The organism is Nitrosospira sp. CT (assembly GCF_059489795.1).
On sequence record NZ_JCAHZJ010000066.1, the window covers coordinates 171,845 to 287,187 of the forward strand.

The 115,343-nt window shown below is 54.1% G+C and carries 100 protein-coding genes and 1 pseudogene (2 of these 101 running past the window's edge); 62 read left to right on the top strand and 39 right to left on the bottom strand.

The window, feature by feature from the left end; genetic code table 11:
• The 11 genes from pheT to rlmE form a co-directional block, all read right to left on the bottom strand.
• Positions 1–502: the beginning of a phenylalanine--tRNA ligase subunit beta gene (gene pheT / locus AC52W5_RS12250; RefSeq protein ID WP_495671192.1), read on the bottom strand. 1,883 nt of this gene lie to the left of the window's left edge; 502 of the gene's 2,385 nt are visible here — the first part of the coding sequence; it begins with the start codon at positions 500–502; its stop codon lies beyond the left edge, outside the window.
• 195 nt (positions 503–697) lie between these two features.
• On the bottom strand, positions 698–1,732 hold the full coding sequence (gene pheS / locus AC52W5_RS12255; protein WP_495671193.1) for a phenylalanine--tRNA ligase subunit alpha: 1,035 nt from the start codon (positions 1,730–1,732) through the stop codon (positions 698–700).
• A 138-nt stretch (positions 1,733–1,870) separates the two neighbouring features.
• The gene (rplT, locus tag AC52W5_RS12260; protein WP_495671194.1) at positions 1,871–2,230 is read right to left on the bottom strand and encodes a 50S ribosomal protein L20; all 360 of its coding nucleotides are present in this window, start codon (positions 2,228–2,230) and stop codon (positions 1,871–1,873) included.
• 12 nt (positions 2,231–2,242) lie between these two features.
• Positions 2,243–2,440 (bottom strand): 50S ribosomal protein L35, encoded by a 198-nt coding sequence (gene rpmI, locus AC52W5_RS12265; protein ID WP_011379851.1) that lies wholly within the window; start codon positions 2,438–2,440, stop codon positions 2,243–2,245.
• 230 nt (positions 2,441–2,670) lie between these two features.
• On the bottom strand, positions 2,671–3,291 hold the full coding sequence (gene infC / locus AC52W5_RS12270) for a translation initiation factor IF-3 (RefSeq protein ID WP_442604570.1): 621 nt from the start codon (positions 3,289–3,291) through the stop codon (positions 2,671–2,673).
• A gap of 11 nt (positions 3,292–3,302) precedes the next feature.
• Complete coding sequence (thrS, locus tag AC52W5_RS12275) at positions 3,303–5,219, bottom strand: threonine--tRNA ligase (RefSeq protein ID WP_495671195.1); 1,917 nt, start codon at positions 5,217–5,219, stop codon at positions 3,303–3,305.
• A gap of 245 nt (positions 5,220–5,464) precedes the next feature.
• Entirely contained in the window at positions 5,465–6,484 is a 1,020-nt protein-coding gene (locus AC52W5_RS12280; RefSeq protein ID WP_495671196.1) for a PstS family phosphate ABC transporter substrate-binding protein, read from the bottom strand.
• A gap of 195 nt (positions 6,485–6,679) precedes the next feature.
• Positions 6,680–8,068, bottom strand: a complete 1,389-nt coding sequence (gene glmM / locus AC52W5_RS12285) for a phosphoglucosamine mutase (protein WP_495671197.1) — start codon at positions 8,066–8,068, stop codon at positions 6,680–6,682.
• A 36-nt stretch (positions 8,069–8,104) separates the two neighbouring features.
• Positions 8,105–8,932, bottom strand: a complete 828-nt coding sequence (gene folP / locus AC52W5_RS12290; RefSeq protein WP_495671310.1) for a dihydropteroate synthase — start codon at positions 8,930–8,932, stop codon at positions 8,105–8,107.
• Between the two features lie 231 nt (positions 8,933–9,163).
• Entirely contained in the window at positions 9,164–11,059 is a 1,896-nt protein-coding gene (gene ftsH, locus AC52W5_RS12295; RefSeq protein ID WP_074972443.1) for an ATP-dependent zinc metalloprotease FtsH, read from the bottom strand.
• A gap of 167 nt (positions 11,060–11,226) precedes the next feature.
• Positions 11,227–11,847, bottom strand: coding sequence for a 23S rRNA (uridine(2552)-2'-O)-methyltransferase RlmE (gene rlmE, locus AC52W5_RS12300; RefSeq protein WP_495671198.1), 621 nt, complete (start codon positions 11,845–11,847; stop codon positions 11,227–11,229).
• A gap of 29 nt (positions 11,848–11,876) precedes the next feature.
• Here rlmE and yhbY point away from each other — a divergent pair, with 29 nt between their 5' ends.
• Positions 11,877–12,164 (top strand): ribosome assembly RNA-binding protein YhbY, encoded by a 288-nt coding sequence (gene yhbY, locus AC52W5_RS12305; RefSeq protein ID WP_074972712.1) that lies wholly within the window; start codon positions 11,877–11,879, stop codon positions 12,162–12,164.
• Positions 12,165–12,373: 209 nt separating this feature from the next.
• Here the strand turns inward: yhbY and greA are convergent, their stop codons facing one another.
• From greA to AC52W5_RS12330, 5 genes are all read right to left on the bottom strand, one after another.
• The gene (gene greA, locus AC52W5_RS12310; RefSeq protein WP_074972446.1) at positions 12,374–12,853 is read right to left on the bottom strand and encodes a transcription elongation factor GreA; all 480 of its coding nucleotides are present in this window, start codon (positions 12,851–12,853) and stop codon (positions 12,374–12,376) included.
• Positions 12,854–12,961: 108 nt separating this feature from the next.
• Positions 12,962–16,189 (bottom strand): carbamoyl-phosphate synthase large subunit, encoded by a 3,228-nt coding sequence (carB, locus tag AC52W5_RS12315; protein ID WP_495671199.1) that lies wholly within the window; start codon positions 16,187–16,189, stop codon positions 12,962–12,964.
• Between the two features lie 45 nt (positions 16,190–16,234).
• Positions 16,235–17,386, bottom strand: coding sequence for a glutamine-hydrolyzing carbamoyl-phosphate synthase small subunit (gene carA, locus AC52W5_RS12320; RefSeq protein WP_495671200.1), 1,152 nt, complete (start codon positions 17,384–17,386; stop codon positions 16,235–16,237).
• 186 nt (positions 17,387–17,572) lie between these two features.
• On the bottom strand, positions 17,573–18,379 hold the full coding sequence (dapB, locus tag AC52W5_RS12325) for a 4-hydroxy-tetrahydrodipicolinate reductase (protein ID WP_495671201.1): 807 nt from the start codon (positions 18,377–18,379) through the stop codon (positions 17,573–17,575).
• Positions 18,380–18,412: 33 nt separating this feature from the next.
• Complete coding sequence (locus tag AC52W5_RS12330; RefSeq protein WP_495671202.1) at positions 18,413–19,126, bottom strand: outer membrane protein assembly factor BamE; 714 nt, start codon at positions 19,124–19,126, stop codon at positions 18,413–18,415.
• Positions 19,127–19,178: 52 nt separating this feature from the next.
• On the opposite strand from AC52W5_RS12330, the gene fur reads away from it, so the two are divergent.
• From fur to ilvC, 4 genes are all read left to right on the top strand, one after another.
• Positions 19,179–19,628, top strand: coding sequence for a ferric iron uptake transcriptional regulator (gene fur, locus AC52W5_RS12335; RefSeq protein WP_011379837.1), 450 nt, complete (start codon positions 19,179–19,181; stop codon positions 19,626–19,628).
• Positions 19,629–19,884: 256 nt separating this feature from the next.
• The gene (locus tag AC52W5_RS12340) at positions 19,885–21,642 is read left to right on the top strand and encodes an acetolactate synthase 3 catalytic subunit (protein WP_074972456.1); all 1,758 of its coding nucleotides are present in this window, start codon (positions 19,885–19,887) and stop codon (positions 21,640–21,642) included.
• Positions 21,643–21,650: 8 nt separating this feature from the next.
• Positions 21,651–22,142, top strand: coding sequence for an acetolactate synthase small subunit (gene ilvN / locus AC52W5_RS12345; protein ID WP_074972457.1), 492 nt, complete (start codon positions 21,651–21,653; stop codon positions 22,140–22,142).
• A gap of 90 nt (positions 22,143–22,232) precedes the next feature.
• Positions 22,233–23,249, top strand: coding sequence for a ketol-acid reductoisomerase (gene ilvC / locus AC52W5_RS12350; protein ID WP_074972460.1), 1,017 nt, complete (start codon positions 22,233–22,235; stop codon positions 23,247–23,249).
• A 271-nt stretch (positions 23,250–23,520) separates the two neighbouring features.
• Here ilvC and AC52W5_RS12355 read toward each other — a convergent pair whose 3' ends face one another.
• Positions 23,521–23,823, bottom strand: a complete 303-nt coding sequence (locus AC52W5_RS12355) for a PEP-CTERM sorting domain-containing protein (protein WP_495671203.1) — start codon at positions 23,821–23,823, stop codon at positions 23,521–23,523.
• Between the two features lie 523 nt (positions 23,824–24,346).
• Between AC52W5_RS12355 and AC52W5_RS12360 the strand changes: the two are divergent.
• Positions 24,347–24,520 (top strand): annotated as a pseudogene (locus tag AC52W5_RS12360) (integrase core domain-containing protein); the annotation flags it as partial.
• On the opposite strand, the gene AC52W5_RS12365 reads toward AC52W5_RS12360, so the two are convergent.
• Positions 24,456–24,653, bottom strand: coding sequence for a hypothetical protein (locus AC52W5_RS12365; RefSeq protein WP_112891437.1), 198 nt, complete (start codon positions 24,651–24,653; stop codon positions 24,456–24,458). The pseudogene AC52W5_RS12360 and the gene AC52W5_RS12365 overlap by 65 nt on opposite strands.
• Before the next feature lie 29 nt (positions 24,654–24,682).
• Here AC52W5_RS12365 and pssA point away from each other — a divergent pair, with 29 nt between their 5' ends.
• The 15 genes from pssA to AC52W5_RS12440 all read left to right on the top strand — a co-directional run bounded on the left by pssA (position 24,683) and on the right by AC52W5_RS12440 (position 44,478).
• Positions 24,683–25,459, top strand: a complete 777-nt coding sequence (gene pssA / locus AC52W5_RS12370; RefSeq protein WP_074972464.1) for a CDP-diacylglycerol--serine O-phosphatidyltransferase — start codon at positions 24,683–24,685, stop codon at positions 25,457–25,459.
• On the top strand, positions 25,456–27,096 hold the full coding sequence (pgi, locus tag AC52W5_RS12375) for a glucose-6-phosphate isomerase (protein WP_495671204.1): 1,641 nt from the start codon (positions 25,456–25,458) through the stop codon (positions 27,094–27,096). The genes pssA and pgi overlap by 4 nt, the downstream gene beginning before the upstream one ends.
• A gap of 222 nt (positions 27,097–27,318) precedes the next feature.
• Positions 27,319–29,442 (top strand): transketolase, encoded by a 2,124-nt coding sequence (gene tkt / locus AC52W5_RS12380; RefSeq protein WP_495671205.1) that lies wholly within the window; start codon positions 27,319–27,321, stop codon positions 29,440–29,442.
• An 80-nt stretch (positions 29,443–29,522) separates the two neighbouring features.
• Positions 29,523–31,181: a phosphoglucomutase (alpha-D-glucose-1,6-bisphosphate-dependent) gene (gene pgm / locus AC52W5_RS12385; protein WP_074972468.1), complete on the top strand. Its 1,659-nt coding sequence runs from the start codon at positions 29,523–29,525 to the stop codon at positions 31,179–31,181.
• Between the two features lie 197 nt (positions 31,182–31,378).
• Positions 31,379–32,773, top strand: coding sequence for a glucose-6-phosphate dehydrogenase (zwf, locus tag AC52W5_RS12390; RefSeq protein ID WP_074972470.1), 1,395 nt, complete (start codon positions 31,379–31,381; stop codon positions 32,771–32,773).
• Between the two features lie 368 nt (positions 32,774–33,141).
• Entirely contained in the window at positions 33,142–33,960 is an 819-nt protein-coding gene (locus AC52W5_RS12395) for a carbonic anhydrase family protein (protein ID WP_495671206.1), read from the top strand.
• A 259-nt stretch (positions 33,961–34,219) separates the two neighbouring features.
• Positions 34,220–34,696 (top strand): hypothetical protein, encoded by a 477-nt coding sequence (locus AC52W5_RS12400; RefSeq protein ID WP_495671207.1) that lies wholly within the window; start codon positions 34,220–34,222, stop codon positions 34,694–34,696.
• Positions 34,697–34,755: 59 nt separating this feature from the next.
• Positions 34,756–35,157, top strand: coding sequence for a hypothetical protein (locus tag AC52W5_RS12405; RefSeq protein WP_495671208.1), 402 nt, complete (start codon positions 34,756–34,758; stop codon positions 35,155–35,157).
• A 509-nt stretch (positions 35,158–35,666) separates the two neighbouring features.
• Positions 35,667–37,259 carry a hypothetical protein gene (locus AC52W5_RS12410; protein WP_074972477.1) on the top strand — a complete coding sequence of 531 codons (1,593 nt, stop codon included), beginning with the start codon at positions 35,667–35,669 and terminating at the stop codon, positions 37,257–37,259.
• A 401-nt stretch (positions 37,260–37,660) separates the two neighbouring features.
• Entirely contained in the window at positions 37,661–38,602 is a 942-nt protein-coding gene (locus AC52W5_RS12415) for a carbonic anhydrase family protein (protein WP_074972478.1), read from the top strand.
• A gap of 363 nt (positions 38,603–38,965) precedes the next feature.
• Positions 38,966–40,027, top strand: a complete 1,062-nt coding sequence (gene coxB / locus AC52W5_RS12420) for a cytochrome c oxidase subunit II (RefSeq protein WP_074972480.1) — start codon at positions 38,966–38,968, stop codon at positions 40,025–40,027.
• Between the two features lie 3 nt (positions 40,028–40,030).
• A complete protein-coding gene (ctaD, locus tag AC52W5_RS12425) occupies positions 40,031–42,046 on the top strand; it encodes a cytochrome c oxidase subunit I (RefSeq protein WP_074972482.1) in 2,016 nt (671 codons plus the stop codon).
• Positions 42,043–42,651, top strand: coding sequence for a cytochrome c oxidase subunit 3 (locus AC52W5_RS12430; RefSeq protein WP_495671209.1), 609 nt, complete (start codon positions 42,043–42,045; stop codon positions 42,649–42,651). Before ctaD ends, AC52W5_RS12430 begins: the two co-directional genes overlap by 4 nt.
• Positions 42,652–42,766: 115 nt before the next feature.
• Positions 42,767–43,105 (top strand): hypothetical protein, encoded by a 339-nt coding sequence (locus tag AC52W5_RS12435; protein ID WP_495671210.1) that lies wholly within the window; start codon positions 42,767–42,769, stop codon positions 43,103–43,105.
• A complete protein-coding gene (locus AC52W5_RS12440; protein ID WP_495671211.1) occupies positions 43,087–44,478 on the top strand; it encodes a c-type cytochrome in 1,392 nt (463 codons plus the stop codon). Before AC52W5_RS12435 ends, AC52W5_RS12440 begins: the two co-directional genes overlap by 19 nt.
• A gap of 58 nt (positions 44,479–44,536) precedes the next feature.
• Here AC52W5_RS12440 and AC52W5_RS12445 read toward each other — a convergent pair whose 3' ends face one another.
• Together AC52W5_RS12445 and AC52W5_RS12450 are read right to left on the bottom strand one after the other, a co-directional pair.
• Positions 44,537–45,361, bottom strand: a complete 825-nt coding sequence (locus tag AC52W5_RS12445; protein ID WP_495671212.1) for a cytochrome c oxidase assembly protein — start codon at positions 45,359–45,361, stop codon at positions 44,537–44,539.
• Between the two features lie 33 nt (positions 45,362–45,394).
• A complete protein-coding gene (locus tag AC52W5_RS12450; protein ID WP_074972490.1) occupies positions 45,395–46,021 on the bottom strand; it encodes an SCO family protein in 627 nt (208 codons plus the stop codon).
• 321 nt (positions 46,022–46,342) lie between these two features.
• Here AC52W5_RS12450 and AC52W5_RS12455 point away from each other — a divergent pair, with 321 nt between their 5' ends.
• From AC52W5_RS12455 to AC52W5_RS12465, 3 genes are all read left to right on the top strand, one after another.
• Positions 46,343–47,875 (top strand): 2-isopropylmalate synthase, encoded by a 1,533-nt coding sequence (locus tag AC52W5_RS12455; RefSeq protein ID WP_495671213.1) that lies wholly within the window; start codon positions 46,343–46,345, stop codon positions 47,873–47,875.
• Positions 47,876–47,982: 107 nt separating this feature from the next.
• Entirely contained in the window at positions 47,983–49,215 is a 1,233-nt protein-coding gene (locus AC52W5_RS12460) for a YihY family inner membrane protein (protein WP_495671214.1), read from the top strand.
• Positions 49,216–49,246: 31 nt separating this feature from the next.
• Positions 49,247–49,789 (top strand): TlpA family protein disulfide reductase, encoded by a 543-nt coding sequence (locus AC52W5_RS12465; RefSeq protein ID WP_495671215.1) that lies wholly within the window; start codon positions 49,247–49,249, stop codon positions 49,787–49,789.
• Between the two features lie 105 nt (positions 49,790–49,894).
• Here AC52W5_RS12465 and AC52W5_RS12470 read toward each other — a convergent pair whose 3' ends face one another.
• On the bottom strand, positions 49,895–51,604 hold the full coding sequence (locus tag AC52W5_RS12470) for a proline--tRNA ligase (RefSeq protein ID WP_495671216.1): 1,710 nt from the start codon (positions 51,602–51,604) through the stop codon (positions 49,895–49,897).
• A 200-nt stretch (positions 51,605–51,804) separates the two neighbouring features.
• On the opposite strand from AC52W5_RS12470, the gene AC52W5_RS12475 reads away from it, so the two are divergent.
• The 10 genes from AC52W5_RS12475 (at position 51,805) to AC52W5_RS12520 (ending at position 61,082) form a co-directional block, all read left to right on the top strand.
• On the top strand, positions 51,805–52,368 hold the full coding sequence (locus tag AC52W5_RS12475) for an RNA pyrophosphohydrolase (RefSeq protein WP_074972495.1): 564 nt from the start codon (positions 51,805–51,807) through the stop codon (positions 52,366–52,368).
• A 259-nt stretch (positions 52,369–52,627) separates the two neighbouring features.
• Complete coding sequence (locus AC52W5_RS12480; RefSeq protein WP_495671217.1) at positions 52,628–53,629, top strand: cytochrome-c peroxidase; 1,002 nt, start codon at positions 52,628–52,630, stop codon at positions 53,627–53,629.
• Positions 53,630–53,889: 260 nt separating this feature from the next.
• The gene (gene hfq, locus AC52W5_RS12485; protein ID WP_011379809.1) at positions 53,890–54,135 is read left to right on the top strand and encodes an RNA chaperone Hfq; all 246 of its coding nucleotides are present in this window, start codon (positions 53,890–53,892) and stop codon (positions 54,133–54,135) included.
• Complete coding sequence (hflX, locus tag AC52W5_RS12490; protein WP_074972500.1) at positions 54,128–55,312, top strand: GTPase HflX; 1,185 nt, start codon at positions 54,128–54,130, stop codon at positions 55,310–55,312. The genes hfq and hflX overlap by 8 nt, the downstream gene beginning before the upstream one ends.
• A gap of 104 nt (positions 55,313–55,416) precedes the next feature.
• Positions 55,417–56,616 (top strand): FtsH protease activity modulator HflK, encoded by a 1,200-nt coding sequence (gene hflK, locus AC52W5_RS12495; RefSeq protein ID WP_074972502.1) that lies wholly within the window; start codon positions 55,417–55,419, stop codon positions 56,614–56,616.
• Positions 56,617–56,634: 18 nt separating this feature from the next.
• A complete protein-coding gene (gene hflC / locus AC52W5_RS12500) occupies positions 56,635–57,495 on the top strand; it encodes a protease modulator HflC (protein ID WP_371265857.1) in 861 nt (286 codons plus the stop codon).
• 251 nt (positions 57,496–57,746) lie between these two features.
• Positions 57,747–57,932: a DUF2065 domain-containing protein gene (locus AC52W5_RS12505; protein WP_011379805.1), complete on the top strand. Its 186-nt coding sequence runs from the start codon at positions 57,747–57,749 to the stop codon at positions 57,930–57,932.
• Between the two features lie 43 nt (positions 57,933–57,975).
• Positions 57,976–59,157, top strand: coding sequence for an ATP phosphoribosyltransferase regulatory subunit (locus AC52W5_RS12510; RefSeq protein WP_495671218.1), 1,182 nt, complete (start codon positions 57,976–57,978; stop codon positions 59,155–59,157).
• 89 nt (positions 59,158–59,246) lie between these two features.
• On the top strand, positions 59,247–60,554 hold the full coding sequence (locus tag AC52W5_RS12515) for an adenylosuccinate synthase (protein WP_495671219.1): 1,308 nt from the start codon (positions 59,247–59,249) through the stop codon (positions 60,552–60,554).
• A 93-nt stretch (positions 60,555–60,647) separates the two neighbouring features.
• Positions 60,648–61,082 (top strand): GNAT family N-acetyltransferase, encoded by a 435-nt coding sequence (locus tag AC52W5_RS12520; protein ID WP_495671220.1) that lies wholly within the window; start codon positions 60,648–60,650, stop codon positions 61,080–61,082.
• Between the two features lie 99 nt (positions 61,083–61,181).
• On the opposite strand, the gene AC52W5_RS12525 is transcribed toward AC52W5_RS12520, so the two are convergent.
• On the bottom strand, positions 61,182–62,537 hold the full coding sequence (locus tag AC52W5_RS12525) for a porin (protein ID WP_495671221.1): 1,356 nt from the start codon (positions 62,535–62,537) through the stop codon (positions 61,182–61,184).
• A gap of 282 nt (positions 62,538–62,819) precedes the next feature.
• Between AC52W5_RS12525 and AC52W5_RS12530 the strand changes: the two genes are divergently transcribed.
• The gene (locus AC52W5_RS12530; protein WP_495671222.1) at positions 62,820–62,969 is read left to right on the top strand and encodes a hypothetical protein; all 150 of its coding nucleotides are present in this window, start codon (positions 62,820–62,822) and stop codon (positions 62,967–62,969) included.
• A 94-nt stretch (positions 62,970–63,063) separates the two neighbouring features.
• On the opposite strand, the gene AC52W5_RS12535 is transcribed toward AC52W5_RS12530, so the two are convergent.
• Positions 63,064–64,392 (bottom strand): porin, encoded by a 1,329-nt coding sequence (locus AC52W5_RS12535; protein ID WP_495671223.1) that lies wholly within the window; start codon positions 64,390–64,392, stop codon positions 63,064–63,066.
• A gap of 179 nt (positions 64,393–64,571) precedes the next feature.
• Positions 64,572–66,083 (bottom strand): threonine ammonia-lyase, biosynthetic, encoded by a 1,512-nt coding sequence (gene ilvA, locus AC52W5_RS12540; RefSeq protein WP_074972515.1) that lies wholly within the window; start codon positions 66,081–66,083, stop codon positions 64,572–64,574.
• 136 nt (positions 66,084–66,219) lie between these two features.
• Here ilvA and rpiA point away from each other — a divergent pair, with 136 nt between their 5' ends.
• The 4 genes from rpiA (at position 66,220) to corA (ending at position 70,320) form a co-directional block, all read left to right on the top strand.
• Positions 66,220–66,879: a ribose-5-phosphate isomerase RpiA gene (gene rpiA, locus AC52W5_RS12545; RefSeq protein ID WP_495671224.1), complete on the top strand. Its 660-nt coding sequence runs from the start codon at positions 66,220–66,222 to the stop codon at positions 66,877–66,879.
• A gap of 86 nt (positions 66,880–66,965) precedes the next feature.
• Positions 66,966–67,673: a phosphate signaling complex protein PhoU gene (gene phoU, locus AC52W5_RS12550; RefSeq protein ID WP_074972518.1), complete on the top strand. Its 708-nt coding sequence runs from the start codon at positions 66,966–66,968 to the stop codon at positions 67,671–67,673.
• A gap of 36 nt (positions 67,674–67,709) precedes the next feature.
• The gene (gene ppx, locus AC52W5_RS12555; RefSeq protein ID WP_495671225.1) at positions 67,710–69,233 is read left to right on the top strand and encodes an exopolyphosphatase; all 1,524 of its coding nucleotides are present in this window, start codon (positions 67,710–67,712) and stop codon (positions 69,231–69,233) included.
• A gap of 16 nt (positions 69,234–69,249) precedes the next feature.
• Positions 69,250–70,320: a magnesium/cobalt transporter CorA gene (gene corA, locus AC52W5_RS12560; RefSeq protein ID WP_074972522.1), complete on the top strand. Its 1,071-nt coding sequence runs from the start codon at positions 69,250–69,252 to the stop codon at positions 70,318–70,320.
• Between the two features lie 32 nt (positions 70,321–70,352).
• On the opposite strand, the gene AC52W5_RS12565 is transcribed toward corA, so the two are convergent.
• Both AC52W5_RS12565 and AC52W5_RS12570 read right to left on the bottom strand, forming a co-directional pair.
• The gene (locus AC52W5_RS12565) at positions 70,353–71,399 is read right to left on the bottom strand and encodes a glycosyltransferase family 2 protein (RefSeq protein WP_495671226.1); all 1,047 of its coding nucleotides are present in this window, start codon (positions 71,397–71,399) and stop codon (positions 70,353–70,355) included.
• Positions 71,400–71,445: 46 nt separating this feature from the next.
• On the bottom strand, positions 71,446–72,768 hold the full coding sequence (locus AC52W5_RS12570) for a hypothetical protein (protein WP_495671227.1): 1,323 nt from the start codon (positions 72,766–72,768) through the stop codon (positions 71,446–71,448).
• 371 nt (positions 72,769–73,139) lie between these two features.
• Here AC52W5_RS12570 and AC52W5_RS12575 point away from each other — a divergent pair, with 371 nt between their 5' ends.
• From AC52W5_RS12575 to AC52W5_RS12600, 6 genes are all read left to right on the top strand, one after another.
• Positions 73,140–73,907, top strand: a complete 768-nt coding sequence (locus AC52W5_RS12575; RefSeq protein ID WP_074972526.1) for a 3-deoxy-manno-octulosonate cytidylyltransferase — start codon at positions 73,140–73,142, stop codon at positions 73,905–73,907.
• A gap of 51 nt (positions 73,908–73,958) precedes the next feature.
• A complete protein-coding gene (locus AC52W5_RS12580; RefSeq protein WP_495671228.1) occupies positions 73,959–74,720 on the top strand; it encodes an HpcH/HpaI aldolase family protein in 762 nt (253 codons plus the stop codon).
• Positions 74,717–75,664, top strand: coding sequence for a phosphoglycerate dehydrogenase (locus tag AC52W5_RS12585; RefSeq protein ID WP_495671229.1), 948 nt, complete (start codon positions 74,717–74,719; stop codon positions 75,662–75,664). The genes AC52W5_RS12580 and AC52W5_RS12585 overlap by 4 nt, the downstream gene beginning before the upstream one ends.
• Before the next feature lie 8 nt (positions 75,665–75,672).
• Complete coding sequence (locus tag AC52W5_RS12590) at positions 75,673–76,602, top strand: NAD-dependent epimerase/dehydratase family protein (RefSeq protein ID WP_495671230.1); 930 nt, start codon at positions 75,673–75,675, stop codon at positions 76,600–76,602.
• Positions 76,599–77,240, top strand: a complete 642-nt coding sequence (locus AC52W5_RS12595; RefSeq protein WP_074972533.1) for an HAD family hydrolase — start codon at positions 76,599–76,601, stop codon at positions 77,238–77,240. The genes AC52W5_RS12590 and AC52W5_RS12595 overlap by 4 nt, the downstream gene beginning before the upstream one ends.
• Positions 77,241–77,370: 130 nt before the next feature.
• Positions 77,371–78,156 (top strand): phosphocholine cytidylyltransferase family protein, encoded by a 786-nt coding sequence (locus AC52W5_RS12600; RefSeq protein WP_495671231.1) that lies wholly within the window; start codon positions 77,371–77,373, stop codon positions 78,154–78,156.
• Here AC52W5_RS12600 and AC52W5_RS12605 read toward each other — a convergent pair.
• The gene (locus tag AC52W5_RS12605) at positions 78,153–79,475 is read right to left on the bottom strand and encodes a sugar-transfer associated ATP-grasp domain-containing protein (protein WP_495671232.1); all 1,323 of its coding nucleotides are present in this window, start codon (positions 79,473–79,475) and stop codon (positions 78,153–78,155) included. The two genes, AC52W5_RS12600 and AC52W5_RS12605, sit on opposite strands and share 4 nt — an antisense overlap.
• A gap of 565 nt (positions 79,476–80,040) precedes the next feature.
• Between AC52W5_RS12605 and AC52W5_RS12610 the strand changes: the two genes are divergently transcribed.
• From AC52W5_RS12610 to AC52W5_RS12620, 3 genes are all read left to right on the top strand, one after another.
• The gene (locus AC52W5_RS12610; RefSeq protein ID WP_081363448.1) at positions 80,041–80,502 is read left to right on the top strand and encodes an HIT family protein; all 462 of its coding nucleotides are present in this window, start codon (positions 80,041–80,043) and stop codon (positions 80,500–80,502) included.
• A 256-nt stretch (positions 80,503–80,758) separates the two neighbouring features.
• The gene (locus AC52W5_RS12615; protein WP_074972537.1) at positions 80,759–81,472 is read left to right on the top strand and encodes a 2,3-bisphosphoglycerate-dependent phosphoglycerate mutase; all 714 of its coding nucleotides are present in this window, start codon (positions 80,759–80,761) and stop codon (positions 81,470–81,472) included.
• A 264-nt stretch (positions 81,473–81,736) separates the two neighbouring features.
• A complete protein-coding gene (locus tag AC52W5_RS12620) occupies positions 81,737–83,728 on the top strand; it encodes a glycosyltransferase family 39 protein (protein WP_495671233.1) in 1,992 nt (663 codons plus the stop codon).
• Positions 83,729–83,734: 6 nt separating this feature from the next.
• On the opposite strand, the gene AC52W5_RS12625 is transcribed toward AC52W5_RS12620, so the two are convergent.
• The 3 genes from AC52W5_RS12625 to AC52W5_RS12635 form a co-directional block, all read right to left on the bottom strand.
• Entirely contained in the window at positions 83,735–84,973 is a 1,239-nt protein-coding gene (locus tag AC52W5_RS12625; protein ID WP_495671234.1) for an O-antigen ligase family protein, read from the bottom strand.
• 203 nt (positions 84,974–85,176) lie between these two features.
• Complete coding sequence (locus AC52W5_RS12630; protein ID WP_495671235.1) at positions 85,177–86,481, bottom strand: sugar-transfer associated ATP-grasp domain-containing protein; 1,305 nt, start codon at positions 86,479–86,481, stop codon at positions 85,177–85,179.
• Between the two features lie 105 nt (positions 86,482–86,586).
• Positions 86,587–87,540: a Kdo hydroxylase family protein gene (locus AC52W5_RS12635; protein WP_495671236.1), complete on the bottom strand. Its 954-nt coding sequence runs from the start codon at positions 87,538–87,540 to the stop codon at positions 86,587–86,589.
• 314 nt (positions 87,541–87,854) lie between these two features.
• On the opposite strand from AC52W5_RS12635, the gene AC52W5_RS12640 reads away from it, so the two are divergent.
• The 6 genes from AC52W5_RS12640 to AC52W5_RS12665 all read left to right on the top strand — a co-directional run bounded on the left by AC52W5_RS12640 (position 87,855) and on the right by AC52W5_RS12665 (position 96,029).
• Positions 87,855–89,174: a hypothetical protein gene (locus tag AC52W5_RS12640; RefSeq protein WP_495671237.1), complete on the top strand. Its 1,320-nt coding sequence runs from the start codon at positions 87,855–87,857 to the stop codon at positions 89,172–89,174.
• Positions 89,175–89,295: 121 nt separating this feature from the next.
• On the top strand, positions 89,296–91,200 hold the full coding sequence (locus AC52W5_RS12645) for a glycosyltransferase family 2 protein (protein WP_495671238.1): 1,905 nt from the start codon (positions 89,296–89,298) through the stop codon (positions 91,198–91,200).
• A 44-nt stretch (positions 91,201–91,244) separates the two neighbouring features.
• A complete protein-coding gene (locus tag AC52W5_RS12650) occupies positions 91,245–92,390 on the top strand; it encodes a phospholipase D-like domain-containing protein (RefSeq protein ID WP_495671239.1) in 1,146 nt (381 codons plus the stop codon).
• A 16-nt stretch (positions 92,391–92,406) separates the two neighbouring features.
• On the top strand, positions 92,407–93,819 hold the full coding sequence (locus AC52W5_RS12655) for a surface carbohydrate biosynthesis protein (protein WP_074972551.1): 1,413 nt from the start codon (positions 92,407–92,409) through the stop codon (positions 93,817–93,819).
• 129 nt (positions 93,820–93,948) lie between these two features.
• On the top strand, positions 93,949–94,827 hold the full coding sequence (locus AC52W5_RS12660) for an N-acetylneuraminate synthase family protein (protein ID WP_495671240.1): 879 nt from the start codon (positions 93,949–93,951) through the stop codon (positions 94,825–94,827).
• Between the two features lie 17 nt (positions 94,828–94,844).
• The gene (locus AC52W5_RS12665; protein ID WP_495671241.1) at positions 94,845–96,029 is read left to right on the top strand and encodes an HAD-IIIA family hydrolase; all 1,185 of its coding nucleotides are present in this window, start codon (positions 94,845–94,847) and stop codon (positions 96,027–96,029) included.
• Here the strand turns inward: AC52W5_RS12665 and AC52W5_RS12670 are convergent.
• The 7 genes from AC52W5_RS12670 to AC52W5_RS12700 form a co-directional block, all read right to left on the bottom strand.
• Positions 95,986–96,972 carry a hypothetical protein gene (locus AC52W5_RS12670; protein ID WP_495671242.1) on the bottom strand — a complete coding sequence of 329 codons (987 nt, stop codon included), beginning with the start codon at positions 96,970–96,972 and terminating at the stop codon, positions 95,986–95,988. The genes AC52W5_RS12665 and AC52W5_RS12670 overlap by 44 nt on opposite strands.
• The gene (locus AC52W5_RS12675; RefSeq protein WP_495671243.1) at positions 96,969–97,931 is read right to left on the bottom strand and encodes a diacylglycerol/lipid kinase family protein; all 963 of its coding nucleotides are present in this window, start codon (positions 97,929–97,931) and stop codon (positions 96,969–96,971) included. Before AC52W5_RS12675 ends, AC52W5_RS12670 begins: the two co-directional genes overlap by 4 nt.
• Positions 97,932–97,981: 50 nt before the next feature.
• Entirely contained in the window at positions 97,982–99,181 is a 1,200-nt protein-coding gene (locus AC52W5_RS12680) for a CDP-alcohol phosphatidyltransferase family protein (RefSeq protein ID WP_495671244.1), read from the bottom strand.
• Positions 99,182–99,308: 127 nt separating this feature from the next.
• The gene (lptG, locus tag AC52W5_RS12685; RefSeq protein ID WP_495671245.1) at positions 99,309–100,451 is read right to left on the bottom strand and encodes an LPS export ABC transporter permease LptG; all 1,143 of its coding nucleotides are present in this window, start codon (positions 100,449–100,451) and stop codon (positions 99,309–99,311) included.
• Positions 100,370–101,446 (bottom strand): LPS export ABC transporter permease LptF, encoded by a 1,077-nt coding sequence (gene lptF, locus AC52W5_RS12690; protein WP_495671246.1) that lies wholly within the window; start codon positions 101,444–101,446, stop codon positions 100,370–100,372. The genes lptG and lptF overlap by 82 nt, the downstream gene beginning before the upstream one ends.
• A gap of 41 nt (positions 101,447–101,487) precedes the next feature.
• Positions 101,488–102,330: a nucleotidyltransferase family protein gene (locus AC52W5_RS12695; RefSeq protein WP_495671247.1), complete on the bottom strand. Its 843-nt coding sequence runs from the start codon at positions 102,328–102,330 to the stop codon at positions 101,488–101,490.
• A 46-nt stretch (positions 102,331–102,376) separates the two neighbouring features.
• Entirely contained in the window at positions 102,377–103,531 is a 1,155-nt protein-coding gene (locus tag AC52W5_RS12700) for an N-acetyltransferase (RefSeq protein WP_495671248.1), read from the bottom strand.
• A gap of 391 nt (positions 103,532–103,922) precedes the next feature.
• Between AC52W5_RS12700 and AC52W5_RS12705 the strand changes: the two genes are divergently transcribed.
• The 3 genes from AC52W5_RS12705 (at position 103,923) to AC52W5_RS12715 (ending at position 105,840) form a co-directional block, all read left to right on the top strand.
• Positions 103,923–104,177 (top strand): hypothetical protein, encoded by a 255-nt coding sequence (locus tag AC52W5_RS12705; protein WP_107760976.1) that lies wholly within the window; start codon positions 103,923–103,925, stop codon positions 104,175–104,177.
• Positions 104,178–104,350: 173 nt separating this feature from the next.
• Positions 104,351–105,580: a beta-ketoacyl-ACP synthase II gene (fabF, locus tag AC52W5_RS12710; protein ID WP_495671249.1), complete on the top strand. Its 1,230-nt coding sequence runs from the start codon at positions 104,351–104,353 to the stop codon at positions 105,578–105,580.
• A gap of 2 nt (positions 105,581–105,582) precedes the next feature.
• Positions 105,583–105,840 (top strand): acyl carrier protein, encoded by a 258-nt coding sequence (locus AC52W5_RS12715; protein WP_107760978.1) that lies wholly within the window; start codon positions 105,583–105,585, stop codon positions 105,838–105,840.
• A gap of 108 nt (positions 105,841–105,948) precedes the next feature.
• Here the strand turns inward: AC52W5_RS12715 and AC52W5_RS12720 are convergent, their stop codons facing one another.
• Both AC52W5_RS12720 and dprA read right to left on the bottom strand, forming a co-directional pair.
• Positions 105,949–108,489, bottom strand: a complete 2,541-nt coding sequence (locus AC52W5_RS12720) for a DNA topoisomerase III (protein ID WP_495671250.1) — start codon at positions 108,487–108,489, stop codon at positions 105,949–105,951.
• Between the two features lie 279 nt (positions 108,490–108,768).
• On the bottom strand, positions 108,769–109,887 hold the full coding sequence (gene dprA, locus AC52W5_RS12725; protein ID WP_074972581.1) for a DNA-processing protein DprA: 1,119 nt from the start codon (positions 109,885–109,887) through the stop codon (positions 108,769–108,771).
• Between the two features lie 277 nt (positions 109,888–110,164).
• On the opposite strand from dprA, the gene def reads away from it, so the two are divergent.
• The 5 genes from def to AC52W5_RS12750 form a co-directional block, all read left to right on the top strand.
• Entirely contained in the window at positions 110,165–110,668 is a 504-nt protein-coding gene (def, locus tag AC52W5_RS12730; protein ID WP_495671251.1) for a peptide deformylase, read from the top strand.
• 213 nt (positions 110,669–110,881) lie between these two features.
• Positions 110,882–111,820 carry a methionyl-tRNA formyltransferase gene (fmt, locus tag AC52W5_RS12735; RefSeq protein WP_495671252.1) on the top strand — a complete coding sequence of 313 codons (939 nt, stop codon included), beginning with the start codon at positions 110,882–110,884 and terminating at the stop codon, positions 111,818–111,820.
• A complete protein-coding gene (gene rsmB, locus AC52W5_RS12740) occupies positions 111,817–113,145 on the top strand; it encodes a 16S rRNA (cytosine(967)-C(5))-methyltransferase RsmB (RefSeq protein WP_495671253.1) in 1,329 nt (442 codons plus the stop codon). Before fmt ends, rsmB begins: the two co-directional genes overlap by 4 nt.
• A 22-nt stretch (positions 113,146–113,167) precedes the next feature.
• Positions 113,168–113,740 carry a DUF4390 domain-containing protein gene (locus AC52W5_RS12745; protein ID WP_495671254.1) on the top strand — a complete coding sequence of 191 codons (573 nt, stop codon included), beginning with the start codon at positions 113,168–113,170 and terminating at the stop codon, positions 113,738–113,740.
• Positions 113,740–115,343 carry the 5' portion of a sensor histidine kinase gene (locus tag AC52W5_RS12750; protein WP_495671311.1) on the top strand. 628 nt of this gene lie beyond the right edge of the window, so the window shows 1,604 of its 2,232 coding nt (coding positions 1–1,604); the start codon lies at positions 113,740–113,742; the stop codon falls past the right edge of the window. Before AC52W5_RS12745 ends, AC52W5_RS12750 begins: the two co-directional genes overlap by 1 nt.

The following is a 115,343-nucleotide window of genomic DNA, read 5'->3' on the forward strand; positions in this document are numbered from 1 at the left end:
GCGTGAGTTTGAGAGCGAGAAGGTTGTCTTCGAGGTCGTAATACGCGCGAAAATCTGTTCCAACTGGCGCATCGGACGGAAGCAGCAACAGACCGGACGAAGCATCCTCCAATCCCAGTTCTTTGGCTGAACACAACATTCCCGTGGATTCGACTCCGCGTATCCTGGTCTGCTTTATGGACATACCCGGCAATTGCGCTCCTGGAAGAGCGCATGGCACTTTTATACCGGTATGAACATTAGTGGCGCCGCAGACAATCTGCAGGGGCGCATTATTTCCTGCATTATCTACTTCGGTTCTCACCTCGCAAACCTGCAGATGATCCGCACCGGGATGTTTCTGGACGGACAACACTTCCGCTACCACCACCTTGTCAAAGGCCGGCGCAACCGGCTGGACGCTCTCGACTTCCAGTCCTGCCATCGTCAGTGCATGGGCAAGATCACGCGTCGATAAAGGAGGATTTACAAAAGTACGCAGCCAGTTTTCTGAAAATTTCATAAATTTTACCGTTCAGCGGAGAAATGAACGTCTTCCCGGTCTTGTCTCCGGCTTTAAATACTCTCACACACTGACCCTGCGACCAAAGATTGCTCCACAGCCACTTTTAAGGGATCTGAATCCATCGCATGTCACCATGCATTATTTTTCGTGTGGATTTTTATATTTTTTCTTTTTATATTCCTGATCTGAGGTTCAGTTGAACTGTTTCAGGAACCGCAAATCATTTTCGAAGAACAGTCGCAGGTCGTTTACCCCATATCTCAGCATCGCCAGACGCTCGACGCCTAAACCAAAAGCAAAGCCGACATACTTTTGGCTGTCTATGTTGACATGCTTGAAGACATTGGGATGTACCATTCCACATCCCAGCACTTCCAGCCACCCGGTGTAGCTGCATACGCGACAGCCGGTTTTGCACATTACACAACCGATATCCATTTCGGCTGAAGGCTCGGTAAAAGGGAAAAAAGAAGGGCGAAAACGCACCGGCAGATCGTCGCGCTCGAAAAAATGCTGCATGAAATCAGACAGGATGCCTTTCAAAGCCGAGAAGTTGGCACTTTCATCAATCCATAAACCTTCCACCTGATGAAACATCGGGGTATGCGTCAGGTCGGAATCGCAACGGTAAACCCTCCCTGGCGCAATCACCTTCAGGGGAGGGGGATTGCTTTCCATATACCGTATTTGAACGGGTGACGTGTGGGTGCGCAATAGGTGCTCGCCTGCGCCGCCGTTTTCGTCATCGACATAGAAAGTATCGTGCATGGCACGGGCGGGATGGTTTTCCGGAATATTCAGCGCGGTGAAATTATAAAAATCGGTTTCGATCTCGGGGCCGGAAGCTACCGTGAATCCGACGGAATGAAACAGCGACTGAATCCGGTCGAGCGCGAGCGTGATGGGGTGGAGTCCACCCATTCCCGTTCCACGTCCCGGCAAAGTGACATCCAGCTTTTCCCCTATTAACTGCTCTTCCAGCTTCTTTTCCTGTATCGCCTCACGGCGACCGCTCAGCGCTGCCTCCAGCGCCTCCTTCGCCTGATTGATACGGCTTCCCACTGCGGGGCGCTCTTCCGGCGGGATCTTGCCCAATCCCTTGAGCAGTTCGGTCAGTCGCCCGTGCCGGCCCAGATATCGAGCCTTGACCTGTTCCAGCTCGGTCATGTCATCTGTTCGATTGAACAGCTCAATTGCTTCAGCAAGAAGATGATCCAGGTGAGTCATTCAAATAAGTTTGATCAAATTGGACTCTGCATATGAAAAGAGGAGGCCAGGCGTTTTTGCCTTTAGCCTCCTCCCAGTCTTTTAATCCCGGAAACGCGAACGAAGCCCCGAGTTCACGCCGGGCTTGCAAAAACGCCTCTAAACGACCAAACTGGCCTTGGCCTGTTCCGCTATTTTTGCAAAGGCCGGCTTGTCGAATACCGCCAGATCCGCCAGGACCTTGCGATCAACTTCGATCTCGGCCTTTTTCAGGCCGTTCATGAACACACTGTACGACAAACCGCACTCCCTGGCAGCGGCGTTGATGCGGGCGATCCAAAGGGCTCGAAACTCGCGTTTCTTCTGACGGCGATCGCGATAGGCGTATTGCCCCGCCTTCATCACCGCCTCCTTCGCTACGCGATAGACGTTCTTGCGGCGACCCCGATAACCTTTCGCCAGGTCCAGTATTTTCTTGTGGCGGGCGTGAGCTGTTACACCACGTTTCACTCTTGGCATATCAGTCTCCTCCTAGGCGTACGGCATCATGGCGCGTACAGACGCCACATCACTGAAGTGCACGTTCACGGAACCCCGCAACTGGCGCTTGCTTTTCGTCGTTTTCTTGGTAAGAATATGACGCTTGAATGCCTGCGAACGCTTCACGGTACCTCCCGCTCTCACCGTAAAACGTTTCGCCGCACCACTCTTTGTTTTCATCTTTGGCATTACTTTGCTCCTGCTTTAACATGACACAAGGTGTTTCCCGAATGGAACGCTTTAAACCCTGGAGTCACTTGTTTTCAATGAAATGAAACTGTGTCAGACCGACGGGAAATCACCATACCTGCCCCCATCCTGAACGCTATATCCCGGTCGCGCATCTCCCGATTTCTATCCAACAGGACAGGTACAGATCCGGTACCGGATGAACCTGAAATTGTGGAAAATGAGTGCGTTTAACGCCGCTCAGGCTGGCTTTCTGTGGCAGCCGTCGGTTTGGTTTCCTTTGGGTTGGAGGTCTTTACTTCCTTGGAGTTCTTTACTTCTTTCTTTCGTGGAGATAACACCATCACCATCTGGCGCCCCTCCATTTTGGGAAATTGCTCCACTACCGCATGCGATTCCAGATCGCCTTTTATCCGCTCCAGCAACCGCACTCCAAATTCCTGATGCGCCATTTCCCGACCGCGGAAGCGGAGGGTAATTTTTGCTTTATCGCCTTCATCCAGGAAGGTGATCAGATTGCGCAGCTTGATGTTGTAATCACCCTCGTCGGTATTGGGACGAAACTTGACTTCCTTTATCTGGATCTGCTTCTGTTTGAGCTTGGCTTCGTGCTTTTTCTTGCTTTCCTGATACCGAAATTTCCCGTAATCCATCAGGCGGCATACGGGAGGTTTGGCGGTAGGTGCGATTTCAACCAAGTCCACCTCCGCTTCTTCCGCCAGATTGTTGGCGACTGCCAGAGGGACAATACCTAGCTGCTCTCCATCTACACCAATCAAGCGCACCTCGAGTGCAGTAATCTCGTAATTGATGCGTGCTGCTTTTTCCTGAACTATAGTAACTCCCAGAATCTATTAATAAATCAAGCCGCCCCTGCCCGGGTGCGGATCTCTTCCTCAAGCCGGTCCACCAACGCCGGCAACGTCATCTGACCAAGGTCAGAGCCAGTGCGGGTACGTACAGCCACCCTCTGCGCTGCTACTTCCTTATCACCCACGATGATTTGATAGGGCAGTTTTTGCAGACTATGCTCCCGTATTTTATAAGTTATTTTTTCATTTCTCAAGTCCGCATACGCTCGAATACCGGCCCGCCTGAGTTCTTCGGTCACTTCTCTGGCGTAATCGGCCTGCCCTTCCGAGATATTCAGTACGACCGCATGATCCGGTGACAACCATAGCGGCAATGCTCCCGCATGATTTTCGATAAGAATGCCGATAAAACGCTCCAGTGAGCCGAGGATTGCGCGGTGAAGCATTACCGGTATCTGCCGGGAGTTATCCTCAGCCACAAACTCTGCGCCGAGACGCTCCGGCATGGAAAAATCCAGTTGCAAGGTGCCGCACTGCCAGATGCGGCCGATACTGTCCTTGAGTGAAAACTCTATTTTCGGCCCGTAGAACGCACCTTCACCGGGTTGCAGTTCCCAGATGAGGTTTTTGTGATTCAACGCGGATCGCAGCGCCTCTTCCGCCTTATCCCACTGCTCCTCGGAACCTACGCGCTTTGCGGGACGGGTGGAAAGTTTCACCAGGATGTCATTAAAGCCAAAATCGTTGTAAACCTTCTGCAACAGATCGATAAACTGGACGGCCTCATCTTGCACCTGGGACTCTGTGCAGAAGATGTGAGCGTCGTCCTGAGTGAACGCTCGCACCCGCATGATCCCGTGCAGTGCGCCGGAGGGCTCGTTACGGTGACAGGAACCGAATTCCGCGAGTCGAAGCGGCAGGTCGCGATAACTTTTCAGTCCCTGCTTGAACACCTGCACATGCCCCGGACAATTCATCGGCTTGACGGAAAATTCCCGGTCTTCGGCCTGCGTTACGAACATATTCTCGCGGAAGTTTTCCCAGTGTCCGGAACGCTCCCACAAACCCTTGTCCAGTACGGAGGGCGTGCGGATTTCGAGATAGCCGTTATTGCGGAAGATATCCCGCATGTACTGTTCGACCTGCTGCCAGATAACCCATCCCTTCGGGTGCCAGAAGACCATACCAGGCGCTTCTTCCTGAAGGTGAAACAGACCTAGCTGCTTGCCGAGCTTGCGGTGGTCGCGTTTTTCCGCCTCTTCAAGACGGCGCAGGTAGGCGTTCTGATCGTCTTTATTGGTCCATGCGGTGCCATAGATCCGTTGCAACATTTCGTTATGCGAATCGCCACGCCAATAAGCGCCCGCAAGTTTCATCAGCTTGAAAACCTTCAGGCGGGATGTGGTGGGGACATGTGGCCCGCGGCACAAATCGGTAAAATTTCCCTGAGAATACAGGGAAACGTCCTCATCACCGGGAATGGCTTCGATGATCTGCGCCTTATAGTGTTCGCCCTGGTTCTTGAAAAAATTGATTGCCTCGGATCGATCCCAAACCTGGCGCTCGACTTTCAGGTTGCGCACGCTGATTTCAGCCATGCGTTTCTCGATTGCCACCAGATCTTCGGGGGTGAATGGCCGCTTGTAGGAAAAATCGTAATAAAAGCCGTCCTCGATTACCGGCCCAATCGTGACCTGCGCTTCCGGAAACAATTCTTTCACCGCATGCGCCAGTAAATGGGCGCTGGAATGACGAATGACTTCCAGCCCTTCCGCATCTTTTTCCGTAACGATGGTTACATCGCTATCATTTTCGATACGGGTGGAAAGGTCGACCAGCTTCCCGTTCACCTTGCCTGCAAGCGCAGCACGAGCCAAACCCGCGCCTATTGAAGCTGCAATTTCACCCACCGTTACAGAGTGCTCATATACACGCTTCGAACCATCCGGCAAACGAACTACAGCCACGGTCTCTCCCTTTGATAAATAAGAACTGACTTAAAAATCCTGATTTTACAGGATTCAGCGGAGTGGAGGTGCAGCGGGCGATTTACATGCCAGGAAAAACAGCTTTATATCCGGGGTTGGAGGAGATTCTGGGGGATTCAGGTGGAATGGAAAACGGGGATGCGAAATGATGCATCTGCGCGCCATTCGCATCCACCTGTAGAAACAGGAACTTCGAAATCAGAGTCCTGAAGACGAACCCGTCGTTATAGGCTCGCTTCGCGCTTGAGCAGTTCTTCTACTCTGACACCCGTTTCCGTTCGTCCGCCGAAAACGGTTCCCACCTTCTTTTTATTGAGATGTTCAAGATTGGTGCTATAGGCTTGCGGTGGCAGCGGAAAAAATTTCACTTCTTTCACCAGTTCAGGCGCATTTTTCATGTAAAACTCGACCAGTTCCCTGACTTCCGGTTTTTCCGCCGACTTGATATTCACGTAAATGAAAATCGGGCGGGATAAAGGCTGATAACTGCCATCTTCCACTGTTTTTTCGGAAGGGAGCACAGGGCCCTTTCCCGAATCGATGGCCACCGCCTTGAGCTTTTTCTGGTTTTCAACATAGTAGGCAAAACCGAAAAAACCCAGCGCATTCTTGTCGCTCGCGACCCCCTGCACCAGTACGTTGTCGTCTTCGGAAGCAGTGAAATCACCTCGACTGGATTTGGTTTTGCCTACGATCGCTTCGGTAAAGTAGTCGAAGGTGCCCGAATCGGCACCCGCTCCATAGAGCTTCAGTTTTTCATCGGGCCATGCCGGATTTGCCTGGTTCCATTTGATGATTTTACCTTGCGCCTCGGGTTCCCAGATCTTCTTCAGCTCGGCGACGGTGAGCGTTTTTGCCCAGTCATTCTTGGGATTGATCACCACCGTTAACGCATCGAATGCTACCGGCATTTCAACATACTGGATACCGGATTTTTTGCATTCCTCCATTTCCTTCTGCAGAATGGGACGGGAAGCATTCACGATGTCGGTTTCGCCGCGGCAGAATTTTTTGAAACCTCCACCAGTACCGGAGATACCGACGGTTACTCTTACCGCCCCTTTCTTCGCATTCTGAAAATCTTCCGCTACCGCCTCGGTAATGGGAAAAACAGTGCTCGAGCCATCTATCTTAACCAGCCCTGCCGCATTCGCACCGGCAATCATACCTATATTGGCAGCACTGAACACTGCGCCCAGCACCGCTGACCTTGTCAGTCCCACCCGATTCAAAGATTTCAACATTTCATTCCCCATTCAATTAAACAGACCATGCTTTTTTTTGAGCTGCCATGCTAGGTCATGAGTATTGCGTTTTTGTGACATCCGGTGCCCACAGCACCCAGAGCAGATAAGGTGGATTCCTCCATGAATCAGTTTTCCCAAAAAGAACTGGTAGAAAAAACTTTGACCGAGGAAAGAGGCAAGATGTCCTTTGATTCAGTTCGGCACAGCCTTTTCAACCCATCTCTCTGCCGCCGCATTTCGCACAACCTCCGCTATTTTCTCCGCCCAGTGTTTGACTTTCTGCCCGGACTCGCCTTCTACCATTACCCTTATCAACGGTTCCGTACCCGAAGCACGCAGAAGTACCCGACCCGTGGTATCGAGATCGCGTTCAGCCTCTGTCTGAGCGGTTTTGATGGCGAGACTGTTGTGCGCATCAAATCCCTTGGGCACCCTGACATTGATCAGTTGCTGCGGATAGAGCGTCACGTCCGATGCTAGCTCAGCCAAGTTCTTGCCGGAATCACGTATCGCGTAGAGTACCTGTAGTGCCGAAATGATTCCGTCACCGGTGGTATGTTTGTCGAGACAGATAATGTGGCCGGAGCCTTCGCCGCCCAGCTGCCAATTTTTTATCTGCAGCAGTTCCAGCACATAGCGATCGCCGACGTTCGCGCGCGCAAAAGAAATATCCAGTTTCTTTAACCCGTTTTCAATCGCCAGATTCGTCATGAGCGTACCCGCCACCCCCCCCTTGAGCAGCCCGTTTTGTTTTCGATGTTTCGCGATGAGGTAGATCAACTGGTCGCCGTCGTAAAGCACACCGTCGCCATCGGTCATGATTACGCGATCACCATCCCCATCCAATGCCACTCCGACATCTGCCTGATGATGCCGGACTGCTTCCTGCAGGGTCGCGCCATGCGTTGCCCCACACTCGTGATTGATATTGAGACCGTCGGGATGAATTCCAATTGCTACCACATCGGCGCCCAGTTCGTGCAGTACAGGCCCGGCAATCTGATACGTGGCGCCGTGGGCGCAATCGACCACGATCCGCAACCCCCGCAGATCGAGGTGATTTGGAAAAGTGCTTTTGCAGAACTCGATATAGCGTCCTCTGGCGTCATTGACGCGCCGCGCTTTTCCGAGCTGCGCCGACGGCATTGCCTTGAGAGGCGCATTTAATCCCGCTTCAATCTCCTGCTCGGTCGCATCGGGTAATTTGGTCCCGAGGGCAGAAAAAAACTTGATGCCGTTATCCTCGAAAGGATTGTGGGAAGCTGAAATGACGATGCCTGCTTGCAAACGCAGGGCACGGGTGAGATAGGCAACCGCGGGAGTGGGCATGGGGCCTGAAAGCAGGACATCCACCCCGGCTGCGGAAAGCCCGGCCTGTAACGCTGATTCCAGCATATAGCCTGATATGCGCGTATCCTTGCCGATCAATACTGCCGGACGCTCTCCTTTTGAAAGATGCCAGTCCGAGGAAGTCAGAACCTTGCCGGCAGAATAGCCCAGATGTATCACGAATTCGGGCGTGATAGGCGCTTCTCCTACGCGTCCGCGTATGCCGTCAGTTCCAAAATATTTTCTTGTCATTGGAAGAAATCCATTGGTTATCGAAATGAATTGAATTCAACTGAGGGTTTCCCCCGTGAAGTGAGCGGATGATGCATTCTCCCGTGCAGAGCCTCGGTCGTAAACGGCATTGTAAACGGCGAGCGCATCCCGGGTTGCCCGGACGTCATGCACGCGGAGAATGGCCGCCCCCTTCATCGCCGCTATCAGCGCTGCCGCTATGCTGCCATGAATCCGATTATTTATGTCACCGCCCGTGATTTTTCCGAGCATCGATTTGCGCGAGAGACCTACCAGCATCGGTACTCCAAGATCGAGAAACTGATCGAGATGGCGTAATAGTTCGATATTATGAACCTGGTTTTTACCAAAACCAAAGCCCGGATCGACTACCAATCGCTCCCGCAGAATACCTGCGGCTTGCGCAGCCTCCAGACGCCGCTTCAGAAAAGCCTTGACATCCTGCACTACATCATCATATTGGGGATTGACCTGCATATTGGCGGGTTCGCCCTGCATATGCATGAGACAAGCCGTCACACCTCCTTCTGCGACCGCCTCCAGCGCACCGGGGATCTGGAGCGCCCTCACATCGTTAATCATCACTGCCCCCGCGGCGATGGCAGCTCGCATAACTTCGGGTTTGGAAGTATCGACCGAAACCTGCACATTCTGGTTTGCCAGTGCCTCCACCACCGGAATGATCCGGCGTAATTCCTCTTCAACAGAAACCGGGGTGCTGCCAGGACGTGTTGATTCACCGCCGATGTCCAGCAGATCTGCCCCTTCTTCGACCAAGCGGAAAGCATGACTGAGGGCATGCTCAGTCGAAGCGAATAAGCCGCCATCCGAAAAAGAATCAGGGGTTATGTTGACAACGCCCATCACAAGAGGGCGATGAGGGGGACTGGAAATTTCTACAGGCAGGATAGAAGATGGTGACACCAGGACTCACCCATTGCGGAGTAGTTTTCTTTTCTATGAACCGGAAAAAGGCGGTATGAAAAAGATGGGACGAAAAAGACAGGACAAAAAAGACGGATGAAAAAGGCGGGATGAACCGCCTTTTTCATACCGCCTTTTTCGTTGTTTACTGCATCATAGCAACTTCCTTGCCTAAGTTTCCTGTGCTGGTGTCGCTGTGGGCGCAGGCGCCGTGGGAGGAGCATTATCCTTGGGCGGCGTTGGAGCAGCCCTGCTTGGCTTGGGAGGCCGAGGTGACCGGCCTTCCATGATATCGCCGATTTGCTCCGCGTCTATAGTTTCCCATTCCAGCAGCGCTTTGGCCATAACCTCGATCTTATCGCGGTTTTCTTCGATCAGCTTGCGCGCCAGACTGTACTGTGTATCGATGATGCGGCGAATTTCTATATCCACCTTCTGCATGGTCGCTTCGCTGACATTCTTGTGGGTTGTGACGGAACGACCCAGAAACACTTCTCCCTCGTTCTCGCCATAAACCATCGGGCCAAGTGAATCAGACATGCCCCATTGGGTGACCATGCGTCTCGCCATCTCTGTCGCACGCTCAAAATCATTGGATGCGCCGGTCGTCATCTGGCCCATGAAGACTTCCTCGGCGATACGCCCGCCGAACAGAACCGCAATATTCTGCAGGATTTCCTCACGGTCCATGCTGAAACGGTCTTCGGTCGGCAGTTGCATCGTCACGCCCAGTGCGCGCCCCCGTGGGATAATGGAAACCTTGTGTACCGGGTCGGTCTTGGGTAACAACTGGGCAACCACCGCATGCCCGGATTCATGATAGGCAGTGTTACGCCGCTCACGCTCCGGCATCAGAACAGATTTGCGCTCCGCACCCATGAAGATCTTGTCCTTGGCCCGCTCAAAATCCTCCATGTCGACGAGCCGCTTGTTGCTGCGCGCAGCAAACAACGCCGCCTCATTCACCAGATTGGCGAGATCGGCTCCGGACATCCCGGGAGTTCCGCGGGCGAGGGTCTCAGCATGTACATCGGGTGCGATCGGCACTTTGCGCATATGCACGTGCAATATCTGCTCACGGCCCCGTATATCGGGGAGGGGGACCGTCACCTGCCGGTCGAAACGGCCAGGACGCAACAGCGCAGGATCGAGCACATCCGGACGGTTGGTAGCGGCGATAACAATCACGCCGGCAGTTCCTTCGAAACCATCCATTTCCACCAGCAATTGATTGAGCGTCTGTTCGCGCTCATCATTGCCACCACCGAGACCCGCGCCACGCTGACGCCCGACTGCATCGATCTCGTCAATGAAAATAATGCAGGGAGCATGCTTCTTCGCTTGCTCGAACATATCGCGCACTCGGGCTGCACCTACCCCCACAAACATTTCAACAAAATCGGAGCCTGAGATACTGAAGAAGGGGACCTTGGCTTCACCAGCAATAGCACGCGCCAGGAGCGTCTTACCCGTACCCGGATTTCCCACCATCAACACGCCGCGCGGGATACGCCCCCCCAGTTTCTGGAACTTGCTGGGATCGCGCAGGAATTCCACCAGCTCGGAAACTTCCTCCTTGGCTTCTTCACAACCTGCAACGTCGGCAAACGTCACCTGGTTGGTGGATTCGTCGAGCATGCGCGCCTTGCTTTTCCCGAACGAAAAGGCACCGCCGCCACGGCCCCCACCCTGCATCTGCCGCATGAAGAAAATCCATACTCCGATCAGCAGAAGCATGGGGAACCATGAAACGAAGATATTCATCAGGAGAGAAGGTTCTTCCTCCGGCTTGGCATCTATGATGACGCCCGCCTTAAGCAGATCGCTCACCATCCACGGGTCCGAGGGCGTGTACGTCGTAAAACGTCTGCCATCGGTTTTCGTACCCTTCAGCGTGCGGCCTTCAATAGTTACTTTGGCGATCCTGCCCTGCTTCACCTCGTCGATGAACTGGGAATATTCCATCGGTGCTTGCCCCGACTGCCGTGTACTGAACTGATTGAACACCGTCATCAGCACAAGAGCGATCACCAGCCAGATGGCCATGTTTTTAATGAGATTGTTCAAAGTAGCTCCTTGGCTTGCGCCGTCAAAATACTCGAATGTTTCATTCTAAACCCATTTCTAGATTTAGAATAGCCGTTATCCCTGCTACCCGCCTCCAGGTTCGCGTGGAGATCTGCAACCTCGCAGCCCCTTATATTTACTTGCGTTGGCATCCGAATCGGGAAGCTCTAATCCCGCTTCCCCAGCCCCAGCAAATAGATTTCGCTGCTCCGACCCCGTGATGCCAAGGGTTTACGTGTTACCACCCGATTGAATGTAGCGCGCATCGCACGAAAAAACTCGTCAAAACCAGAACCTTGAAACACTTTGACGAGGAAGTTGCCTCCAGAGTTCAACCCCTCGGTACAAAACTCGAGAGCCAACTCCGCCAGATGCATGCCACGAGCTTGATCAATTATCCCTATGCCCGTTATATTAGGGGACATATCGCAAATTACAAGGTCAACAGGCAGATCCTTCACTTGTTCCTTCAATTCGGCCAGGACGGACGCTTCGCGGAAATCTCCCTGAATGAAGGTTACGCCGAATATGGGCGCCATTTCCAGGATATCCACGGCAATCACTCTGCCCTTGCCCATGAGCTTCTCCGCCACTACCTGCGACCAACCCCCGGGAGCGGCGCCAAGGTCCACTACAGTCATGCCCGGCTTGAACAAGTGATCGCGTTCGGCGATCTCCATCAGCTTATAAGCCGCGCGTGAGCGGTAACCCTCCTTTTTCGCCTGCTTGACAAAAAAGTCATTCACATGTTCCTTCATCCAGGCTTTGCTGGTTTTAGTCCGCTTCATCGCGTAAACTGATGGTCGTGAAAGAAAATATGTTAGCACTTACTCCAGATTTCCGACGTGAGCTCAAGGCTCGCGCGCATGCCCTCAAGCCGGTCGTCTGGATAGGCGCAGCGGGTTTATCGGACAGCGTGGTGAACGAGCTGGATCAGCGACTTAAAAGCCACGAGCTGATCAAAATCAAAGTGGCGAGTGACGACTGGGAAATACGAAACGCGTTACTGGAGAAAATTTGCGGATGCCTCAACGCTGCACCAGTGCAGCACATCGGCAAGATGCTGGTAATTTACCGTCCTGAACCCGAAAAGATAAAGAACTGAAGCAAGCCGGAGATGAATCCATTGGCAATGGATCAACCGAAGTGCCCATTGGGCTTGGCCGCTTCAATCGAAGATTGATATAGATTCCCATATCCGTATCTGGAGGAACGCGCCCCGGAGAGAACACATTCGAACAGGACCTATATATTCAAATTATTCAAATTCAAGGTAAGTGCGGGAGCTCCTGACTCCCGCGCCTGCGAGCCTTCTCAAATGTATCTCACATCGAGAATTTCGTACTCCCGCACCCCGCCCGGCGCCATCACTTCAGCCACATCCCCCGGATATTTGCCTATCAGAGCGCGAGAGATAGGGGAACTGATGGAAATCTTTCCCTCCTTGATATCTGCTTCATCATCCCCGACAATCTGATAAGTAACGGTTGTGGCAGACTCGACATCCTCCAGATCGATGGTGGCACCGAATACGCAGGCTCCATCCGCATCCAGCATCGTCGGATCAATGATCTGGGCATTAGAGAGCTTGCTCTCAAGTTCAGCAATACGTCCTTCGATAAAACCCTGACGTTCCTTGGCCGCTTCGTATTCGGCGTTTTCGGAAAGGTCACCATGGGATCGAGCTTCCGCAATGGCCGCAATCACAGCGGGACGATGAACTGTTTTCATCTCATGCAATTCGGCGCGCAGCTTTCCGGCGCCTGTCACTGTCAAGGGAATTGTTGTACTCATAGTCTCTTCTGCTACCTGTTTTGGATCGGGTGTGCCTGTTGTTCGATATTGCTATACCGGAGCATGGCCTCCTTGGGCAATTCAAAATTTGAATTCAAAGTTCTCACTTCAGGAAGCGGCATTCAGCAAGGCCCCCTTCTCCGATTCGTGGAGTTGCTGCAACCCGTAGGCGTGCAATTCCTGCATGTTTGCCATGCCTATGCAGGCGGCCCGCGCCCCGGCTAACGTAGTATAGTATGTCACCCGCGCCTGCAGCACCGCGTGGCGAATCGAGTAGGAGTCGTGAACGCTCCGCTTGTCTTCCACTGTATTGATGATCAGGTCCATCTCCCCATTCTTGATCATGTCTACAATGTGGGGACGTCCTTCCGACATCTTGTTTACCGGCGTCACGGACAAGCCTGCCGCACTCAGAACCGCGGCAGTACCCCGGGTAGCATAGAGCGTAAACCCTAACTGAGCAAGATTGCGGGCGATTTCAATCACGCGCGGCTTGTCCGCGTGGCGTACGCTTATGAAGACCTTCCCGCTCCGTGGAAGTTTCACTCCCGCAGCCAGTTGCGACTTGACGAAGGCTTCTGCAAATGTCTGCCCCACCCCCATCACTTCACCGGTCGATTTCATTTCGGGGCCGAGTATAGTGTCCACGCCGGGAAACTTGATAAAAGGGAAGACAGCTTCCTTGACTGAATAATAGTCCGGAATTACCTCACGAACCCGGCCCTGGCGAACCAGGCTCAACCCTGTCATGCAGCGGGCGGATATTTTTGCCAGGGGGATGCCGGTAGCCTTGGAGACGAAAGGCACTGTGCGGGACGCTCTCGGATTGACTTCCAGCACGTAGACGACATCGTTCTGGATGGCGAATTGCACGTTCATCAGGCCCACCACGTTGAGTGCGCGTGCCATTGCCGCAGTCTGACGGCGCAACTCGTCCTGCAACCGGGCAGATAAGCTGTAGGGAGGCAGCGAACAGGCCGAGTCGCCTGAGTGCACGCCCGCCTGTTCGATGTGCTCCATGATGCCCCCGATCAGGACGCTCTCTCCGTCCGAAACCGCATCCACGTCCACTTCCGTCGCATCATTCAGAAAATGATCCAGCAGTACCGGGGAGTCGTGCGAGACCTTTACCGCCTCTTTCATGTAACGCTCCAGGTGCGCCTGCTCGTGAACGATTTCCATGGCCCGCCCGCCCAATACATAGCTCGGGCGTACCACCAGCGGATAACCGATCTCTTCCGCCGCAGCGAGAGCCTCCTCCGCCGTGCGCGCCGTACGGTTGGGCGGCTGTTTCAGCCCAAGCTGGTGCAGCATTTTCTGAAAACGTTCCCTATCCTCCGCGCAATCGATCATATCCGGGCTGGTGCCGATGATCGGCACGCCATTTGCCTCGAGATCGCGCGCAAGCTTCAGCGGAGTCTGGCCCCCGAATTGCACGATGACACCCAAAGGCTTCTCGACGGCTACTATTTCAAGCACATCCTCCAGCGTCAGAGGTTCGAAATAAAGACGATCAGACGTATCGTAATCGGTCGAAACCGTTTCAGGGTTGCAGTTGACCATGATGGTCTCGAAACCATCCTCGCGTAAAGCCAGGGCGGCGTGGACACAGCAGTAGTCGAACTCGATACCCTGACCAATGCGGTTAGGTCCCCCGCCCAGCACCATGATTTTCTTATTATCGCTTGGCAGCGCTTCGCATTCTTCCTCGTAAGTGGAATACATGTAGGCCGTATATGCCGCGAATTCGGCCGCGCAGGTATCGACACGCTTGTACACCGGACGCAGATTGAGTTGATGGCGCCTTGAGCAGACCGCCTGGGGTGTCACATTCATCAGCCGGGCAAGTCGCCGGTCCGAAAAGCCGCTGCGTTTCAGCTTGCGGAACGTGGAAAAATCAAGCGCATCCAGCGCTGCTCCCGCAATCGACCGTTCCTGCCGTATCAAATCTTCAATCTGCGTCAGAAACCAGGGATCGATGTGAGTGTGTGCATGTATCTCATCAAATGACACGCCGCAGCGAAAGGCGTCCGCAACATACCAGATTCGTTCAGGACCAGGATATGCCAGTTCGGCCGCGACAATTTCAATATCGGTCGTCTTTTCGTCCAGTCCATCAGCCCCGATCTCCAGCCCCCGCAGGGCTTTCTGCAGAGATTCCTGAAACGTCCGCCCGATGGCCATGACTTCCCCTACCGATTTCATCTGGGTAGTGAGGCGAGCGTTGGCCTGGGGAAATTTCTCGAAGGCAAACCGTGGTATCTTGGTAACGACATAATCTATGGACGGTTCGAAAGATGCCGGCATTGCACCGCCCGAAATATCGTTCCTGAGTTCGTCCAAGGTGTAACCCACGGCAAGCTTGGCTGCCACCTTGGCAATGGGAAATCCGGTGGCTTTTGAAGCCAGTGCAGATGAGCGTGAAACCCGGGGGTTCATTTCAATCACGAGCATGCGCCCATCCTCCGGATTGATGGCAAACTGCACGTTGGAACCGCCGGTTTCAACCCCGATTTCGCGCAGGACCGCTATCGAGGCATCCCGCATGATCTGATATTCCTTATCCGTCAGCGTTTGCGCGGGTGCAACCGTGATGGAGTCGCCTGTGTGAACACCCATGGGATCGACGTTTTCGATGGCGCAGACAATAATGCAATTGTCTTTCCTGTCGCGTATGACTTCCATCTCGAACTCTTTCCAGCCGATAACCGATTCCTCGATCAGCAGCTCCTTCGTCGGGGAAGCTTCCAGCCCGCGCTCGCAGATATCGAGAAACTCCTCGCGGTTATAGGCGATACCGCCGCCAGTACCCCCCAGCGTGAATGATGGACGGATAATGGCGGGATAACCCACCATTGCCTGGACCTGCAGCGCTTCCTCCAGGCTATGGGCAATGGCGGAACGGGCAGAACCTAGACCGATGCCTGTCATGGCCTGCTTGAATTTTTCGCGATCCTCGGCTTTGTCGATTGCCTCGCGCGAGGCGCCGATCAATTCGACTCCGTATTTGTCCAGCACGCCGTTCTTTGCCAGGTCCAGCGCACAGTTCAATGCTGTCTGCCCACCCATGGTGGGCAGTAACGCATCTGGGCGTTCAACGGCAATGATTTTTTCGATCATGGGCCAGATGATAGGCTCGATGTAGGTCACATCGGCCATTTCGGGATCCGTCATGATCGTGGCGGGATTGGAATTCACCAGAATGACCCGGTAACCCTCTTCCCTCAGCGCTTTGCACGCCTGGGCACCGGAATAATCAAACTCGCACGCCTGCCCGATGATGATGGGGCCCGCGCCGATGATAAGGATAGACTTGATGTCGTTACGTTTAGGCATAAGTGGGAAGGACGATAACGGGAAAGGGCGGACAGCTTCCCGGCTTCATATCGCTTTCGTCCGTTTTCTCTCCATCAATCCCGCAAATTTATCGAACAGATAATCCAGGTCATGCGGACCCGGACTCGCTTCGGGATGCCCCTGAAAGCAGAATACAGGTTTTCCTGCCAGCTCAAATCCTTGCAAACTACCATCGAATAAAGATAAATGCGTAACTCTTGCATTTGCCGGCAAAGTGGCCGTATCCACCGCAAACCCGTGATTCTGACTGGTTATGATCACCTTTCCCGTCTCGAGGTCCTGAACCGGGTGATTGGCGCCATGATGGCCAAATTTCATTTTTATGGTTCTAGCGCCTGTTGCCAGTCCCAGCAATTGGTGACCCATGCACACGCCGAAAATCGGTATTTCCTTTTCCAGCAGCCTTCTGGTTGTCTCGATAGCGTAGTCGCAAGCCTCGGGATCACCCGGTCCATTCGAAAGGAATATTCCGTCAGGTTGCGATGCCAGAATCTCGTCGGCGGTTGTCTGCGCGGGGAATACGGTGACTTGGCAGCCGCGCTGCGCGAGCTTGCGCAGAATGTTCCGCTTTATTCCGAAATCCATCGCTGCAACATGAAAACGGGGATGAGATAGAACCGGGTAACCCTGTCCAAGCCGCCATTCCCCTTCGCTCCACTCATAAGGTTGCAAGCAGCTTACCACTTTGGCCAGGTCCATCCCGGCAAGGCCAGGAAATCCCCTGGCCAGCTTCAGCGCCTCCGCTTCGTCCGGCTGACCTGCGATGATGCAACCTGCCTGAGCGCCCTTTTCCCGCAGAATGCGTGTGAGCTTGCGGGTATCGATGTCGGCAATGGCGACCACCCCCTGCTGCCTGAGATACTCCGGCAACGTCTGGGTTTCGCGCCAGTTGCTGGAAGCCAACGGCAGATCTCTTATCACCACCCCAGCGGCATATATCCGATCGATATTGCCGGACTCCACGTCATCCGGATTAGTGCCTGTATTGCCTACATGGGGATAAGTGAGAGTAACGATCTGGCGACAGTAGGAGGGATCCGTGAGAATTTCCTGATATCCCGTCATCGAGGTGTTGAAGACCACCTCCCCTGTGCTGATGCCTTCCGCGCCGATGGACATGCCGCGAAAAACTGTGCCGTCAGCAAGCGCAAGGACAGCATACGAATGTTGTGGCACGAAGGCTCCTGGGAATTGGGACAAGGCAGAAACGGCGCGAGGTTCTGTTTGCGACGCTTCAAATCTGGAAATTATACGTCCAAAAGGACGATGCTTCAATGAACCGGCAGCGAAGCACAACGAATCCCTCGCGGAGCGGGGATGGGACAGCAAGGGAACAGGGAATGCGAGGGCTAAAGCCGCTTACTACCTCAGCCCCAGCACGTCCTGCATGTCGAACATACCGTTGCGTTTATCCGCAAGAAAGCGGGCGGCTCTCAACGCACCCTCGGCAAATGTCGCGCGGCTGCTTGCCTTATGCGAAATTTCGATGCGTTCGCCGATTCCCGCGAACATGACAGTATGATCACCCACGATATCTCCGCCGCGAACAGTGGCAAAGCCGATGGAACCTGCCACCCGCTCACCCGTATGGCCCTCGCGGCTGTAAACGGCGACCCCCGGAAGCTCTTTACCCAGAGCTTTTGCCACTACCTCGCCCATCAGCAGCGCAGTGCCGGAAGGAGCGTCCACCTTGTGGCGATGATGGGCCTCGATAACTTCTATGTCATAATCCTCATTCAGGACCCTGGCTGCCGTCTCCAGCAGTTTCAAAGTGACATTCACACCTACGCTCATATTAGGCGCCAGTACGATGGCAATGTCCCGGGAGGCAATCCTGAGTGCTTCTTTCTGCTCGGGCGAAAAGCCGGTGGTGCCGATTACCATTTTTATGTTTTTCTCACGGCAACGGGCAACGTGAAGCAACGTTCCCTCCGGGCGGGTAAAGTCTACTAGCACTTCGCTTCCATCAAGCGCCGTAGCAACGTTATCGGTTATCTCAATCCCGCAGGGCGCCCCGATCAACTCTCCCGCATCCTTTCCAAGATAAGGGCTCCCGCTCCGCTCGAGGGCGGCGCTCAAGCGCAGATCCGGCGCCCGTTCAACAGCCTCGAGTAAGGCGCGTCCCATGCGCCCGGAGCTTCCGGCCACAGCAATATTCAATGTCGGCATTCCTTGTCTGATAAACTGACTTGCAAAATGATCCTACTCCTTTGGCTGATCTGCATCCATAATTCCGGTATCCGTCGCCCGCGAAGGTACTTGCCTCGGTCCCGGCTTCTCCACCACGGGCGCCTCTGAAGCAGCACTCGAAGAAACTTCGGCTGAACCGGCTGAGAGGGATGCCGCCGGGGAAGGAGGTTGAGAGACGGGCAAGGGGGGCAAGGCGGGTACAGTGCCCATTGTTTCGGCGCCGCCCGAAACAGGCGCCGAAACAGGCGCTGAAGGCGGCATCCCGCTGGGTATTTGAGCCGGAATCGAACTGTCGCTCTTTTCCATAGCTGCCTCACCGAGTGACACGGCTGATTCAGGCGAAGTACCTGCTTCCGGCGCCTGAGGCTGAGACTGAAGAAAGGCAACCGGGGTAGTGAACGAACCGTCGATACGCACCAGATGATCGTCTTCAAAAAAGATCGTGAGCTTTCTCTGCTCGACCAGTTTTCCCCTCTGCTCAAACCGATATAGATAGTCCCAGCGATTTTCATGGAACGCATCGCTGATCATTGGCGAGCCCAGCGCAAAGCGGACTTGCGAACGCGTCATGCCGGGTTTCAGCTTGTTCACCATTTCCTGGGTAATGACATTCCCCTGCTGAATCTCTATCTTGTAGAGCAAGGAAGGAACCGATGAACACCCCGCGAGCAGCAGAACAGCCAACGTGATAATTCTTGCGCGCATCGCGGCGACGTAGGTTTCCAAAGCAAACTTAACGTTATATGATACAGCAAATAACTTGACGATTGGATGCACTATGAGTAACCCGAGCAATCTTAAGACCATGGGCTTGAAGGCTACGCTGCCGCGCCTTAGAATACTGAGCCTGTTCGAAAGCAGTCCTGTTCGGCATCTCTCTGCGGAAGATGTTTACAGAACGCTCATCAGCGAAGGCGATGATATCGGTCTGGCCACGGTCTATCGGGTACTGACCCAGTTTGAACAGGCCGGGTTGCTCGAACGCCACCATTTTGAAGGCGGCAAGGCAGTGTTTGAGCTTGCCAGCGACGCCCATCATGACCATCTGGTCTGCCTGCAATGCGGCAGGGTGGAAGAATTTTATGACGCTGAAATCGAGAAGCGTCAGATTAAGATTGCCCGCGAGCGCGGATTTGCCATACACGAGCATTCGCTTTCACTTTACGCGGATTGCATCAAGCCCTCATGTCCGTATCGAAAAGGAGATGAAAAGGATAGTAAAAGCTAAGCTTTTCATTCCTTCGTGGAGCCCAGAATCAAGTATCGTGACGTTACGGCCGATACTGCGGTTGTACGTGTGTTCTTCAGAAGCAGGGTCTTGAGATCCGCCCTGCTCTGATTCATGGCTTCCTGATCTGTCATTCCTGAACCGTTTGCAAATTGTGCGGCGGATAACGGTTTTAGCGCATTTGAGATTGCCTCGCATACCTGTTGATTCCATATTCGAACCTGTTGACCAAAAGTCACCTAACCGTTACTGTTCAATGTTAAACCCAACATATATTGCCGATATTCAACATCTTGAAACGCAGGAAAGCATGAGCGCGGAATTGACGGGTGCAGAAATTACGGTGCGTTGCTTACAAGAGGAAGGGGTAGAACATATTTTCGGCTACCCCGGGGGCGCTGTGCTGTTCCTGTATGACGAACTGTTCAAGCAGGATAAGGTCAGGCACATCCTGGTGCGGCACGAACAGGCCGCGGTACATGCCGCGGACGGCTATGCCCGCTCCAGCAACAAGGTGGGAGTGGCACTGGTCACTTCCGGACCAGGCGTGACCAATGCCGTGACCGGCATCGCCACTGCCTATATGGATTCGATTCCCCTCGTCATCATCAGCGGCCAGGTGCCCACCCATGCCATTGGCCTGGATGCGTTCCAGGAGGTCGATACCGTAGGCATCACGCGTCCTTGCGTGAAACACAACTTTCTGGTGAAGGATGTCGCAGAGCTTGCCACCACCATCAAGAAAGCGTTCTATATCGCTTCGACAGGACGTCCCGGTCCGGTGCTGGTCGACATCCCAAAGGACGTGAGCCAGCAGAAAACAAAATTCGTTTATCCCGAGCGTGTGACAATGCGCTCCTATAATCCGAATATCCGGGGGCACGCCGGTCAGATCAAAAAAGCAGTTCAACTGATCCTGGAAGCCAGGCGTCCAATGATCTACACCGGAGGGGGAGTTATCCTCAGCAATGCCGCCGCCCGGTTGACGGAACTCGTCCGCCTGCTGCGCTTTCCCTGCACTAACACATTGATGGGCTTGGGCGGTTATCCCGCAACGGACCGTCAGTTCGTTGGCATGCTGGGTATGCATGGCACTTACGAGGCCAACATGGCGATGCAGCATTGCGATGTGCTGGTAGCGGTAGGTGCCCGTTTCGATGATCGCGTCATCGGCAACCCCAAGCATTTCTACAATCCGGACCGAAAGATCATCCACATCGATATCGATCCCTCATCCATTTCGAAGCGGGTCAAGGTGGATGTGCCTATCGTCGGCAATGTTCCCGATGTGCTGGATGAGCTTATCAAGCTGCTTGAACTGCGCAAGGAAAAGCCTGACCAGAGCACCCTTGACGCCTGGTGGGCCCAGATCGATTCATGGCGCGAACGCGACTGTCTCCGGTATGATCGCACAAGCGCGATCATCAAACCCCAGATGGTGGTGGAAACACTCTACAAGGTAACGAACGGCGATGCCTTCATCACCTCGGACGTTGGTCAGCACCAGATGTGGGCAGCACAATTTTACAAATTCGACCTGCCGCGGCGATGGATCAATTCCGGAGGGCTTGGAACGATGGGTTTCGGCCTGCCCTCAGCCATGGGAGTTCAAATGGCTAATCCAGGTGCGCATGTGGCCTGCATTACTGGCGAAGCCAGCATCCAGATGTGCATCCAGGAGCTGTCGACCTGCAAGCAATATCACCTTCCGCTCAAGATCATCAACCTGAATAACCGCTATATGGGAATGGTGCGGCAGTGGCAGGAATTCTTCCACGGCAACCGCTATGCGGAGTCTTACATGGACGCGCTGCCCGATTTCGTGAAGCTGGCGGAGAGTTACGGGCATGTCGGTATGCGAATCGAGCAGCCCGGCGATGTCGAAGCTGCCTTGCTGGAGGCATTCAAGCTCAAGGGCAGGCTGGTGTTCATGGATTTCGTCACCGACCAGACCGAAAACGTATTCCCGATGGTACCGGGCGGCAAAGGTCTCTCTGAAATGATCCTGGTATAAAAATAAATATGCGGCATATCATTTCACTTTTGATGGAAAACGAGGCGGGCGCCCTGTCGCGCGTCGCCGGCCTGTTTTCTTCACGTGGCTACAATATCGAATCGCTTACCGTCGCCGCTACTGAAGATTCCACCCTGTCTCGCATGACGCTGGTCACCACCGGGTCTGACGACGTGATCGAGCAGATCACGAAGCAACTGAACAAACTCATCGAAGTGGTCAAAGTGGTTGACTTGAGTGAGGGCAATCACATCGAGCGCGAACTGATGCTGATCAAGGTACGGGCGGTTGACCATGATCGCGAGGAGATAAAGCGCATGGCTGATATTTTTCGCGGCCGCATCATCGATGTCACCGACAAGTCGTACACGATCGAATTGACGGGTACCGGTTCCAAGCTCGATGCATTCATCGAAGCCATGAATCGCACGACCATTCTGGAAACGGTACGCACCGGTGCATCCGGCATCGGTCGCGGCGAACGGATATTGAAGGTTTAACCAAATCCAGCAACAGTTGCGCCGGGAAGAGCCGAGCCTTGCGGGCTTGGCGTTTAACGGCGCTTTTCTATTTTGAACATAAAGGAAATCATGAACGTTTATTACGATAAAGACGCCGACTTGTCGCTCATTCGGGACAAGAAAGTCACCATTGTCGGCTACGGGTCGCAAGGTCACGCCCACGCCAATAATCTGAGCGATTCCGGCGTGGCGGTAACAGTTGGCCTGCGCAAGGAGGGAGCTTCCTGGGGCAAGGCGGAAAAGGCCGGCCTTACCGTCAAAGAGGTGGCTGAATCGGTAAAGGATGCAGACGTCGTGATGGTCCTGCTGCCCGATGAGCAGATCGCTGCCGTGTACGCAACCGAAATCGAACCCAACCTCAAGAAAGGCGCTACTCTTGCCTTTGCCCACGGCTTCAATATTCATTATGGCCAGGTGGCGCCCAGGGAAGATCTGGACGTCATCATGATCGCCCCCAAGGGGCCCGGTCACCTGGTACGCTCCACCTACCTCCAGGGCGGAGGCGTGCCTTCACTTATTGCAGTGCATCAGGACAAGTCCGGCAGGGCACGCGACCTGGCGCTCTCCTACGCGGCAGCCAACGGTGGCACTCGGGGCGGCGTGATCGAGACCAATTTCCGCGAGGAAACCGAAACCGATCTGTTCGGCGAGCAGGTCGTGCTGTGCGGCGGCTTGACTGCCTTGATTCAGGCCGGCTTCGAAACCCTGGTGGAAGCCGGGTACGCGCCGGAGATGGCTTATTTCGAATGCCTGCACGAAGTCAAGCTGATCGTCGACCTGATCTATGAAGGCGGCATCGCCAACATGCGCTACTCCATTTCCAACAATGCCGAGTATGGAGACATTTCACGCGGCCCTCGCGTGATCACCGATGCCACCCGCGCTGAAATGCGCAAGATTCTGCGCCAGATTCAGACGGGGGAATATGCCCGCGAATTCATCCTTGAAAATCGCGCCGGCGCGCCCATGCTCAAAGCCAGCCGCCGGCTCGCATCCGAGCACCAGATCGAACAGGTGGGCTCCAAACTGCGCGACATGATGCCCTGGATCAAAAAGAACAAACTGGTCGATCAGGCGAAAAATTAGGAAGCCAGTTGGGAGGGGGTAGCTGTGCTATTGTTCGGCTGCCCCCACTCTGCAAGAGATGAATACCTTTCTCTGCAAGGAGTAAAAACAGATTGGATGCCTATGGGAGTGTCATGTATCGACGGACAATCCTGATAATCTAATAGCCCTTACTCAAACTGCCCCGTCCTCTTTTTTATCATGAGACTTTTTGAAAAGTCTCAAACGATTCAGCGCATACAAACCTCGCTTGAGGGGGTTTGTATGCACCGGATGCACCTATCAAACCTGTCTATACTTTCCTGCGGCGCGCCATAACAGCCATCAAACCCAGCCCGGCCAGAAACATGGCGTAGGTTTCGGGTTCTGGAATGGGAGAAACCGTATAGCCAAAAAACGAGGTTGTTGCGCCCTCGGTCCCAGCCCTATTATCCCCGAAAGTATAAGTAAACGAGACATCAAAACGTTTTGCTTCGCTTGGTGCAAATGAACCTAATGAAAAAACAGGGATAAGATCGGTTGTATTGCGGGTTTCGGGCGGCTGGCCTATTCCACTTTGACAACTGGGCGATCCGGAGAAACATAGCTCGGTCAATGGAAGCTGCTGACTTCCGGTCAAATCCGCAAGTTCCCCATGGCTACAGTGTTCGCAACCGGACTTGTTAGTTTAACAATCAGGCTGGTTCCAGTACTGTTGAAATTGCTGGTGTACCACCCGTTTAAGTCATTGCGCCATTCCATGGGCAGGTAAGTCTCGCCAACCTTCTGCCATGCGAAAGGAATCGTGAAGTTCAATTCTGGCAAGGAATTCGCGGTGGTGTTTTGGAACAAAAGATTTTCGACCGTGTAGACGTCCCCATTGGTATGGGTGTAGTTAATGGATCGCGACCCCAGGCAGAAGAGGGATCATCCCGAAAAGTATATGCAGCTGCGGGAACAGCAAAAGTAAGGGATGTGGCTATTATTGCCAGGCTGGACAACCATCTTAAAAGCTTGATATTCATATTTAGCTCCTAGTTGTTGTTATTCCTATACCCACTTCAAGCAAAATAGACCTCCAGCCAAGGCTGTACAATAGTCCAGGCGGACTACTGAATACGCATTGTTGAAGTAGAGCTTCATTCCGGGACGAGTGTCTTAACTTGCACTGGTTTGAAACGCTGGAAGAGACCAAAACAATCATCGAGACTGGCGGCGGGACTACAACGAGAGTCGGCCTCACTCGACTCAATGACCTGACATCAGCTGAATTTGCAAACAAGGCGAGCGTTCTAAGGCCTGTTTCGATTTAACAACGCGAAAACTGCTTTCGGAATGGCCCTGAAAACCCCAGCGATCATCCTCGCCAAGGACCGACATTTTGCCGCTCACATTTTCTGAGGCCAACCTGGTGGTGTTTACCACCGCCCGATAACCGTTTAACATGCATCTATCTCCCCTTGGGTTGCATCAAGATGCAGGAATTTCAGTCGCGCCCTGTTTTCGAAGCCAAGCTGCGCCGGCGGGGCATTTATCTGCTGCCTAATCTCTTCACCACCGGTGCCCTGTTTGCGGGGTTCTATGCCATTGTCCAGGCAATGAATGGGCGCTTCGAGCACTCCGCCGTGGCGATTTTTATCGCGATGGTGCTGGACGGGCTCGATGGGCGCGTCGCCCGCCTCACCCACACGCAAAGCGAATTTGGCGCGGAATACGACAGCCTCTCCGATATGGTTTCGTTTGGCGCCGCACCTGCGCTCGTAATATACGAATGGGCGCTGAAAGGGATGGGCAAATGGGGCTGGATCGCTGCTTTTATCTATTGTGTCTGTGCTGCCCTGCGGCTCGCGCGTTTCAATACCAATATTGGAATTGTGGACAAACGCTATTTTCAGGGTCTGCCCAGTCCCGCAGCGGCTGCCCTCATTGCCGGGCTCATATGGCTCATGCTGGATTTTGACATAGCGGGCACAGATGTACGGTGGCTCGCCTGGTGCATTACCCTGTTCGCAGGCCTGACCATGGTGAGCGATATTCCCTACTACAGCGGCAAGGAAATCAATCTGCGCAAGTCGGTACCATTCATCACTGCCCTGTTGCTGGCGCTGTTCTTTTTTGCATTGATTCCGAGTCATCCACCGGTCGTACTGTTCTGCCTGTTTTTTCTGTATGCCTTGTCGGGTTATGCCATGTGGATTTGGCGGCGGCTGGCCAAAAGAAAACGAAAGATGATCGAGGGACAACAAGCATGACGAGACCCATGGTCACGCGCCTGACGCAAAGGCCCGCCTGGAAGGCGCTGGAAGCTCACTACCAGGCAATCAAAGGCATGCACTTGCGTCAGTTCTTCGCGGACGACCCGAAGCGGGGTGAGCGATTTACGGCCGAGGCCGCTGGCCTGTACCTGGATTATTCGAAAAATCGCATCACTGATGAAACGCTTCATCTACTGGTGCAACTTGCCGAAGAATGCGGCCTGCGCGAGCGCATTGAAGCCATGTTCAGGGGCGACGCCATCAATGTGACGGAGCAGCGTGCTGTACTCCACATCGCCTTGCGCACGCCTCGTAATGAAAAAATCCTCGTCGACGGAAATGACGTTGTGCCCGGGGTGCATGCCGTGCTCGACCGTATGGCGGATTTCTCTGACAGGGTACGTAGTGGAGACTGGCAGGGGCATACTGGCAAGCGAATTCGCAATATCATCAATATCGGTATCGGCGGCTCCGATTTAGGCCCGGTCATGGCGTATGAAGCGCTGCGCCACTACAGCCTGCCCAATCTCAGCTTTCGTTTCATCTCCAATGTTGATGGCACGGATTTCGTGGAGGCTACACGGGGTCTTGATCCCGAAGAAACCCTGTTCATTATCTGCTCCAAGACATTCACGACCACCGAAACGCTGACCAATGCCCACACTGCCCGGCGATGGATGCTGCGCCAGATAAAGGATCTGGATGGGGTGCGCAAGCACTTCGTCGCTGTTTCCACCAATGCGGAGGAAGTAGCCAGATTCGGCATCGATACTGCCAACATGTTCGAATTCTGGGACTGGGTAGGTGGACGCTACTCCATGGATTCCGCGATCGGACTCTCGACCATGATTGCCATCGGCCCAGAGAATTTCCGCGAAATGCTCGCCGGCTTCCACGCAATGGACCAGCACTTCTATTCCGCTCCGTTCGACAGGAATCTTCCCGTCCTGATGGGTTTGTTGTCGCTCTGGTATAACAATTTCTTTGGTGCGCAGACACTCGCTGTGCTCCCCTACGAGCAATACTTGAAGCGCTTTCCGGCTTACCTTCAGCAACTGACAATGGAGAGCAATGGAAAGCACATTACACTGGATGGTTCGCACGTTGACTACCAGACCTCGCCTATCGTGTGGGGAGAACCCGGCACCAACGGACAACATTCGTTTTACCAGCTCATCCATCAGGGAACCCGATTGATTCCCTGTGATTTTATCGGCTTCTGCCAAACCCTGAACCCCTTAGGCGATCACCATGACTTCCTCATGGCGAATCTGTTTGCCCAGACCGAAGCTCTTGCTTTCGGAAAAACGGAAGATGAAGTCAAAGCCGAAGGTGTCCCGGACTGGCTTTGCCCGCATCGCAGTTTTGAGGGTAATCGTCCCACTAATACGATACTTGCCGAGCGCCTCACACCCTACACCCTCGGTGCCCTTGTCGCTCTTTATGAGCAGAGTGTTTTTACGCAGGGGACAATCTGGCAAATCGATTCGTTCGATCAATGGGGCGTCGAACTCGGCAAAGTGCTCGCACGCCGCATCGGACAGGAACTGGAGGATGAAAACGGCGAGCCCCTGAAACATGATAGCTCCACCAACGCCCTGATACAGCGGTACAACAGGCTGAAACAAAAATAGCTGTGAACATTGGCTCCTGTCAAGAGTCGAAAAGTATGGTTTTCTACAGCTTCCCTTGCGCGTCGCCCTCCACTGCGACGGTCGGGAAACCCCGTAATATATTCGTATATTCGCACTTTATATATTGACGGGAGACGGAAAGCGCATTGCCCACAGTTCCCATGGAATCCCATTAACGGGTTTCTGTAATTCGCGTAAGGTTGCTTTTACGGGAGCACTCTCATGAGCGAACAGACCGATCTGGACCAAATCTGTATCAACACTCTTCGCAGCCTCTCCATCGACCAGGTGGAAAAAGCCCACTCCGGCCACCCCGGTACACCGATGGGCGCAGCTCCTACAGTCTTTTGTCTCTGGCATCGCTTTCTGCGTTACGATCCGGATAACCCGGACTGGCCCAATCGCGACCGTTTCATACTTTCTGCCGGTCACGCTTCAGCGCTGCTCTACAGCCTCCTCCATCTGACAGGAGTAAAGGGAACAAGTCCCTCTTACGAGGGTGAAGACCGGCTGGCGGTGACGATGGATGACCTCAAGACGTTTCGCCAGGCAGGCAGCCGTTGTACCGGCCATCCGGAATATGGATGGACTTCAGGAGTGGAAACGACGACGGGACCGCTAGGCCAGGGCGTGGGAGCCAGCGTCGGCATGGCTATAGCCGGGCGATGGCTTGCGGCCACTTACAACCGGCCCGATTTCGAATTGTTCAACCACAATGTTTATGCCTTGTGCAGTGACGGCGACATGATGGAAGGCGTCAGCAGCGAGGCGGCGTCCCTGGCAGGGCATCTCAAGCTTGGAAACCTGTGCTGGATATATGACGATAACCGCATCACGATCGAAGGATCGACCGATCTCACCTTCACGGAAGACGTAGCCGCGCGGTTTTCCGCATACGGGTGGAATGTCGCTCACGTGAATGATGCAAACGGATTACCGCTCCTGGCGGAAGCTTACGAGACGTTCCTGCACACCGATGATCGTCCCACGCTGATCATCGTGCATAGCCATATCGGTTATGGGGCGCCGCACAAGCATGACTCGCGGGAAGCGCATGGCGAACCGCTGGGGCCCGAAGAATCTCGCCTCGCCAAGGAATTCTACGGGTGCGACCCCGACAAGCAATTTTATGTACCGGATGGAGTCCGGGAATACTTCCAGACAGGGTTCGGTGAGCGCGGCAGAGCTGCACACGCCGCCTGGCGCGCACAGTTTGATGCCTATCGGAAGCAATATCCGGATCTGGCGGAGCAGATTGACCGCATGCAGCAACGCGGCTTGCCGGAGGGCTGGGATAGTGAATTACCGACCTTCCCCGCGGACGAAAAAGGTATGGCCACCAGGGAGTCATCCGGCAAGGTACTGAATGCCATTGCCGGGAAAATTGCCTGGTTGCTGGGCGGAGCTGCCGATCTCGCGCCTTCCACAAAAACGGAACTGAAAGGTGATTTCTACGGACAGTTTCAGCCGCCTGAACAGTACGAAAACGCCAAGGGCAGTTACCGCGGGCGCAATTTTCACTTCGGCTTGCGCGAGCATGCCATGTGCGCCATTGCCAACGGAATGAGCCTATCGAAATTGCGTCCCTATGCAGCGAGCTTTCTCGTATTCAGCGACTACGGGCGAGCCGCGCTCCGCCTGAGCGCAATGATGGAGATTCCCATCACCTACATCTGGACCCATGATTCCATCAGCCTGGGAGAGGACGGCCCCACCCATCAGCCCATCGCGCATCTGGCCTCCCTGCGGGCCACCCCCGGTCTGGTTGTTCTGCGGCCGGCGGATGCGAATGAAGTGGTGGAAGCGTGGCGGCTGATCATGCAACTCACTGACCGGCCCGTTTGCCTGATACTGACGCGGCAGGCAGTGCCGACTCTCGACCGGACCCGTTATGCGTCCGCGAGTGGTCTTGCTCGGGGTGCCTACGTGCTGGCCGATGCTGAAGACGGTAAACCCGCCGTGCTGCTGCTGGCGACTGGAAGCGAAGTCGCGCTTTGTATAGCTGCCCACGAACAGCTCAAGAAAGAAGGAATATCATCACGCGTGATCAGCATGCCATCATGGGAAGTTTTCGAACATCAAGACCAGGAATATCGGGACGAAATCTTGCCTCCAGGGATATTGGCGCGCGTGGGGGTTGAGGAGGCGTCGGGCTTCGGATGGGAGCGCTATACAGGCGCAGGCGGCTGCACCATTGCCATGCATTGCTTCGGCCTGTCCGCGCCGGCAAAAGTTGTTGCGCGACGCTTCGGATTCGAACCCGGACACATCGTCGCAGCGGCCAAGGAGCAGATTGCCCGGCACAATACGAAGAGCACGAAAAGCGAGAGCGAAAAGGCCCACTGAGCTTCGCATGCTCGCGCTCCCGTCGGTGCCCGTTGCCAGTTCCCAGCGGGATGAGAAAAGTCTGCTGCTAAAAAAACAACATGAAAATAAATCCTAACGCCGGAAAACCTGCGCAGCCAGAGATGCTTGTGAATGTGCCACGGCTTGTCACTGCCTATTACACCCGTATCCCCGACCCGAACCAGCCTGCGGAGCGGGTTGTGTTTGGAACTTCCGGACATCGCGGCTCCGCACTGGACGGCAGTTTCAATGAATGGCACATTCTCGCCATTACGCAAGCGATCTGCCAATACCGCAAACAACACGATATCAACGGCCCCCTGTTCCTCGGGATCGATACTCACGCATTGTCGGAACCTGCCTGCGCAAGCGCTCTGGAAGTGCTGGCTGCCAACGACGTGGAAGTCATGCTTGCCACGAACGACGAGTATACGCCCACTCCGGCAGTTTCCCATGCCATACTGACTTACAACAAGGGCCGCGCGCATGGGCTGGCAGACGGCATTGTCATCACACCTTCCCACAATCCCCCTGAGAGCGGGGGGTTCAAATACAATCCGCCACATGGGGGACCGGCGGGAGTCGAGGTCACCTCCTGGGTCGAATCCAGATCCAACACTTTCCTAGAAAGGAATCTGGCGGATGTAAAGAGAATGTCTTTCGAGAAAGCGTTGCATGCGGACACCACCCACCGGCACGACTTCCTCAACAGTTACGTTGCCGATCTGCAAAACGTTGTGAATACGAAAGCCATATCCGATTCGAAGATCCACATGGGCGTTGACCCGCTCGGCGGCGCGGGTGTCCACTACTGGAATGCAATCGCGGAGCGCTACAAGCTGAACATGACCGTGGTCAACAACCAGATAGACCCGACTTTCCGCTTCATGACTCTGGATTGGGACGGCAAAATCCGCATGGACCCCTCTTCCCCGTATGCGATGTGCGGCATGCTGGATATGAAAGATCGTTTCGACATTGCTTTCGCATGTGATACCGATCATGACCGACATGGAATCGTCACCCGGAGCAGCGGTTTACTTCCTGCGGATCATTATCTTTCTGTTGCCGTCCACTACCTCTTCCAGTCCCGCCATGGGTGGACCTCGAATACCGCAGTCGGCAAAACGGTAGTGAGTAGCCAGATGATCGATCGTGTGACTGCCGCGCTCGATCGCAAGCTCTATGAAGTACCGGTCGGCTTCAAGTGGTTTGTGGATGGCCTGGGCAATGGGTCACTTGGTTTTTGCGGAGAAGAAAGTGCGGGAGCCTCGTTCCTGCGCATTGATGGCAAGACCTGGACAACCGACAAGGATGGCATCGTGGCAGCACTGCTCTCAGGTGAAATACTGGCCCGCATGGAGCGCGATCCAGGCGAGATATACAGCAGTTTTGAACGCGAATACGGGCGATCCGAGTTCCAGCGGATCGACGCTCCGGCCACACCCGGGCAGAAGAAAGCTTTGAGCAGGCTGTCGCCGGATCAGATAAGGCAAACTGAAATAGCGGGCGAGGCAATTCGCACTATTCTCACTCGCGCCCCCGGCAACAATGCTTCCATCGGTGGTATCAAGGTCATCGCCGATAACGGATGGTTTGCGGCGCGCCCTTCCGGCACGGAAGATATCTACAAAATTTATGCCGAAAGCTTTTTGGGAAAAGACCACCTGCACCGCATCGTGACGGAAGCTCAAACGATCGTCGAGGAGGCATTCGCAGGAATCCGCAAGGGCGAATAAGTCTTGCTTGATGCTCCGTCTTTTCCTTTTGGGCGGCAGAACGATCATCCCATCGAATTTCTGGCGACCAAGGTATCCATGCCAACAGTCGTTCAGCAAGCTACAGTTTTTGTACGGCCATTCCCGTTGTAGCCGGTCAATCGACAGGCTCCGGAACAGGACTTCGTCTTTTACTGCAAGAAGGGAGGAGTGACGAAATGCGAAAAACCAATGGCTACACCGAGCCATCCGATGCACTGGTGCTGTTTGGGATAACGGGTGATCTCGCTTATAAAAAGATCTTCCCGGCGCTGTACGCGATGATCAAAAAGGGTATGCTCGATGTACCGCTGGTCGGTGTCGCCTCGACACCCTGGAGCCTCGATCAACTCAAGGAACGGGCAACCCAGTCCATCAGCGACTCCGGAAAGATCGATGACAAACGGGCGCTGGATCACCTCCTTTCCCTGCTGCGATATGTGCACGGGGACTACAACAACCTCGATACGTTCAAAGTACTCAAACAGGCTCTGGGAGATGCACGTCATCCCGTGCATTATCTCGCTATCCCTCCTCTTCTCTTCGAAAATGTCATAAGAGGTCTTGGTGCGCTCGATCTGGCCGCGGGGGCCCGTGTCATTGTAGAGAAACCTTTTGGACGAGATCTTGAGTCAGCACGTGAGCTGAATCGTATTGCACGCTCCGTGTTCCCCGAGGAAGCGATATTTCGCATCGATCATTTTCTCGGGAAAGAGGCGATCATGAATATTCTTTATTTCAGATTCGCCAATTCATTTCTGGAACCGATATGGAATCGTAATTATGTAGCCAGCGTGCAGATTACATTGGCTGAGGAATTCGGAGTTGAAGAACGAGGCGCATTTTACGAATCGGCCGGCTGCCTGCGCGACGTGATCCAGAATCATCTTTTCCAGATTGTTGCGCTGCTCGCCATGGAACCTCCCGCCTATCGGGGCCTCGGAACGGTTCAAAGCGAAAAAATCAACATATTCCACGCCATGCGTCCACTTGTACCCGAGGATCTGGTGCGTGGACAGTATGCGGGTTACCGCCAGGAAGCGGGCGTGGCGGAGGATTCCGATGTCGAGACATTCTGCGCCCTGCGGCTTTTCATCGACTCCTGGCGCTGGGAAGGCGTCCCCTGGTATCTGCGTTCCGGCAAGTGCCTGGCCAAGACCGCTGCGGAGGTCCTTGTCCAGTTGAAACCGCCGCCGCAAAGACTTTTTGCTGATTCGGCAAGCGCCGCGTGTGACGCCAATTACCTCAGGTTCCGCCTTTCTCCGGTCTCAGCGGTTGCTATTGCAGCAAGAGTCAAGCATCCCGGAAAAGAGTTCAAAGGCGATCAGCAGGAGTTGTGCCTGGTCGAGGAGCACTTCGGGCGTGAATCGCCTTATGAACGCCTCCTGCATGATGCAATGATTGGCGACGACACACTGTTTACCAAGAGGGAGGCTGTGGAGGCATCCTGGACGGCACTCGATCCTGTACTCAAGACATATCCTCACGTTCTGCCCTACGAGCGCGGAAGTTGGGGCCCCCCCGCAGCTGATACCCTGATTGAGCCGGATGGCTGCTGGCACAATCCGGGGTAAGTATCTCTAAAGCCTGTTAACACTTGCTTCGCGGACGCGAAACAAGTGTTAACACGCCCTAGTTCGGCTGAGACTTCTCCATCTCCCATTCACCCGAACCCCTTGTCTCCGTTCGTCCTGCGCCTGTCGAAGGGCAGTAAGGAACTTCTAATGTTTTCCCGTCACCCATCCTCATGAGAATGGGGTATGTATACTGCATCCTCAGAGAGCGGCTTCCTGCCCTTCCGATGCGAAGATCTCCTGACAAAATTTTGACAATTCAAGGACATTAAATTCACAACTGCTGTGCTAGTTTAAAGTGGCAACAACATCTTATCTATTTTTCATAACCTGGTGCGCAAAGTGCGCGCCATAATTCTGGAGACTTGATGAATATGTCATTGTTACGTTTATCGCAGCAAACCACGCTCTTTTCAGCCCTTTTGGTATTTGGACTGTCAACGTATGCGGAGATCGCAACGGCGGCACTGCCTGCGCAAAGTCCCATCGATTTTCGCCCAAATAGCACTTATTTCGGCCATCTGCCGGCACTCAACTTCAACTTGAGTTCCGACACACCACTCAATGTCATCAACAATGGTTCCACGGAGTTCAGCACCGCCGCCAAGGCTATTGTCAATCCAGGTGCCGGTTCCCTCACGCTTTCCGGCCATGACTGGGAGCTTGCCCAGTTTCACTTTCATACCCCTTCCGAGCACTTACGGGATGGCCAGGAGAGCCCTATGGAGATGCATCTGGTCTTCAGCGATAGCAATAACGATCTTCTCGTGGTTGGCCGGTGGGTTCAGGCTGGCACATTTAACAGCGATCTCGCTCCGATTTTCTCCCATATTCCGCAGAACACTTCTGAGACACTCCATATCGACCATTTCAACCTCAATACACTCATTCCCTCCAACCTGGAATCCTTCCGCTATTCCGGTTCGCTGACCACGCCTGATTTTGATGAAGGCGTCAGTTGGGTGATGTTATCGCAACCGCTATTCATGTCTTCGGAGCAAATCAATGCGTTCAGCTCGCTGTTTCCGGAGGGGGATGCACGCGGAGTCCAGGATCTTAATGGACGCATCGTCCTGACGGATGTACCTGGATTCGTCACCGCCGTTCCCGAACCTGAAACTTACGCGATGATGCTGGCAGGGTTATGCCTCATGGCGTTTGTTGCCGGGCGTAAAACAAGCCATTAACCCAAGATGTCCCAACTGTTCTGTTGTGTGAGTCGAGTTGTACGGTCTTTGCATCTGTGTAACCTTCGTTTTTAAAGATTGCAAAAGCAATGTGGACGAGTACCGGCGGTACACGTCCACTCAGACATTTCCCATTCTCACTCACATCATTGTCGCCAGAGCTTCCAGGATTTCAACAAATCCGCAAAATCTGTCTTGACCGGATCACCCTCAAGCGCGCACCATTCACTCTATCTCCCATTCGAACGAAGAGCAGACCATGCAACATCCAGGGATATTGAAAACCCGGACGACGCAAGCCGCATTATTTGCCGGCATCATTATTCTGGGCAGCGCTGCCATGTCCTACGCTCAATCGGAGCCGGGAAACCGCGCAAACAGTTGGGTACGAGACATATTTGTCGATACAGACCAGCGAAATCAATCGCTGGAAAAGGATGCACTGGGCTGGGAGCTTCCCCCGGGGACCAAGGAAGAAAAGGGAAACAGGACTGAAAAGGGAGAAAGCGATAAGGCTTCCGTTGCGCCCCAGCAAACAGATCAGGCGAATGCCGCCGAGGGATGGGAGGCACCTGCGCAGGGTTCCGAGTCCGGATCCGGTTCGTGCAAATATGCATCGCCTGAGCAGGAGGATTTTCTCTGCAAAATGGTGCGCATCCTGTATGGGCCTGATACGCCCCGCGGACCGAATCGCAACATGGATGAGAATATTTCCGCGGGTGGCGCGGGAGGCTGATTCCGCTTTAAGCAGCAGATGAGCGCCTGCTCCGTAGGCCCCAACCCAGGGGGTAGACCTTGAAAAGCACCTTCCATTCCTTCCTGTTCGGTTGTCTGTTGTTTTTCTCGGCAGCGGTCCTACCCCTTCCGGTCGCTGCCGATACGCCAGGGGATGAACACCTATCTCCGTCCGTTTCCCCGACACTGATTGCATCCCATCAGAACGATGGGCAGGTCGATTGTCAGGAAGCGGTATCTGGAAATACTGTCTCTCCGAACGGGGAAGCGACACTCAGGCACGAGAATGCGTCAGAGAAGGGACAGACTGCAGAAAAAAGTACCGCTCCCTGTCTGCAGGATACTGAGCATCGGAAAGACCTCCTGCATAGAATTCTCCGCTTCTTTGTGGCACCTGTCCCCAGCCGCCCCAACCTGGACGTCGACACCAACATTTCAGCAGGGGGTGCTGGCGGCAGTTGAGAGCCGGAATCGGACTCGGAAGCCTGCTTTCTGCTATTATCGTGGTGCCACCCGAGCGCCCTTTTCTCGCTTTCGAGACGTTCCACCCCCTCGTTCCCCTGCGTCTGGTTTTCGTGTCGTCGCGCCCCCTACCGCCCCACGGAATCTGACAGCTCGCTCTTCTACTTTCCTGCCGGAGCCTTCAGCTGTTCGTTCATTTCCAGCGACGGGATCAGTTTCTTCCAGGACTCGTTGTAACTTTCCGATGCAATCCTCCACCCTCAAGGGGATGTAATTTTTCCAGTAATGCTATTGTCATAGCGGTTTTGCATACCGGTTCCCCCGTGCATGCACTGTATTTCACTTTTGTCTTTTCTCCTGCTTTTTCGTCGGAAATTCACTATTTCTTCACTTTTACATGACATTTTCCTGACATATGCCATGTTATTTTCCCTTTCATAAACTCAACATTTCCCACTTTTAAAATATGGGCAATTAAGCATATTGCATAACTGAATGGAATCATCCAAATGAAATATAAAACCTCGCTTGTGTTGTTGTCCGGTTGCCTGCTTGCGACTCCGCTGTATGCCGAAGAAAAACCAGCGTCTTCAGACTCCGATACTGCATCGTCTTATGTTATCGACCTCTATGTCGATACCAAAACAAAACAGATCTATGCCGAGCCTGGAGAAGGACGTGTTCGCATGGGTTCCTTTGAAAAAGTTTCGGAGAAACCGGCAAAACCTGTTGCCACCTCGAGCCCGGATGGGGCCGTTGCTGACGGCAAGGCAAAGGGCGAGGGAGGCGTGCTTCTGCGTGATGTTCCGAAATCCGTGGAAAAATCCCAGGAAAAACCCCAAGGAGGATTTGGATACGCGAACTGGAAAGAAAAGGACCCCTTCAAGTTCAACCTGAATCCGGATGGAAGCCAATACATCAAATTCGGCTTCCTGAATCAGGTATGGGCGCGATATGAACAAACCAACCCCAGTTCCACTGTGCTGGGTGAGTCAGTGGACGATGTCACTGACATCAGCCTGCGACGTACGCGTTTTGTATTACAGGGGCAATTAACCGATCGGGTATATTTTTATACCCAGTACGGGATGAACAACTTTAATTTTCTGAGCCAGAACGCCGATAACAGAAAGCTTCAATCCTTCTTCCATGACGCTTTCGGTGAATTACGGCTGACACAGGGACACCAGATGATCGTAGGGGGCGGCCTTGTCATGGCCAATGGCCTCTCCCGCTTCAGCAGCCCCAGCGTGAGCACCATCATGACGATGGATGTGCCACTGCTGGCTCAGGCGACTGCTGATCGTACCGACCAATTCAACCGTAAGTTGAGCGTCTACCTGAGAGGCCAGATCGGACCTCTCAATTACCGCATTACGGCAAGTGATCCGTTCCCCATCAATACTGCCGGGCTTCCTCCCGAAACGATTTCCCCGGTAAACGCCCAATTTGCAAGAACAGGCCACAGGAAACAATACCAGGGTTTCTTCATGTGGAATTTCTGGGATAAGGAGCCGATGACAAATCCTTACATGCAGGGTACCTATCTAGGCAAGAAAAGCATCCTGAACCTGGAAGCAGGTTTCATTACGCAGAAAAATGCGACCTGGACGGGCCTTACGGAAGCCACAGCCCAGTTCCATGATCTGAATTTATGGTCGGTCGCAGCCTATCTGGATGCTCCGGTAGACAAGGTGAAGGAAACAGCGATATCCGCTTATATCGGTTACTTCAATACCAATTATGGCCCCAACTATCTGCGCATGAATGGCAACGGAGTGAACCCGGCAAGTACCGGCGGTAATGCCTTCCCCATGTTTGGCACAGGCAATCAATGGTATGGGCAAATAGGATATCTGCTGCCCAAGGATCTCCTTGGTGGAAACAATGGCCAGTTGATGCCTTACTTCTCTTTCATCAGCGCAGACTTTGACCGTTTGCATGATCAGATGAATGTATTCAATGGCGGGATAAACTGGCTGATCAAGGGACATAACAGCAAACTGACTTTCGATATCCAGAACCGGCCCATATTCAACTCAGCTGGATACAAAATTTCAAACAGGAATCAATTCGTCCTGCAATATCAGATTGCCTTCTGACAGTCTCATTCGTTATGAGTCCCTTTCACTTGCGTGGAGGGGACCTGGACGAGTCGAGCGTCAGGAATTGAATCAACTCCCATTTCAACAAGAGTCTGCAATAGAAGGCTAACGAAGCCCGACAAGCAGGCCATCCGCCCTGTGCAGCTCGTAACATCACCGGCTGCATAAAAAGGGCCATTCCGTCACCACCCGGTGTCGTTCTTCGCAAGGTTTCATGCGCGGAGCGGTCGCCGACTTCGGTGACTCATAACAACAGCGACTGGCCAAGCACCAGCTCATTTCCCCCGTCTGTTCCAACCGGCTGCTTTCCGAGCAGGAGCGTTGGAACCGGTCATTCGGGATTTCTCAAGCTTTTAGAACTTTCATCCTGTAAACATATTTTTTCGTGAGGTCATCTTATGAATGAAATATCTCGATCCCTGAGAGTAGTTGCACTTTCTGCAGTCTTTTTCCTGCCGGGCTTCAATACCGCATACGCGGGTACGCTGGCGAGCAAGCTGGAGCTGATGGAAGCACAAAGTCCGATCGATATACGTTCGGACAGCACTTATTACGGAAACCTGCCCAAGCTGAACTTCAACCTCAGTTCCGATACCGCCCTTACCGTAATCAATAATGGCTCTCCTGATCACGAAAGTACTATCAGGGCCAATGTCAGTCCTGGCGAAGGAACGCTGATGCTTTCAGGACACCAATGGAACCTGGCGCAATTCCATTTCCACACCCCCTCCGAGCACTTGATAAATGGTCGAGCCAGTCCCATGGAGATGCACCTCGTCTTCAGCGATGCTGCGGACAATCTCCTCGTAGTCGGCCGGGATATCGAGCGAGGTCTCTTCAAGAACCAGGCACTCGCTCCCATTTTCTCCGATCTGCCGCAAACCGCCGAGGAAACACTGCATATCGGGCACTTCAATCTGAACAGCCTGGTACCGGATTATCTCGGTTCTTTCCGCTACTCTGGTTCTTTGACGACACCCCCTTTTACAGAAGGAGTAAGCTGGGTTGAACTGGCTTCTCCGCTGTACCTATCCGGGAGTCAGATCAATGCCTTCAAGTCACTGTTCCCCGAAGGCAATTCGCGCGAGGTTCAGGATTTGAACGGTCGGATCGTGCTTACCGACGTGCCTGGTTTCGTCAGCATCCATGGCGACTCCGATCCCGATCTCCTGGGCACGCTGCTCCCTAGCCTGGAAGCAAGCGTTTCTGTCACCGCCGACGTATCCAAACTTGCGACAAGCGTTCCCGAACCGTCAACCTATGGCATGCTCCTCGCCGGGCTCGCGGTAATCAGTTTTATTGGCCTCAGACGTCGGTCAAGCGCAACTGTGGCAGCTTGAGTTCCATTTCAGGCTCGTGTCTTTCGGTTCCGCAAGCCGTCTTTTTCGGGCCTGCTCTCAAGCTGAATGAGCCGTTGAGAACAACTCCCCTGAACAGGAGTGTTGACCTGTTCAGGGTTTTTCGAAACTCTACGTACGCTAGCGCACAGAAGCACGGAATGAGCAGCGTAGAATTTTTGAAAACACTGCGACATCGTCGGCTCCCTGCATTCTGGAAAGTGCATTCTTATCGCACGCCAGCCAGGGCCAGTTAGCTAGGGATCTCGATATCCCCCTGCAGTCCGCTCCGCCTTTGGTCACTCCGTCGCAGTCGGGATCGCGCTTATCGCTGCATCTCTGCCTACACTGGAGTTGGTCAAGCCCATGAAAGCTTCCGAGTCAGGTTTCGATTCCAGGTCAGCAATAAGAAACCTGCGTTTCAGGATAACGTTTCTGGCGCTATCCATGATCGCCGCAAGACCATCGGAAGCAGCAGACACGCTGGACACCCCTTTAAACTATTTCCTGTACAGCTACGGACCTGCCGCCACACCCATAATGCATCTGGGCTGGCTGATGACGGCTTTGCTCTCCGCCATTACCCTTATCGTCATACTGCTACTGGTAATCGCCCTGGTTCGCAAGCGCAGCTCTGCCACCCCCGGCGTGATCGGCGCCGAGAGCGGAGGACTCAGATGGGTTTATATCGGTACAGGGATTTCCACCTTCATATTGGCGGGGCTCACCGTTTATTTCCTGGCCGTGCTCAATGCGGTTGCCAAGCCCACCGAGACTCCAGCCCTCACCCTGACTGTAACCGGATACGACTGGTGGTGGAGCATTGAATACGAGCATGCCGATCCGGCGAAACGTTTTGTGACCGCCAATGAAATTCATATACCTGTAGGCAGGCCTGTACTGCTCAAGTTGAAAAGCGCGGACGTCATTCACGCATTCTGGGTACCTGTACTCGCCGGAAAAACCCAAATGATTCCGGGCCTGGTCAATCAGAAGTGGATTCAGGCAGACGTCCCCGGCATTTATGTCGGTCAATGCGCACAATTTTGCGGGGCGGCGCATGCTCATATGAATCTGGAAGTGGTTGCGGAAAGCGACCGGGATTTCGAGAAATGGCAAGAGGCGCAACGCCGCACGGCTTTCCCGGTGTCAGGACACAATGAACATGGATACAAGCTTTTCATGGATCGCTGCGGGGGATGTCACGCGGTGCGTGGAACAGAAGCGGAAGGCCTGCACGGTCCTGATCTCACGCATCTGAACTCGCGCCGTCGCATTGCCGCCGGACTGTTGACCAATACACCAGATCACCTGATGAAGTGGATTACCCATGCACAATACTTCAAGCCCGGAGCACGCATGCCAAGCATCGCATTATCGGATAGCGAAGCTTCAGCACTGGCCTCCTATCTTTCGACACTGAACTAGAGTATGGCCGCTACCGACGCCACCCAGCATCGCATCGAACCCCCTCTCGAACGGATCCCGGAAGTGGGGCGTATTCCCGCGGGATCCGCAATTGAAGCGCGTCTGGAGAGGATCTGGGAGACGGCGCCAGGTTGGCGCGGGTGGCTCTCCACAGTAGATCATAAAACGATCGGGGTACGATATCTCGTCACGGCCTTTCTTTTCCTCGTGATCGGCGGAATCGAAGCACTGTTCCTGCGCATCCAGCTTGCCGGGCCGGATATGGCGTTTCTGACGCCGGAGCAATACAACCAGCTTTTCACGATGCATGGCGTGACCATGATTTTCCTCTACGCATCGCCCGTTCTGTCCGGTTTCTCCAACTACCTCTGGCCACTTTTGCTCGGTTCCAGGGATATGGCCTTTCCGCGCCTCAATGCACTTTCCTACTGGATTTTTCTGTTCGCCGGCCTCTTCATGTACATCAGCTTCCCTCTTGGGCAGGCGCCGAATGCGGGCTGGTTCAATTATGTGCCCTTCTCGGGCCCGGTATACAACACCGGACCCAATATCGACGTCTTTGCGCTCGGCATGGTGCTGCTCGGGATTTCTACAACGGTGGGATCGATTAATTTCGTGGTTACGCTGTTCAGGATGCGCGCACCGGGCATGACCATAAACCGCGTCCCCATCCTGGTGTGGGGAACGCTCACCGCCTCCGTGGCCAACCTGTTCGCAATCCCCGCCGTCAGCCTCGCGTTCTTTCTGTTGTGGCTCGACCGCCAGATAGGCGCGCATTTTTTTGATGTGGCAAATAACGGTCAGCCCCTGCTTTGGCAGCACTTGTTCTGGATTTTCGGCCATCCCTGGGTCTATGTCGTTGTGCTTCCGGCAATGGGCATCGTTTCCGATGCGCTGCCTACATTCTGTCGCCGGCCGCTCGTGGGCTACACGGCAGTGGCGCTTGCCACCATGGCAACCATGCTGCTCGGTTTCGGGGTGTGGGTCCACCATATGTTCGCCACGGGGCTGCCGACAGTGGCTCTGTCGATTTTCGGCGCCGCCAGCATGGTCATCTCCATTCCCAGCGCGGTCGCCGTCTTCGCCTGGATTGCGACCATCTGGCTGGGAAAACCCGTATTCAAGACCCCTTTTCTGTTTTTTGCCGGTTTCGTCGCGCTGTTCATCATCGGGGGCATGTCGGGAGTAATGACAGCCGCTGTGCCGCTCGACTGGCAACTTAACGAAACCTACTTCATCGTGGCGCACCTGCACTATGTCCTGCTTGGGATCAACGTGTTTCCCGTGGTAGGAGCGATCTACTACTGGTTTCCCAAATTCACCGGGCGCATGATGAGTGAGAAACTGGGCAAGTGGAGTTTCTGGACCATGTTTATCGGATTCAACGCCGGATTCTTTCCAATGCATATCGCTGGACTGCTCGGGATGCCACGCCGCATTTATACCTATCCCTCCCGCATGGGGTGGGACGAAGTCAACCTGATTACGACTGTCGGATCCTTCATATTCGCCGTTGGCGTGCTGATCTTCCTCGTCAATGTCGTCCTCAGCCTGAAACGTGGAGCGTGGGCAGGCGCCAACCCGTGGGATGCGCCGACCCTGGAATGGGCAGTATCTTCCCCGCCGCCCGCTTATAACTTTGCAACCATTCCTACGATTGCCAGCCGGCACCCGTTATGGGAGGGGCGGATCGAGGGAGAAAGAGAACATAGCCGGACCAGACTGGAAGAAGGTTACCTGCTGATGCGGGGTCGGGAAACTCTCGGCACCTCACCCATCGATGCAAAGCCGGTTGTCATCCTCAAAATGCCGGAGGATTCCTATACGCCTTTCCTTGTCGGTTTGTTCGTCTCGTTGCTATTCGTCGGCCTGTTGCTGCATTCATGGACATTCACCGCATTAATGGCGGCCTCAAGCTGTGCCGCGTTGAGCGTCTGGATGTGGCCCCGCAGAAAACTCGGTCAGCGCACTACTGGGTACAGGTCAGCCTCTGCCGAAAGAGGAGGAGAAAGCCCATGAGTGAAACTGCTCAAGTCGTCAGGCAGCCTTTGCCGGTAGGAAGCGCTGGCAAGCTCTCCGGCGGCTGGTGGGGAATGATGGCACTCATCGTAACCGAGGCCTCCCTGTTCGGATACTTGCTGTTCACTTACTTCTACCTCGCCGCGCAGACCGTGCAAGACTGGCCCCCGGGTGGGCTGCCGAGCCTGCTCATCCCGGGCATCAATACCGTCATCCTGCTTGGCAGCAGCGTTGCTTTCTGGGCAGGAGAACGGCGCATCCGGCAAGGTAAGGCACAATCCAGCATTTTCGGGTTTATCGCCGCGATTGCTTTGGGTAGCGCCTTTGTCGCGATTCAGCTTCTGGAGTGGAGAAACAAGACATTCAGCATCAACTCCGACCTGTACGGATCACTCTACTTCACGATCACCGGTTTTCACTTGTGCCATGTCATTATCGGACTGGGAGTGCTTTTGCTCCTGCTCGCCTGGACCATGATGGGTTATTTTGACCACAAGCGTCATGTTGCGATCACCATCGGCGGGGTTTACTGGCATTTTGTCGATGTCGTCTGGCTGTTCGTTTTCTCCGCCTTGTATTTGTCTCCTTATCTCCAGCGCGGATGATCTTCAAATGGATGCAAGACAGACTGTTTCCACAGAACATCACTTCCTTCATTCCGTACCGAAGGTTAAGACATTGCTTGCGCTCTTCGGCGCACCCGGAGCCTGGGTAACGCAAATGGCATTAACCCAGCCGATCGCCGCCTACGCCTGCTATCCGCACCAATTTCCGCTCTCCGCCCCGCTTTGGCCGGAATTGCCGGCAATACTGGCAACAATAGGCTTTGTCTGCCTGGCAGGCGCTCTTTTTTCCGGGTATATCGCCTTGGGCTCCTGGCGGAGCATTAGTCGCTTAACGAAAGACCCATTGAATAAACAGCCCGCCATTCAGAAAGATGAAGGGCAGGCACGGTTCCTGGCGATGCTGGGGATGATGTCGAGCTTTGTGTTCATCGTGGCGATCCTGTTCAACACTTTCGCCGTGCTTTCGATCCGATCATGCAGCGCCTGGATCTGAAGCACATGAAGCTGCGCATGGCGGTTTTCGACTGGATCATCCGGAGGGTCAAAGAAGCTGGAAATCTCCTGGGTGCTGTCCTGCTTGCCACGGGTGCAATCCTGGCGGACACGCCGGTTTCCATTGCGAGTGCCGCTGCCGGTCATGCCGCAGATGCTGCCGGGGAGGGTGAGAGCACATTCGATGCACTGGTTACACGCGGCGCCTATCTCGCCACTATTGCAGACTGCACCGGATGTCACACGGCAGGAGCCGCTCATCCGGCTTTTGGGGGTGGGTTGGCAATCAATTCACCCTTCGGTACCATTTATTCGACCAATATTACGCCTGATCCGGAAACTGGCATCGGCCGTTACAGCTATGAGGATTTCAGCCGGGCCGTGCGCGGCGGCATCAGAAAGGACGGGAAATGGTTGTACCCGGCCATGCCTTACCCGTCATTCACGGCAATGTCGGACAACGATGTGCGCGCGTTATATGCCTACTTTATGCATGGGGTGAAACCGGTCCGGCACACGCCCTCGCAGACTCGCCTGCCATTCCCCTTCAATCAGCGCTGGACCCTCAAGTTCTGGGATCTTGCCTTCGTGGAACACAAACGGTTCGAACCCCGGGCTGATCGGGGTGAAAAATGGAACCGCGGTGCATACCTGGTGCAGGCGCTCGGCCACTGCGGTGCCTGTCATACTCCGCGCGGTTTGGCCTATCAGGAAAAGGCCTATTCGGAAACCTCATCCGACTATTTGACCGGTGCGATGATAGATAACTGGTTTGCTCCGGAGTTGACCGGAAACACCGCATCGGGCCTCGGCAGATGGACGGAAGAGGAGATTGCCGCGTTTCTCAAGACCGGCCATAGTGGCCATACCGTTGCATTTGGCAGTATGGTCACTGTCATTGAAAACAGCACTCAGTACTTGCGTCAGGAGGACCTCGATGCGGTCGCCCATTACCTCAAGTCGCTTCCTGCCAACGGAGAAAAGTCATCGTATAGCCCTCGCAGAACGCCAGCTGTCGTTCCCGTCGGAATGAGCCGGTTCGAGAAACCAGGCGCGGGAATATATAGTGGCTTCTGCGCCAAATGTCATCGAAACGAGGGAAGGGGCAAGCCGCCAAAGTTTCCTCCCCTATCTGGAAGTTCGATCGTGCTTTCGGAGAATGCCTCTTCCCTGATCCGGCTCATGCTGGAAGGAGGAAAAGGCCCAAGGACAAAGACGGGGCCAAAACCGGAGAAAATGCCAGGCTATGCCGAAAGATTTACCGACCGCGAAATCGCGGAAGTGCTCACGTTCATCCGTAACAGCTGGGGCAACAAAGCTTCACCTGTGACCACTCGCGATGTATATTTAATGCGTGAAACCCTGAACGAATAATTGCAAAAGATTTTGTTTCTACCCGTACGGAAATAGGAAAGAAAAGGAAAGCAAACGTTTATGCCACCTTCTGTCCATGCTTCGGATATTCTGCAAGCATTAATTCCCTCAGGATGACAACCAGAATCCCGATCGCACTCATCATCGCACCGTGTATCCACAGAATGATGCCCCCGATCTGCTGATCCGCAAGTGCGTTGATATCGCCAATAGCACGTCCGCAAATGGTGTAGATCGGATACAACTCGTGAGAAGTAAAGAAAATGATGGCGCCAATGACAATTTGAGGCGGAATTATGGCAAGCATCATGCCAATGCGAGAGCCGGGCGACAATCTGACGGTGAATACCGGACCGGGAGTTAAGACCAGTCCCCAGAAAATCAACCCGCTGAGAAACATGCTCCAGTTCATCAAGCGGTAGAGGCGCCAATCGATCATCGCCGTAAAATGAATCGAGGGCAACAGCCAGAAACCGATGAGCACGCTGAACAGTGCGACGGCGACGACAGGATTGCACAGGGCGTGGGCGAGATATTGAACCGGCTTCCATCCCGCCATCAGATGAAATGCCTGCCTCATCCTTGACGGCATGCCCGCAAGAAGAACCGGGCATGGCCTGCTCAATACAATCAGAAAAGGCCCGAGATGATGCAATGCAAGATGCTGAAGCCGGTGAATGAAAAACTGGTGCTCCGAGTAATAATCGAGCTGGGTGTGAGAAACGAGATAGACCAGACTTAATCCACCCCAGAAGCACAATTTGCGATGAAGTGACGGACGAACCCAGGCGCAGCCTCTCAGAAAGAAAAGAGCTGCGCTACCAGTGGCAGCAGCCACCAGAATAGACTCTTCCCAAGGCACCAGCCAGTAAAACCATTCCATTACAATTGATGTCCGTTACTACCTGAGAAGTTTTCAGGAAGGAAGCAAATCCCGCAGGTCTTCCGCCAGAGCCTCTTCCGGATCGGCGGAGGTTGCCAGCAGGCGGGCACGGCCTTGTGTGTCAAATATATAGACTGCGTCGCCATGCATGATGCCGCCATCTCCGCCAGGGGGAAAATATGGCCGGAACGCGTTGCGGTATCGTTTTGCAAGCCCCCCGATTTCATCTGGAGTACCGGTCAAGCCTGTCGTCTGCTCAAGATCGAATTGCGCTAGATAGCGGCGCAATTCCCTAGGCCCATCCCGCCTCGGGTCCACGGTTACGAAGAGGATATGCGCCCGATCTGCGTCTTCCCCCAGGAGATGCATTACACGCGTGAGACGCGCCATGGAAATCGGACACTCTTCCCGGCAATGTGTAAATCCAAAATACATGAGCAATACTTTTCCCTCATATGTCTTGGCTGTAACCAACTGTCCCTTGTCGGAAGTGAGGGAAAAACTCAAATCCGGCAAGTGGCCGGTTACCCCCTTTACATGCCCCTGTTCTGTCGAATCGCACGCGCTCATGGCGAGCACAATCACAAGACCCGCAGCGATTCGGCGACGACTGAAATTTGGTCCTCCCCCAAAGTTCTTATTTACAAAGTTCTTATTCATTCAGAAGCATCGAAAATTCCTCGGGCCATTCCTGGAGAGTCAACCGGTCAGTTTCAATATCGGTCAGTTTCAATATAGCATTCAATTTCTCTATTGCACGCGTTCCGGAAACCCTTTATATTTGGGACATGCGCATCGCAAACTTCGTTCAGTCCATTCCATTCTGCCTTCAGCCCCGCCTGCAGCTTCTTGCAAGACCGCTGCTGCGCCTCGCGCGCTAATTACCGACCTCCCTCAAGCCTTTACCAGTTTTTATCGATGGAATCCGTTCCTGGATTCCCTATCAGAGTTCGAGTATTCTTTCTGAAAACGGAGAAACAATTGAAAGACCATCTCATCATTTTTGATACCACCTTGCGTGACGGCGAGCAAAGCCCGGGCGCCTCCATGACGAGGGAGGAAAAAGTGCGCATCGCTCGACAACTCGAACGAATGCGGGTTGATGTCATTGAAGCGGGTTTCCCAGCTGCCTCGAATGGCGATTTCGAAGCGGTAAAAGCCGTAGCGGATGCAATCAAGGGCAGCACCATATGCGGCCTTGCGCGCGCAACCGAAGGCGATGTCAGGCGTGCAGGCGAAGCATTGCAGGGAGCCAGTTCGGCGCGTATCCACACCTTTATCGCCACTTCACCGATTCACATGGAAAAGAAACTGCGCATGTCCCCCGAGCAGGTGGTGGAACAGGCGGTGAAAGCGGTGAAATGGGCGCGCCAATACACCGACGACGTCGAATTCTCCCCTGAGGATGCCGGGCGCTCTGACATCACCTTTCTTTGCCGTGTGCTCGAAGCGGTCATCGATGCCGGAGCGGGGACTGTGAATATTCCCGATACAGTCGGCTACACCATGCCCCAGCAATTCGGAGAACTCATCCGTACCCTCCGCGAGAGGATTCCCAATTCGAATAAAGTCATATTCTCGGTGCACTGCCATAATGATCTTGGACTGGCAGTGGCCAATTCGTTATCGGCAGTGATGAACGGAGCGCGTCAGGTCGAATGCACGATAAACGGACTGGGCGAGCGCGCAGGCAATGCCTCCCTGGAGGAGATCGTCATGGCCGTGCACACCCGCCAGGATTTCTTTCCTTGTGATACCCGCATCGATACTGTCCATATCGTCCCCGCAAGCAAGCTGGTTTCGGGCATTACCGGGTTTCCGGTACAGCCGAACAAGGCAATTGTGGGCGCAAACGCATTCGCACACGAATCCGGGATACACCAGGACGGCGTATTGAAACACCGCGAAACATACGAAATCATGCGAGCGGAGGATGTCGGCTGGGGGGCAAACAAATTGCTGCTGGGCAAGCATTCGGGACGCAACGCCTTCCGCAGCCGGCTGGCAGAGCTCGGGATCGAACTGGAATCGGAAGAAGTCCTTAATGCCACCTTCATGCGCTTCAAGGAGCTGGCGGACAAGAAGCATGATATTTTCGATGAAGACCTGCATGCCCTGGTTTCCGATGACGCCACCGCCCTGCAGGAACATTACAAGCTCCTGTCACTGACGGCGCACAGCGAAACCGGTGAAACTCCCCATGCCAGTATAGTAATCGGTGAAGAAGGCAGGGAATCCCGTGCGGAGGCGGATGGAAGCGGACCGGTGGACGCCACTTTCCGCGCCATCGAAAAGATACTGAATAGTGGCGTGGAGTTGCAGCTCTACTCCGTCAATGCGATCACCAGTGGTACCGATTCCCAGGGCGAGGTTACGGTCCGGCTGCAGAAGTCAGGCCGTATCGTGAACGGTAACGGCGCCGATACGGACATTGTTGTCGCCTCCGCCAAGGCGTACCTCAGCGCGCTCAACAAGCTGCACAGCAAGCTGGAGCGGGCGCACCCGCAAGTGTAGAAACCTTGAAGAACGCGGCAGGACAAACTGGAACCGTCTGTCCTGCCTCCAAATTGGGGCTGCGCGTGGAGCTTTTCTCTCAATCCTCACGACCTGTCACGAAAGTAATGAAATCCGTACGTCCCGTCGATTTCATGCACTATGTCCTTGTGCGCTTTTTCCAGCACAACTGCATCCAGATTGCGAGCAGTCTTACCTTCACCACCCTGCTTTCGCTGGTACCGCTGCTCGCGATCGGGTTATCGATGGTGGCGGCATTTCCCGCATTCGCCGAATTTTCAGACCGGATAAAGGAATTCATTCTCACCACTATGGTGCCTGAAGCGGCAAACAAGGTCATCTCCGTGTACATGCAGCAATTTGCCGATAATGCGGCCAAGCTGACCGCGATCGGCATCGCCTTCCTGGGCGTAACCGCGCTTGCACTCATGCTCACGATAGACGAAGCGCTCAACAGCATCTGGCGAGTATCCCGCCTGCGCCCGCTGCTGCATCGCCTCCTGATATATTGGTCCGTTCTGACGATTGGCCCCTTATTGATCGGCGCAAGCCTGTCGCTTACGTCCTGGCTGATGACCGCCTCCATGGGATTTACCCGCGATATTCCGGGTGGGGATATCATGCTTTTGCGGTTGGGTCCGCTCGTGTTGACGAGTATTGCCTTCTCGACTTCCTATCTCATCGTGCCGAATCGCCAGGTAGCATGGCAGCATGCGATAGCGGGCGGTGTGGCTGCGGCGATAGGATTCGAGATAATGAAGGCAGGTTTCGCGTTCTACATCACCCGATTCCCGACTTATCAGACAGTATATGGCACCTTTGCGACTATTCCCATTTTCCTGCTATGGCTTTATCTTTCGTGGTTGATGGTGCTGCTCGGGGCGGTTATTGCCGCATCCCTTTCAAGCTGGCGTTTTCGCGAGTGGCGCGATGACCCGAAGGCCAGGGGTAAGCAGTTTTTTGATGCATTGCGTTTATTGGGGGTACTTGGAAAGGCGCTGAAGGCAGGCAAAGTTGAAACCGCCTCCAGCTTGCAGCAGCAGCTGATGCTAAGCCCCGAAGAAGTAGAACGAATACTGGAGCTCATGATGAAAGCCAATTTCGTGCGGCAGGTTCAGGGGGGAGGATGGGTTCAAATACTTGACCCTGCCGAGATCCGGATTGCCGATGTCTACCGCCTGTTTGCGTTTCGTCCCGAAGCACTGCGGAGTGCAGCAGGAGGCGATACCAGGCTGGAGCAGCTACTCGATGATATTGCTGTGGGGATCGATGAGAAAATGGGGCTTCCGCTGTCGCAACTTTTTGCCTCCGCGAAACCGAACCACCCGCAGAAATGTTAGCTTAGCAAAGGTTAGGAGAGTTGTTGGAAAAATGAAACGACGTCATGCGAAAAGATGCCATTTGAGTATTCTGCTTTACCGGTTCTGTTTATGCTTCATGCTTTCAGCAGTACCGGTCGCACAGGCCCATGGCTTTACCTTTACCGATCATACCGGAAAGAAACTGACCCTTTCCGACTTCAAGGGGAAATGGGTGCTGGTAAATTTCTGGGCCACATGGTGCCCCCCATGCTTGAAGGAAATTCCTGATCTCGTCTCCCTCTATGAAAGTCGGAAAAAAGACGTAATGGTGATCGGCGTGGCCATGGATTATCGTAACCCGGACGTTGTGCTCAAACATGCGAAACGGCTTTCAGTGACCTACCCCATCGTGCTCGGGGATCAGGAACTGGCACGTCAGATCGGCCCGGTATCCATGCTGCCGACTACCTATGTTTTCGATCCCGAAGGAAAGCCGGCAGTTTATAAGATCGGAATTGTGTCCCGCGAAGCGTTGGAAGAATTCATGCGTGAGAATTCGAAGATCCCCAGTTCCCAGCCGGCTGGAAAAGCACAGCAAAAGGGAGAACGCTAGTAGTCAGATCCCGGGGGACAATGACTGCCCGGCCTTGCCGTACTGGAATCAGAATCGGACTGTCGAGCGCCAGTTCCAGAACGGCGAGCCGGGAAGATTCAGCCATCAACCGCCAGCCAGTTTTGATTTAATAAAATCTGCAATCTCAGGAAGCGGGATGACCACGGATTTTTCGTCGCGCCGCCCCCGGTACTCGGCGTTTCCTTCCTTCAAACCTCGCTCGCCGACGACAACCCGGTGAGGAATACCGATCAGTTCCATATCGGCGAACATTACACCGGGGCGGTCATCCCGGTCGTCGAGCAGAACTTCGATGCTGGCGCTGGAAAGCGCCGCGTATAGTTTCTCCGCCTCAGCCCTCACCTCTGCATTCTTCTTCAACCCGATCGGAATGATGACTACCTGGAATGGCGCCATTGCTGCGGGAAATATAATGCCGCGCTCGTCATGATTCTGCTCGATGGCGGCTGCCACAATGCGTGAAACCCCGATCCCGTAGCAGCCCATTTCCATGGGGCGCGATTGCCCGGATTCATCGAGATAACTGGCTTTCATCGCTTCCGAATACTTTGTAAGCAATTGGAAAATGTGGCCGACTTCTATCCCGCGGCAGATTTCCAGCTCACCCTTTCCGTCCGGCGACAAGTCGCCGGAAACCACGTTGCGAATATCGAAAACATGATCCGGCTCTTTCAGATCACGTCCGAAATTGACGTTGACGAGGTGATAATCCTCTTCATTGGCGCCACACACGAAATTACTCATGACCGCTACGGTACGGTCCACGATAACCGGAAGAGGCAATCCGACCGGGCCGATAAATCCGGGAATACAGGCGGTTTCGGTACGAATTTCTTCTTCGTTGGCAAGCCGGAAATCGGAAAGAAAAGGAATCTTTCGAACCTTTGTCTCGTTGAGATGGTGATCGCCACGCAGCAGCAGAAGATACATCCGGCCATTGGCCACGACCGCCAGCGTTTTTACCGTCTGTTCGATGGAAACATCAAGACAGGCGGCAACCTCTTCGCAGGTCTTTTTAGCGGTGGTCCGCACTTTCCGCATCTCGCCCGCGGCAGGTCCCGGCGATGCTGCCGGTGGCAACGACTCGGCCATTTCAACGTTCGCTGCGTAATCGGAATCGGGACAAAAAGCGATGGCGTCTTCGCCGGAATCGGCCAGGACATGAAATTCGTGCGAACTGCTGCCACCAATCGCACCCGTATCGGCCTTGACCGGGCGAAATCTCAGTCCCAGGCGATCGAATATCCGGCAATAGGCCACATGCATCGCCTGATAGGTTTCTTCCAGGCTGTGGATATCGGTGTGGAACGAATAGGCATCTTTCATCACGAATTCGCGCGCACGCATGACGCCGAAACGGGGACGAACCTCGTCGCGAAATTTGGTTTGTATCTGATAAAAATTGAGGGGTAACTGCCGGTAACTCTTGATTTCACGCCGTGCAATATCCGTGATGACCTCCTCATGGGTTGGACCAAAACAGAAATCGCGCTCGTGTCTATCCCTGATTTTCAACATCTGGGGACCAAAGACATCCCATCGCCCTGTCTCCCGCCATAGTTCCGCGGGCTGTACGGCCGGCATCAGCAGTTCCAGTGCCCCGGCCGCATCCATTTCCTCCCGCACGATGTTTTCAATTTTGCGCAGGACCTTCAAGCCGAGCGGCATCCAGGTGTAGAGACCGCTTCCCAGGCGCCGGATGAGACCTGCCCTCAGCATCAGCTTGTGACTGATCAATTCCGCCTCGGCGGGCGCTTCCTTGAGTGTCGAAATAAAAAAACCTGATGCTCGCATATCCTGTCCATAACAAGTCCAATCTCCGATTTTACTCTGAAAAGCAGTGCAGGTTGACCATGAGGAATCCGAAAAGCAAAGTGTTCAAACAATAATGCAGTTGCCACTCCTCCTGTGCGCCCAATCAGCGACAGCTTTCAATCCGGCACGAAATGTGGAAAAATCTAACCCTATCGTGAAGGATCAAATGGGTGAATCATATGATCGACCGTAATGGATATCGCTCAAATGTAGGAATCATTCTACTCAATTCGAAGAACGAGGTCTTTTGGGGCAAGCGCATCAGACAGGATTCCTGGCAATTTCCTCAAGGAGGTATCAAGCCCGGCGAAAGCCCGGAACAGGCAATGTATCGTGAATTGACTGAGGAAGTAGGCTTGCGCCCGTGGCACGTGCAAATCCTCGGCCGCACCCGCGACTGGCTGCGATACGATGTACCTGCTCAATGGATAAAGCGCGACTGGCGGGGAAATTACCGGGGGCAGAAACAGATCTGGTATCTGCTGCGCATGCTGGGAAGTGATTGCGACGTTTCGCTCCACACCAACGGACGTCCTGAATTTGACGCGTGGCGGTGGAATCAGTACTGGGTAGAGTTGGAGTCGGTAGTCGAGTTTAAACGCCAGGTTTACCGCCAGGCACTGACGGAACTGGCACGCCTGCTGAATCGTCCGCCTGTTCCCTTCGGGTACAGTGGATATGAAAAATACGACTATTCCGCCAGCGGGCAGCTCGCAGGCAGCACTGCCAAGCAGTCCGAATAAGCAACCGCATTGCAACAGCGCATTGCAGTACCACCGCCAGAGGTGCCACTGCCGCCGCAACGGGAACTGATGCGTATCAGGCAGCTGACAGCAAAGCTGTTAGCTGTTTACACACTGCCTTTAATATTGATATTGCGGCTATCGGATATACTCGCGAACAGTTGTGCCCATCCTCAGCTGGCTGATAGCCCTGCCCTCAGTTTTCCGATGTAGGCGTAACCGGCTGCGCCACTACAGCCGAGTTTTTTAGGAGATTACAATGATATTGCGGGCATTAATAACGTCGCTGCTAGCTGCTGGAACGATTGCCGCTCCGCCTGCCCTGGCCGCTGCCGCCGACGAACCCATACAACCGATCGAGGCAGCCAAGCCCAAGAATGAAAACAAGGTGGAATTGGGCAAAATGCTTTTTTTTGATCCCCGCCTTTCCAAATCCGGGTTTATCTCGTGCAACTCCTGCCATAACCTGAGCATGGGCGGATCCGATAATCTTCCATCATCCATTGGCCATAAGTGGCATCAGGGCCCGATCAATTCGCCCACCGTATTGAACTCCAGTCTGAATCTGGCCCAATTTTGGGACGGCCGCGCCAAGGACCTGAAAGATCAGGCGGGCGGTCCTATTGCCAATCCGGGGGAAATGGGATTCAGCCATGAATTGGCAGTAGGCGTGCTGCAATCCATTCCCCAGTACAGGGCGCGCTTCAAGCAGATATACAGTTCGGACAAACTCGATATAGGCATGGTAACGGACGCGATCGCTGCCTTCGAAGAAACACTGGTAACGCCGGATTCCCGTTTCGATAAATGGCTCAAAGGCGATAAGAACGCCATCAACAAAACGGAACTCGAAGGGTATAAGCTGTTCAAGGACGCGGGTTGCACCGGTTGCCACAATGGACCTGCCGTAGGCGGCGCGTCGTTCCAGAAAATGGGCGTACATGAAGCCTATAAAACTCAGAGCAAGGCTGAAGGCCGTTTTGCCGTGACCGGCAAGGAGGAGGACCGCCTGTTCTTCAAGGTGCCTACATTGCGAAATGTGGAATTGACCTATCCTTATTTCCATGACGGGGCCGCAGCAACTCTGGAAGACGCGGTGAATACCATGGGCCGCATACAACTGGGACGCAATTTCACAAAGGACGAGAATGCCAAAATCGTGGCATTTCTAAAGACGTTGACCGGCAAGCAACCGCATCTCACTTTGCCTATTCTTCCCCCCTCGACCAAGGATACACCCAAACCTCATCCCTTCGATTGAGCGGCGAGAGGCCTCTGTTCATCGGCAGAGAAAACAAGCTCGAACCTTATCCGGACTGTATAGCAGTCCGGATAAGGTTCGGCAATGGCGTATCTGATATAGCTGGCGGAATATTTATATTGGAAATAGGCGCAAATTGGCCTATAACTCTCTTTATACCTGCCCGATTCGACCTTCAGCCGCTCTCAGCAGGAATATGGCTTTACGCTTCAAAATCAAGTAGAGTTTATTTTTTGAATAATTAAAACACGGAGTCACGTATGAGCGCTAAAGGGCAATTGTTACAAGACCCGTTTCTGAATACCTTGCGGAAGGAACATATTCCGGTTTCGATTTATCTGGTAAATGGAATCAAATTACAGGGACACATCGATTCATTCGACCAGTATGTAGTGCTGTTGAAGAATACCGTCACCCAGATGGTCTACAAGCACGCAATTTCTACGGTAGTCCCCGCAAGAGCTGTCAACATTCCATTTGAGGCACCCCCTATATCTGATGCTTGATTCCTCTAGTGGGAACGCGCCCGACACTCATGCCGCTGTTGATTCTGCTGTTCTGGTAAGTCTTGATCTAAATGACAGCGACTCCACAGAAAACCTCGAAGAATTACGGCAATTGGCCGCCAGTGATCGCCTTGCAATTTCCGCTGTAGTGCTGGGGAAACGGCTTCGCCCGGATCCTGCGACTTTCGCAGGAAGCGGGAAAGTTGACGAAATAATGGGGGCAGTGGAGCAGACTGGCGCTTCGCTGGTTATTTTCAATCATGATCTTTCGCCAGCCCAGCAGCGTAATCTGGAGCAGCGGTTAGGGCGGCGCGTCATCGATCGTACGAGCCTTATTCTGGACATCTTTGCGCAGCGCGCAAAGAGTCACGAAGGAAAGTTGCAGGTGGAACTTGCCCAGCTCGAACATCTGGCCACCCGGCTGGTGCGGGGCTGGACGCACCTGGAACGGCAGAAGGGCGGTATCGGCCTGCGCGGCCCTGGTGAAACACAGTTGGAAACTGATCGACGCCTGCTCGGAAAACGTGTCAAGGTGCTGAAAGAAAAGCTCGCTAAATTCGAGCGCCAAAGAGCCCTGCAACGGCGCGCCAGGCAGCGTGCGCAAGTGATGTCGGTTTCTTTGGTCGGTTATACCAATGCCGGTAAATCCACTCTTTTCAATAGACTCACTCGCGCCCACACCTATGTCGCTGACCAGTTGTTTGCAACCCTGGATGCCACCACCCGCAAGCTGTTTATCGCGGGCCGCGGTCCGCTCGTACTTTCCGACACGGTGGGCTTCATTCGGGCTCTGCCGCACACGCTGGTGGCAGCATTCCGGGCGACACTGGAAGAAACGGTGCAAGCAGATTTGTTGCTCCACGTCGTGGATGCCGGCAGCTCCAATCGCAGCGAACAGATTGATGAAGTCAACAAGGTGCTGAAGGAAATCGGCGCTGACCGCATTCCACAGATACTGGTGCTGAACAAGACAGACCTGATCGACTTGCCGGCAAGCTCCCCGGGTTACCAGCGGGATGAGTATGGTAGAATCGTACAAGTTCGATTGAGCGCCAAAACCGGCGAAGGGCTGGAGTTTATCAATCTGGCATTGTCCGAAGCACTCGGGGAGCGGACGGCTTTACGAGAGTCCGATAATCAGCCGGAAGCCCGGGATATAACGAGCGGGTATCACTGAATGTCGAATAATGCAGCAATTTTTGCTTTCCACAAACCTGATTCGGGGTTTTTCACGGTAGAGTTTGATGGGCTGCTCCATTAAACACAAAAATAGGAATCATCATGGGATTAAATGATCCTCAGTGGGGAAGAAAAAAAGGCAATTCCGGTCCACCCGATCTGGATCAGTTGTGGCGCAATTTTAACAAGAAGCTCAACAATCTGTTGAAGGGCAAGGGTGGGGGAAGGCGTGACAATTCCGGAGGTGGTGAAGGCGGTCCTCCGGCCAGTCCCAAAAGATACGGCGGCGGCATAGGGCTGCTTGCGGGATTGCTTCTGCTGCTGTGGATAGGAAGCGGATTTTATATCGTCAATGAAGGCCAGCGGGGCATCGTGTTGCGATTCGGAAAATATGTGGAGAGTACACAGGCAGGCTTGCGCTGGCATTTGCCCTACCCTGTCGAAGTCGTTGAAACCGTTAACGTAAGCCAGGTGCGGACTGTTGAAATCGGCTATCGTAACAATGTCCGGAGCAAGGTGCTGAAGGAGTCGCTCATGTTGACCGACGATGAGAATATCATCGATATTCAGTTCGCCGTGCAATACATTCTGAAAAATCCGGAGGAGTTCCTGTTCACCAATCGTGACCCCGAAAACGCCGTGCTACAGGCAGCGGAAACCGCGATACGGGAAATCATCGGAAAGAGCAAGATGGACTTCGTGCTCTATGAAGGGCGTGAACAGGTGGCGGCAAAAGCCACCGAGCTGATGCAGGAAATCCTTGACCGCTACAAGATCGGCATCGCCATCAGTAAGGTGACGATGCAGAATGCCCAACCGCCCGAACAGGTACAGGCGGCGTTCGATGACGCAGTCAAAGCCGGACAGGATAGGGAACGGCAGAAAAACGAAGGCCAGGCCTATGCGAATGATGTGATTCCGAAGGCCAAAGGTAATGCGGCCCGTCTCCTCGAAGAGGCTGAGGGGTACAAGCAACGGGTGATTGCGAGTTCCGAAGGTGAGGCGAGCCGCTTCAGGCAGGTTCTCGTTGAATACAGCAAGGCGCCGGGCGTGACACGTGACCGGCTTTATCTGGATATGATGGAACAGGTGCTTTCCAACACCAGCAAAATTATCGTGGACCAGAAAAATGGCAATAACCTGCTTTATCTGCCGTTGGACAAGCTGATTCATATGAGCGGACCTTCTTCCTCGTCTGGCACAGTGCCGGAGACACAGCCTGCGTCGCCGCCGGAACCTGCCGCAGACGCCGCTACCCGCACCCGGGAAGCATTTCGTGGCCGCGAACGGGAGACAAGATAAGTGAAAAACTATACCCCAATGTTATTGGCTGTCCTTATCGTCCTGTTTCTTGTGGCAAGCTCGTCACTGTATGTAGTCGACCAGCGGCAGCAGGCAATCCTGTTCCAGCTGGGTGAAGTGGTGGATGTAAAGACATCTCCGGGCCTTTATTTCAAAATCCCGGTGGCGCAGAACGTGCGTTACTTTGACTCGCGCATTCTGACTATGGATACCGCCGAGCCGGAACGCTTCATAACATCCGAAAAAAAGAACGTTCTGGTGGATCTGTTCGTGAAGTGGCGTATCGTGGACGTCAAGCAGTACTATGTCAGCGTGCGCGGGGACGAGATGCTCGCCCAGACGCGCCTGTCGCAAACAGTCAACTCAAGCTTGCGCGATGAATTCGGTAATCGGACAGTACATGACGTCGTGTCCGGCGAGCGCGACAAAATCATGGAAATCATGCGGCAAAAGGCCGATGCGGATGCGCGTAAAATCGGAGTGGAAGTCGTAGATGTTCGTTTGAAGAGAGTAGACCTGCCGCAGGAAGTAAGTGAATCGGTCTACCGTAGAATGGAAGCCGAGCGGAAACGTGTGGCGAATGAACTGCGTTCGACCGGCGCTGCGGAATCTGAGAAGATTCGCGCCGATGCGGATCGCCAGCGCGAGGTCATTCTTGCCGAAGCCTACCGGAAAGCCCAGGAAACAAAGGGTGAAGGCGATGCGAAAGCGTCGAGTATCTATGCTAGCGCCTTCGAGTCGAATCCGGAATTCTATTCTTTTTATCGCAGCCTCGACGCCTACAAACAAAGCTTTAAAAACAAGAGTGATATCATGGTACTGGAACCGAATTCCGAGTTTTTCAAGTATATGAAGAACTCGGGGCGAGGAGGGAAATAGAGGTGCCAGTAAATAGCTCATTCGGATGAAGCAGCTGTCCAGGAGTACGGCTGGCTGCTTCAGAGCTATCGACAGAGTAATTCCATGGCCGGTCGAATATCGCCCCTCGCTTCTCCAGTCTTTTCCCACGCTGTAAATGATCCCACATAGAGCGGTGATTCCTGACGTTTTCTCCAGCGAATTCCCTGCCAGACACCTGCTTCGGTGTCGCCTGACGCAGTAAGCGTCCAGTCTGCTTGGGTTATTTCAATATGTGGGACACTCTGTTAATGGCTTTTGCCCTGATGCTGGTGCTTGAGGGACTGCTTCCCTTTTTGATGCCCGGTGCATGGCGTGAGGCTTTCAGAAAACTGACCGAAGCCGGCGACAACCAGATACGTTTTATCGGCCTGACCTCCATGCTGGTCGGGTTGCTCCTGCTCTATCTTGTGAAATAGTTCTTTCCATACCCTCCATACCTGCCTTTATCCTGTCTTGATTATGACCCCGAGTGCATGGGCTCTCCCCGAATATATTGAGGACATTCTGCCCGCCGAAGCGCTGAAGATAGAAATGATGCGCCGGCGGGTATTGGACTGGTTGTTCGTGAACGGCTACGAACTCGTAGGGCCGCCGTTGCTGGAATATGTGGAATCGCTTCTCACTGGTAGCGGGAGGCAAATGAATTTGCGCGTGCTTAAGGTGGTTGATCAACTGAGCGGCCGCATGATGGGTTTGCGCGCGGACATGACGCCACAGGTGGCTCGCATCGATGCACACCTTCTGAACCGGAAGGGCATCACGCGGCTTTGTTATGCGGGCAGCGTGCTGCACGCGCGGCCGTCGGGCCTGACCCGGACCCGGGAACCGTTGCAGATCGGCGCGGAACTTTACGGTCATCAGGGACTTGAAAGCGATCTGGAAATCCAGCGGCTGATGCTTCAATCTCTCGCAATCGCCGGTGTGGGAAACATACACCTCGATCTCGGCCATGTCGCGGTATTTCGCGGCTTGATCAGAAGTACAGATATCTCACCTGCCCTGGAAATGGAATTGTCCGGCGCCTTGCAGGGAAAAGATAAGGCAGCATTGAAGGAACTCTGTGCCGGGTTGAAAAAACGGGTGGATGCCTCGGTGCGAGAGGCGCTCCTGCTGCTACCCGAGCTCTACGGAGACGAGAATGTGTTGACATTGGCGCGCAGCGCCCTCCCGCCCTACCCCGAAATCCTGGGAGCGCTGGACGAGCTCGAAATGGTAGCGGGCGAACTGGGCCCCCTTGTGGATACATTGGCATTCGATCTCGCCGACTTGCGCGGATATCACTACCACAGCGGCATGGTCTTTGCCGCATATACCGACAACTGTCCCAATGCAATCGCAGTGGGTGGACGCTACGATGAAGTTGGAAAGGCATTCGGGAGAGCGCGGCCCGCAACAGGTTTCAGCATGGACCTGCGGGAGTTATCTAGTTTGATGCCCTCGGACTCTTATCCCAGAGGAATTCTGGCTCCGTTCATAAAGGATGACAGAACGCTGGAAAAGAAAATCGAACAGCTTCGTAACGAAGGCCAGATCGTGATAATTGCCCTGCCGGGTCATGAAAATGACGCCAGCTCCTTCAATTGCGATAAAAAACTCGTATCGGAAAACGGGGTGTGGTCGATAGTGAATGCACTGACCTGAATGCCAGTCATTGCCCAGCTTTAGGAAGGAAAGTTCTTCCTCCCTTTACCTTTCAAACATTACAGAAGTTTAAACGTTAAAGAAGCGATATGAGCAAAAATGTAGTTGTCATAGGAACCCAGTGGGGTGATGAGGGCAAGGGCAAGATCGTGGACTGGCTTACGGATCAGGCGCAGGGTGTAGTGCGCTTCCAGGGAGGGCACAACGCGGGTCATACACTTGTCATTGGTGGCACGCAGACCGTGCTGCACCTGATCCCTTCCGGAATTCTCCGTAAGGACGTCGCCTGCTATATCGGTAATGGCGTGGTTGTGTCGCCACAGGCGCTCCTGGATGAAGTCGGTATGCTGGAGCGCGCGGGCATCGACGTGCTTAACCGGCTTCGCATCAGCGAGGCCTGTCCTCTCATTCTACCTTGTCACGTGGCGCTGGATAACGCGCGAGAGATCGCCAGAGGATTGGGTAAAATCGGCACGACCGGACGAGGTATTGGACCGGCATACGAGGACAAGGTGGCGCGCCGCGCCGTCCGCCTGCAGGATCTGTTTCATCGTGACCGCTTCGCGGCGAAGCTGGGCGAAATACTGGATTATCACAATTTCGTGCTGAAGAACTATTTCCAATCGCCAGTCATCGATTTTCAGCAAACCATGGACGAGACGCTCTCACTGGTGGAACGCATCCGCCCCATGGTTGCCGATGTGCCGCGGCTTTTATTCGAAGCCAACAGGGCAGGCGCGAATCTTCTGTTTGAGGGCGCACAGGGGGCGCTGCTCGATATTGATCATGGCACTTACCCGTTTGTTACGTCCAGCAATTGCATTGCCGGTGCCGCGACAACAGGAAGCGGAATCGGCCCCCAGATGTTGCACTATGTGCTGGGAATCACCAAGGCATATACCACGCGCGTGGGAGCGGGGCCCTTTCCAACCGAACTGGATGATGAGGTCGGCAGGCATCTCGCCAGGCGCGGTAATGAATTCGGTGCAACCACGGGACGCCCGCGGCGCTGTGGCTGGTTCGATGCCGCCGCCCTGAAACGTTCCATCCAGATTAATGGCGTCTCTGGGTTGTGTGTCACCAAGCTTGATGTGATGGATGGTGTTGAAACCCTGCGGCTGGGCGTGGGCTATAAACTGACAGGAAATGGAGAGGAAGAAAAATTCAGTGGCATCATGCCGGTAGGTGCGGAGGAACTTGCCTCCTGCGAACCGGTTTACGAGGAAATGCCCGGATGGAGCGGGAGCACGGTCGGTATCCGCAATTTCGAACAACTGCCAATGGCCGCACGCAACTATCTCAAGCGTATGGAAGAAGTGTGTGAGGTATCGATAGACATGATATCGACCGGACCGGATCGGGAAGAAACAATTGTATTGCGGCACCCTTTCGAGTAGCTGGAAAGCCTGTCTCCCGATAGGCAGAGGCAGACAGTGCAGGAGCAGAAGCTTCCACCACACTGGCGGATTATCACGACCAGTCGAGCCAATATGAGTCTCTGCATAGTACGCCCGGCAAGCTGGCAGGAAGACGGAGGGGCATTACGAGCAGTACGAGAGGCGGTTTTTATCAGGGAACAAGGAGTACCTGCGGAACTCGAATGGGACGAGTTCGACGTCGTTTGCGCGCACCTGCTGGCGCTGAATCCCTCGGGAAATCCAATAGGTACGGCAAGGTTGCTACCGGATGCTTCGGTAGGACGCATGGCCGTGTTGAGAGATTGGCGACGCAAAGGAGTGGGTAGCACACTCATGGATCGGTTGCTGAAGGAAGCGGAAAACCGGCAGCTTCCTTCAGTTACCTTGAACGCACAGACACACGCGACCGGGTTTTATAGCAGATTTGGTTTTCAGCAGGCAGGACCGGAATTCCTGGATGCCGGAATTCCTCACGTGAAAATGATACTGCAATTTCGGCCGCGCTAACGATAGAAGCGCTCTGAAACGCGGACCTGTCCCGTTCTCCTCCTTTTCGGCATTACAGATTAGACCCTGTAGCGGGCGGAAAAAGTGGAAATCAGGAAATCAAAACGGAACCATAAAATCAAGGGATAAAACCACCTGATCTTTATGTCCCCCGAAGGGCCGATAATCGATGCCATGTAGTCCATCGGCGGCGTCGTAACGAACGTTTGGACGAATATTGAACTGCTGCAACGGCTTCCAGTCGAGCTTCAGCCTCTTGGCCGCCCTCCAGTTCATGCCTACCGTGACTGCATAATAATCCGCCGGACTGCTGGTGCTATTGCCAAGCTGATTGCGTCCAAGCGCATAACTGAATCCCCGATTGTCGGTGGCGGCAGCCACCCGTCCCGGTGAAAATACACGGAACCCATCCCGGTCGCGGAACCACTCGGCCCGTACTCCGATCGTCAATTCCGGCATGAGATCGTAATACAGATGGGTGTTGATGCCGTACCATTCGGCATCCTTGATCACGTTACTATAAAAGACATTATTCAGGAAAACATTTCCCGCGAAACCGTGGTCGTGTTGCAGCACAAAATGAGTCTTGTCGGTGAATTTATGCTTCAGCACGATGCTGTACAACATCCACGGTTCATCGCTGCGTGTCGAGGTTGCGCTGTAGGTTCCGCTGATATTGGCCGACGTGCCCATATCCTCGCTGGTCCAGGTAATGCCCGCAATCCCCCCCCAATTGCCCAGCTGTTTGTCGAACCCGCCATCCCAGCCGCCAGTGGCGCTCCCCGTGGTAACGCCCCCCATGAACGTCCAGTTCTGCGTGATCTTATAGTTGCCCAGCACCCCGGTATGCGTGAACGGCTCTCCATACTGCATGGTATAGGCATGAGTGTAAAAGAAATTGTCCGGCGCCGGTACCGACTCGTAGCCGATCGGAGTGTAAAAATGGCCTACCTTGACGTTCAATCCGTTCCCAACGGGAACATAGGCTTCGGCAAAAGCCTGCGGAAACGCAATCCCATAATATCGGGTTGAAGCGCAGCACACATCAAGATCCCAATTGCTCCTGTTTAAAGGTTGGCCTGTATTCACGTCGAATGCGGGAACGCCATAAGCCTGGGTAAAAATGGCATCCGTTCCGAACATGAAATCGATACGTCCCCCGAAATCCCAGGTGCTGCCCTCAGCTACCACGGGGCGTTGCACATAAATATTGAACTGATTTAACTGAAATCGGTTGGAGCGGTCGGCAAATGTTACCGGGCCGTTGAAACCGGTGAGCTGGCTAGGATTGAAAGTCGCGCCGCCGTTGATCCAGCCGCCAAGCCTGATGCCATTGTCCTTGAACCATTCCAATGCGGTATTGGCGTAGGCACTATCGGGATTCTCGAGAGTTGTAAACAGGCTGACCGCAGAAGCAAAGATCATTCCATTTCTGCGTTTCGGTGGGCGTTTCATGATTGGCTCCCCTTGGCAAAACACTACCACGAAAATTGTTATTCTGTTTGAAACGTAACATGGGATAAATAAAAAAAGTGTTATATTTTTGTCAAGAATTTGTGAAGTCATCCTCCTCGCTCACAAAGAGATGGAGAATAAGCAAAAGCGATGGAAGCGGCAGACAGGGGCAGGTACTTATAACATTGGGCGCGGAGGAAGAGAGGAAGCTGCTGGAACACTGCGAGGGCCTATCTATGCGGAAGGCGTGTCCAGGATCTGAAGGCTCATACTGCAGCCTGATTGAGTAAGAAAAAAGCGGAAGAAAACATGATGCAGGCCGCTCTTCAGCGGGAAATGGCTCGAGAGCAGGCACAGCGCAATCTCAACTCGCCCCTGCTGCATGCGGCCCGAAGACGTGAGGATGAGCAGGACAGCGGCGGCGAGGAATGACAGCCTGAGAAGCGGGGAGGCTGGCAGTCTGAGAGACTATTTTCCCATCTTACTTTCCTCTTCGATAGACGGCTTTCCCCGCACCCGTCCAGCCTTAGAAGGGAATAATCGCATCGAGGGAAAATATGATCTGATCCTTCTTGTTGTTGAAAGGCCGGACCGAATGGTCAATGCCGTCAGCACGGTCATAGCGGATATTTGGACGAATGTTCAGCTTTTGCATTGGCTTCCAGTCCAGCCGCAACCTTTTCGAGGGCTTCCAGTTCATCCCGAAGGTGATTTCATAGTAGTCCGCGGGCGCCGCGATCACAGCTGATGGATCGCCTGCAAAACTGGTGCCGATATTGTTGAGCGCAGCTACCACGCGAAAAGGCGAAGAGACGCGAAAACCGTCCCGGTCGCGGAACCATTCACCGCGAATACCCACCGAAAGGTCTTCCAACAGGTCATAATAGAGGTGAGTATTGATGCCATACCATTCCGCATTCTTTGGCACCCCTCCCAGCAAAACACCCCCGGCATAGCCGTGGACGTGGTGTAGAACCAGGTGGGTTTTCGGTGTGAGCCTGTGCTGCAGCACAATGTTGTACATTCCCCATGGTCTGTTGCTGCGGGTGGACGTCGCACTGTAGCTCCCCGTGATGTTGGCCGAAGTCCTTTTGTCGTCGCTGACCCAGGTAATGCCGCCCAGCCCTCCCCAGTTTCCCAGCTCTCTGTCAAATCCGCCATCCCATCCACCGGTTGCGCTCCCGGTGATGACGCCCCCCATTAACGACCAATTCCCGTTGACGGTATAGTTCCCTACGGCACCCGTGTGGGTGAACGGTTCCCCATTGTTAAAGCTATAGGCGTGAGTGTAAAAAAAATTGTCAGGTGCAGGAACGGTTTCATACCCTGTCGGTGAATAAAAATGGCCTGCCTTGATGTTCAAGCCATTACCCAATGGTATATAGGCTTCGAGATACGCTTGCGGTAGCGCGATGCCGTACGTCCGTGTTGATGAGCAGCATATATTCAGATCCCAGTGGCCCCTATTCAAGGCTTGACCTGTATTCACGTCGAATGGCGGAACACCGAAAGCCTGGGTATAGATTGCATCGGTGCCGAACATGAAATCGACACGCCCGCCGAAATCAAAAGCCTTGCCTTCCGTGACTACCGTGCGCTGGAGATAAAGATTGAACTGATTCAGCTGAAACCGGTTGGCGCGGTCTGCAAAGGTAACGGTGCCGTTGTATCCGTTGACAGGATTGCTGGGGTTATAGGTTGCCCCTGCATTGATCCATCCTCCCGCCCTTACACCGCTCTCCCTCAACAACTCTGCTATATCAATCGCCTGAACAGCGCTGTTGCTCATGAAGATCAATAAAAAACAACCTACTCCGTACGGAATCCAGCTGCTGCGCTTTCGCATGCATTTCATTCTGAATTTTTCCTTAGCTCCCGGACACACGACTGTGAAACCTTCAAAACCGTCTGTTTTACACGACTGTATTCATCTGATTTGGATTATTGAAGGTTTAAGCACTGTAACCCCCGCAATATTCGATTTCGAGGGTGCACAAAACTTGTCGGGAGATAAACAGTCAGCGCTATCTGTTCCTATCCCAGGAATAATTTGTAGGCTGGATTCTGGGTTTCGTCCCAATAACGATTGTCGAGTTGAGCGAGAAATGCCTGGAAATCCGCTTTCTCCTCCGGTGGCACCTCCATGCCGACCAGCACCCGTCCATAGTCTGCCCCGTGGTTACGGTAATGAAACAGGCTGATATTCCAATGATGGCTCATGCTGTTCAGAAATTGCATGAGCGCTCCTGGACGATCGGGGAATTCAAAACGATAGACGATTTCATTTTTAACATCACGTGCATGCCCGCCCACGAGATGGCGGATATGCAATTTCGCCATTTCATTGTCGCTCAAATCCTCGGTGCGCAAGCCGTTGCTCTCCAGATCCTTGATCAGTTTCGCCGCTTCCTCCCGGTTTTTTACCGACACCCCTACAAACACATGCGCCTCCTTCGGGCCGGCAAAACGATAGTTGAACTCGGTAATGCTTCTCGGTCCCAGCATTGCGCAGAACTTCTTGAAACTGCCGGGCTCCTCGGGAATCGTCACCGCCATGACCGCTTCCCGCTGCTCACCCAGTTCCGCCCGTTCGGACACATGACGGAGCCGGTCGAAATTCATATTCGCACCTGAGGCGATCGCAATCAGGTTCTTGCCGCGGATACCTTCCCGCTTTGCATAAGCCTTGGCGCCTGCAATCGAGAGCGCTCCCGAAGGTTCAAGTATGGCGCGCGTATCCTCGAACACATCCTTGATTGCCGCACAGATGGCGTCAGTGTCTACAAGCAGGATCTCATCGACCAGTTCGCGGCATAAATGAAAAGTTTCCACCCCCACCTGCTTGACAGCGACTCCGTCTGCAAACAATCCCACGCGCGGCAACCGGACACGGCGGTTCTTTTTCAGCGACTGATACATGGAATCGGCGTCGACAGGTTCCACACCGATAATCCTGATTTCCGGATAGAGCCTTTTTACATAAGCCGCAATACCCGAAATCAACCCACCTCCACCGATGGGCGCGAATATTGCATGAATTTCACCCGGATGCTGGCGCAGTATTTCCATTCCGATCGTTCCCTGCCCGGCAATGACGTCGGGATCGTCATAGGGGTGTACAAAGGTTACCTGATTCTTTTCGGCGAATTCATGTGCGTGCGCATAGGCTTCATCATAGGAATCACCGAAGGAAACCACTGTCGCCCCGCGTGCCTCGACTGCCTGCAACTTGATCTGGGGCGTGGTGACAGGCATCACGATGGTTGCCCGGCAGTTCAATCGCTGCGCAGCGAGGGCTACACCTTGCGCATGATTGCCGGCAGAGGCCGTCACCACTCCGCGTTCGAGTGCCGCGGGAGAAAGTTTGACCATTTTGTTGTAAGCTCCCCGCACTTTGAACGAGAAAACATCCTGCACATCTTCCCGTTTCAGGAATAACTGATTATTTATACGTGTGGACAGATTCGGCGCAAGCTCCAGGGGACTCTCTACCGCGACGTCATAAACCCGCGCGGTAAGGATTCTTTCGAGGTAACTGTTTTTCATCGAAATGGGTTGCGATTTTAAAGGTTGAGCATTTTAGCATGCCGGGAAACCCTAAATGTCCAGCTTCATTGTTAAAATGGACTGATAGTATTATGCTCATAAACAGTCAATATTTTCAGGCATAAAAAATAACATCATGAACCAGGACGAGCAGAAACGGGCGGCCGCACGCGCCGCTATTCAACATATTCCCGCAGGCTGCATTGTCGGAGTCGGCACCGGCTCCACCGCCAACTACTTCATCGACGAACTGGCTGGCATCAGAAGCAGAATCGATGGAACGGTAGCAAGTTCAGAAGCAACCGCCCGCCGCCTCAGTGGGCATGGAATCGAAGTCATGGACCTGAACAATGTCGACGAGCTTCCGTTATATGTGGATGGCGCCGACGAGATAACGCCGTACTTGCATATGATAAAAGGGGGCGGCGGAGCACTGACCCGGGAAAAAGTCGTGGCCGCAGTGGCGAAAAAATTCATCTGCATTGCGGACCAGAGCAAGCTCGTGAACGTGCTCGGCAAGTTTCCCCTGCCAGTAGAGGTCATTCCGATGGCGCGCGGTTATGTGGCACTCGAGATAATACGGCTGGGGGGACAACCCGTGCTCAGGGAGGGATTTACTACCGATAACGGTAACCTGATTCTTGATGTGCATGGCTTGCAGATCCTGAATCCCGTTGAACTGGAGACGGAACTCAATCAGATCACCGGCGTCGTAACTAATGGCCTATTTGCAAGACGCCCTGCGGATTTGCTGTTGCTGGGTGGCGAAGGAGGCGTTCGCACCGTTGCTGTCTGAGGGCAGGTCAAAGACCAGTAGAATTGTCACAAGGGACTGGTATTATCTTTGTTATTTTTTGCTTTCAATCGATCCACAGGTGAGAAATGGGAAGCCACGAACATATATCCAAGCAATTTGATGCGGATCTCGAAGCGGTGCGCACGCGCGTGTTGCATATGGGCGGATTCGTGGAAGAACAGATCGAAAAAGCGATTGAAGCGTTGATCACCGGCAACGAGGGTCTGATCGAAAATATCATCGCCGATGACCACCGGGTCAATGCGATGGAGGTATCGATAGACGAGATCTGCAATCAGATCATCGCGCGCCGGCAGCCAGCCGCGGGTGATTTACGCATGATCATGACGGTCATCAAAACCATTACTGACCTCGAGCGCATCGGGGATGAAGCGGAAAAGATCGCGCGCATGGCCAAACTAATCTATGCCACGGACCGCATGCACATGCCCCGTTTCGTCGAGATACGTCATGTGGCCAACGTTGCGCTGGAGATGCTGCGCAAATCGCTGGACGCTTTTGCGCGCCTGGACCTCACCGCCGCCGCGCAGGTAGTGCGCCAGGACGAGCTCGTGGATGAGGAATTCCGCTCCATTATGCGCCAACTTATCACTTTCATGATGGAAGATCCGCGCAAGATATCGACTGCCCTGGAAATCCTGTTTATTGCAAAGGCGATCGAGCGCATCGGTGATCATGCCAAGAACATGTCCGAATATGTGGTATACATGGTAAAGGGCAGGGATGTGCGTCACGTCACGGTTGAAGAAATCGAGCGCGAAATACGGGAGTAGGTCCTCCCGTCGCACGCACGCCTGCCAATAGACCCCATGCCCGGATACTCCACACTTGCGGCGGTAGATCTGGGCTCCAACAGCTTTCGTTTGCAAGTCGCGCGAGTGGAAGGCAGACAGCTTTATCCGCTGGACAATCTGCGCGAAATGGTCCGTCTTGCCGCCGGTCTTACTCCCGACAAGTGCCTGGATGAGGATTCCCAGGCACGCGCCCTGGTCTGTCTAAAGCGCTTCAGTGAACGCCTGCGCGGCTTCCCTCCCCATGCCGTACGAGCGGTTGCGACTAACACTCTCAGAGTGGCGAAAAATGCGGACGTATTTCTCAAAAAAGCCGAGGCAGCGATTGGTTTTCCCATTGAAGTCATCTCGGGTCACGAAGAGGCGCGCCTCATCTATCTGGGCGTTGCGCACGGCCTCCCTGCTTCTCCTGATGCTCGCCTGGTGATGGACATTGGGGGCGGCTCTACTGAATTTATCATTGGCCGCAGACTGAAACCGGTCAAGCTGGAAAGTCTCTATATGGGTTGCGTCAGCTATAGCCTGCGCTTTTTTCCGGACGGCAGGATCAGCAGGGATGCAATGAACCGTGCCGAACTTTCGGCCCGCAGCGATATTCAGGCAATCGCAAAGGAATTCTCCAGTGAACACTGGCAGCTTGCATACGGATCATCCGGCACGGCACGCGCCTTGGGCGATATCATCCGGTTGAACCAGCTCGGCAGTGGAAGCGGCAACGGAGAGATTACGCGGGAAGGGTTGGAAAATTTTCGCAATCATCTGCTCAAGGTGGACAACATCAAAAAACTCGACCTCGCGGGCATCCGGAGCGACCGCGCGCCTGTCATAGCCGGCGGTTTCGCCATCATGTCCGCCGCGTTCGCAGAGCTGGGAATTTCCCAAATGGCGCAAGGTATGGGCGCCTTGCGTCAGGGCGTGCTGTACGATCTGCTGGGGCGTTTCCATAAGCATGACATGCGCGAAGTAACGGTCAGGCAGTTCATGCGCCGGTACCATGTGGATGGCGCGCAGGCAAGGCGGGTGGAATCGACTGCGCTTCTGCTTGGAAAGCAACTGCTGACACCCTTTCTTGATGATGGAGAAGAACATCTGCAAGCTCTCTCATGGGCTGCCCGACTGCATGAAGTAGGTATTTCGGTCGCGCACTCCGGTTATCACAAGCATTCTGCATATATCCTGGGCAACGCCGACATGCCTGGTTTTTCCCAGAAAGAGCAGGAGCGGCTAAGCATGCTTGCGCTCGCCCATCGGGGCGATATCGGCAAAGCGCGTGGAAGCATCATAGAACCGCCTGGTTTCGCCCTGCTGTTTGCGCTTCGCCTCGCGACATTGTTTCATCGCAGCCGCTGTGAGACGAGTCTTCCAAGGCTCAAGGTCAGCCTTCGGGGCAAGGAATTCAGTTTATGTCTTGAAAGAAAGTGGCTGGAGCGCAATCCCCTGACGCATAACGCGTTGCTGGCCGAAATTGAACAGTGGGATGCCCTTGGTTTTCGTTTTGGCATAACCGGAGCCGGCGGAAGCAAGTTGACCGTATCTGCATAGAACATCATCCGACCCGATGACATCCCATTCCAAAAAGAGATCCACTAAAGCAGGCCTGCCGCCGGGCACGCTGGTGCATATCGGGGCAAAGAAAGGCGTGGCACCACGCATAACCTTGCTGAATTACGACCCGGAAGGCGTGCGTGAATCCGAGGTGACTCCCGCGGACCTTGCCGAAAAGATCAAACATGCTCCCGGGGTCAAGTGGGTTAACCTGCAGGGACTGGGCGACACCCACATGATCGAGCAGATCGGCGCGTGTTTTGATCTTCACCCTCTGGTACTGGAAGACATATTCAACACAGAGCAACGCTCCAAGGTGGAGGATTACGGAAATTACCTGTACGTGGTGCTCAAAACCTTCGGGTATGAAACCAGAGGAACGGAAGAGAGAATATATTCCGAGCAGATCAGCCTCGTGCTCGGTAAGGATTTCGTGCTGTCGTTTCTGGAAGCGAATGGTGTTCAATTCCAGTCGGTCCGCGACCGCCTGCGGTCCGGCAAAGGCCAAAGCACAAAGCTCGGCGCCGATTTCCTGATGTACAGCCTTATTGACGCAGTAGTCGACACCTACTTCAGCATTCTTGAACGCCTCGACGAAAAAACCGAGGCGCTGGAAACAGAATTGGTCAACCGCCCGCAACCAAGGACCTTGCAATCAATTCAAAGACTCAAACGTGAAGGCGTTTTTTTACGCAGGGCGCTGTGGCCCCTCCGCGAAGTGATCAGTTCGTTGCAGCGTGGGGATTCTCCCCTGTTTAGCCGCAATACCCTGCTCTACCTGCGGGATGTATATGATCATACTATCCACATTATCGAATCGATTGAATCGCTGCGTGATGTCACGGCAGGTATGCTCGATATTTATTTATCAAGCGTAAGCTTTCGCATCAGTACCGTCATGAAAGTTCTTACCGTCATCACCACGATATTCATGCCGTTGACGCTGATAACAGGCATTTACGGGATGAACTTCACATACATGCCGGGGCTGGAATGGCACATGGGATTTTTTGTTGTACTGGGCACAATGACAGTCATCAGTATTGCGATGCTGCTACTGTTCCGCTGGAAAAAATGGTTGTAGCGGCTGAAATCACCATTCTCTCCGCAGATCATTCAAAGTAGCCTGGGAGTGCAATTCTCCTCGGGCGGCGTCCGCTCCCAGGTCAGTATGCGCAACCCGCAAATGCGCGCCCATAAGGTCAGGGCTTCATACCGCAGGCGTGGAACATCGGGCAATATCCAGATTTCCGAAATGCGCTTGTCCTCACGCCAGCTGCATAAGAATAGCCGGATGGCAGCTTCCATGCCTGACGAGAGGGTCCTCATCTGCAAACAGAGAAGCATGCCTGCTACTTCGGGCGAAAGCCAGTAAACGTATCCTCCTCCGCAAAATACGTCATCGAGCGCCTCCAGCAGATTCAATGGAAAACACGACAGCGGGCAGTTTCCGGAGAGAAGGAGAATATTACGCTTTGCGCTGGGGTGGAGCGAAAAAAAAAGCTTACGATTACGCCTGACCAGTTTCTTGAAAGAGCGGCCCCGGCCGAACGACCCCCCGCCCTCATGCTGTATATGAGCGTCCGGATGCACGCCCACTCGCCAACCCCGCTTGTTGAGCCGGCGCCCAAGATCGACATCTTCATAGTAGCCGCGGCCGAATGCCAGATCGAAACCACCTGCATCCCGGAATATCTCCCGACGGATGAGAAACGCGTGACCCCGAAGGCGGTGTGTCTGAATATAGCCGCCTGGCTGCCGCACATACCGATTCAAATCATATCCAGCAAAATCATTCCCCGTGGGGATGATGACTGCCAAGCGGGAATCAGCGACGAATGCTGTGTATAAGAGCGGTAAAAAATCTTCGCTCACTACGGTGTCGGAGTTCAGGACCAGCACGTAGCACGCGTCGGATCGACCGATTGCTTCGTTTACCGAAGCGCCGAAACCCTGGTTCTCCCGGGCGTGATGCACACGTATGTGCTCGCCCGGCAATTGATCCAGCATGGCTCGGGTTTCCATGCCCGAGGCGTCATCCTGGATGAAAATAAAGCGTATGGATTGGCTCAGGCATGCAACGACCGAATCGATGCAGTGCCGTGTCAGCACCGGTGCATTATAGACGGGGATTACCACATCGATGGGCGGCATCGCCGGCATACGGCTCAGTAACCTCCTTGAGAACACTACCAGCGAAGCCGGCTAATCAGACAAAAGCGAAATCTTTGGTGTTGCTTTGCAGCTCAGGCTGACTCTGGTTTGCCTTTGGCTGCACTTGTCCTTCCAGCAGCCCAACATAACGCGATAACACATCCGTATCCCCCACATCAATCATTTCCTTGAGGAAACGTTGACGATGCTCTTCTATATAAAAAGAACCACAACCCTGGGTAAGGAATTTTTCCATGTGCTTATACACATCATCGCGGCAACGCAATTCTGCTTCCGGCAGGTACTCAGCTAGGGCCGAGCGACCGGCATGCAGGTAATCCGCCGCCAGCACGGGCTTCCCGACCTTTACCGCCTCGAATACCACAGAGGTGGCAAGATCGATGATGACATCTGCCCAGTTCATCAGATGGATGGAATGAAGGCCGCCGCCTGCCACTTGCACATTGGGCAAACGCCGGAGCGAAACATCTTTTGTCAGGGACTGCTGCCAGCCGCCCCGGGTATGCGGCTTTATTATAAGCTCCACTCCCGGAAAGCCTGCCACTATGCGCACTACCTCTCCCACTTCTTCCCAGAAAGTGGAAAAGTTACTCTTTCTCAGGAACATCACCACCTTGAGGTTGCTATCGGAACGCGTCAGCGGTGAGGGCGGCATTAGCGTTGCCAGTTTGGCGAGCCACTCATCGCAGTAGCGTGGAGAACCGAGTACCGCAAGTTTCTGGTTATCCATGAAAGGACGAAAGCGTACTGAGCATAACTCGTTCGGCACCACAACCTTCTCGAAAATGCCGGCGTTTGCAAATGTGGTATCCGGCTCCAGCCGCAACTCGCGCCGCCGGATCAATTGACTGGCGTGGGGACTGTCTCCATGCGGCAGCGATACCGTACCCAGACCCATCCCGCGCGCCGTCGACAATACCACCTTGACCCATTCCACACAGATGGAGGAATTGCGTTCTATCCAGTCAAACACCACCACGCCTTCCTCATTCTCTGCAAAACTCCGGGTCAGCAGGCGCTCTGCCGTGCGCTGCCAGACCGGCTCGCGCCGCTTGGCGTCATAGACCTCCTCCAGTTTCTTCATGATCGGCCCGATGAAAGGGCGGCGCAGGCTGCGGATCAGTATCAGCGTCTGGAAAAACCATCTGACAAAGTCGTGCGGAGGCAATACATCCGCGATATAGGCCATCCGCACGCCCTTCAGGCCTTTCAGGAACTTGATGCGATAATCCGTGCGGAACCGCGAGTTGCCGATCAGAACGATGTCGCAGGTATGACCCTTGCCGGTCCATTTGTAAATGACCGGTGTAATGTGATCGATGTCATTATAATGACGAAGGAAAAATAAAGCTTTCATATCAGCATACCTATTCCTTGGACGCAAGCAATACGCTGCATCTCCTCATTTTGAGGCACTTCAGACATTCTCCGGAAAAATCTTGTAATTTTACACGGGCTGATACCGATTTTACTAGCATTGCAGATGTTTTTACTTCCCCGGCCTTCTGTTAAAATGGAGTCATCATTGAGATATTAATCCGATTTTCGCAGCATCCCCGTTGCGGCCGCCAGTATATAGCCCTACAAACCACTCACTGTACAGTCCCCAATGCCTGATGCGCACCTTTCGCCCCTTTAAAGGGGCAACCTATCCTGATAAATAAAGGCAGTCATCAGTTCAAAGTGAAAAGCTCCTGTTTCATCGCCTTCAATTAACACAAATCCCCCATGAAAACAATCGCTGTCATACCAGCTCGCATGGGTTCGTCCCGTTTTCCAGGAAAACCCATTGCGAACCTGCTGGGCCGAACCATGCTCGAACATGTGTATAAACGTGTCTCCCTGAGCAAGGCGCTCGATGCAACCTATATAGCTACCTGCGATGACGAAATACGACGCGCGGCGGAGAATTTCGGTGCGCCGGTGATTATGACGGCGGATACCCACGAACGTGCGAGCGACCGGGTGGCCGAGGCGGTGGCAGAAATCGAGGCTGAACTTATCGTCATGGTACAGGGCGATGAACCGATGACTCACCCGGAGATGATCGATGCAGCGGTGGAACCGTTCCGGCATGATCCGGAACTGGGGTGTGTGAATCTCATGCGGAGCATCGATAATAAAGCGGATTTCTACGACTTCAATACAATCAAGGTTGTCACTAATCAGTGTGGCGATGCACTCTTCATGTCGCGTCAGCCGATCCCGACTGTACCCGCGTCCGCCCTGTCTGCCGGCTCTGATTTTCCGCATACTCTGGCCTTCAAACAGGTGTGCATCATTCCTTTCCGTCGCAAAACGTTGCTCGAATTCTCCAGGCTGCCATCCACGCCGCTCGAGAAGCTTGAATCGGTGGACATGCTGCGGCTACTGGAGCACGGTTATCGTGTAAAAATGGTGGAAACCCGGTTCAACACTCAGGCCGTCGACACTCAGGCCGACCTGGAGCGTGTAGCCAGACTGATGGAGAAAGATCCTTTACTCGCATCATACTGAGGTGGGCTCTATAATTCTCTCGGACGCAACTTCATTTCTCAAGGCTCATACGTGCAATTAAAAGCAAAGCTGGCCCGCAATGCCTTGACTATCGGCTCCTGGATCACTTTGGGGCATCCTTCCATCGCCGATATCATGGCTGCGGCGGGATTTGACTGGCTGGTGCTGGATACGGAACACAGCGTTCTGGAACTGGGCGAAGTTCAGATGCTGATCCAGGTGCTCGACGGCCGTGCATGTCCCGCCATCGTGCGGCTGACGTCGAATCATCCTGACCAGATCAAGCGAGTCATGGATGCAGGGGCAACAGGCATAATGGTGCCCATGATCAAAACGGCGGCAGATGCCGAAGCGGCCGTAAACGCAGTATATTATCCTCCACGTGGACAGCGGGGCGTCGGTCTCGCGCGCGCCCAAGGGTATGGTGCCCGATTTCAGCAGTATCGCCACTGGCTGGAAGAAAATGCGGTCATCATTGCGATGATCGAGCATATCGACGCGGTCGATGCCATCGATTCGATTCTTTCCGTTCCGGGAATCGATGCTTATATCATAGGTCCCTACGATCTTTCGGGATCACTCGGCCGTCCCGGAGAACTCGATGACCCGGAAGTCCAGGCTGCGATAGAACGGGTAAAAGATGCCGGGCGACGCGCAGGCAAGGCAGGCGGGATTCATGTAGTTGAACCGAATCTAGAACAGTTGCGCCGCAATATCGACGCGGGTTTCAGTTTTCTTGGCTATGGCCTGGATATCCGCATTCTCGATACCATCTGCCGCAGTCATTTGCAGAACGTCAGGGAAGGCCTATGAACAAACTTGCGATCTCTACCTCGTCATTCGATGTCACCCATAATACTGCGCTCCGGCATTTACAGGAGAAAGGCATACACATTGCCGAAAACGGTCATAAGCGGAAACTTACCGAGGATGAGGTTATCGCCCTGCTGGGCGAAGATACGGTGGGGATGATCGCAGGCGTGGAACCTCTCACAGAGCGGGTTTTCTCCTGTGCCAGGAGCCTGAAAGTCGTATCGCGCTGCGGCAGCGGCCTCGACAGCGTCGATCTTGGCGCAGCGAAGCGGTACGGAATCAAAGTGTTGAATACGCCTGAAGCTCCCGCCCAGGCGGTTGCCGAACTCTCGCTGGCCCTTATAATGGCAGCATTGAGGAAGGTATGCCAGACAGATAAACTGGTTCATGCGGGGCAGTGGCCCAGGGCCCAGGGAGGCCTGCTGGCTGCCCAAAAGGTGGGAATTGTGGGACTCGGGCGGGTGGGATCACGTGTAGCCCGGCTGTGCCGTGCGTTTGAAGCGCAGGTGGTGGCGCACGATACTTATGTCAAGGAAGTGCCTGCGGGAATGGAAGGCGTGAAACTGGCACCCTTTGAAACCTTGATAGCCGAATCGGATATTATCAGCCTGCACCTGACCTACGACGCGGACACTCATCATCTGTTGAATGAAAAAGCATTTGCGCGGATGAAGCCTGGCGCGATCGTCGTCAACACGGCCCGGGGTGGTCTGATAGATGAAGCAGCGCTGGCCGACGCCCTGAACAGGGGACGGCTTGGGGGAGCGGCAATGGACGTTTTCGAGCAGGAACCATATCATGGCCCGTTACTGCAATGCGATAACGCAATTCTGACGTCCCATATCGGCTCTCTTGCAAAAGAATCGCGGCAGCGCATGGAACTGGAAGCCGCGGAAAATCTGGTGCGCGGATTGATCGAAGCGGGTGTGGTGGAAAAAGGTTAAAACAGCAGATGTCCAGCGAGATTGCCATTGTCTATGGCGCCAGTGGTTTTCTGGGTAGCCATGTCGCCGACGCGCTCTCTGCCTCGGGCTATCGGGTGCGCCTGTTCGACCGTTCTCCATCGCCCTACCAGCGCGCGGATCAGGAGATGATCATTGGCGATATCATGGATCTTGAGCAGGTGAAGGAAGCAGCTCACGGCGCCGGCGTGGTCTACAATTTTGCCGCCATTGCAGATATCGACGAAGCGCAGGAAAAACCCCTCGCTACCGCGACCATCAATGTGCTGGGTAACATGCATATCCTGGAAGCAGCGCGTCTTGCCGGCGCCCGGCGCTTCGTCTTCGCAAGCACGATTTATGTCTACTCCGAGTCAGGTTCCTTTTACCGCGCCAGCAAGCAGGCAGCGGAACGTTTCATCGAAACCTACCACGAACGTTATGGCCTGGAGTATAGTATTTTGCGCTATGGATCGCTCTACGGCCGACGCGCCGATGCGAGAAACGGCATCTACCGGATGCTGTACGAAGCGCTGGAACGGCACTCGATTACTTATCACGGCAGCGGGGAAGCAATCCGGGAGTACATTCATGTGGAAGATGCGGCACGCATGAGCGTGCAGGTGTTGGGACCGGAGTTCGCGAATCGCCATCTGATCCTGACCGGGCAAGAGCGGCTGCACATCAAGGATGTGATGACGATGATCTCGGAAATCATGCCCTGGAAAATCGACCTGCGTTTCGACGAAGCACGGGCGGGACATCATTACGAAGTAACACCTTATGCATACCAGCCGCGTATCGGCCGCAAGCTGGTGCTGAACGAGCATGTCGATCTGGGGCAGGGACTGCTGGATTGTCTTCAGGATATTCACCAGAGCATGCATCGTTCGGATGAAGATGAGGAAGTCATACCTTTGGCCTCGGATAATAAGGCATGAAGACTACTGCATGGCAAGCGATCATCTTCGACTTCGACGGGGTCGTGGTCGAATCAGGGGAAATCAAGACACAGGCGTTTGCCAATCTCTACCGGGAATATGGCGAAGTGGTAATGGCCGAAGTTGCGAAGTATCATGTCCTGAACGGCGGCATGTCGCGTTATCAGAAATTTCGTTACTTTCAGGAAGCGCTGCTGGAAAAATCTCCGCTTACCGCGGAGGAGGAGCGGCAACTCGATCAGCGTTTCTCCGAACTGGTGGTCGAAGCTGTGATTGCCAGCGCCCCGGTTCCAGGCGCAGCGGAGCTGATCCAGCGTGAAGCTGGACGAATTCCCTTGTTTGTTGCATCCGGTACGCCGGAAACTGAATTGAATACGATCGTTGTTCGCCGTGGTCTGGGGTCCTATTTTACTGCTGTGCGCGGTTCACCCACTCCCAAGCAGAAACTGATCGCGGATATCCTGACTACCCATCGCCTCCTGCCAGAGCGCGTGCTGATGATCGGAGACGCCTTGATCGATTATCAGAGCGCCATGGTCAATAATGTCGCGTTTATAGGCCGCGTACGGCCTGGCGATCAAAATCCTTTTCCAGCTCATGTAGATGTGCTACCCGACCTGAGCCCGTTACTCCTTTGAATAAAGCCTCATGAACAGCGCCCCGCCGCATGCTCCACTCACTCCACGTCAAGCGGCCAGATACAAAACTGGGAATGCTTTAAATATATAACCTTCAAGGGCTTGTTCCATTTCGGGAGCTGATTGCAATATGGCGGGTAGCGAAGAAAAACCTCCTGTCAAGGCGATTATTCTGAGCGCCGGCCAGGGACACCGGTTGGGCCCATTGACAACCAGTATTCCCAAATGCCTGTTGCCGATTTCAGGTAAACCGATCATCGAATGGCAGATCGATGCCCTGCTGTCAACGGGGATCAATCAGGTGACAGTGATCACTGGTTTCCAATCCTGCCTGATTGAAACTTTGCTGCAACATCGTTATGGAAACGATGGAAGGATCGAGACCGTTTTCAACCCTTTTTTCAGTATTACGGATAACCTGGTAAGTTGCTGGATCGCACGCGCGGCCATGGATGGCGACTTTCTGCTTCTGAATGGGGATACGCTGTTTGAGGAAGTTTTACTGGCGAGAGTGCTGAACTCTGATCCAGCGCCTGTTACGCTCGGTGTAGATCAAAAGCCTGTCTATGATGCGGATGACATGAAAGTCCAATTGGATGAAAACGGATGGGTCAGACATGTCAGTAAAACCCTGCCGGCAGATCAGATCGATGCCGAATCTGTCGGCCTTGTTCTTTTCAGGGAACGTGGGCCGCTGCTTTTTCGTGATACCTTGGAGGAAGCGCTGCGACATCAGAGCGGACTCAAAGCCTGGTACCTCTCCATAATAGAGAACCTCGCCAGCAGACAACTGGTAAAAGCGTGTTTTGTACCGGAAAGCTCGTGGTGTGAAATTGATTTTCCCGCTGATCTGATAAAGGCAGAAGAGCTCTTCAGCGAGAAGAAGCTGAGTAGAAGCGTAACCATGCAGCGCTAGGCGGCAGGCCTGTTGTATTTAGTCTCGACAGTTCGTCTGAGATTAAATGCCAGAAGTTTTCCCAGTCGCTGCTCGCCAACCGGACCGCCTCCCACTCTCTGAATGATATCCAGGTCAGGCGCCTTGTTGGCCTCCATTATGCACGGTCCACTATTGAGCAGGGCAACATCCCATCCGATTACCACCTGATCGGAAAAGGCGCTGGCATGAGCGTATTGTACAAGATCGACCAGGGCAGGCCAACATGGAAGCCTCCGGTGCAGGATCTGCACCCCCGTCTCGCAATGGCGCTCATACCATCCATCAGCAGTTGCGCCCCATGCGCCACCGGTTCCTCTTCCCAATTCACCGGTGCGAATATCGACATTGGCTGCAATTCCTCCAGCGTGAAAATTGTCCACTACCACAGATTTTTTCCGGGCCATCCGAAAAACTGTATTGGTTACTTCAAACTCGCCCCGTTCGTTACGGCAGCTTATTACCCGCACCGTCGCCAACGTACCATTGGCAAGGTCCGCGATATCCTCATGATTCAGAAGTCGAGGCTGAATCAGGAAAGCTTTTTGCCCCGACTCCAGCCGCAAACGCTCCAGCAGCTGATTTCCGGTCAGAATCTCGCCATCGTTGCGCCGGTACTGCCCTGAACCCAGGTAAATCCAGCGGGTGGCATTTCTACCGCCCCGGCCGTGCGATGGCTTCACAAAGAGATCGGTCTCCGGCAGTTCGGGGCCATTCCAATCCACTGCTGTGACCTTCCCTCCCATGATCTTGAAGAAGACAGGGGCTGTCATGATTCCATGCTCACGGCAGCGAGCCATGAAGCGCGATTTGTCGGAAATGCAGGGCGTGCTTCGTTCGGCCGGCAGAGGGAGACCGCCATTGTAATCACGCAGGAAGCGATAAAGTCCGGCCTTCGTTTCGAGGCGATTCAGGTACTCTCCAGCGTGCCGCTTCTTGTCATCGTCATGCAATTCGAAGATGTAGTACCATGGAGACAGGATCGCAAAGCGGAGTGCAAGCTCGATCTGCTCGCGAATCTGCCGGATGATACCCTTTCCTGTCCGCCTTTTTATGGCAGACCCGTTGAGCGTGGTGAAAACGGCGGTCACAGCCATGATGACGAACGGCACGGCTGGCAAAACCGCGCATATCACGACCTTGTCGCGTAACCTGATCTCGCGCCAGATCTCGTGCTGGAAGCAGCGGTGGATAAACGTCGCTGTGGAGTTGTCGTCTTTACGCAAGCGGGCAAAGATCCACATGGCACCGCTCAAGTCCCGTGTGATCCTGTCGATACCCGGGTCATTCACAATCTTCATGATCCTTCGGCTTCATTGCAGAGATGGAAAAAATGGCAATAGCGTGTATTTCGAGTCCCGTCTACACACCGAAGAACCTGGAGCGAGTCGGCAGATCAGATGGATCTTCGAAAGCCATACCTGAGGGTAATCAAACTTCAAATCGATGGATTAACAGCGTTTTGTCATATCGAGGCGAATTTTTTCACTGGGTAGCAGAAGCGTATGTACGCCAGCGCACATAATCGAAGCTGTTTTTCCATGACCATCCATGACCATGAGTGCCAATTGTCGGAATATGACCAGTGCGACAGAAAGGGGCCGCAAAGACAGCAAGAAATATGAGCCTGCCGTCTTGAAGATGTCGCCTTGCTCTCCATGTCTCAGTGCCTTAACGTCTGTCGCCGCAGTTCATGCATCTCATCCTGCAAAAGGCACACTGGCGACTGCAGGGATTTATTCATGACTTCATGGTATTCTGGAAACTTTACCGGAGCCGCCGTTGGGGTTGATCCTCATAGTCGGGTCGATTCCGCATATCCACATATCGGGCCTCGCCAGCAAAATATCCTTTAAAAGCTTCTAAATGATCAGCGTTCCACCCTCCGGTACGGCAATCCTGAATCCCACGATGCGGAAATTCGGCGCACCGGAGACAATCATTCATCAATTTCAGTATTGGATCGTCATGCTGCGTCCGATCCAGTTGACATTGGGTTCTCTCGTTCTTGCTGCACATGAGCCAGCCCGCTCCTTCTCCCAGCTTGGTCAGGAAAGCTTTACCGAGCTTCACAAAGTAACGGGTCAGTTGGAATCGGCTTTGGCTAAGGCATTCAACTACGACAAGCTCAACTACCTGATGCTGATGATGGTCGACCCGGATGTGCATTTTCATGTCGTTCCGCGATATGTGGAAAGCCGCTATTTCAACGGCCTGGAATTCATCGATTCCGGCTGGCCGGGTCCGGCCGACTTCAACAAGGCTACAAAGACAGACGCTGACACCAATCGGCTGATAAGGGAGCACCTCATCTCCTGTTGGCCGTGATAATGTACGCCTCTTCAGAAACCCTAGGAAATTCGGCTATCGCCGCATTCCCCGCTCCCGATCAGATATCCGTTCCGCCACCGGTTATTGGCACCTGCCCTCGTCGTGAACTCCGGTAGTTTTTTTCCGGTATTTTGTCTATGTTGTACATATCATCCACATTTCGAAGCGAATGACACGTTCATGCAAAAGAGATGCTCTTCCCGCCGAGCGTAGCCGTGTCGAACCCATTCCCTAATCGAGAAGCAAACCATATATGACACAACTCGTTCTGCTGCGACATGGAGAAAGCGTCTCGAACCGCGACGGATGCTTTACCGGGTGGGGTGATGTCCCATTGACGCCCCGAGGCGAACGGGAGGCGGAGCAGGCGGGTGATCTTTTGAAAAAGTCAGGGCACAAGTTCGATATCTGCTTCACCTCCGAACTGAGCCGCGCGAATGACACGCTCCGCATCGTGCTATCGGTCATGGGGCAGGATGAACCGGTGGTGCAACGGAGTTGGCGCTTGAATGAACGTCACTACGGGGCTCTGGAAGGAATCAATCGCTGGGAGGCAATCAGAAAATACGGCTTTTGCCCTATCCTCAGTTCGCAATGCCGTTTTGATGCGCCCCCACCTCCACTTGATCCCACCGACATCCGCTTTCCCGGAAACCAGCCGTGCTATGCAACCATCGATCCCAGGGAACTGCCGCTTGGCGAGAGCATGCAGCAAGCCCTCACGCGAATGCTGCCTTACTGGCAGCAAACAATCGTGCCGGAAATCCAGCGCGGCAAGCGGGTGCTCATTGTCGCCCACAAGCATATCCTGCGGGCGCTGATGATGCAGTTGGATGGCTTATCCATTATTCAACTTATAAAACTGTCAGTTGCCAGGGGCCGCCCACTGATCTATGAGCTTGACGATAACCTGCATCCCATCCGGCATTACTACGCAGACACCGGATTGACCGGTCATACAGGTTGAGTGTTGAACAGAAGACGCAGCCGATATCCCGATGCCGGAATCATAGCTGGATCAGACGCTCCAGCGCTCTCTCCTTTGCCGGAAATACCAGCCTGGCAAACCCAGGTTTTCGGGTAGTCGCCGAGTAATGAACTTGTGCTGCAAAATGTGGGGAAGTACAGATGGATTCCAGGAATTATCTGCGAGCAGGATGCATACAACCAGCAGAAGCGAAAAAAGCAAGACAGAGAGAACTTGATATGGTTTCCACAGGAACAGGAAAAAATGCTTGAGCTGGCTGAAGTTGCCCGACGCCCCCTATTTTCGGATCGCAGTCGTTTTGCAGTCACAGGATTATTAGCCGCGTTCCTCGATGGACTGCTGTTCGAGGTGCTGATGAGCTATGGAGCGAGCCTTGCCCTGTCGCATATCGCGGGCTTCTTCGCGGCTGCTACTCTCCACTATTGGTTTATTTCGAAACCGCGGCTCTTATACGACCTCGCGGGTTATTCCAGATGGACTGAATTCGGCCGCTTCCTGGTTGTCTGTATGCTGACGCTCTCCGTGCGCGGCGGCATATTAGCGGTGCTGATCCAGGCCTGGCATATACCGCCGATTGCGGCCATACTTCCGGCAATCGCGGCAACAGCCGTAATACTGTATCTGGGATCTGTTTTCTACGTGGTTCCCATCGGGAATCCCGCGCCCTCGCTTGACACAGACTGGCGTACCGCCTCGTTCGGGATCATCGCATTTGTCATCCTGTTGCGCCTCATCTACATTGGCGTGGCGCAACTGATTCCCGATGAAGCGTATTACTGGAATTACGCCCAGCACATGGATCTGAGTTTCTACGATCATCCGCCCATGGTTGCCTGGCTGATATGGCTTGGTACGTCCATTTTTGGAAACAGCGAATTTGGCGTCCGGGTCGGTGCATTCCTGTGCGGCTTGATAACGATGGGTTATTTATTTGCACTCACGCGCAACCTGTACGATAGCGCAACGGGGATTCGCGCTGTGCTACTGCTCGCGATTCTTCCCTTTTTCTTTGCCACGGGCGCATTGATGACGACAGACGCGCCGCTCGTGGCCGCGTGGGCGGCAACCCTGTACTATCTCGAGCGGGCCTTGATCGCCAATCAGGGGCGGGCCTGGCTCGGGGTAGGCATTGCCTTCGGTCTGGGTATTCTCTCCAAGTATACCCTGGGTTTGGTGGGGATTGCCGCATTGGTTTTTGTGATTATCGATCCCGTTGCACGCCGCTGGTTGCGCCATCCTTATCCATATCTCGCCGTATTGCTTGCGCTGCTATTGTTCTCTCCCGTAATCATCTGGAACATGGAGCACGGCTGGATGTCGATATTGTTCCAGTCCGGCCGCGCCAGGGGCATAGGAGATAACGAGTTCGGACTATTCGAATTGATTCTTCATTTTGCCGTACTGCTTACGCCGGCCGGTTTGCTTGCTGCCGCGATAGCATTGCTGCCCAGTAATGATCAGAATAACAATTCCTCCATCTGCAGGCGCCACCTGTTCATTACGGTATTCACCGGCGTACCACTGGCCATTTTCCTGATTCTCAGCATTTTCGATACCCAGCGGTTCCATTGGACTGGTCCATTGTGGCTTATGGCACTGCCTGCCATGGCCTGGATGATGGGAAAAACACGAAGTTTCTCCGGTAGTCCGACGATTTCGGATCGTGTAACGGCAGCCTGGAAACCGACTATCCTGGCATGTCTGGTTTCCTATGCGATTGCGCTGCACTACCTCGTTCTCGGCTTCCCGGGCATCCCCTACCAGGGTATATATAAAGGCTTCCCCGAGCATTATTTCTGGCGCCAGGCAACGGCGGGCATCGAGCAAATTGTAGAGAATACGCGGCGACAGACCGGCCAGGAACCCATCGTCGTGGGCATGAGCAAGTGGTCCGTATCAAGCATCCTTACTTTCTATAACCGGGGCAAACCCATGGAAATACGCTCGCGCAACATGTTCGGCGACAGCGGGGCGATGTACGAGCTCTGGTACCCATCGGAATCCCCTACAACCCGACCTGTCATTCTCGTCGGCATGTGGCAGGATAATCTTGAATGCACCCGAAATAGCATCGAGATCGGGAGCATGCTTGTCGACCCTGGCCCGGTTCGGGAGCTTGCAATCGTCGAGGATGGAAAACCATTGCGTGGCGTGTATTATCGCGTTGCGCATGGGTACCTGGGCAAGCAATATCAGCAAGTCTCGCCCAAGTGCGCAGAGGGAAAACACACATAGCCGGCACTATGTCATAAATTCCCCTCCTCCTTCTCTTTCCTTCTGCCAGGCTATGGCTATGGCGGTGATGACCACGAGAAAGGTAGGAATCTTGCTGTAAAGGGCGAAAGTATCCGTCAAGCCGGATAAGAAGATGAAGAATACCAAGGCTGCCCCCAGGACTGGGAGACGATGCGATCTCAGCGTTTGAAACCAGCCCCACAGGAAAAAACCATAAGCCAGAATTCCCAGCGCACCGGTATGCATTCCAATCTCGATCCAGTCGTTATGGTAATGCGACGTTCCAATATACTCGGGTAAATCCTTGTAAATGCCGCCTTTATATGTAAGCACGGTTTTCTCGAAATAGCTTTCCGGCATTCCAGTGCCGTGGCCAAAGAATGGATGCTCCAGAATCCCATGCAGGCCGACATCCCATATCGCCAGCCGATATCCCAGGCTGGTATCGTACTTTCCCTGCTGGGATAGCTTCATTTCAGCCTGTAACTGCTCAAGGCGGGTCTGGAAGCCATTGCTGCCATATACAAAAGCTGCAACAACAATAGCCAGTGATGCGATGATACCCAGGAGTGCTTTCTTTTCCGTTTTATAGGTCAGGAAAATCAACAGAAAAACGGCAAGAAGCGTGGCCAGTAAGGGACCTCGCCCATATTGCCCAAACTGGATCAACAATAAAAACAGGCTTCCGAGCCCCAGGGTGCACTTCCACTTTATCTGGTCAATGGTCGTCGCAAGATAGAGTAAAAGAATAATACCGATCCCCAGCATGGAGGAAAACACGAGATAGCTTATGTTAAGGGGCGCAATCCCTTGTACTCCGGCAACAGCCCATTGATAAATACCTGACAGCAGGACAAGGATGTAACCCGCAAGCAGGCCGGCAATTGCCCATGGAAGGCGGTCTTTATCGAGAAGCGATAAAAACGGGATGAAAACCAGGAAGCCGAAATATCGCCTCCATTTCAATCGTCCTGCCTCGGGATAGTCGCCCCAAAGGAGTCCTAACGCCACTACGGCACATAGAAGGAGTATTCCCAGCACGAGCGGCTCTCTACTGATCTGGCTGAGCCTGCGAGGACCGTTATCGAGAATCCAGACGAAGGTCAGAAGGATGCCGGTACCTAGACTCAGCCATTTGCTCCATAAAGCGATCCCGAAAAACAGCAACACAAACTTTGCGGCCACATCTTGCCACGCGCGCACGTCGTGTGCCGGACTGCAAGGAACTGCGGCTTTCTCACTCATGGAATATGACTCATGCAGGGGATATAAAAGACGCGAAGAGCGGGAATATAAGCAAATAACCAGCAGAAAAATCAGTGCTGGTCAGCCAGTGCCATCAAGGAAGGCATGAATAGGCCAGAAATGTCATCGTGATCATGCTTGAGTCGAATCCCTGCCCGCCCTGGCCAACTTCATCGAACACCGGTTTGATTCTTCGAATCTGCTTAAAAAGGCTGATGCATAGCCTCGACGGTGCGTTTCAGGTTGAATGCCAGAAGCTTCCCGAATCGCTCGTTACCGAGCGGGCACCGGCCTATCCGCTGGATCATATCCAGATCAGGTGCTTTGTTGATTCCAATCATGCACGGCCCGCTGTCGAGCAGGGCGACATCCCAGCCAATCACTACCTGGTCGGAGAACGCGCGCTCATGCGCATGTCGAACCAGACCGAGCAACTCGGTCCAACACGGAAGCTTGCGGTGCAGAATCTGCACGCCTGTCTTGTGATGCCGTTCGTACCATCCTTCTCCCGTAAATCCCCACGCTCCGCAGGCGCCATTCCCCAGTTCGCCGGTATGAAGATCAATGCTCGCTGCGACGCCGCCCCTGTGAAAGTTGTCGACAACCACAGTCTCATTCTGCGCCATTCGAAAAACCGCATTGGTTGCTTCGAATTCTCCCCGTTCATTGCGACAGCTCATCATTCGTACCGTCGCGAGGGTGCCATTTGCAAGGTCGGCAACCTCCCTGTGGTTGATGAGCCGTGGCTGCACCAGGAAAGACCTGCGCCGTGATGCCTTGCACAGGCTTTCCAGCACCTCCTCGGCAGTGGCATGTTTACCATCGTTGCGCCGATACTGCCCCGAACCCAGATAATCCCAGCGCATCGCATTTCTTCCATTCTCGCCCTGCAGCGGTTTCACGAACAGATCGGTCTCTGGAAGGCCGACACCACTCCAATCAATCGCCTTGATCTTCCCCTTTGAGACAATCAAAAACACAGGGACCGTGGTTATGGAAAACTTACGGCAGCGTGACAGGAAGCATAGTTTGTCCTTGATGCAGGAGGTGCTGCGCTCCGCAGGGATGGGAAGGCCGCCGTTGTAGTCACGAAGGATGCGGTAGAGGCAGGTTTTTACTTCAAAGCGGTTGATGTATTCAGAAGCGCGCTGCCGCTTGTCATCGTCATGCAGTTCGAAAATATAATACCATGGGGGCAAAATCGCGCATTGCAGCGCGATTTCAACCTGCTCCCGGACTTGCCGGATTATCCCTTTCCCGGTCTGCTTCTTTATCGCCCGTCCATTAAGCGCAGTGAAGACGATAACCAGTACCAGAGTGACGAATGGCGCGAACGGCAGAGCCGCATACATGAGGGTGCGTTCGCGAAACCCGGCTTCCCGCCAGCTTTCCCGCTGAAAGCACCGATGGACAAAAGTGGCGGCCGAGTTGTCGTCAGGCAGGGAGGAAAACGTCCACATTGCACCGCTCAATGCCTGCGTAATTCTGTCGATACTCCAGGCGCTCATTGTATTCCGTCACTGGCGTTGGGTGTCTGGGGCATGACCGCCCGCATGATTTTACCGGATCCTGCGTCCCCTCTCACTGGCACCTTCCGCTGGCACCTCTCACGCTTAAACCAGAGCTTCGCCCGCTAACCTCTCCAGAATGCGCAATGACGAACGTGATGAGTCCTTCATCGCCTCAACGGGCAGATAGAAGGTCTGGTCGAGGCTATGTTGTCCTGATATCGCCCCATGCAGCACCAGATCTGTGATCGCAATCCAGCTCGCGCCTGCAGGAAATTCCATGATCCTGCGCGGTGCCGTCCGCTGGTACTCCTTGTCGCGCATGCCGAGCGAACGCAGCGTTGTGATATAGCGGTCGTACGGAGTCTTGGGACCGTCGATAATACCGAGGCGGGTCAGGATAGAGGTGATCCAGCCCGGTTCACTTGGGTGCGCGGCAGGCAAGAAGCGCCGCACGAAGGGCTCAAACGGTTCGCCGAGCTGCCAGATACGCAGCCTGTCAGTGGGATTGATATTGGAGAACACGCGCAGCATGCCCCGTCCCTGGGTGGGATAGCCGTAGCTTGAATCAATGTGCAGGGATTGGATGTTATTACGGGGGAAAGGACGATAGGTAACGCGTTTCCGCTCCAGGGCTCCCTGGTAGCTGGGAAACAATTGAGTGATGACACTCTCTGTCCATTTACTGTAGCGCGACATCATCGCCTCGATCTGAGGACGTGCGGAGTCCTTGACCTGAGCCCGCATCATCTTCCCACGCACTTGGGCATAATGATACTTCTTGATACGGCCGCGCTCCGGATCAAAAATGATGGTTGGACGTCCATCCTCGACATCTGGCGTTCGGGACAGGATATTCGCCGTATCCGAAATCAGCTCCCGCTCATGGTCAGACAACTCAAATCCACTTTTTGGCAGATAAATGACCCCGCCTCCTTCCAGCGTGTCGATTGCCGCGCGCTGCAACTCGGGCACCCTCAGGTCGGTTCCCGGCTCTATCGTCAGCATCTGCACGGTATCACCTTCCTGGTATCCCCCATCCTGTTCCTTATTTATCATGGTGTTCCTTGATCTGTTGGACGTACGAATAGTCTATAAGTAAAGTAATACCCACGGCGGGAAAGCGGCAATGACTTCCGTCACTGAATTTGAACATCGCTAAAAAATCGCGCAATCACGTTAACATATAAATTTAATGATCGGGAATAAAACCAGCCGTGCGGTGCCAAGCATAAGAAACTGCGACAACGGCTTCCATAGGGAAGCTCAGCAACAACTGACAATCTGAAACAACTGGACTGTCTTTATACCTGTTGCTGTGAATCAATGGCGAAAAACAACCTTCCGGCGCAAGCCTTTTTCTCAATTCCCATATGAAAGCGCTCGTTTTTCTACGACATTACAATGACATAGACCATATTACACCAGTTATCTCAAAATGGCTCGAGTCTGGTCACCGCTGCGATGTCGTGTTGATAGGCAATCCGAAATTCTGTAATGATTACCGTGTTGAATTTCTGGGTACACTGGAGGGGGCGCGTGTTGCCCATATTCGCGATCTCTTGCCCCTCCTGGAATTTTTAGGGTGGCGGCTACAGACACTGCTGCTGGCCAGTCGCCTCCGACGCTCGATAATGGGTCCCCTCGTCGATGCGCTTGCCCGCACCTACAGCGTGGACCGGCGTCAACCGATCTGGCGCAGCACTGCCGGCAGATTGCTGGAACGCAGTTTCACCGCTGCTGACAAAGGCGTAGTGGTGTTTGACTGGATCACAAGGGATTCGCCTGTTTCGGTGGAATGGGTCGAAGTGGTTGTTTCCCTCGCCCGCAGCAAGGGCTTGGGCACGGTGTCGCTGCCACACGGAGACAGTCCGCATGCCAGCCAGCTGATACGGCATCACGAGTGGAGTCTCAAGCCGGATTCCCTCTACTCCGCAGCAAGCATATTCGACAAAGTGGTGGTGCCCAACGGGTTATGCGCGGAACGTTTTCGCCCATTCCTGGATGATCAATCCATCGCCGTCCTCGGCTCCCCCCGCTACTGTGATGAGTGGCTGGTGAAATTGGCGGAACTTTCTCCCGCCCCACCTGCTATCCACCCCGGAAAGGAGCCAAAAAGAGTGAAGGAGTCCACGGAGACCGAAGGCCTTAAAGTCGTGATATTCCTGAGAAAGAGTAACTTTACGACCTTCTGGGAAGAGGTCGAGGAAATAGTGGGAATGATTGCAGCTTTTCCGAACGTGGAACTGGTGATCAAACCTCATACCCGTGGCGGCTGGAGGCAGCCCCTCACCAGAAACGCCTCGTTGCGCAGGCTTCCCAATGTGAGTGTGGCGCCCGATCATGTCCATTCCATTCATCTGATGAACTGGGGGCATGTCATTATCGATCTTGCCACCTCGGTAGTATTTGAAGCAGTCAAAGGAAAAAAACCCGTGCTCGCTGCTGACTACCTGCACGCCGGTCGCTCTACCCTGGCACATTTCATGCCGGAGACGGAATTGAAGTGCCGGGATGATGTATACCGGAGAATCGACGGATTTCTTTCCAATGGTTGCGATTCATTCTATGTAGAGGAACACCGGCAACGCTTCATCAACGAAATGCTTCACGTGGGTGGGTCCGATGTATTGCCACGTTATGTGGCGCTGCTTGAAACACAAGCGCAGGCATCAAGGACTGAAAACAGGTAGCGAAAAAACGTATTCTTCATGTGACTGAACCTTAAAAAATACTGGCTCTGCTTCTATAATTAAACTTGCTTATCCGCGAAGAGTTAAGGCGGCCTCAGGTACACAACGATAAAAAGGAAACATGATGCCCCAGACATACTCTCCATCGGTCAGCGTAGTGGTTCCCACCTATGAGCAAGCGCGGTTTATCGGACGTGCGCTGGACAGCTTGCAAGCGCAGGTTCTCCCGGATTGGGAAGCAGTCGTCATCGACGACGGTTCACGGGATGCTACGGCGGAAGCCGTATCGGCATACCTGGGCGACACGCGCATCCATTATTATCGCTTTCCCGAAAATCGGGGGCTGGGTCACGCCCTGAATGAAGGCATTGCCAAAGCAAAAGCGCCCCTCATCGCTTACTTGCCAAGCGATGACGTTTATTACCGCGATCACCTGCACAGCCTGAAAACATGCCTCGAAACGCAGAAAGGCGCTGTGCTGGCTTGTTCAGGCGTTCGCCACCATTACAACCGTGAGGCCGCTGGACAGATAGCCGGATTTTCGCTGCAACTGGTGCAGTGCATGCATCGGAAAATGCCGGTGCGCTGGGTGGAGCGTGCAGAACTGGAGTCGGATGACCTCGAGCGCCTCTACTGGAAGCTGCTGCGGCCCTTTGGCGCTTTTGTCGAAAGCGAGAGCCTCACCTGCGAGTGGGTCTCCCATCCCATGCAACGGCACAAGATCATGCAGGAACCGGAAGGCGGCATCAACACGTTTCGCTCCCATTATCGCGTCAAGGAACCGCTGCGCTTTCATACGTCCGTAGGTCATCGGATCGATGAAGCGGACCACTACCGGAAAATGCGCGAGCGGCCGGACACTCCGCGTGCCGACAATGGGTTGAAAATACTTCTGGTCGGGGAACTGGCCTATAACGCCGACCGCGTGCTCGCCCTGGAAGAACAGGGGCACAAGCTGTATGGTCTGTGGATGCAGAACCCGTACTGGTACAACGCGGTGGGCCCGATGCCTTTCGGACATGTGGAGGACCTGCCGCGCGACAACTGGCGCGAAGCAGTGAAGCAGGTGCAGCCCGATGTTATCTATGCGTTGCTCAACTGGCAGGCGGTGCCGTTTGCACATGAGGTATTGATGGCCACTCGCGGCATTCCTTTCGTCTGGCATTTCAAGGAGGGGCCTTTCATTTGCCTCGAAAAGGGAACTTGGCCGCAACTGCTCGACCTGCACCGGTATTCGGATGGGCAGATCTTCTCCAGTCCGGAAATGCGGGATTGGTTTGATACCGTCATTCCCGACCTGTCGCTGGATAAACCCACCCACGTGCTGGATGGAGACCTACCCAAGCGCGACTGGTTTGATCAACCTCGTGCGCCGCTGCGTTCTGCAAACGAAGGGGATATTCATACCGTATCACCCGGGCGACCCATCGGTCTGCATCCGCATCATGTTGCGGAGTTGGCCCACCACGGAATTCATCTGCATTTTTATGGGGAGATAACCCATGGACAATGGCTGCAATGGATTGAAAAAACCCGGGCAATGGCACCAGGCTACCTGCATTTACATCCGAACGTGGACCAAAGCGGCTGGACTGCCGAGTTTTCCCAATATGATGCAGGCTGGCTGCATCTCTTTGAAAGCAGCAACGGAGGGGAAATCAGGCGGGCAAACTGGGATGACCTGAACTATCCGGCACGGCTCAGCACCCTTGCAGTAGCCGGCCTGCCGATGATGCAGAAGGCAAATGAAGGCGCATTCGTCGCCACCCGAACGTTGGCAAGGCAGCTTGGCGTTGGGATTTTTTTTGATACCGTGGATGAGCTCGCTGCGCAGTTGCGCGACCGCAAGCAGTTGCGAGCCACGCGTGAGCGGGTTTGGCAGCAGCGGCACCTGTTCACGTTCGATCATCATGTACCGGAACTGGTTGATTTCTTCCGCCTCGTGATAGCGTCCACTTCCAGGAAACAGATGCGCACCGGAACTGCAGTGGAATCCGCTCACCTGCAAAGCCGCAGACTGGCATGAAAACATCGAATACCGGATCCCTCACTCTGAGAATCCCCTCTTAATTGAGCAAGTCGCTTGCACATTCCACCAGCCCACCCTCTTCGGGCTTGCTAATGGAGGTGGAGACCAAGGTTCCGTTCGAGATTTACTTTGGCGGCCCCGACCGGCCATCGGGCTATTTACGCGATGTATTGGCGGCGCACATCGCTGCCGTCCCCGCCGGGGGAGCCATCGATTGGGTTACTTATTATTTCCGCGATATGCGCCTGGCGGAAGCACTTGTTCAAGCACACAGACGAGGGGTGAAAGTAACGGTGACCCTGGAAGGAAAGCCTCGGATTCCATATGCCAACGACGAAGTAATCGCCCTGCTTTCCCGACCCGAGGGCCTCGGAAAAGCGCTGCGCATCATCCGTATTCCAGGCATTCCGGCCCCGGCGGGAAAATCGTGGAAACCGCAGTTGCACGAGAAACTCTACTGTTTTTCGCATCCTGCGCCCATCGCCTTTGTCGGCTCTTTCAACCCGTCAGGAAACATGCCGGATGAAAACCCGGAAATCATCCGTGAGTTGGGGGATCAGGACAGAGGACACAACGTGCTTGTCGGACTCGTCGATCCAATGGTGGTCGCGCAGTTGACGGCGCATGCCCGGTGCTTGCACCGCGTGCCGCCCGGCCTCCTGCACCGCTTCTCTGCCCGTGCAAATCAGACAATTTGCGGAAAGGACGCGACCATTTATTTCTGGCCCCGCATACATCCGCACCCAGTGGTGCAGTTCCTGATGAGTGTGCGTCCCGGGGCACGGGTGCGCGTCGTCGCATCCCACATCAGAGCCGAACGCGCAGTTGAAGTCATGATCGCGCTTGCGCAGCGCGGTATGACGGTGCAGGTCCTTGCCGAATCAACGCTGAGGCGCGTAACCGCAAAGGTGGAAAAACGTTCTTCGGCCGCCAACGTGCAATTTTTTCGTTTCCAGGATCCGGAGAGTCTGCCGATGCACCTCAAGTTCGTACTGGTGGAGGATGGCGACCATGTGTTCACCATTTTCGGCAGTTTCAACTGGACCAAGCCGTCATTCTGGCTCAATCATGAGATTGCCGTCATTTCCAGCAACCGCGGGCTTTTTCGAGCTTTTGCCGCGCGATGGGAAGTATTGAAAAACCAGATAAACCCGAAAGCCGCAGATAGTCTAAAATGTCTTGATTGAACTCTTAAAATAGCCTATGGGAAATTCTGTTTCGACGCTTATCATTCCCGTGGAAAGCCAGGTACGCGAACTGGATGCCAAAATCCTCCTTTCCTGCGTCGCGGCTGAGCGTGGCTTTCCCGTCATTATGGGTTCACGCGCATACGCCCACTTCGAACTGGCGTCGATTCCACGCGGCGTTTATCTTGCGAAGAGCATGCGCAGCCTGAGCAACACCATGTTCAGAATCGTGCGTCAGCTCGGTCATGAGATTGTTGCCTGGGAAGAAGAGGCTCTGGTGCACCCCCCGGCGGATACTTATTTCACTCTCCGGCTTTCTCCAACAACAATAAAAAATGTGTCGCATGTATTCGCATGGGGGCAGGAAAACGTCGACCTGCTTCGGCAGTATCCGGCTTTACCTGCGAACATGCCGATCCACATCACGGGAAATCCCCGCGGCGACATCCTTCGAGGTGAAATGCGCCCCTACTTCGAGACGGAGGTGCAAAGACTGCGAAATCTGTACGGAAATTTCATTCTTATCAATACCAATTTCAGCGATGTAAATCCTTTTATCGGAAGTATCGGCCTGTTTCAGCCGGAGAAAAAGCGGGAGGGAAAAGCACGCCGCGGTCAATCGGGAATCGGGATGAGCCGTGCGTTTGCCGAAGGGCTGTGGGATCACAAGCAGGCGATACTCAGAGATTTCACTCAGCTCATCCCCGCGCTCGAACATGCATTCCCCGACCTCAACATCGTCGTTCGCCCTCATCCGAGCGAAAACCACGAGATTTATCACGATATTGCCGCACAGTGCGAGCGAGTGGCGGTAACAAGCGAAGGAAACGTGATTCCCTGGCTTCTCGCCGCAAAAACCATGGTGCACAATGGTTGCACGACCGGACTGGAAGCTTATGTTCTGGGAGTACCGGCAATATCCTACCTGGCCACGTTCAACGAGTATTATGACTATGATTTCCAGGGGCTACCCACCAAGCTGAGCTATCAGTGCTTCAATTTCGAGGAATTAAAGGATAGCTTGACCCGCATTCTTTCGGGCGAATTGGGTCCTGCAGCGGGTGAAGAACGCGAGGCGCTGATAAAATACTACCTGGCAGCGCAGGATGGGCCGCTGGCCTGCGAACGCATCGTCGACATTCTCGAGGAGAGCGGCTATGGCCGATCGAAACCCCCGGCAAAGCCTCTCCGGACTTATGCCCAAGGCTGGATGCTCGCTACGCTGAAGGCGATGGCGACCAAATTGAACATGCGGCAGCCCGGTCCCAACCGGCTTGCATACCACGATCACCGTTTTCCGCAGATTTCAGTGGCCGAGATCGAGCAGAGAGTCGCTCGTTTCGGAAAATTACTGAATCGCTTCGGCACTATTCGCGTGGAGCAACACTCCAAGCATCTGTTCTGGATCAGGCGGTTGAATACCCAGTAGCAGAGTGTTTTTCGAAAAGCGGAGAAAAAGCGTCATTTAGGAACGGAAAAGATAGCATTGAATGGACAGCCGAATTGCAGTTAAATTTTCGCCATCCCACCGCAGTATCTGTGTACAGGTCGAATACTTATGAAAACCCCATCAGTGGTAGCCGAGATCGGCTGTAATCATAAAGGCGATATCGAAATCGCCCGGGAAATGATAGGAATTGCCGCAACCTTCGCCAAATGCGATTTCGTCAAGTTTCAGAAACGCTCGAACCGTGAACTGCTCACCTCTGAAGAATATAATGCTCGGCATCCGAACCCGCAGCACAGTTATGGCAACAGCTACGGGGAGCATCGCGAGTTTCTGGAATTCGATGTGGACCAGCATCGGCTACTGCAGAAATGGTGCGAGGAGTTTGGAATAGGCTACTCCACATCAGTCTGGGATCTGACTTCGGCAAAGGAGATCGCCGGCCTCAACCCGGAATTCATCAAGATACCCTCGGCATGCAACCTGCATTTCCCGATGCTGGAGTATCTCGCAAAGAACTATAGTGGGGAAATTCATATATCGCTCGGCATGACCACTCCCGCCGAGCAGGAGCAGATCGTGCAATTGATGGAGAAGCATGGAGTCGCCCACAGGGTTGTTCTGTACGCCTGCACTTCCGGCTACCCCGTTCCTTTCGAGCAGGTCTGCCTACTCGAGTTGCAGGCGCTGGAGGAGAGATTCGGGGCACGTATCAAGGAAATCGGCTTTTCAGGCCATCACCTTGGCATTGCGGTGGACATTGCCGCCTTCACGTTGGGCGCCTCATGGATCGAGCGGCATTTTACGCTGGACAGAACGTGGAAGGGCACTGACCATGCGGCCTCGCTGGAGCCCGACGGGTTGCGGAGACTGGTCCGTGACGTCCGTGCGGTATCCAGGGCGCTTACTTTCAAGAATGCGCCGATAGTGGAAATCGAAGTCGCACAGCGTAATAAGCTCAAACGTATCCAAGGGATTCACTTTCACTAGTGCGCTGGGTAGCTTTCATGCCTCTGCGCGCGCACTCGAAATCGATTATCGAAAAGAATGTGCGCAACATCGCGGGGCGGCCGTTATTCGCATGGAGCCTGGAACAGGCGATCGCATCGCAGTGTTTCGATGATGTCTATGTTGCGACCGATTCTCCCAAGATCCGGAAAGCGGTATTGGAGGAATTTTCATCAGTGACGGTTCTGGAACGCTCTGCCGCAACCTGCACGGACACGGCCAGTACAGAAAGCGCAATGCTCGAATTTCAACAGCAGATTCCCTTTGATGTCATGTGTCTTATCCAGGCGACCTCGCCGCTCACGCGGGCAGACGATTTTCGCTCCGCAAGGCATAAGTTCCTGGCAGAAAACCTTGATTCCCTTCTGACCGCTGTGCCTTCAAAGCGCTTTTTCTGGAGCGTACATGGCACACCCGTCAACTACGACCCGATGCACCGACCAAGACGGCAGGACTTCGAAGGATACCTCATGGAGAATGGCGCTTTTTACCTGACGCGGAGGAAATTGCTGGAGGAATGCGGTTGCCGGTTAGGAGGGCGTATCGGTGTCCATGAAATGGCCGCCGAGAGCGCAGTCGAAATTGACGATGAAACTGACTGGATTGTTGTAGAACAACTCCTGCTCAAGCAGAAACGCCAGACGGTTAACACCGTCGCGGCCGAAATCAAAGCGTTGGTGCTCGATGTAGATGGCACACTGACCGACGGCGGAATGTATTACGGGCCCGACGGTGAAGCCCTGAAGAAATTCAACACCCGGGACGCGCACGGACTGAAACTGCTGCGGGAGAATGGCATCCGGGTCGGCGTCATTACCACTGAAACCAGCCCTTCAGTCGAGGCGCGGATGAGAAAACTCGGGATTGATGAATATTACCCTGGCGCCCGTGATAAATCAGCGCTTCTTCTGCAACTGGCAACACGCTGGTCGGTTTCATTGCAACACATCGCTTACATTGGCGACGATCTCTGCGACCTGGAATGCATGCGGCGGGTCGGTGCGGCGTTTTGTCCCGCGGACGCTGTTCCGGAAGTCATGCATCAGGCACATCATGTCTGCGGGCATACCGGAGGGAATGGCGCAGTGCGGGAAGCCTGTGATCTCATTCTCAAAGCCCGCACGTCAATGCTTGACGCGGTCAGCGCATTACGCCCCGCCGTAACAGGCGCCATGAAACTTTAAAACCCCACAACAGGGGATGGCGCCGTAGCATAGGAGTCACTTCGACGCGAACGCCGGTATGGCGCTCGATTTTCCAGGCGGCATAGCTGATGCTGTCATGAAAGGTAAAAGCCGCCTTGGACAGCCGCAGCACGGACAGGACTTTTCCCTGCCAACGCCGCAGCCGCCAGTGCCACAGCGATTTCCGACGTTCTGCATCGCCTATCCGACATTCGTAACCTTCATCCGGCAGGAGCCTCAATTTTCCTGCCAGTGCCGGTACTGCGAGCGCAGTCAGGCGTGAATAGATCTCCAGGTCCATCTGCGCGAGCTGGCGCGCGCGGCCGGCTCTCTCGGGCCGCAATTCCGCAGCGTAAGTCTGGGTTAATCCATTGGTCCAGATCATTTCAGTGGTGATCACTGTGGCCCCGGAACAATCGAGAGTGGGCAGGGTGGAGCCGATAAAAGTGACGACCGCATGGGCCAAAGACTCTGAAATTCGCTTGCGAGCAGCTTCGTCGCGGGAAAATAATAGCCTTGAGGGCTGAGCAAAACGTGCCCAGAGATAAGGGTGGAACCAGCGGCGGGTTCCCTGCTCGAAGTCCGCCATTGAAACCACGGCATATTTGGCACGGAACGTTTCCTCCTCTTGGGACACCTCCAGATAAAAGACATTCGGAGGTAGCAATGCGTTGAAATAGCGCAGGTAGCGTTCCGGGTAAGCACTGCTGTAACTGCTCACGACCGCGTAAAAATCGACCATCCCATCCCCTATCTCACGCGCGCGCAGGCACGATCCATAAAGAAGCACAGCGTCGAGGGCTGAACCGAAGCGCAATTTCAACGCCTCTAGCAAAACGAGAAAATCCGCGGATACCGTATTTGAACTCAGTGCCGCCATCTCCGAAATCAAACCCTCTGGAAGCGGTGGATCCACTGTTGCAGGCCCTTGAAGCATACTCATGATTTTGCGTTTGCGGCTACCTTCTCCGCCACCAGAAAGGCGATCGGGCCAGCAGGCGTAATGCGCAAGGGTCCACTCTGGCTGTCGGCACGATAGGACTCGCCGTCGACGATGTAATCGTCATCGATCAGCAACTCCATCCCATCAGTGTTGTAACTATGATAACCCTCCTTGCCCTTGAGATCATTTCCACGCCCTATCAGCAACCGAAGCACGGAGCGCAGGGGAAGCTGCCGCTGCTGCCTGACGAATGTGACGTGCAGCGGCTCCGGTTGCTCGCCCCAGTACAGCCTCATGCCGAACAGCAGGCGGTCGAGGGTGCTGGCGAAAAGAAACGCGAAGGTTCCCTGGTGCTGGGGCAAGGTTTTCTCGGTAATGGTCATCCGGACCGGCGCCCATGCTCCCTGCCGCCGCCCGAGCAGAAAGCCTGCAACATAGCCGAAGGTAATAAGGGCAGAGTATATTTCTCCGGTAATACCCAACCGCTTTATCCTGCTCTGAGAAAAGATCACAGCGCGGGCGATGAGCCCCACGCCGAAGAACATTCCATAAACCTTCCCTGCGCCGGACTGTTCTATGCAAAGGACATGACGCTTCACGAGTGCGAAGGGAAAACCTTTTTGAAAGCAGGCGCCCAGTTGCTGCAGAACAGATTCCGGGCTGTCGCTTATGCCGAGATCGAGCGCAGTCATGTTGGTTGTACCGCCCGGCACTATCGTCAGAACAGGCCACTTCGCCAAAGGCTGAGTGGCGAACAGATGGCACAGTACACCCTGCACTGTGCCGTCCCCGCCGATAATTACCAGCAGATCCGTATCAGCGTTCACGAACGCATCCACCGAGGCGCTGATTTCGTGGGCGTTCGTCACTTCCCTGCAGGCGCCGGAAATCTCGCCTGTGGCGCGCCGGATCGCCTCTTTCCGCTTGCGAATGCGCCCGCTGAGCGGATTGAAAAGCAATCCGACAGATCCTGTTCCGGACTTCAATCTATCAACCCGTGATCTTTCTGTCATCTACGTGATCTTAAAGGTACAAAAATACGAACGGCCAGCTTTCCTTCATCCTGCCCCGCAACGATCTCCTCAAACCAGGAATGCAAGGGTCCACGCGATCGTCGCGATAGCCATCCCATCGCCACTCTCACTGAGAGAAAACCGGTCGAAAGCAGGTGCCAGATCACCACGGACAAAAGTCCGATATCCGGCCTGCCCGCCAGCCAACCAAGTGTCAGCAGAACCAGGTTGGGATTGCGGCGGGCAGTAATGAGCCGATTGAAGGAATCCAGTGGACGCCAGATGAAAATATCGAATGACGCGACCCAGAACTGGAATGCTCCCTCACACAGCCGCCCACCGATGTAACCGATAAGAATCAGCCCGAATAATAGCGGCAGATGCGAGGATAAGGAATAGTCGGCGGACAGCCCCATGCCCCAGGCCATGTACCAGAGCGGTGGATGAATGATATCCAGGCCGTGGTCGAGCACATCGCCGAAGCGGCTGGAGGTAACGGTTACCCGCGCCAGTTTGCCGTCGACGGTGTCCAGGAAGGTCATGAACCATCCCATCACCAGTCCCAATCCATAGAAACCGTACCAGAACGCAATCCCCGCCAGCACAGCAAACAAAAGACTGAGCAGTGTAATATGGTTAGGCTGCAAACCCGCACGTATGCAGAAGCGCACTGCCCGAAATGCAGGCGCCGGCCACAGCCACTTTGTCACAAAATCAGTTACCCCTTTGTAAGACCGGTCGAATAGCTCTGACTCGAGATTACAGCGACTATTCCTGCTGATCGGCAAAACGTAGGGAGCATCTCTTTTCTTGAGATTCTGGCGCAGGCTTGGCAGATCGAGGTCTTTCAACTCATAACGCAGCAAGGAAGAAAGGGTTTGCCCTTCTCCTCCGCGCGCAAATTCGTCAAACCCCTGTTGCACGTTCCCGCCGGAAATTCGCACTGCGACTGGCTCACCCTCCTCGCTGACAAGCACAAGATCCGTTCTTGCTTTAATCAGCGCGCCCAGTACGATAGCGTCAAAAAGATAATCTCCGCGTAAAAGCAGTGCCGGGGCAGGGGCGGGAATACGTGCTGGATTGTCAACCCGCCTCGTCCCGCTAAATGCCTTTAACATGCGTTGCAGACGTTCCCGACCACTCAAGCCCCAGATATCGGTTTCGCTATCGCCAATGATATGGATATAAACAGGCATCGACGAATCCGCCGGTTGCCCGATTATCTCTGTGCCTGGATTTGTCAAATTGATAGGTTTCGCAAGTCCTCCCGCAAGATTGCGGCAGGCATTCAGGTTAATAAAATTGGAACAAGTAAGAGGTTTGTTAAAAGATCCGCCGTAACCAGAAATAAGCCACGGCGATCAGCACCACCCCTGGAAGAAGTGCACTCAGCGCAGGATTCAAATGCAGCAACAAGCCCGCATTGGCAATGATCTGATCGAAGAGATAGACGCTGATTCCGAGCATCGATGCGACCATGAGCCTGTTGCCGAGGCCCGCCCGCACCGATCCAAAAACAAAGGGAATCGAAAGCAACAGCATCGCGATGGTCGTCAGGGCACCACCCGCCTTGCCCCACAAGGCAAGCTCATAAGCATCCGACTCCTGGCCTGTGGCGCGCAGAAAATGCACATGTAAAAGTAACTCGGCGGGCGAGAGACTTTCCGGCGATTTGGTCAATGTCGAGATATCCCCCTCCTTCAGGAAGGGTTCCCAGGGTACTGATTCTCTGGTTACGATCTCCACGGCGTTACCGTTGAATGTCTTGATGACGACGTCCCTCAACTCCCACAACCCCTCATTTATGATGTCAGCATACCTGGCATACGTATAGCGTAACAGGAAACCATTGTCGTCAAAATGCATTATTTCGATGTTCGCTGCCCTTCCCGCATACAGCATTTCTCCGATTCGCAGTATATTCCGCTCATCCCGCGTCCATATCCCTAATTGCTTGCCAAGTGCGGCGCTCTTCTCAAGCGCGGCTGCGCGGGATGAAATGGCCTTCTGCTGAAATTGCGGCGCCACGAACTGATCCAGTCCAGTAATAAGCAGTAGAAGAGCCATTCCAACGGCAACCGGTGCAAGGCTGATGCCCAGCGGGGATACACCTGCTCCCCGTAACGCCGTGAGTTCCGATCCGACGGCAAGCCTTCCTAATGCAGTTACATTGCCCATCAATGCGATGAAGGGCGCAAGTTGAATAAACCGTCGAGGCAGCAGTAGAGCCGTGTAAAGAAACGCGTCCTTGACGCTGTATGTGCCCTTTCCCACGTCATCGAGCTGATCCAGCAAATCAAGGAAACCGAAGAGCGGCAGAAGCACCGCAGTAGCGATTCCCAGACCCATCAAAACCTGGAGCGCGAGGTAGCGGTAAATTATCGTCATCTGCGCAGAAGCAGCTTCCACCGGAAACCGGGCGACAATAACGAGATTGCAAACAGCAGCATGACAGCGTAGAGCCACCAAATCCCCGGCACCCTGCCGATCGTGCCCTGCTCGACCCAGGTCTGGGCCAATCCGCTCAAAATGTAGTAGATGGCGAAAACCAGAGCTGCCAGATAATAAGTCTTATCCCCCTTTGTCTGGCGGGGTGAAGCGCGGCTGAAGGGCACCGCTATCAGCGCCAGCAGGATCGTTGCCAGTGGGCGCGACAGCCGCCACTGAAGCTCGGCAGTATCCCGTGGCAGATCGGATTGCATCAATGCCGCGGTAGGGGCAGCCTTGCGCCTGTAATCCATTACGTTTCCGCTGTCCGTGAAATAAACCAGCTTTTCAAACTGGACGACGGTATCGCCCTTTCCGGTGTGTGATAGCCGGTAAATGGAGCCATCCAGCAGATGTATCTGGGGGCGCTGGCCGAACACAAGCTCAGGCTGGTATGCCTTCCTGGCAAGGATGATCTCGCTGCTGTCATGCTTGTTCAGATAATGGAATACCTCTCCCATCTGCTTGCCGGAGCTATCCTTGGCTTGTACATAAATCACCCGGCCTTTTTTTTCGCTGCCGTAGAAACGCCCAGCGCGGAACCGATCCGTATTCAACTCTGCCTCTGCCTGGGCATTGAGCAGATAGCTTTCCTCATACGCCCATGGGCGCGCGAAAATGGAAAGAAAACCACTGATAAGCCCCACAGGAATCGCAACGATGAGCGCTGCATAGATAATGCGATGCTCACTGACCCCGGCGGAACGCAGAACGACTATCTCCTGGTCCCGGTGCAGGCGGCCCAGCCCCATGATGACAGCCACGTACAGGGCAATGGGCATCAGCACTTCCAGTGCGATCAGCGTTTTCAGAAACACGAGCCTGAGCACGGGGACAAGGCCAAGCGAATCTGTCACTGCTCCGGCCAGAAAACGGGCGGTGCTGAAACTTGCAAACAATGTCGCGAGGATCACGGTGACTACCATAAACGGTATCAGCAGTTCTCGCGTGATATATCGTTCTATTATTTTCACGTTGCCTGTCGCCGTTGATCGGAATTCAAGCCTCTCACATTTCAGGGAGCGGGTCCGCGCAAACCGGCCTCTCCTCCGGCAGCCGGCGCCTTGCCCGCCAGTACCGACTCCGCAAGCACCAGATCTGCAACCTTGTCCACATCGACCCCCGCCTGAGGATAAGGCAGGAATACCGGATGCGCCCTGATGGCGGTTTTTTTTCTGACTGCTCTCAGTCCCCTTTCTATCGTCAATAATCCCAGCAGATAATAGAAGACAGTCGCGAACCCGAAAGTCTCCATGATCAAGCGTACCGGTCGCTTGCGCAGGTCTTCCGCGCGTTGCCAGAATGATACGAGACCGCGGCCGCGATCATTGAGAAAGGCATACAGGTTGCAGCCGCAGACATTCGCATCCTTTAACCTTATTACCGTTCGCCTTGCCCCGGGAAACGCAGCTGCCACATCTTCATATTTGACGACCCCCACAGCAGCATCGCAATCCGACGTCTGCGAGTTGCGAAGAAAATATTGCACGATGGCCGGTGTCAATAACGCATGATCGGCTGTGGTCAATAATACCCGGTCCTCCTGATTCACCTGGGAGAGGCCGCTGCGGGCGCTGCGGCTGGGAGAATCGAGATTTGGCAGCCAGATGACGCGCCCGCTGCCGATACGTTCCTCCAGCTCCGGACAAGCAGGCAGCAAGGACTTCGGTGGCCCGCACAAAATGATGCCCTTCACCATGCCGCTGGCTTCCAGCGCGTCCAGCACGCGGATAATCATCGGGATTCCCCCGACGCGCGCGAACGCCTTGCAGGGCGCTCCCGTTTCCACGGAGATGGGATCGCGAGCCGTGCGGTCCGCTGCCAGCACCACGGCGGTGAACAGATCATTCTTTTTCATTGCATCGTTTTACCGATTCCGGTTCTTCAGTTGCTCCATCCGGCATTCACAGCATCTTCTGGTAAATCCGGTAGCGTTTATACTCCCTGCAGCCCAAACTATCCAGAATGGCACGCATGGGCTTGTTATCCTCAAGTATCCAGGATAATTCCATTGCCTTCACTCCCATGGCTCGTCCGAGTTCCCTCGGCGCATCGATGACCATGAAGGCAAGCGCCATACCGAGCGGAGTACTATGGAAGCGCCTGCGCACTCCCATTAATGGGATGCGACCGGTATGCACTCCTCCCCTGGATCTGATCCGGACCAGTCTGATCCAGCCAAACGGGAACAAGTGTCCGTTCAGTTCGGCAAAAATTTCGTTGAGATTTGGCAATGCCACCATGAACGCGGCGGGCACTCCATCGACCTCTGCAATCTGGATACAATCATCGGGTACGAGCAAGCGAAGGCTGGTGCCAAGTTCCGCGAACTCCGCCTGAGTAAAAGGAACGAACCCCCAATTCTCGGACCAGGCATCGTTGAATATATCACGCAGGACTTCCAGCTCTTCGCTGAACTCGTCGCGGCGCAGAGTCCTCAGGCGCACCTGATCCGCAAATTTACCGATCAAGGCATCCATCAGCCGCGGCACCTTGAAATCGAGCTCTATCCAATAGGCAAGCAAATCCTTTGCCTGTTGATATCCCTGTTCTTCCAGCAGGCGACCGTACCATTTGCGGGAGTGTGGCATCATCACCACCGGCGGCGTATCAAAACCTTCCACCAATATGCCGCATTCCTGGTTGATCGATAAATTGAACGGACCGGTCACATGCCTCGTCTGCTGCGCACTCAGCCATGCCTCAGCCGTATAGAAGAGGGCAGCCGCCACTTCCTTATCATCTATGCACTCGAACAGACCGAAATGTCCGGTATCGCCGCCGTAGCGTTCCCGATGCAGCTGGTCGATCTGGGCGCTGATCCTTCCCACCGGCTGCCCACTCCTGTATGCAATCCATGCCTGCCATTTTCCGTGCTTGAAAAAGGGGTTGAATCTCGAAAAATGCAGGCGTCGTTCCAGCCGCAAAGGGGGAACCCACATGGGATCATCAGCGTAAATACTCCAGGGAATATCGATAAAAATCCCCATTTCCCGGTAGCTTCTGACGGGACGGACAACGACTTCCGAGAAGTTTGGGCCGCTAATCTTTTTTTTCATGCAAAACTGGGCAAGTGATGATCGACGGGGATATTCCATGGTTCGCATTGGGCAGAGACCTGAGAATGTTCGCACCGTGAAAGGCTGCGCGCCGGAAATGAGCTGACGGAAGAACGAAACGATTTCAGCTTTACCCAGTCCCGGCAGGAGCCAGTCTACACCCTGCGAACAGGGCGGATATGTTAACTTGTTAACTCGATGACATCTTGTTGCCGTGTGATATTATAATTGGCGGTCTGCTACCTGGGACGGACTTCAGCATTTATCCCTGCCATCTCCGTACACTCAGTCCGGAGAGAGCGGTAGTATAGCGAATGAAGTAAGAGGAAAAGAAGGAAACAGCGACTGGCAGTGGATTCTGTAACGATTATTTGCGGAAGGTTGATTATTGATGGAAAGTTCTGAGTATAGCCTGCTAGTGTCTCTCGCCCTTATTCCTGTCGTTATCGGACTGCAAATATGGGTAAGGAATCGCCGCAGGCGCCGGCGCAACGAAGCCGGGCAACAGGAATTCGATAGCCTGGCTGCAACGCTCCTGTCAGCGCTTATCGAAGGAGTAGCCGTCATCTCGAGTTTATTACTCATCATCTGGATTATGGGAGGCATATTGAGATACCTGTTCCCAATGATATTCAACGCAAAGTAGCAACGCGAGTGTCCTGCAAAACCGTGAAGCCGGAAACCTTCGGGCAATGGCCGCGGCTAACGATCCCCGGCGGATTCCGCTGTCCATTGCACAATGAGAGTTCACTGTTAACTGCATGGAATATCTCCTCATAATAAGGTTGGGCAGATTCTTATGATTATTTCCGGTTTTGTATGCGTGTAGTCGTGACAGGAATGGGAGTTGTTTCTCCTATTGGCATCGGGGTTGACCAGTTCTGGTCAGCAGCTGTCAATGGTGTGAGCGGAATAAAAAGAATAACCAGCTTTGATGCATCGAGCAGGCGTTCCCAAATTGCAGGAGAAGTGGCGGACTTTGATCCTTCAACCTTCCTCTCCCAAAAGTATATCGAGCAAACCGACAGGTTCACCCAGCTTGCCCTGCTTGCTGCGCGTCTTGCTCTCGAGGATGCCGGCGGACTTGATGCTTATGAATCTCGCCGCATCGGGGTGAGCATAGGTTCGGGAATGGGCGGCTTTTCCACCTTCGAATCATCCGCGCTGCGCAAGTTTCGGAACCAGCCGGTACCGCCTTTCACCGTACCACGCACAATGGCCAACTCCGCCGCCGCCTGGATCGCGATCAAGCATGGGTTCAAAGGCATGAACCTGACCTCCAGTACAGCCTGCTCTTCGGGAGCCAATGCCATCGGCGCGGCACTCGATCTCCTGCGTGCAGGAAGAGCAGACGTGGTGATCGCCGGCGGCGCTGAAGCGTGCGTATTGCCGCTCACCATCAACGGTTTTGAGATATTGCATGCCCTGACCACCACTTCCAACGACAATCCAGCCGGAGCCTCGCGTCCTTTCGCAAAAGGCCGCGATGGTTTTGTCATGGGAGAGGGTGCCGGAATACTGATTCTCGAGAAGGAAGAGCAGGCCCGCAGCCGGGGAGCGAAAATATATGCCGACCTTGCCGGCTATGGACAGGCATGTGATGCAACGCATATCGTAATGCCCGACATGGAAGGCCAGGTAGCTGCCATGCGGGAAGCCATCCGTGATGCCGGAATGGAGCCGAATTCCATTGAGTATATCAATGCACATGCGACTTCCACGCCATTGGGCGATACAGTCGAAACGCGGGCGATAAAAAATCTTTTTGGAGCGCACGCCGCCGATATTGCCATCAGCGCCACCAAATCGATGGTAGGACATTCCATTGGCGCGTCGGCAGCAATCGGCAGTATCGCCACCATCATGGCGCTTCATACCGGCACCATTCATCCGACCATCAATCTTGATGAGGCTGATCCCGAATGTGACCTCGATTACACACCCAACGTTGCGCAGAAAAGGAGTGTCCGCACCGGCTTGTGTAACGCTTTCGGATTTGGCGGTAACAATGCGAGCATCCTTTTCACAACCCATGAAGGAAGAGACTAGATATGGACACAGCGGAGATTGAAGCAAAGGTCGTACAATTCATCGCCACAAAAGTCGAGAATCTCGATGCTTCCACTATCAACCGGTCTTCAAAATTTGAAGAGCTTGGACTCGACTCCATGGATACGATCCAGCTTCTGTTTGACGCTGAAGATGCATTTGGCATCAATTTCGATAGCGAGGAAGCAAAGGGATTCAGCACCGTAGGAGACATCGTCTCCTATATCGAAACCCATCAGTCATCAGCAGCCTCCCAATAAAGGATGAGGCGTTACGCAATCCCACTCTTCCCCTCTTCTTTCATTCTCTCAGCCCTCCGATCTCCCCACACGGGTCTTGACGAAGCAGGCTGCGCCCCACTGCCCTTTTCACCTCGTTTTCGCGGAGAGGGTTTTTTTCAACGGCGCAGCCCTCGATTTCGATACCTTTGCTTCCTCCGTCTCTGTCGGGGTTTTAACCTTTGCCTCCTTCACTTCGAACTCGAACCCGATTTTTCCGTCCTTGCCGGCAACGAGATAGGCTGAAAACGGCCTGCCCTTCTTGGAAATAAACTTTGTCAGCAGATCCGTTTTGCCGGTCTGCAACAGTTTCATCACCTGCTCGCGCTCGAGCGGCCGCGAGAGAATGATTTTCCCTATTCTAAAGCTGCATGTGTGCGCAGAACCGAGCGATTTTTCGCAAAGGTAGCTCATGCCGTGATCGAATACCCGACCACTGCACCGGGGACACTTTCCGAGCGTTTCCTGCCCGGAAAAATCAACCTCTTCGGCATCCTGCTCCCCGTCTGCGCCGAAATCGAACTTCATTTCGAACTCATCAGTCAGTTTGATGTTGGCGTTGAACAACCGTCCCATCTTGCTCCGAAAACCCTGGAGAGGTCCCACCTCGCGCCGGGTAATGAGTTGTTCCATTTCCGCCGTTTCAAATTGCCGTCCCGCCAGAATTTTCCATAGCGCGAAATCACATTTCTGGCACTGAAATTTTTTATATGTCTCCTGAATCACGCCGCCGCATTTCGGACAGGGCGACTTGAGCGTCGAAAAATCTCCACTGATGGTTTCACCGCGATGACTTTTTGCCTGTTGCACGATGTGGCTCGTCATCTCCGCGATTTCCGCCATGAACTTGTTGCGTTCGAGCTTTCCCTGTTCGATCTGGCGCAGCTTGTACTCCCAGTCACCCGTCAACTCGGGCGAAGTGAGTTCCGGTACTTTCAACCCGCGCAACAGGGTGATGAGGGAAAAAGCCTTGGCAGTAGGATGCAGTTCCCGTCCCACACGCTGGACGTAGTTTTCCGATACCAGGCCTTCGATAATAGCGGCGCGTGTCGCCGGCGTGCCGAGTCCCTTTGCGCTCATGGCTTCCCGCAGTTCTTCATCTTCCACCCATTTACCCGCGCCTTCCATCGCGGACAGCAATGTGGCTTCATTGAATCGGGGGGGCGGCCGGGTCTGGTTCGAGGCAACCTCAATTTCCTCGGTGATCACCGATTCACCCGGCTCCAGCTTGACCAGGGTCGAACTGTCCTCTGTACCTGAAGGCTGCGCCTCCTTGCCGTAAACGGCCTGCCAGCCGGGATTGACCAGGACCTTGCCTTCCGTCTTGAAGGGCTCGCTCTCCACTCGCGTGATACGGGTGGTAACGAGAAATTCAGCCACCGGATAAAATATCGCGAGAAAACGCTTGACAACAAGATCGTACAGTTTTGACTCCACCTCGTTCAAACCCCGGGCTTCAATGGTCGTAGGAATGATCGCAAAGTGGTCGGAGATTTTTGCATTGTTGAATACACGTTTATTGGGCTTAACCCAGCCTGCGCTGAGAATCTGCGCCGCGAATGCTCCGTATCCGGAGTTTTCGAACGAACCCAGGGTTTCCTTGACGGTGGCAATATAATCTTCCGGCAGGGCCCGCGAGTCCGTGCGCGGATAAGTCAACACCTTATGCTTTTCATATAATGCCTGTGCCAGTGCGAGCGTAGTCTTGGCGGAAAAGCCGAAACGGCCGTTGGCGTCGCGCTGCAAACTGGTAAGGTCATAGAGCAAAGGGCAGGTTTCGGTAGCAGGCTTGCTTTCTTCGGTGACGACGCCAGATTTGCCGAGGCACTTGGCGCGGATAGCTTCCGCAGTCGCTTGATCCCATAGCCGCTCCGGTTTTTGCTCATTGTCTTTTTTGGCTTTCGTGAACGACTCATCGAACCAGCGGCCCTTATAGCTTCCTTCCCCGGCGGAAAACGTTGCATGCACTTCCCAGTAACTGCGAGGGACAAATTTCTTGATGATATCTTCGCGCTCGATCAGAATCGCCAATGTAGGAGTTTGTACCCGTCCCACTGTGGTTTTATGGAAGCCGCCTTCCTGCGAATTGAATGCAGTCATGGCGCGTGTGCCGTTTATGCCCACCAGCCAGTCAGCTTCCGAGCGGCTTACCGCTGCTTCCGCCAATGGCCACACGTCCTCATCATCCAGCAGCTTATTGAAACCCTCCCGGATGGAAGTGGGCGTCATCGATTGCAGCCATAGCCGTTTAACCGGTTTTCTGGTTCCAACATGGCGAGTGATGTAGCGGAAAATCAGCTCCCCTTCCCGGCCTGCATCGCAAGCATTGATCAGCGCGTCCACATCCTTCCGCTTGATGAGCCTGGTCAGAAGCTTCAGCCGCGATTCAGTTTTCTCGATGGGATTGAGGTCAAAATGCGGTGGAATGACAGGCAGATTCGTAAAGCTCCATTTCCCTCGCTTGACTTCGTGTTCAGGAGGGACCGCGAGCTCAAGCAAGTGCCCTACAGCAGACGACACGACATATTCATCGTTCTCGAAGTAGTCGGTATGTTTCGTGAATCCGCCCAGGACACGTGCAATGTCTGCGGCAACAGAAGGCTTCTCGGCAATGATTAAGGTTTTACCCATGAAACTCCTGTAAATATCGCGCGCCCCCACGCGATTCATCAGCATAACAGGTGGCAGGCAAAAATAGATAGCACTGCCACCGACTCGGAACCAAAAACATCATCATGATAGGAATGCCTGTAAACAGGCAAGCTGAGCAGAAAAACAGCCATGCTTCTCCGCGCGGAATCATGCCGTCCGCACCAGTCGCTGCAGCTCCTGCAACCTCTTCCGGTTCCGCGTTACCCCCTCCAGAGCTGGTTGTCACATGGAAACCGTACCCACCTCGAACACTGTAACCTACCGGAGCCGCTGGTAACGCCCGCCGGGAAGACTGGCAACTATGCCATCCAGTTCAAGCGTCAACAGCATCGCCGATACCGTTTCTACCGTCAAGCCGCTACGCATGCAGAGGGTATCGACATCGATGATGTCGTGGCTGAGGTGTTTCAACAGCAAAAATTCTTCTCTTGCAGTCTCATCACCTTCCGGGATGAGGGTGGGAACTCCAGGTGGGCAGCCGAATTCCTCCAGAATATCCCCTGCGCTTTCCACCAGCTTGGCGCCCTGCTTGATGAGTGCATGGCATCCCCTGGACAAGGGCGAGTGGATGGAGCCCGGAATGGCGAATACTTCGCGTCCCTGCTCCAACGCCTGTCGCGCGGTGATAAGAGAACCGCTCTGCAACGCAGCCTCGACCACAAGGCATCCCCTGCTCAGGCCACTGATGATGCGATTGCGACGCGGAAAGTTGCTGCCGATAGGAGGCGTACCCAGCGGAAACTCGGAGACAAGCGCGCCCTTTTCCGCCAACTCATGCGCCAACTTGCGATGGCTTGCGGGATAAACGAGATCCAGTCCGGTACCCACCACGGCAACACTCCCTGCCCTTCCTCGCAGTCCCCCACGATGTGCTGCGGCATCCACGCCAAGCGCCATGCCACTGGCGATGCAAAACCCCGCATTGCTCGCTGCCTCGGCAAAAGCTTCTGCATTGGAAAGACCTTGGGGCGTAGCATTCCGGCTGCCGACAATGGCAAGTATTGGCGTGTTCAGCAGATCGCGCTTTCCTTTGATATAGAGAAGCGGCGGAGGATCGGGGGTATTGAGTAACAGTGCGGGATAATCCGAATCTGCCAGGGTGATGACGGAATTCTGCGGGTCTTCCAGCCATTTGAGCGAAGCGCTCAGCTTTTGCGGGTCAGCTCCCCCGATAATGCTGCCCGCCACCTTCCTTTTAACCACGCGCTCCAATGAAGCCATGCTCGCCGAAAGAATTGCAGCGGGACTGCCAAAAGCCGCAAGCAAACACCTCATGGACTGGTCACCCAGGCCCTCGATCAAATCCAGAGCGAGCCAGGATTCGATATCCGGTTCGATATTCCGCTGCGAAATTACCTGGTCAGGTATTGATGACATGGCCTCTTCATCCCGTAACTGCGGACAGTGGACTTCATTCCTTCACCGCTGCAGAACCCATGGTGATCAACCTGGAGGCAAATCTCCGGTTACCATCATGACAGGACAATCTGATGAGATATAGGAACTTGGCAGTGATTGAAGGTCGGAGAAAAGAAGGTTGCGTAAATCAGGATATAATATATCCGCAGGAATCCTGCGAGGGTGCGGTGGACTATCCGCTATCAGGCATCGCCTTGAATTTTGCATTTAGTTTCTTTTATGTTCAAGCCTTTTTATGGCGTTATTAAAAATATTGCAATATCCTGACGAACGGTTGCACACCATTGCGGCGCCGGTTCCCCAAGTCACCGATGAGATACGCGTCCTGGTGCAGGATATGGCAGAAACCATGTACGCCGCGCCGGGAGTCGGGTTGGCTGCCACCCAGGTGGATATGCACAAGCGCGTTATCGTAATCGATGTTTCCAATACCCAGGACCAGCTGCTTGTGCTGATCAATCCGGAAATCACCGCCCGCGACGGGGAATCGGACTATGAGGAAGGCTGTCTGTCCGTACCTGGGATATTTGGCAAGGTGCGGCGCGCTGCGCAGATTACCGTCGAAGCACTGAACAAGAACGGCGAGCGCTTCACGCTGGATGCCGACGGCCTTCTGGCGGTATGTATCCAGCATGAAATGGACCACCTGCTGGGAAAAGTATTTGTGGAGTATTGGTCGCAGATGAAGCAATCGAGGATTCAGGCAAAATTCCGGAAACAGCGCCGAAAGGTGATGTAGCAGACCGCGTAAAAATTTATATCTTTATTGTGCGTCTCTTGCAAGCTTTTGGTACATTCCACGGCGCATTTCCCTGTTTCCACAGCAACCCCAATGCAACCCGCAATGCGAGATTATCCGGAGAGTTCACTGACCGGCGCCCTGGCAGCGGGAACGGGATGCGAACACTGACAGCCCTTTCTTGCGGTCGAGCGCCTGCTTCTGCCTATCCCCATGAGAATCATTTTTGCCGGAACGCCTCCTTTCGCCGCTATCGCGCTTGAAGCGCTGGCAGATGCCGGACACGAAATTGCACTGGTCCTGACCCAGCCGGATCGCCCTGCCGGAAGAGGCATGAAAAATGTTCCCAGTGCAGTGAAGTTACTGGCGCAAAAGCACGGGTTTGATCTGCTGCAACCCTCCTCCCTCAGGCCACCCGAGTTGCATGCGCAACTCGATGCCATCGGGGCGGATATCATGATTGTCGCCGCGTATGGATTGATTCTGCCTTTCTCCGTTCTGAATATTCCGAAACTTGGTTGCGTCAACATTCATGCCTCGTTACTGCCCAGATGGCGCGGAGCAGCTCCGATCGAACGCGCGATTCTGGCGGGAGACCGGGAAACAGGAATTACGATCATGCAAATGGATCGTGGTCTCGACACCGGCCCCATTCTGCTGGTACGAAGTATTACAATCGCAAAGGAGGATACTGCCGGAACATTGCATGAAAAGCTTGGGCAACTGGGAGCGGCCTGTATCATAGAGGCGTTGGCTTTGTTGCAGCAAGGAAAAATTATCGCCACTCCCCAGAATGATCTGGCGGCGACATACGCCTCCAAACTGGAAAAGGTGGAAGCCCAAATTGACTGGCGGATGGATGCAGAAAACATTGATCGCGCAGTGAGGGCCTTTAATCCTCGTCCCGGCATGCATTCCACCGTGAATGGAATTTCTATGAAAGTGTGGCAGGCCAGCGTAGATACCGCAGAGGCAGATGAAAAACCAGGGGAAATCGTTGCAGTAAGGCCAGACGGAATTGTCGTTGCATGCGGCAAGCATGCCTTGGTATTGGAGATAGTGCAAAAATCCGGAGGTAAAAAATTAAGATCCGCTGAATTCCTCCTGGGGCATTCTCTGCAGCAGGGCGATCGTTTTGAAAGCCGGGAATGATCAGGACCCAGCGCCTGGCCGCCACCGCTGTTGAAAGAGTACTGAGCGGCGCGAGTCTGACAACCGTTTTGCAGGAAACCTGGCGCAGCCACAGCGGCCTCTCTGACCAGCAGCGCGGTGCGATTCAGGATTTAAGCTATGGCGTACTGCGCTTTTATGGTCAACTGGACATATTGCTTGGCTTATTGCTGAACAAGCCACTGAAGGATCAAGGTTTGCGCTACCTGCTGCTGGTGGGGCTGTATCAGCTTCAATACAGCAAAACGGCGCCGCATGTCGTGGTAGACAGCGCGGTATCCGCTTCCTGCAGTCCCTCGATCGATAGCAGGAATAGCAGGAACATGCGGGATCCTCGGCATGCGAAAAGTGTAGGGGGACTGGTCAATGCGATATTGCGCAACTTCTTGCGCAAACGTCCTGCCCTGCTTGAACAAACGGCGGCAACCGATGTAGGAAGGTATTCTCATCCACAATGGTGGATCGACAGACTCCATGCGCAATATCCCTCACGCTATCAGGCTGTACTGGAAACTGCCAATCGGCGGCCGCCCATGGCGCTCAGAGTCAATCGGCGGAGAACAAACGTTGAAGCCTATCAGAACCTGCTGCACAATGCCGGACTGAATGCCCGGCGACTGGAAAACAACTGGGCAGAAGAGGCGCTTGAATTATTTCACCCCGTCCCGGTGGAAAAACTGCCGGGATTTGGTCAAGGCCTGGTATCAGTTCAGGATGTGGCCGCCCAAATGGCAGCGCCGTTATTATGCCCCCGGAGTGGAATGCGTGTGCTGGACGCCTGCGCTGCGCCTGGCGGGAAAAGTGCACATCTGCTTGAGTTGGCCGATCTGGAATTGATCGCAGTTGACAATGATAGCGAGCGGGTAGAACGGCTAAAGCAGAATTTCACTCGTCTCGGCCTCAAGCCTTATCGCATCATTCAGGGCGACGCCATGCACCCGGAGGAGTGGTGGGATGGAAGGCCATTCGATCGCATCCTGGCTGATGTCCCCTGTTCTGCGTCCGGGGTGGCGCGGCGTCATCCCGACATCAAATGGCTGCGGCGCGAAAGCGATCTGGCGCAGTTTGCGGAGATACAACGTAAAACGCTCGATGCCCTTTGGCAAACCCTGGTCAAAGGGGGCAAATTGCTCTATGTCACCTGTTCCATATTCGCAGAGGAAAACGGTCTTCAGGTGGAAAATTTCCTGAATCATCACCCGGACGCTCGTCTGTTGCCCTTTTCCGTGCCAGAAATCGTTGACGGCCAGTTGTTGCCGGATCCCCATCACGACGGTTTTTTTTATGCGTTGCTTGAAAAGCTCTGATTTCCTGGCACGTCTCCTGCGCATGACAGCGACAATGCTGCTGCTTGTGCTCATAGGACAGGCCTCCAGCGCACAGGCGGAAGCACGCATAGAAATCAAGTCGGTCAGAATCAAACCAGTGGAAGGCGCCTACGAGTTTGACGCCGATTTCCAGATTACCCTCAATCACAAACTGGAGCACGCACTGGAGAAGGGTATTGTGCTTTATTTTGTCACGGAACTCGGCCTGGTGAACTCACGCTGGTACTGGTTCGATGAAAGAGTAGGCTATAGCAGGGTGCGCGAAGGGTTGAGCTACTACGCACTGACCCGCCAGTATCGCCTGACGCGAGGGGCGTTGTCACAGAGCTTCGGTTCGCTCAACGAGGCGTTACAGGCGTTAAGCCGCGTGCGGGACCGGCCGATCAATGCGAGTGAAGAATTGATCCCGGATGTGGAATATACCGTGGAATTGCGCATGCGTCTGGACATAGCGGCGCTGCCCAAGCCGTTCCAGGTGGAAACGCTCGGCTCCCGGGAATGGGATCTCGGTTCCGGCACTTTGCGGTGGGATACCCGCCTACCCTCCCAGAAGCTGCAGGATGACGGCAAATGATGAAATACCTCATCATCGCCGGCGTGGTGCTGGGGGCGATCATGCTGTTCCTGCTCGCGAGCGCTGGCGCCGATACCGGGCTTTTTGACCGTAAATACAGGCTTCTGATCAGGCTCAACGCCGGTTTTGTGCTGTTCCTCATGGCAATCGTCGGATACCTGCTATGGAGGCTCAGACGCAGGCTTCAGGCGGGCGTATTCGGTTCCAGGCTGGCGCTGCGCCTGTTGCTGATCTTCTCGCTGATGGCTGTGCTCCCGGGTGTCCTGGTCTATAGCATATCGGTGCAATTTCTGGGAAAAAGCATCGAATCGTGGTTCGACGTAAAAGTGGATCGCGCTCTGGAAGGCGGATTGGAACTGGGACGTAGCATTCTCGACAGCCGGCTGGAAGATCTGTACAGAAAAGCCGATCGCGCCGCGCTTGCATTATCCGAGCAAACGGGGCCCTTGCTGCCAACATTGAACCAGCTCGTCCATCAAACGCAGGTGCGGGAGGCAGTCCTGTTTGATCACGAAGGTAACGTCGTTGCATTTGCACGTGCGGACACGAGCGAAACCGTGCCTGCCGGGCTCAGTACGACGTCAATGAATCAGATCAGGGCTGAGAGCAGGTACAGCACGATTGAGTCAATTCCCGGGGAGGGTTTGTACCTGAAGGTATGGTCACCTATCGATGTTCCCGGCGTAAGAAACAATACGCGCATTCTGCAGTTGACGCAGCCCGTGCCGAAACAACTGGCAGAAGATGCAGAAATAGTACAGGCAGCCTATCGGGACTACCAGGAATTGCTGCTGTCGCGCGAAGGTCTCAAACATCTCTACGGAGTGACCCTGACGCTCGCACTGCTGCTCGCGCTTTTCTCTGCCCTGGCCGCCGCATTCCTGATCAGCGAGCGGCTCAGCGCCCCTCTGGGAATGCTGGCGGAGGGCACGCGAGCGGTAGCACAGGGCGACTTCAGCAGACGTCATCCGGTACGGAGCCGCGACGAACTGGGTGTACTGACCGAATCATTCAATCTCATGACCCAGCAGCTGGAGGAAGCGCGGATAACTGCCCAGCACAATCAACAGGAAGTGGAAAGTGCGAGAGCTTATCTGGAAAATATCCTGGCCAATCTTTCCTCGGGCGTCCTAGTATTCGATGAAAACCTGCACTTGCGCACAGTCAATCTGAGCGCAGAGCAAATCCTGAACGTTCCGCTGCCCGCCTTGGAAGGATTGACGATCGAGGAATGGGCGACGCATGAATCCGGATTGAACGCTTTCGCATATGGAATTCTGGAAGGATTTCACTCGGAAATAAAGGGCGAGTGGCAGCGCCAGGTGGAGCGAACGAGAGAGGGCATGCGTCAGGTCCTGCTGCTCCGGGGAACATGGCTGGCGCATGTGCCGGGCGGAGGAGGCGTCGTCGTGTTCGACGACATCACCCATCTGCTGGAAGCCCAGCGCGCAGCAGCCTGGGGAGAAGTGGCGCGGCGTCTGGCGCATGAAATAAAGAATCCCCTGACCCCGATACAATTGTCCGCCGAACGCATACAGCACAAACTTGCCGCGAAGCTGAATGACAATGATGCACAAATTCTGCAGCGCTCCACCGAAACGAT

Bases quoted from the DNA above. Each gene is read 5' to 3' on its own strand.
- corA (WP_074972522.1), top strand. From the start codon at position 69,250: ATGACATCCCATTCCAAAAAGAGATCCACTAAAGCAGGCCTGCCGCCG.
- AC52W5_RS12280 (WP_495671196.1), bottom strand. From the start codon at position 6,484: ATGTTGAAATCTTTGAATCGGGTGGGACTGACAAGGTCAGCGGTGCTG.
- AC52W5_RS12610 (WP_081363448.1), top strand. From the start codon at position 80,041: ATGATCAGCGTTCCACCCTCCGGTACGGCAATCCTGAATCCCACGATG.
- AC52W5_RS12635 (WP_495671236.1), bottom strand. From the start codon at position 87,540: ATGATAAATAAGGAACAGGATGGGGGATACCAGGAAGGTGATACCGTG.
- AC52W5_RS12430 (WP_495671209.1), top strand. From the start codon at position 42,043: ATGAGTGAAACTGCTCAAGTCGTCAGGCAGCCTTTGCCGGTAGGAAGC.
- AC52W5_RS12415 (WP_074972478.1), top strand. From the start codon at position 37,661: ATGAATGAAATATCTCGATCCCTGAGAGTAGTTGCACTTTCTGCAGTC.
- AC52W5_RS12715 (WP_107760978.1), top strand. From the start codon at position 105,583: ATGGACACAGCGGAGATTGAAGCAAAGGTCGTACAATTCATCGCCACA.
- AC52W5_RS12525 (WP_495671221.1), bottom strand. From the start codon at position 62,537: ATGAAACGCCCACCGAAACGCAGAAATGGAATGATCTTTGCTTCTGCG.
- ppx (WP_495671225.1), top strand. From the start codon at position 67,710: ATGCCCGGATACTCCACACTTGCGGCGGTAGATCTGGGCTCCAACAGC.
- AC52W5_RS12515 (WP_495671219.1), top strand. From the start codon at position 59,247: ATGAGCAAAAATGTAGTTGTCATAGGAACCCAGTGGGGTGATGAGGGC.
- greA (WP_074972446.1), bottom strand. From the start codon at position 12,853: ATGAGTACAACAATTCCCTTGACAGTGACAGGCGCCGGAAAGCTGCGC.
- AC52W5_RS12655 (WP_074972551.1), top strand. From the start codon at position 92,407: ATGGGAAATTCTGTTTCGACGCTTATCATTCCCGTGGAAAGCCAGGTA.
- ctaD (WP_074972482.1), top strand. From the start codon at position 40,031: ATGGCCGCTACCGACGCCACCCAGCATCGCATCGAACCCCCTCTCGAA.
- AC52W5_RS12565 (WP_495671226.1), bottom strand. From the start codon at position 71,399: ATGCCGGCGATGCCGCCCATCGATGTGGTAATCCCCGTCTATAATGCA.
- dapB (WP_495671201.1), bottom strand. From the start codon at position 18,379: ATGCCGACATTGAATATTGCTGTGGCCGGAAGCTCCGGGCGCATGGGA.
- AC52W5_RS12720 (WP_495671250.1), bottom strand. From the start codon at position 108,489: ATGGGTAAAACCTTAATCATTGCCGAGAAGCCTTCTGTTGCCGCAGAC.
- AC52W5_RS12410 (WP_074972477.1), top strand. From the start codon at position 35,667: ATGAAATATAAAACCTCGCTTGTGTTGTTGTCCGGTTGCCTGCTTGCG.
- coxB (WP_074972480.1), top strand. From the start codon at position 38,966: ATGAAAGCTTCCGAGTCAGGTTTCGATTCCAGGTCAGCAATAAGAAAC.
- AC52W5_RS12470 (WP_495671216.1), bottom strand. From the start codon at position 51,604: ATGCGAGCATCAGGTTTTTTTATTTCGACACTCAAGGAAGCGCCCGCC.
- fabF (WP_495671249.1), top strand. From the start codon at position 104,351: ATGCGTGTAGTCGTGACAGGAATGGGAGTTGTTTCTCCTATTGGCATC.
- AC52W5_RS12665 (WP_495671241.1), top strand. From the start codon at position 94,845: ATGCCTCTGCGCGCGCACTCGAAATCGATTATCGAAAAGAATGTGCGC.
- pssA (WP_074972464.1), top strand. From the start codon at position 24,683: ATGCAGGAATTTCAGTCGCGCCCTGTTTTCGAAGCCAAGCTGCGCCGG.
- AC52W5_RS12465 (WP_495671215.1), top strand. From the start codon at position 49,247: ATGAAACGACGTCATGCGAAAAGATGCCATTTGAGTATTCTGCTTTAC.
- AC52W5_RS12435 (WP_495671210.1), top strand. From the start codon at position 42,767: ATGGCATTAACCCAGCCGATCGCCGCCTACGCCTGCTATCCGCACCAA.
- fur (WP_011379837.1), top strand. From the start codon at position 19,179: ATGAGTAACCCGAGCAATCTTAAGACCATGGGCTTGAAGGCTACGCTG.
- yhbY (WP_074972712.1), top strand. From the start codon at position 11,877: ATGTTAGCACTTACTCCAGATTTCCGACGTGAGCTCAAGGCTCGCGCG.
- AC52W5_RS12595 (WP_074972533.1), top strand. From the start codon at position 76,599: ATGAAGACTACTGCATGGCAAGCGATCATCTTCGACTTCGACGGGGTC.
- AC52W5_RS12535 (WP_495671223.1), bottom strand. From the start codon at position 64,392: ATGAAATGCATGCGAAAGCGCAGCAGCTGGATTCCGTACGGAGTAGGT.
- AC52W5_RS12640 (WP_495671237.1), top strand. From the start codon at position 87,855: ATGAAAGCGCTCGTTTTTCTACGACATTACAATGACATAGACCATATT.
- folP (WP_495671310.1), bottom strand. From the start codon at position 8,932: ATGGGCGTTGTCAACATAACCCCTGATTCTTTTTCGGATGGCGGCTTA.
- AC52W5_RS12705 (WP_107760976.1), top strand. From the start codon at position 103,923: ATGGAAAGTTCTGAGTATAGCCTGCTAGTGTCTCTCGCCCTTATTCCT.
- AC52W5_RS12475 (WP_074972495.1), top strand. From the start codon at position 51,805: ATGATCGACCGTAATGGATATCGCTCAAATGTAGGAATCATTCTACTC.
- glmM (WP_495671197.1), bottom strand. From the start codon at position 8,068: ATGACAAGAAAATATTTTGGAACTGACGGCATACGCGGACGCGTAGGA.
- AC52W5_RS12745 (WP_495671254.1), top strand. From the start codon at position 113,168: ATGACAGCGACAATGCTGCTGCTTGTGCTCATAGGACAGGCCTCCAGC.
- AC52W5_RS12645 (WP_495671238.1), top strand. From the start codon at position 89,296: ATGATGCCCCAGACATACTCTCCATCGGTCAGCGTAGTGGTTCCCACC.
- rlmE (WP_495671198.1), bottom strand. From the start codon at position 11,847: ATGAAGCGGACTAAAACCAGCAAAGCCTGGATGAAGGAACATGTGAAT.
- pheS (WP_495671193.1), bottom strand. From the start codon at position 1,732: ATGACTCACCTGGATCATCTTCTTGCTGAAGCAATTGAGCTGTTCAAT.
- ilvC (WP_074972460.1), top strand. From the start codon at position 22,233: ATGAACGTTTATTACGATAAAGACGCCGACTTGTCGCTCATTCGGGAC.
- AC52W5_RS12585 (WP_495671229.1), top strand. From the start codon at position 74,717: ATGAACAAACTTGCGATCTCTACCTCGTCATTCGATGTCACCCATAAT.
- AC52W5_RS12450 (WP_074972490.1), bottom strand. From the start codon at position 46,021: ATGAATAAGAACTTTGTAAATAAGAACTTTGGGGGAGGACCAAATTTC.
- AC52W5_RS12600 (WP_495671231.1), top strand. From the start codon at position 77,371: ATGGCGGGTAGCGAAGAAAAACCTCCTGTCAAGGCGATTATTCTGAGC.
- dprA (WP_074972581.1), bottom strand. From the start codon at position 109,887: ATGTCATCAATACCTGACCAGGTAATTTCGCAGCGGAATATCGAACCG.
- AC52W5_RS12510 (WP_495671218.1), top strand. From the start codon at position 57,976: ATGACCCCGAGTGCATGGGCTCTCCCCGAATATATTGAGGACATTCTG.
- rpiA (WP_495671224.1), top strand. From the start codon at position 66,220: ATGAACCAGGACGAGCAGAAACGGGCGGCCGCACGCGCCGCTATTCAA.
- AC52W5_RS12620 (WP_495671233.1), top strand. From the start codon at position 81,737: ATGCTTGAGCTGGCTGAAGTTGCCCGACGCCCCCTATTTTCGGATCGC.
- ilvA (WP_074972515.1), bottom strand. From the start codon at position 66,083: ATGAAAAACAGTTACCTCGAAAGAATCCTTACCGCGCGGGTTTATGAC.
- hflX (WP_074972500.1), top strand. From the start codon at position 54,128: ATGCTTGATTCCTCTAGTGGGAACGCGCCCGACACTCATGCCGCTGTT.
- def (WP_495671251.1), top strand. From the start codon at position 110,165: ATGGCGTTATTAAAAATATTGCAATATCCTGACGAACGGTTGCACACC.
- pgi (WP_495671204.1), top strand. From the start codon at position 25,456: ATGACGAGACCCATGGTCACGCGCCTGACGCAAAGGCCCGCCTGGAAG.
- tkt (WP_495671205.1), top strand. From the start codon at position 27,319: ATGAGCGAACAGACCGATCTGGACCAAATCTGTATCAACACTCTTCGC.
- fmt (WP_495671252.1), top strand. From the start codon at position 110,882: ATGAGAATCATTTTTGCCGGAACGCCTCCTTTCGCCGCTATCGCGCTT.
- pgm (WP_074972468.1), top strand. From the start codon at position 29,523: ATGAAAATAAATCCTAACGCCGGAAAACCTGCGCAGCCAGAGATGCTT.
- AC52W5_RS12575 (WP_074972526.1), top strand. From the start codon at position 73,140: ATGAAAACAATCGCTGTCATACCAGCTCGCATGGGTTCGTCCCGTTTT.
- AC52W5_RS12460 (WP_495671214.1), top strand. From the start codon at position 47,983: ATGAAATCCGTACGTCCCGTCGATTTCATGCACTATGTCCTTGTGCGC.
- AC52W5_RS12660 (WP_495671240.1), top strand. From the start codon at position 93,949: ATGAAAACCCCATCAGTGGTAGCCGAGATCGGCTGTAATCATAAAGGC.
- AC52W5_RS12590 (WP_495671230.1), top strand. From the start codon at position 75,673: ATGTCCAGCGAGATTGCCATTGTCTATGGCGCCAGTGGTTTTCTGGGT.
- rpmI (WP_011379851.1), bottom strand. From the start codon at position 2,440: ATGCCAAAGATGAAAACAAAGAGTGGTGCGGCGAAACGTTTTACGGTG.
- AC52W5_RS12395 (WP_495671206.1), top strand. From the start codon at position 33,142: ATGAATATGTCATTGTTACGTTTATCGCAGCAAACCACGCTCTTTTCA.
- AC52W5_RS12625 (WP_495671234.1), bottom strand. From the start codon at position 84,973: ATGAGTGAGAAAGCCGCAGTTCCTTGCAGTCCGGCACACGACGTGCGC.
- AC52W5_RS12615 (WP_074972537.1), top strand. From the start codon at position 80,759: ATGACACAACTCGTTCTGCTGCGACATGGAGAAAGCGTCTCGAACCGC.
- AC52W5_RS12605 (WP_495671232.1), bottom strand. From the start codon at position 79,475: ATGAAGATTGTGAATGACCCGGGTATCGACAGGATCACACGGGACTTG.
- phoU (WP_074972518.1), top strand. From the start codon at position 66,966: ATGGGAAGCCACGAACATATATCCAAGCAATTTGATGCGGATCTCGAA.
- AC52W5_RS12630 (WP_495671235.1), bottom strand. From the start codon at position 86,481: ATGAGCGCCTGGAGTATCGACAGAATTACGCAGGCATTGAGCGGTGCA.
- hflC (WP_371265857.1), top strand. From the start codon at position 56,635: ATGTTATTGGCTGTCCTTATCGTCCTGTTTCTTGTGGCAAGCTCGTCA.
- AC52W5_RS12570 (WP_495671227.1), bottom strand. From the start codon at position 72,768: ATGAAAGCTTTATTTTTCCTTCGTCATTATAATGACATCGATCACATT.
- AC52W5_RS12680 (WP_495671244.1), bottom strand. From the start codon at position 99,181: ATGCCTGTTTATATCCATATCATTGGCGATAGCGAAACCGATATCTGG.
- AC52W5_RS12670 (WP_495671242.1), bottom strand. From the start codon at position 96,972: ATGAGTATGCTTCAAGGGCCTGCAACAGTGGATCCACCGCTTCCAGAG.
- AC52W5_RS12480 (WP_495671217.1), top strand. From the start codon at position 52,628: ATGATATTGCGGGCATTAATAACGTCGCTGCTAGCTGCTGGAACGATT.
- AC52W5_RS12340 (WP_074972456.1), top strand. From the start codon at position 19,885: ATGTTAAACCCAACATATATTGCCGATATTCAACATCTTGAAACGCAG.
- ilvN (WP_074972457.1), top strand. From the start codon at position 21,651: ATGCGGCATATCATTTCACTTTTGATGGAAAACGAGGCGGGCGCCCTG.
- rplT (WP_495671194.1), bottom strand. From the start codon at position 2,230: ATGCCAAGAGTGAAACGTGGTGTAACAGCTCACGCCCGCCACAAGAAA.
- AC52W5_RS12505 (WP_011379805.1), top strand. From the start codon at position 57,747: ATGTGGGACACTCTGTTAATGGCTTTTGCCCTGATGCTGGTGCTTGAG.
- hflK (WP_074972502.1), top strand. From the start codon at position 55,417: ATGGGATTAAATGATCCTCAGTGGGGAAGAAAAAAAGGCAATTCCGGT.
- AC52W5_RS12365 (WP_112891437.1), bottom strand. From the start codon at position 24,653: ATGTTAAACGGTTATCGGGCGGTGGTAAACACCACCAGGTTGGCCTCA.
- AC52W5_RS12400 (WP_495671207.1), top strand. From the start codon at position 34,220: ATGCAACATCCAGGGATATTGAAAACCCGGACGACGCAAGCCGCATTA.
- hfq (WP_011379809.1), top strand. From the start codon at position 53,890: ATGAGCGCTAAAGGGCAATTGTTACAAGACCCGTTTCTGAATACCTTG.
- AC52W5_RS12440 (WP_495671211.1), top strand. From the start codon at position 43,087: ATGCAGCGCCTGGATCTGAAGCACATGAAGCTGCGCATGGCGGTTTTC.
- AC52W5_RS12695 (WP_495671247.1), bottom strand. From the start codon at position 102,330: ATGAAAAAGAATGATCTGTTCACCGCCGTGGTGCTGGCAGCGGACCGC.
- carB (WP_495671199.1), bottom strand. From the start codon at position 16,189: ATGCCTAAACGTAACGACATCAAGTCTATCCTTATCATCGGCGCGGGC.
- AC52W5_RS12445 (WP_495671212.1), bottom strand. From the start codon at position 45,361: ATGGAATGGTTTTACTGGCTGGTGCCTTGGGAAGAGTCTATTCTGGTG.
- AC52W5_RS12520 (WP_495671220.1), top strand. From the start codon at position 60,648: ATGAGTCTCTGCATAGTACGCCCGGCAAGCTGGCAGGAAGACGGAGGG.
- zwf (WP_074972470.1), top strand. From the start codon at position 31,379: ATGCGAAAAACCAATGGCTACACCGAGCCATCCGATGCACTGGTGCTG.
- AC52W5_RS12700 (WP_495671248.1), bottom strand. From the start codon at position 103,531: ATGAAAAAAAAGATTAGCGGCCCAAACTTCTCGGAAGTCGTTGTCCGT.
- rsmB (WP_495671253.1), top strand. From the start codon at position 111,817: ATGATCAGGACCCAGCGCCTGGCCGCCACCGCTGTTGAAAGAGTACTG.